Here is a 115,343-nt window from a genome sequence, read left to right on the forward strand (position 1 = left end):
AACGGCTGCGCACGGCCGACTGCGTGATCGGCGGCTTTCGCTATCTTAATGGCAGGCAGCAAGTCGGGTCGCTGCTTCTTGGCCTCTACAATGACGGCGGGCAGCTCGATCATGTCGGCTTCACCTCGACCATCGCCAATGACGAGCGGGCTGCTCTCACCGAGAGACTCGAGAAGTTGCGCGGCGGACCCGGCTTCACCGGCAAGGCGCCGGGCGGCCCGAGCCGCTGGAGCACCGAGCGCAGCGGAGAGTGGGAGCCGGTTCGGCCGGAACTGGTCGTCGAAGTCCGTTTCGACCACGTCACCGGCGATCGCTTCCGGCACGGGACCAAGCTCTTGCGCTGGCGGCCGGATAAAGCGCCGCGCCAGTGTACGTTCGAGCAGATCGAATAGTTTTCAATCCGCTCGCGCGATGGTGTCCGAGCTCACATTTTGAAAGCGAAGAGATCTGCGTCCGCGTCCTGTGCGCCGGCAATGGAAGCGGAAACGATCTCGGAAGCAATCTGTGAAAATGTGATCCCGTTCCCGCCATAGCCCATTACCGCATGAATACGCGGATGACCGGGCACGCTGCCAATAATGGGAAGGCCGGTGCCGGTGGCGCCAAACGTGCCGCTCCAGGCAAAAAACGCTGTCGTGTCGAGCATCGGAAAAATCCGCGCAAGCTTCTTCTCCAAGCGCTCGGTCTTTTCCGGCGTCAACGCATCGCGCCTTTCCTCGTCGGTGAAATCCTCATCCTCACCCCCGCAGACCACGCGCCCGTCAGAGGTGGCACGCAGATAGAGATAGGGATCGGAGGCCTCCCAGATCATGGCGGCCTGCGGCCATATCTTGTTGGGCTGCGGCCTGGTCGCGATCGCCCATGTGGAAATTACGCGATGGTCTGTCGCCGGCACGACATCGAGGAGTTCGTAGCCCGTAGTCAGGACCAGATGCCTCGCTTTGATGCTCGGGCCCTGCCGCGTCCCAACTGTCACGCCCAGGCGATTGTCCTCCAGGGTCGTTGCTTCAGCGGGCGCGTAAAAGCGGGCCTTCCGCTCCAGTGCGTGAAGCAGCAAACCAGAGGTGAGCTTTCTCGGATCGAGCGCGAGATTGTCGTGACTGAGAATGGCCGCAGCGCGATCGATACCGAACGCGCTGCGCAGCTCATTGCGGGGCATAAAGGACGCCGCGATGCCTGCCTGCCGCCGTGCCTCTGCTTCCTGGCGCAGGTCCGAGGCGCCAAGCCTTTCGCCCGCGAGATAGAGCGATGGCGTGCACACGCACTGGCAATGGATGCCGAGTTCGCCAATGCGGCCGCGCAGGTTTATGACCGCGAGCCGGGAGCGTCGCCAAGCCTCGCGAGCGGCACTGTTTCCCATCATCCTGGACAGTCTTGTCAGCGGCTGATCTATCTCGAACTGGACGAGTGCCGTCGTCGCGGCGGTCGATCCCCTCAGCGGCCCGCGTCTGTCGATGCAAATGACGGAACGGCCGTCGCGGGTCAGCGCCTCGGCCATCATTGCGCCGCTGATGCCCATACCGACGATAAGCACGTCGGTTTTCACGTCGCGCATCAGGCGATCCACCGGCACAGAAGGTGGGCGATAGGCAGACCAGACAGGCGTGCCGCTCCTAAGATCGAGCTTGCGAGGCATGAACGTTCCCGGTTTCGCACGATAAGTCAGAACCCGGCTTTGGCGTTCCCTTGCTCCAGTGCAGATGCCAGTCTGCCGAACAATGCGTCAGTGGAACCAACGGTCTTGCGGGGGATTGGTCAACGGAAGCTCTCAGCATTTGGAGAACGCCATGGACCCCCGCAGCAAGCGATCCGAAAAGCAGGATGAAGCCGAAGCCCCCACCATCGAGCAACAGGACTGGGATTCCTTCGAGGGTACTGAAGTGCTTCCCGACAGTGCGGTGACTGAGAACGGCCCTGATCTGCGCGAGACCGAGGGTGCCTTACCCGAGGAGGATGACGATAATCCCGATCAGGAGAGCGACGAAGCCCTGCCCGACGATGAGGAGGAACGGGTGCTGTCGCGCGATCCTTCCAAGGAAGGCACCCGTTTCGACGAGATATAGACATCTCGATTAGGTTATTCGTTTCGAGGAGGAACAAAGCCTGTGATGCCCGGTTGAGCTAGCAGCATAGGAGACACCCATGGTACGCTTGCCTTTGGCCCTCGCGGCTGCCCTTCTCGCCACTTCGGCGTTCGCTCAAACCGACGCGCCTGCTCCATCCACGACGGAAAAGACCGGGGTCAATTCGGTGCTGGGCGTTGCACCCTCCACGCAGGATTTCGTCACGGAAGCGGCGACCAGCGACATGTTCGAAATCGAATCGAGCAAGCTCGCGCTCGAACGCTCCGACGACGCGACGAAGGCTTTCGCGCAACAGATGGTTACCGATCATGAGAAGACCACGGCTGACCTCAACGGCCTGGTGACCGGCGGGAAGGTCAAAGCAACGCTGCCGGTTGCGATGACGGACAAGCAGCAGTCGACGCTCAAAGATCTCAAAGCGTTGCAGGGCGCCGATTTCACCAAGCGGTACCACTCGATACAGGTCGATGCCCACGAGGATGCCGTCGATCTTTTCAAGCGCTACGGCGATGGAGGTGAGCAGGCGGACCTCAAGGCGTGGGCGGCGGCGACGCTGCCGCATCTCCAGCACCACCTCGACATGGCCAACGGTCTCAACAAGTAAGCATCTGACAATATTGGAGCCGCCTCAGGAGGCGGCTCTCGCTTCTGCCTTTGCGCGCGGAGGTCCACCATGGCCAAAACTGTCGGAGATTTCCTGGTTTCCCGGCTCCACAGCTGGGGCGTGCGCAGGATGTTCGGCTACCCCGGCGACGGCATCAATGGCGTCTTCGGAGCGCTGGGCCGGGCCAAGGACAAGATCGAATTCATCCAGGCGCGGCATGAGGAAATGGCCGCTTTCATGGCATCCGCCTACGCCAAGTTCGGCGGCGAGCTTGGCGTCTGTATCGCCACATCCGGGCCAGGAGCCACCCATCTGGTCACCGGTCTCTATGATGCGCGCATGGACCACCAGCCGGTTCTCGCCATCGTCGGCCAACAGGCACGCGCGGCGATCGGAGGCCACTACCAGCAGGAGGTCGACCTGGCGGCGCTGTTCAAGGATGTTGCCGGCGAATTCGTCCATCAGGCTTCCGTGCCCGCCCAGGTCCGCCACCTCGTCGATCGAGCCGTGAGGATTGCATTGGCAAAGAGGACCGTCACCGCGCTCATCCTGCCCAACGACCTTCAGGAATTGCCCTACGAAGAACCGGGGCGTGTCCATGGCACGGTGCATTCCGGCGTCGGCTACCGGCGACCGAAGGTCATTCCCCATCAGGACGATCTGAAAGCCGCCGCCGACATCCTGAACAGTGGCGAGCGCGTTGCCATGCTCGTGGGCGCGGGAGCACTCGAGGCGACCGACGAGGTCATTGCCGTGTCGGATCGGTTGCGCGCCGGCGCCGCCAAGGCGCTTCTCGGCAAGGCAGCTCTGCCCGATGCCTTGCCCTGGGTGACAGGATCGATCGGCCTGCTTGGCACCGAGCCGTCATGGAAATTGATGCAGGAATGCGACACGCTGCTGATGATCGGATCGGGCTTTCCCTATTCTGAGTTCCTGCCGAAGGAAGGTCAGGCACGCGGCATACAGATCGATATCGACCCCGCAATGATGTCGCTGCGATATCCCATGGATGTCACCCTTGTCGGCGATGCAGCGGAAACGCTCGACGCGCTACTGCCTCTCCTTAAGCAAAAAAGGAAGCGCGATTGGCGCGGCGATATCGAGCGAAACGTCGAGAAATGGTGGAAGCTGCTCGGCAAGCGCGCCCACGCCAAGGCCAGTCCGGTCAACCCGCAGCTCGTGGCTTGGGAGCTTTCAACCCGCTTGCCGGACGATGTGATCCTCACCAGCGACTCCGGCTCCTGCGCCAACTGGTACGCTCGCGACGTCAAGATCCGGCGCGGCATGATGTGCTCGCTGTCCGGCGGCCTCGCCTCCATGGGCGCCGCGGTTCCCTACGCCATCGCGGCCAAGTTCGCCCATCCCGACCGCCCGGTCGTCGGCCTCGTCGGTGACGGCGCCATGCAGATGAACAACATGGCGGAACTGATTACCGTGCAGAAATACTGGAAGAACTGGGACGACCCTCGTTTCGTCATTTGTGTCTACAACAACGAAGACCTCAACCAGGTCACCTGGGAACAGCGCGTGATGGAAGGCGATCCGAAATTCGAAGCCTCGCAGCGCATTCCCGATGTGCCTTATCACCGCTTCGCGGAACTCATTGGTCTTAAGGGTATTCTCATCGATCGGTCCGCCGATCTCGGCCAAGCCTGGGACGACGCCCTGTTCTCCGATATGCCGGTCGTCCTCGAGGTCAAAACCGACCCGGAAGTTCCACCTCTGCCGCCGCACTTCACACTTAAGCAGGTCAAGAATTTCGCCACCGCGCTGGCCAAGGGCGACCCCAGTGAGGCGAAAGTCGTCGACGGAACGGTCAGACAGGTTTTGAGCTCGGTCTTGCCGGGCGCCGATTAGAAACGGCTCCGCTCAATGGCCGGTCTTGTCGTGGGGATCGGCGACCCGCTTGCTTTCCGGCGAGCCGCGCTCCCGCAGCCATATGGCCAGCAAAACCAGCACGCCCGTCGATAGGAATTCACTCTGCCAGTTCTGGAAACTCTCGAACCAGAATTGGCCGGAAGCGAGATGGGCTAATAGGGATTCCACCGGCTGCCCATGCTGTATCGCCTGTTCGTTCGCATGACGCGTGCTTTGCCAAAGGTGGATCACGAAGGTGAACGCGAAAATCAGCAAGAGGACGAACCCAAGCGAGTGAGAGTATGCCCAAAGCACCGCGCCGCCTCGCCTTACCGGCCAAGGTGCATTGGGATCGCGCCTATGCAATTTCGGATCGTCGTTCTCGGGCGAGTCGGCGTCTGGATCCTTCGATTCCGCTGAGCCCCGTTGCACCAGATAAGCGGTCAGAAAGACATAGGCCCACTTCTCCAGGAACTCGCTTTCCCAGTTCTCAAAGACGCTTTCGAGGAACTCGCCTGATCCGAGGAAAGAGACGAACGGCCGGCTGGAGAGGCCATGCATCAGTCGATCCTGCTGGTCGGCAAAATAGCCGGCGATCGACTGCCCGATCAGGCAGCCCAGGAAAATGCAGAACACCGCGATCAGCAGGCCGTTGTCCTTGACGAACTTCACCATGTCACCCCGTCTGGCGAAAGGTCGGCTAGGCCAGGCACGGCTATTCCTTCACATAAGCTCCAGGCTGGCGGCCCGTTTTTGGCGCCTTGGTGTCTTTCGAGTGTTCCGAGACGGCGGGCCCGGCGCCGGACGTCTTCTCGGTCGACGGGCTGGGTGTCGGTTGCCGCTGGTTCTGTCCGTCGCGCTGATGCTTCCGGTCTTGAACTTCTTCGACCGGCCGTGTCAGGCCCATCCCGCCGGATGGCTTCTTGTTGGCCGCTGCTTCCTGCGAGAAGGCGTCGTTCGGATCCGGCCGGTCCTTGGTTACGGGCTTTCGTGCGCCGTTTTCATATTCGGTAGGCATCGCTCTTCTCCGTTGTCGTTCAACGGAAACAGTGCCGCCGGCCTGTTGTTCCGACGGCCGGTATCCTTTGACGGTGCTCGCACTGGAAACGCGGGCGGAAAAGGTCTTATCGATCCGCCATGCGTTTGAAGCGGCTGGGGCGGTGTTTACGCCTGCAGGTCCATCCTAAATCAACCTGTCGGACGGCGAAGCGGGTGTTATTGGCTGCAATGGCATGTGAGAGCCCGCCCCTCGGCAAGACGGGCTCTCTGCCAGGTTGAGGGACTCCCGGCAACCGGCAACTGCCGGCATATCAGGAACGGCGCCTCTCGCATCTTGTTGCGCCCGCGGCCGCTTCTTTCTCGATCCTGTCGACCGCCGTCTTGATCCGGTCAGGATCCTCGTGCTCCAGCCCGACGACTTCGTTGCGCGTTTCCTTCAAGGCGACGGCGATCTCGTCGAACTTGGCATGGATCGCCGCAGTGTCGCGAAAGCCCTGAACCAGCACTACGCCGGCGATGATGGCGGCGACCGACAACGCGTAGGTGACCGGGTGCTCAGGCCAAAAGGCACGAACAGCGCATACCAGGTTTGCTCCCTGAAGAGCGGTACTTACAACTGCGCTTCGGCTGCAACCGATCACGGTTCGGTGCGTTCAAATCGACCAGGGAGGCTGCATGTCAAAACCAATCGATACGTGGCACGGCGCTTACGACCCGCAAACCTTTGCGGACAAACATGGTTTGACGCTGGCGCAAGCCAAGATTGTCATCAGTTCCAATGGACCGTCCAAGCACGGTTGCGATATGGGCGCCGTTGCTTTCCTTAACGCCTTGAAGATGAGGGAGACGCGCAAGCCTGCCCGACGTCGGCCCAATAGCGTGAGTTAATATGCGCCCTCACGAACGATCGCGCGGATTTCCAAGTGAGGGGTCGCGTCGGCGGGTATAGCCATTCACGCGCGGCAAGCTGTCGTCCATGACGATGAAGGGGAGCCGCATTTCCCAATAGGCCTGGGCCTGCGGCGCAAACTTCTCAGGCGCATCCATGAAACCGATCGAGACATAGAACTCGTCCGCGAGGCCCTGATCGGCGTAGCCGATGGAGGTACCACATTCTTCGCAGAACGATCGGACCACGCCTCTGGTCTTGGAGAATGTCTTGGGGTCCGCGCCTGTCCATTTCACGTCGTCCGGCCGGTATCCGATCCAGACGGTAAGCGGGCTGCCGATCGCCCGCCGGCAATCGTCGTCGTGATCGAAGCAGATCCAGAATGGCTCTCCGGCAAATTCCGCTGAAACCTTGCCGCAGAAGCAACGGCCTTGTTCAATACGAGTCATCGAGTGGCGTCTCCTGCAATGCCGCTTGCGGCTACAACATCAGGAGAGCCTGTCGGTTCCTGAACCAATCAGTTGCGGGTGAGCTTGATATTCTCCACCTCGGTCCAACATAAGCGCAGTCAGACGCGGACACCTGTCAAGCTCGAGCCGGGTCTTCTGGCCTTCCGCAAGCTCAATGCATATTGCTCTGACTCAAAACTGCGAACCACCCTTGCCGTCTTCGCGAATGGTGATGTGCCATTCGCCGCAAATTTCCGTCAGGGCAACCCCGTTAAGAAGGTGAAGTTCCTGCCACATACTCGTTCCCGCCGTCTGTTTGGGGCGAAAGCATCGTGGGATCGTTCAGCCGTCTGCGCCGTTGCATGATAGCCCCTCCCAAACGCCCGCGTGCCTCATCCAACCGAATCCTTCCTTTGCATTGGATCGCGCGGCGACGCCCGCGCGACAACGGCAGACAACAATTGCAGCTAGGCGCGCCGGATTGCACCTTGGCCCATCGTCTTTGCAGAACTGACTTGGAACGGAATTCCTCGTGGCTAGTTCACGGCGGCAGGGGGAACACAGTTGAACTTTTTCCAAGAAATCGAAGCGTTGGTCAGTGCCGCGCAGGCCGATAGCGCCGAACGCGCTCGAGCGTTGCTTGCGCGTTTTAGAACGTCGCAGGATCGAACCACTGCAATCGACGAATTCATGCTCGACTTTGTGACACTGGTTTTCGTTATCGATCACGGTGAGGCCGGCTATGAGAAGTCGCTGAGGAAGCTGACTTTGCTCAAGCTAGAAAAAATCAAGCGGCTGGTTTCCTTACCGGCCTAGAAGGAATGCGCTATGCACTTCAGTCTTCGCTGACACCCGGATAATTGCTGCCTGCCAACAGTCCGGCCAGATGAACCGCGTTGGCAGCAGCCATCTCGATGGCCTTGGCGACCTTGTCGGGAGTATCGGGCAGATCAACATAGTTTACGTCCCCCATCGCCTCTCCCACCCAATAGACGCCTGCGTTGGCTGGCACCGTGAAGCCGACGTCGTTCAGCGCCTGATAGCACTCAGCGTGGCAATGATGGGCGCCGTCCTCGTTGCCGACGATAGCGACCAAGGCAACTTTTCCGGCGGCCGGCATTCGGCCCTTGTCATCCGTCTCGTCGAGAAAAGCATCCATCCGTTCCATCACACGTTTGGCGACGCTGGAAGGCTGGCCCAGCCATATCGGCGTGCCGAGGATAAAGATATCGGCGGCCAGAATCTTCTTGCGCAGCTTCGGCCAGTCGTCGCCCTTTCCCATATCCGAAAGCACGCCCGGCTTTATGTGGTGATCCATGGCACGCGCGGTCTCACCCTTCACTCCATGGGCCTGGAGCGCGGAAAGCATATCGGCTAGAATCTTGTGTGTGGAGGACTTCTCCTTGTCGTCGGATGCTTTCAGCGAACAATTGAGGGCAAAGGCAGTGGGCATTGGTTTTTCCTGTTACAGGTGCGGGATGATCGAAACTCAGCCGGAGCGCATCACGCCCGGCTCCTCCGTGGGCAGGTCCTCTGGAGGACTGTCCCTCGAGACATCAGAGAAATTGACGGTCGCGATCAGATAGCCGGCGTCGTCATAGACTTTGACCTGGGATTCCGAATGGTCAGCATCTGGAGAAGTGCTCGCTGCAGCCTTCGCCAATTCCACAGCCTTGGGGCTGGCCAGGTCGGTGCTCGCAAGCTCTTCGTCGATCAGGTTGGACCGACCGCCAGTGACCACCTCGAACCGAAAATTGGGCATTGCTGTTTTCCCTGACGGAGAAGCTTTGCTGGCGTTTAGATCGCACAGACCCCGCAGACGTCTCGGACGCGTCATTTTTCCTTATTGATCGGAAACGTCGCGTCGCCATCCTTCTTCCTTGAGATGACGCGTGGATCGGCGCTTACGACACCGTCATTCTTGCCGCCCTTGTGACGTTTCTCGGACTGGGCTTCGGCGTCGCGCTCGGGTGGGCGATCCGATTTCGAACGAACGATCGATCTGTCGGCCATAACATCTTCCTATTGCTTCGGCGCTGCGGGCTTGGGGGCCTGTGTACCTTGCTGGTCACCGCCAGTGCTCGATTTCGCGGTTTGATCCTTCTCGGCCTGAGGGTTCTAATCCGGGGTTGGTTGCTCACCGAACTCATGTTCGAGCTATCGACGCCGTTATCGCTGCATCCGGCGATGAGGCCTGCCAAGCATTTCATCTTGCGTTTCCTTTAGCGCTGAACTGCCGATGCATAAGAATGTTCCAAGGCCCTGCCGCTTCATGGCGTAGGGCGGCGCACCCTCTCCTCCGTATTCCTCGGAGCCCCGCCCCGATCACGAAATATTTCGGCCGGAACGCACGGCATGCTCCCGGATTGAAGGAAAGCGGGATTCAAAAAAACAGGAATCGGATGGGCAACTGGGACGCCAGCCGACGTGTGAAGGCTGACCGATCGCGCACCGAGATCGCCGCTCCCGGAGGCCGAACGCAATGCGGCGCAAAGCATGTCGTTTGCGCACCGAGCCACCCCCTTTTCGAGCAAGAAGGATTGAGTGATGACCAAGTCGCCCCGCCGCGTGACAAATGAGGCCGTTATCCACGACCAAAGATTGGTACGCGGCGAAGGCGGCGAACTGCATCAGCGAGCCAGTGGGGACGATGATGTCCTTACCACTGCCCAAGGCGGTCCGGTTTCGGACGATCAGAACTCACTCAGGATCGGCCCGCGTGGACCGACGGTCCTCGAGGACTTCCACTTTCGCGAGAAGATCTTCCATTTCGACCATGAGCGCATACCCGAGCGCGTCGTGCATGCGCGCGGCTACGGCGCACACGGGTATTTTGAGACCTACCAGTCGCTCGCCAAATACACTCGCGCCGACATCTTCCAACGCGCCGGCGAGAAGACGCCGGCCTTCGTGCGCTTTTCCACGGTCGCCGGCTCCAAGGGCTCATTCGATCTGGCGCGCGACGTCCGTGGCTTCGCGGTCAAACTCTATACGAAGGAGGGAAACTGGGACATCGTCGGCAACAATATCCCGGTCTTCTTCATCCAGGACGCGATCAAGTTCCCCGACATGATCCATGCCGTCAAAGAGGAGCCCGACCGGGCCTTTCCGCAGGCCCAGTCCGCGCACGACAATTTCTGGGACTTCATCTCACTCACGCCTGAGTCGATGCACATGATCATGTGGGTCATGTCGGATCGCGCGATACCACGCTCCTTCCGTTTCATGGAGGGTTTCGGCGTTCACACCTTCCGCTTCCTGAACGCCAAGGACGAATCCACATTCGTCAAGTTCCACTGGAAGCCGAAACTGGGTCTGCAGTCTGTCGCCTGGAACGAAGCGGTGAAGATCAATGGGGCGGACCCCGACTTCCATCGCCGCGATCTTTGGCAGGCCATCCAATCCGGCAATTTCCCGGAATGGGAGCTGCGCGTTCAGCTATTCGACCAGGATTTCGCTGACAGCTTTGCCTTCGATGTGCTGGATCCGACGAAGATAATTCCGGAGGAAGAGCTCGAACCGATCCCGGTCGGCCGGCTGGTGCTCGATCGCATGCCCGACAATTTCTTCGCCGAGACCGAGCAGGTGGCATTCATGACGCAGAATGTACCGCCCGGCGTCGACTTCTCTAACGACCCGCTGCTGCAGGGCCGTAACTTCTCCTATCTCGACACGCAGCTGAAGCGGCTGGGCAGCCCCAACTTCACGCACATTCCTATCAACGCGCCTAAGTGTCCGTTTCATCATTTCCAGCAGGACGGGCACATGGCGATCCGCAATCCGACTGGACGGGTAAACTACCAACCAAACTCATTTGGCGAGGGTCCGCGGGAATCGCCGGAGCGTGGTTTTCGCTCTTTCGCCGATGTGGAAGAGGGTCAAAAGGTCCGCCTGCGCGCCGAAAGCTTCGCCGACCACTACAGCCAGGCGCGGCAGTTCTTTAACAGCCAGACACCGCCGGAGCAGCGCCATATCGCGATGGCTTTGACTTTCGAACTCAGCAAGGTCGAGACGCCGGCTATCCGCGAGCGAATGATCGCGCATCTCATCAACATCGACGAAGGGCTGGCGGTGACGGTTGCGGACAGGCTCGGGATCAAGGAATTGCCGAAGGCTGCCGACGCTGCCGTCGCCACAAGAAACGATCTGGAGCCGTCGCCGGCGCTGAGCATCGTCGAGAATGGGCCAAAGAGTTTTGCAGGCCGCAAGATTGGTGCGCTCGTCAGCGCAGGAGCTGATGCGGCGCTTCTCAAGCGCCTACAAACGGCCGTCGAAAAGGAAGGCGCCACCATGGAGGTTATCGCTCCGAAGGTCGGCGGTGTCGAAGCCGGCGACGGCAGCTGGATTGAAGGCCGGCACATGATCGACGGTGGTCCCTCCGTTCTGTTCGATGCGGTCGCCCTTGTCCTGACCGAAGATGGCGCCGAGCGCCTGACCGGCGAGGCTGGCGCGCGCGACTTCGTTGCCGACGCGTTTGCGCATTGCAAATTCATAGCCTTCACAGCCGGCGCCATGCCCTTGTTGCAGAAAGCGGGCGTCGACCCCGAGGCCGACGAAGGCATGATCGCTCTCGACGATCCGAAGGCGATTGCCGGCTTTCTGGAATCGTGCCGCAAGCTGCGTCTTTGGAGCCGGGAAATGGCGGTCAAACTATGACAGGGTTGTTGTCGGCACAGGAGGCTCGAATGCAACTGACGCGAACGGAAACTCAAGACCGGAGATTTGATACAGCTTGTGCGCTTCCGCGGCGAGGGAGGCGAATGCGTCACCGTTGAGATGGCTACAAGGGGGCAATCACGCACCCGCCTTAGAGCGTGCGAAGCCATCCTGGTTCAGACGGCTACTTTCGATAAAGCGTCCACCGCCTATGACGCCGAAAGCAACGGCAATTTCGACCAGGTCACGTTGGGCGCTGCGGAGGACGAAGGCGGTGTACCGCGACGGCGATGGCAGCCGCCTGGTTCCTCCATCCAGAATGCCGAACCGAGAGGCGGCGCGCGAGGAAGCCGTCCGCTCCGCAATAGATGTCCTGGTCGATCGTCAACCCGGCATAGGCGATCTGTCGGGCTGGCTGGTGCGTGTTCGGGACGAAGCTGGCCGGCTGGTCTGCGTCATTACCGTTGAAGAGGCCGAAACTGCTCGCAAGACCCAAGGCGAGCGGTAACGCAAGCTGGCGCCGTGAGCAGAGCCGAGGTCTCCGTCACTGACGTTTATTGTTTCCACCGCTCTTTCCCAAACGATCGAGAATTTCTCGGAGTCCGTCGGGAAGCCATCTTTCAACTTTGAAAAGAGGCAGGCCGCGCAAGTGCCGCCGCATTCTTTCGTTGGCGAACTGCTTTCTCAGCAGTTTCGCAAGGCCGTCGCTTTGATCTTGATCCCGAGACATGGTTCGAACCGTTCTTTAATGTTCCAACTCGGCCAAATTCCACTGGTTCCTAGTGACTCCAATGTTGTTGTCGGCGCTGATGAAAAGAAAAACTCGCCTCAAGACAAGCCCGGGCCGGAGTAATGAAGCGCTCTTGGGCTAACGAGCGAGGAAGGCACCGAGGAAGGCGAAAGCGGCTGCGGCTTCCCCGCACTGTCGGCTGCCTGCATCGCCTTTGTCTTTGCATCCTCGACTTTGCAATGACGGCATCGACATGCGCCTTGGCATCGGTCTCGGAAAGGCCCCGTTCGTGTAGCGCCCAGTTGGGCGAGATACGTCTCACGGCGGTGGACGAGGATTCTTCGGTGACCTCGACTGGCGAGATAGCGGAACTCATCGGATCCTCCTATCGCGCGAAAAGCATGATCAGGAGGATGATCGGATTGAAACTCCAAGTAGCCAAAGCAATAGGCCGCGTTCCATGGTGACCTCCGTTTTAGGTGAGCGGCTTGATCTCCAACAACCGCCAACACAAATGGTTCGTTCCGCGCGCTTTTCTTGAGCTTCTTGTTCGCCAAAAAGGAACCTGGGGGTTCCGCTCACGTTCGGGGTGATGGTCAAACACGCGCTTCGAGAAGCCTTAACCTTGGGCGGCGTCTTCACTTCGCGGCCCTCGGCCTTTTTGATCCTTGCCGCCTTCACCGTCAGTTGGATCATCTTCGAGCGTGAGACGTTCGACTGGCACGGCGTTGCCACTCTGGTCACTTGGGCGATGACACTCTTCATTCAGCGGGCGGAGCATCGCGACACGCAGGCCTTGCAGGCGAAGTTGGATGAGCTCATCCGGGCGACCAGCGCCGCGAGTGACGATGTTACGGAGATCGACGACAAGGAACCGGAAGAGATTGAAAAGGAACGGTCGGCCGCTAGCGAACAGACAGGCTGAACTTTCGGCTTCGTTGCGCGGCATCACCAAGTCGTGAACCACGGCGCCAAGGACCCGATTTCTCCGAAGGAACTTACCCTCCTCGCAATTGTTGCAGGCCTAAGCATCGTTCGCGAGCACAGCCATGAATCCCTCCACCACCGACCACGTCAAAATCGCAAAATATGATCATCCCACGGGCGGATGGGGTTCCCTAAAGTCGTTGATCCGTCGGGCGAGGGCCGAGGGGCTGCTGATGTCCGGTATCTGGAACACCCTGCTGCGGCAGAACAAACCGGACGGCTATATGTGCGTTTCCTGCTCATGGGCCAAGCCAGCGGAGCCTCGTCCGTTCGAGTTTTGCGAAAACGGCGCCAAGGCCACGATGTGGGATCAGACGAAGCGTCGATGCGGGCCAGATTTCTTTGCCTCGCATTCGGTCAATGAGTTGCTCGACTGGCCGGATCACGATCTTGAAAAGCAAGGCCGGCTTCTCGAGCCGATGCGATACAACGAGGTCACGGATAAGTACGAGCCGGTGTCGTGGGAAGAGGCGTTCCGCAGCATCGGAGAGGAGTTGAACAAGCTCGATCCGAAATCGGTTGTTTTCTACACCTCCGGCCGCGCCTCGCTCGAAGCGTCGTTCATGTACCAGCTCTTCGCTCGCATCTACGGGTCAAGCAACCTGCCTGACTCCTCGAACATGTGTCACGAGTCTACCTCCGTGGGGCTGCCGGAATGTATCGGTTCGCCGGTCGGCACAGTGCAGCTCGAGGATTTCGCGCATTGCGACATGATGTTCTTCTTCGGCCACAACACGGGCGTCAACGCACCGCGTCTGCTTCACCCCGTCGAAGAGGCGCGTCGGCGCGGCGTCCCGGTCATAACATTCAATCCCCTCCCCGAGCGCGGCCTGAAGCGTTTCAAGAACCCGCAGGACCCGCGCGAGATGCTCTCGCCGGGTCCCGGAACGAAGATGTCGAGCGACTTCCTTCAGCTTCGTGGCGGCGGAGATATTGCAGCGATGACGGGCATCGCGAAAGCCGTGCTGGCGCTTGATGACGCGGCTAAGCAAACAGGAGCGCCTTGTGTTCTCGACACCGCGTTTATCGAAGAGCATACGCACGGCTTCGATGCCTTCGAAGCCTATGTGCGCGGGACCTCGTGGAAGAACATCGAGGCGCGTTCGGGCCTAAAGCAGGCCGACCTCGAACATGTCGCGTACGTCTACAGCCGCGCCTCGGCGGTGATCGGCAACTATGGAATGGGGCTGACGCAGCATCGGCACGGGACTGAAAACGTTCACATGCTCTGCAACCTGCTGATGATGCGCGGTAACGTCGGCAAGAGGGGCGCCGGCATTTCGCCGCTGCGCGGCCACTCCAACGTTCAAGGGCAGCGCACGGTCGGCATATCGGAGAAGCCGGAGCTCGTGCCGCTCGACAAATTCGCCGAGTTCTATCGGTTCGAGCCGCCGCGAGAAAAGGGCCTTGACACCGTCGAGACCTGTGAGGGCGTGATCGACGGGTCCGTGAAGGCCTTCATCGGACTGGGAGGCAATTTCGTTCGCGCCGTGCCGGAGACCGGCTTGGTCGAGGCGTCGTGGCGACATCTGAGACTGCACGTCCAGATAGCTACCAAGCTCAACCGCAGCCATCTGATCCCGGGCGCTGTCACCTATCTTTTGCCCTGCCTGTCTCGCATCGAGAAAGACCGGCAGGCAACCGGCGAGCAACACGTGTCGATGGAAGATTCGACGGCCTGCATCCATGGCTCCTTCGGCTATCGGCCGCCCGCCAGTCCTAAACTGCTTTCCGAGCCAAAAATAATCGCGGAACTCGCCAAGGCCACGGTGGCTGCCAAGAGCTCGATCCCCTGGGACGAATGGATTGACGACTATGCGCGCATTCGAGACGAGATCGAACGCTGCTATCCGCAGCACTTCAAGGACTTCAACAAGCGGTTTCTGACGCCTGGCGGATTTCATCGCGATATCAAGGCATCGAACCGAGTGTGGGAGACGCCGAACAAAAAGGCGAACTTCAAGCCGCCGACCGCACTGGAGACCGATCCGGACGTAGATACTGCGCGGCCGGGTGTGTTGACACTGATCACCATTCGCTCGAACGATCAGTTCAACACCACCGTATATGGCTACAACGATCGACTGCGTGGCATCTACGGAACGCGCATGGTGCTGCTGATGAACGATGATGACATCCGTGCCATCGGCCTCCGCGAAGGACAGGAGATCGACGTGATTTCGGCTGCCGATGACGGGATCGAGCGTTGCGTTCGAGGATTGAGGGTAACACCCTACTCAATCCCGCGCGGCAATTGCGCTGGCTATTATCCCGAGCTTAATCCACTGATCCCGCTTTGGCATCGCGCGGAGAAGGCGCATGTGCCGGCGGCAAAATCGGTGCCGGTGCGGATCATCAGGCCTGAGTGAGGCGCGTGGCCTGACGGCCATTGGTTGTCGTCCTAAATGGGCGCTTGGGCGGTCAAGTGCCGATGTCGATCGAAGATGAACGAATGGCCGCTTCCATGGAATGCCATCTCGAACCTCCGATAAGCAGCGCAAAGCTGCCGTTCGCGACGCTAGACGGACTGAATATCAGAAACGCGAAAGGCGGCGTCGCCGCCAAGCGTTGCCGCGAGGGCGCCGCTAACCTACGGAAATGTCGACCCTATTCTGAGACGGCTGAAGACACGCCAAAACTGGCGGCCTGAATGGCGGGCCCGGAGGACATGGTTAGGACATTGATTTCATCGCGTTTTTTGTGGGAAAAATCACGAAGCTTCCCGTACCGTTCCGTATGCTTCCGCGAGCAACCAGCCAGGCATCTACCGAAAGTCTCCATCGCCTCGGTCTCAAGACCTGGTCCAAAGGTTCAAATCACACCCAAGATCAAGCACTGACGTGGCGCTCGGCGCGTCCAACTGCTTAAATGACCCTCTCCGCGCGTTCAGCTCTCCTCCTCGAGCTCCTGAAAAGCATTTCGAATGGCTGCGACTAGCGTCGCTATCGAATAAGGCTTCTGCACCCATCCCAGCGGTCTGGCCGCTTCAGCTCGAAGCTTCACGTCGCGATCGCTATGCGCCGTCGTAAAGATGCACCGTATGCCAAGATCGCGGTACAATTCCAGGGCGGCCTCGATTCCGTCCCGCTTGCCAAGCAAGCGGATATCCATCAGCGCAAGCGCCGGCTTGGTTGATAGCGCCAAATTTATTGCCTCATCGGCGCTGGTCGCGAGGCCCGCCAGCGAAAAGCCTTCGGCCAGCAGTCCGGCCTCTATGTCCAGCGCGATCAGATAATCGTCTTCGACGACCAAGATCATGTGGCTCCGAGTGGTCTCGGCCTGTCCGCCGCTCATATCATCCCGGGAGAAAACCACCTGCGGTTTGAAGGATCGATTGACGTCCCCCGCACGGTTTAGCTCAGATATCGCTGCTTTTGGTCGCAAGGCCAATCTCCTGAGGCATCTGAGAAAAAAACACTGTGCATCTGGACGGGTGCCGGCTGACTTCGAACCTCCCGCCGATCTGTCGCACTAGGCCTTCGACAAGTCGCAGGCCGGACGACGACGAGCGCACCGAAGTCAGTTCGAATCCCGGGCCCTCATCCTCGACCACCAGCTTAATGCTTGGGCCGTTCTGTCTGATGGAAACGCGAACGGTTCCATGCCCATTTCCGGGCAAGCCATACTTCACGGCATTGATCAAAAGCTCGTTGATCGTGAGCGCCAGCGGCATGGCAATGTCATTTGGCAGTTGGATCGGATCCGCCTCGCAGAGCAATTGGACGGCTGGGGGGAACATCTGTTTTGCCGTCTCGCAAACAGCTTCCAGGAAAGGTTCAGCACTGAAGTTGATGGCATCGGGCGTGTCATAGAGGACCCGCTGAGCGGCAGCCATGGCGGCCACCCGCTTGCTGGCCTCATCCAGAACGGTCCGAGCCTCCGAACTCTTGCTGGTCCTCGACGCCACCGAAAGCAGGGACTTCAGCATCATCATGTTGTTCTTCACGCGATGATTGAGCTCGTCGAGCAAGATCCGTTGCTGGCTTTCGGCCTGCTTACGCTCGCTCACATCGACCAGCATGTTTATGGCGCCGGTGATGTTTCCAGCCGCATCGCGCATCGGTGTGGGATAGGGAATGAATGGAACCCGGGTACCGTCCGGCCGCTCGGCCACCGCTTCATATCCCCGGATGGGCCGCCCTTCGCGCAGCGAAATGGCCATTGGACATTGATCGTGGGGAAGCGGCGTTCCATCCGGCCAGTAGAGCTTCCATGTCACACACCATTCGTCGGTGCCAATCACGGGCGTTCGTCCGGCGAGTTGCACCGCCGCTTCATTGAAATAGGTGATCTTCCCGTCGCGATCGGTGGTGTAGATCGCGGCAGGAATGGCGGCGAGCAGGTCTTGAAGGTGGCGCTCGCTGTCTCGTATCTTCGCCTCCGCTACCTTTTTGTCAGTTATGTCTCGGGCGATTTTGGAAGCGCCGACGGTACGGCCTGACGCATCCCGCACCGGCGATATTGTGAGAGAGATATCCACCGGCGTTCCGTCTTTGCGGCGGCGAACCGTTTCGAAATGATCCACGAGTTCGCCGTTGCGGATGCGACCCAATATCAGCGGCTCTTCATCCAGCCGATCCTCGGGAATGATAGTGGTGATGGGCTTGCCTACCATCTCGGCGGCCGTATAGCCGAATAAGCGCTCGGCGCCGCGGTTCCAGCTCGAGACGATGCCTCTGAGATCTTTGCTCACGATGGCGTCATGGGACGACTCCACGATTGCAGCCAGTCGCTGGACTGCATTCTGTGCCTTGACACGCTCAATGCCGAACCCGAGCTGCCGCGCGATTGTCCGGGCGACTTCAATCTCTTCTGCCGAGCAATCGTGCGGCTCGTCGAAATAGGCCATGAACTTGCCCAGCAGACGCCCGCCTTCGATTATCGGAATGAAACAGACCGCGCCGATGCCTTCTGCTCGGATTGCGTGTCTCAAGTTGCCGGGGAGCTCTGCCTGTTCCACATCGCGCATGCAAATGGGCTGCGGATCGTGGTCTGCTGCGGACCAGGGCGAATGGCCTTCCACGGCGCTTCGATACGCGTCCGACAAGCCGCGCCAGGCGGCGAACTTCATGATCCCGCCTTCCAAAAGCAGAATAGAAGCGCGCTGACATCTTAGCCCGCGCTGGATCGCATCGAGCGCAGCCTCGTAGACGTCTTCGCGGGTATGGGCGTGCTGCAGCATTTCGGTCAATTGATGCAGCGCAGCCTGCTCCTCGGCCCTTCGGGCGAGCGTCGCCTCAATCTCTTTCCGCTCGGTGATATCGTGCTGCACCCGCACCGCGTAGTGAAACCGCCCGCTGCCGTCGTAGACGCTGGAAGACGTCACGACAGCCCAGAAAAGCGACCCGTCCTTGCGCACGAACCGCTTCTCGATTGTGTAGCTTTTGATCTCGCCGGCGACCTGTTGGCGATATTTCGTGCGATCCGCCTCGACGTCGGAAGGAAAGGTCCGATCGAAAATCGATCGACCAACAAGCTCCTCCTGCGTATAGCCCAAAAGACGGCACAAATGTCCGTTCACCCGCAGCAGCCGGCCTTCGGCGTCAGCTTCCACGATTCCCACACCAGCGCTGTGATAGGTCAGGGCAAGTCTCTGCTCCTGTTCGCGCAACAACTCTTCCGCTTCGACCTTTTCAGTCACGTCGATGGTGATGCAGCGCGTGTTGAGGAACTGACCACCAACCGAACGCACGTTCGATGTTATCTCCACCCAACGAATGGAGCCGTCTCTGGCGCGCAACCTCGCGCGATAATGTTGAAGGTGCTCATGCCGAGAGAGACGGTTCAAAATGTCGTCGATTGCGGCGGGATCGGCGTGAAATTCCCGGATGTTGCGGCCGATGTATTCCTCCGCGGCATAGCCGAATAAGTCCAGTTCGGCTCGATTGGCGCGCAAAATGGTGCCATCATTCGCCACCAGGTGGAGAGCAACGGCTGCATTCTCGAAGAAATCTTCCAGTTCGCTGCCGGGGAGCAGGACCGCTCGGTGCCGTTCGACGTCCCTTTCATCGGCGAAGGATTTCGCGCCAGAAATGCTGGAGGGCAAAGCTCGTTGTTCCATGAAAGGTTGAATTCCCCTAAACGCAGCTTAACACCCGATTTCGCAAGAGGTTCCAACGGGCTGCACAATTCATCCGGCCATTAACGGCAGGTGTTATGCTGAAGGCGTTCGCCGGCGCCGGGCCAGCAAATCCGGCGAATCGATGATGCCGCTATTTCGAGCCGTTCGCCGCACGCTTGCACGGCACCGCGACCTGACGCTTATCCAGACCTATGCGGAAAGCAGCCAGTCAAAGATCCGATTCCCGGCTTGGCTGCCGAGAGGCCGCCCGCTCCAAGGACATGCGCAATGGATGCTGCGGAGCGGTAATATTCTTCTGGACGCTAATACAAGCCGCTACATATTTAACGATCGGACAGCTGTCGGAGACTTTCTAGACACACGACTGCCGACCAAAGGGATGATCCGCTGATTTCGGGATGGAGGAAGGCCGTGGAAGATCACGCCGGCTCGGTGCCCAACGTAGCTGACTTCGTCATTCACAAGGTTCTGGATATGTTCGAATACTCCGACCGCGGCGCGGTGGTCACGATGGTCGATCCGCAGGGCGCACGCATCCGTCTCCACGTCACCATCGTCACCGGGGAGTTGCTTTGCGAACACATTGCCGAAGCCCTGGAGCAGCGATACGGGAAATAGAACGTCTACTTCAACAGCGCGGCCGTCCGGTCGACAGCGCTGGGAAAGCCGTTCAACGACAGGGAAAGGACCGTCTCCTTGCCGCCGTCCGCCACCACCTTGACCTTGAGGCTTTTGCCGTCGCGCAAGGTCGCCAATGTCTGGGCGTCGAAGTTCAGGTCCACGATGCAGCCGCCGGGCAGGCAGGTGCGGAAGCGGAGCGGCTGCAGGGCTGGCCCGTCATCGACCTGCAGCGTCACACCCTGGTCCAGCGCCAGCCCGAACGGCAGCACCAGCGTTCCCTGGACGGCCTCGCCGGCCGGGCGCAGTTCCATCGCCAGCACGCGCTGGCGCGACTGGCTGTCCGTCTGCTCCTGCGACAGTGCGCAGACCTTCACACCGGCGCCGTTCTGGATGGCGAGATTGCAAGAAACGGTCCAGTCGCCATGCCCTTCCCTGAGCGAGGTCGCCCCGCCGGGGAGACCGGAGGTCTCTTGCGCGAATGCGGCAGCAAAGGAGAGCAGGCTTGTGGCTATCAGCGTGGCATATCCAACTCGTCTGTTTCGTTTCATCTTGTTTCCATCTTTCAAATTCGTCCGAATAGAATGCGCACATGCGCGCATTCTATTGCTCAACCAGGCTGTGCCTGCGCTGCGTCGACGCCGCTACCAGCGCACGCTGAAGCCAAGCTTGCCGCTGATGACATTGCTGTCGCCGAAGCTGGCCAGGCTGGTCTTGGCCAGCGCTTCGCCATAGACCGAGTACTTCCCGTCGCCAAAGTCCAGCGACCCGCCGAGGCCGACACCGCCCCAGAACTTCTGGTTCTGGCTGGAAAGCTTCACGCCGGAGACATCGACATCCGTTCCGTCGAGGAAGTCGTAGTAGAGGTTGGCAATGCCGTAGACATGCGCCCGGCTCACCTGGCCGGCGCTGTCGGCCCACTGGTCCTCGTAGTCGGCGGAGATGCCGAGGCGGCCGATCAGGCTGTCGCCGCTGCCGGGCGACACGACGGTGCCGAACGGATCGGTGAACTTGTCGAAGTCGACCGCCGAGCAGGAAAGCTGCGCCTGCGGGGTCAGCGACCAGTTGGAGCGCAGCGCGATCTTCTGCCCGCTCTCGACGCTGAGCGCATAGCCGAAACCGTTGTTGCCGTCGGCAAGCTTGCCCAGCACGGCCGAGTTGATGTCGCTGTCATACCAGGTCGCCTGGGCCTGGGTGTCGACGTAGAAGCCGCTGTTGCCGAGCCAGGTCAGCGTGCCGCCGAGGCCGTAGCCGGTGGCAGAGATCGAGCCGGCGCCGAAAGTCGACGAGACATCCGATGAAACGGTGCCGTAGTGGACGGTGATGCCGCCCAAAAGGGTGCCGGCCTCGCTCTCATGCAGCAGGCCGTCGACGCCGGCGTTGAGCTTCCGGGTGGTCACGTCGTAGTCGGTGCCGGTGGTCGAGGTCTTGGGCTCGAACTTGCCATGGGCGGCATCGATGCGGGCCCAGATGGCGTTGCCGTCGACCGGTCCCTGGCCGGGCACGTCCGCGCCCTGTGGCGTCGCGCCCTCGCCCCATGTCCGGTTGCCGATGCGCTGCTGCAGCGTGCCCAGTTCGTTGAAGCTCTGCAGCACGCCGGCATAGGCCTCGTAGAGCGGCGTGCTCGGTGCATAGAGCGGGCCGGTGTCGTTGATCAGGGTGGAGCGCAGATACCAGTCGCCGTCGGCCGGCGTGCTGACGCCGTTCTTGTAGAGCCGATAAGCGTAAGCACCGCCGACCACGGCCTGGGCGCCTTCGAAGACATAGTCGCCGGCAAGCGTGAAGGTGCCGGCCGAGCTGCCGTCGATGTCGACGATCTTGATGCCTTCACTGGTTTGCGCGCCCGCGCCGCCGACATTGGTGACCGCCAGGACGCCGGTGCCGGAGGTGCTGCCATGCACGACCAGCCTGTCGGTCGTGGAGGCATCGCCGTCCAGCGCGGCATTGATGAGGACCTTGCCGCCATTGCCGACATAGTCCCCGGTCACCGTCAGCACCGTGCCGGGCGCCGCAGCACCAAGCCGCACCGCGCCGCTGTTGTCGAGCGAGGCTACCGTCTGGTTGAAGCCGGCAAGGTCGAGCGTGCCGCCGGAGGCGACGCTGAAGGCCGAACCCGAGCTGAACGCGTCTGCCGCGCCCGCCGCGAGCGTGCCCTGCTGGACAGAGGTGGGGCCCGAGAAGGCCGAGCCAGCGGCCGTCAGGACAAGCGTTCCATCTCCTGCTTTGTTGAACGCGCCCGACCCGGCCAGTGCCCCCTGCAGGGTCAAGGTGGTACCGGCGTCGGTCGAGATCGTGCCCTGGCCGAGAATATCGACGGCACGGTCGCTGGCGAAGCTAGCGGTGGTGTTGAGCGTGCCGCCGTTGAAGGAGAGCCCGCCCGCCGCATCGCCGAGGTTTGCATCGGCCGAGACCCTGAGCGTGCCGCCATTGATGGCGGTGCCGCCGCTATAGCTGTTGGCGCCGGTCAGCACCAGCGTTCCGGCATCCGTCTTGATGAGCTCGGCATTGCCGGTGAGCGCGGAGGCGATCGTTGCCGTGTAGCCTGCCCCCGCGCTGGTGCCGTCGCCGACCCGGATCGTCGACTGCGGGCCGACCAGGCCGATATCGCCGCCCTGGATGACATAGCCGTCGGTGGAGAACTGCATGCCGGCGGCCGTCACCTGGCCGAGCCCGATGTCCACCGTCACCGTACCGGCCTGGCCGGCGAAGATGGCGAAGGCGCCGTCGGAATAGGCTGCGTTGATCGACCCGGTGTCTTCGGTCCAGTTGTCGTTGCCCGAAGAGCTCTGCCAGGTGCCGTTGCCGCCATTGATCGTGCCGTCGAACTTCGGGCCGGCGTCGCCGTCCCAATAGTTGAGGTTCAGCCCTTGCGTGTTGACGAGGTTGACCTGATGGTCGACGGACGTCTGCACAAAGTAGTTCGAGGACGGGATGGAGCCGACGGACAGGCCGTTGTTGGTCAAGCTCCCGCTGTAATCGAACACGCGGTAGATGCCGGGGCCGAAGGTTCCGCCCGGCGAGACAGTGACATTGAGCGTGCCGGCGAGCGTCAGGTTGCCGCCGACGGTGGTGAGGTCGTTGAGCGCCCCGCCGGCGACATTCGCCTGGCCAAAACTGTAGTTGAGGATCGAGCCGCCGGAGAGCGTCAGATCTCCGGCGATCGCCAGCGTGCCCGGCGTGCCGTCGGCCGATCCGGGCGAGAGCGTCGCGCCGTCGGCCACCGTGACGTTGCCGCCGATCGTGCCCTTGCCGCCAAGCGTGGCGCCGATCCCAACCGAGGTAAGCCCCGTGGCCAGGCTGTTGTCGCCGTCGACATAGAGCCCGCCTGCCGCCACCGTGGTCGGCCCGGCATAGGAATTGGTCCCGGTCAGTGTCAGCGCCGCGCCGCCCGTCTTGGTGAATCCGCCCGCGCCGCCGATCGGGCCGGAGAGCGTAAGGTCGGCATCGGTCTGGAACGTGCCGCCGCCGGCATTGAGCGTGACGTCGCGCGCCGAGCCGAACGCGGCGGTGTTTTGCAGCGTCGCGCCATTGTCGAACGACAATGCGCCCGCCGCATCGCCGAGATTGGCGTCGGCCGAAACCTGCAGTCTGCCGCCCTCTATTGAAGTGCCGCCGCTATAGCTGTTGGTTCCGCCGAGCACCAGCGTGCCGAGATCGGTCTTGACCAGCTGGCTGGCGCCGGTGAGGTTCGAGGCGATCGTTGCCGTGTAGCCTGCACCGGGCAGGGTGCCGTCGCCGACCCGGATCGTCGCCGCTGCCCCAACCAGCTCGATGTCCTGTCCCTGGACGATATAACCGTCGGTGGCGAACTGCATGCCCGCCGCCTGCACCTGGCCGTTGGTGTTGTCGACCGTCACCGTACCAGCGCTACCTGCGAAGATTGCGAAGCTGCCGTTAGAGAAGGCGGCGTTTATGTCGCCGTCCGGCCCTGTCCAATTGTCGTCGCCTGCCGCCCGCCAGGTGCCGTTGCCCCCGTCCACACCATCATTGGCCTTTGGTCCGGCATCGCCGTCCCAGAAGTTGAGGGTCATCGCGCTGATATCGACCAGGTTCACCTGGCCCGCGACCGAGGTCTGCACGACGCGGTTGGGCGAGTTGCTGGTCAGCCCGTTGTCGACGAAAGCGCCGTCATAGCTGATCACGCGATAGATGCCCGGGCCGAAATTGCCGCCGGGTGCCTCGGTGACATTGATCGTGCCGTCGAGCGTCAGATTGCCATGCACGATCGTGAGATCGTTATAGGCGCCGCCGACGACGCCAGCCTGGCCGAAGGTATAGTCCAGGGTAGCGCCAGCCTGCTGAAGACTGCCATTGATGGTGAGTGTGCCGGGGGTAATGCCGACACTGCCTGGGGCCAGTGTAGCGCCTGGCCCCAAGCTTACGTCGCCGCCGATTATGCCATTGCCGCCCAGCGTGCCGGCGTTGACGGACGTCAGGCCTGTCGCGGCGCTCTGATCGCCGTCGATGTAGAGAGAGCCGCCAAATACCGACGTCGTGCCGGCATAGGTGTTGTCGGCTGTGAGCACCGTAGTGCCGGTGCCCACCTGTGTGACCTCGCCAGTGCCCGAGATCAGGCCGTCGAAGCTATAGGTGTCGGAGCGATCGAAGCCCAGATTGCCGTTGTCGACGACATCGCCCAGGATCGAGCCCGAGGCGCCGCCATTGCCGAGTTGCAGAACCCCGCTCGCAATGGTCGTGCCTCCGGTATAGGTGTTGTCGCCGCTGAGGGCGAGGAAGCCGGGACCGCCCGCCGTGAGTGCGCCGGTCCCGCCTATGGTACCAGACCATTCCACGAAGTTGTCAACGGCGATCGTACCGCCGCCGGCGTTGAGCGTGGCGTCTCGAGCGGACGTCAGGCCTGACCCGGTCACATGCAACGTGCCGCCATCGAAGGTGACGTCGCCGGCCACATCGCCGAGATTGGCATCGGCGGCGATCTGGACCGTGCCGCCATCGATGACGGTGCCACCTTGGTAGCTGTTGGCGCCGCTGAGCACCAGCGTGCCGCCGCCCTCCTTGCTCAAGCTCCCGGAACCGCTCACCGTGTTGGTAAGCACCAAGCTGGTGGCACTGTCGGTGTCGAAGGTGCCGCCGCCCGTATTGAGCGTCACCGCACGCGACGAGTTCACGTTGGCGGTCGTGTGCAGCGTGCCGCCATCGAGCGAAAGCCCGCCGGACGCGTCGCCGAGATTGTCGTCGGACGCGACCTGGACCGTGCCTCCGTTGATCGCGGTGCCACCCGTGTAGGTGTTGGTGCCCCCGAGCACCAGCGTGCCCAGATCGGTCTTTACCAGTTGGGTGGCGCCCGTCAGGTTGGACGCGATCGTGGCGCCATAGGCCGCACCCGCCGCCGTTCCATCACCGACGCGGATGATCGATTGCGGGCCGACCAGGCCGATGTCCGCGCCCTGGACCAGGTAGCCGTCGGTCGCGAATTGCATGCCGGCGGCCAAAACGGGGCCGTTCGTGCCATCCACCGTCACCGTGCCAGCGGCTCCCTGGAAGATAGCAAAGCTGCCGTTTGCGAATGGCGCGGCGAACGTTCCGGTGATGTCCGTCCAGTTCTGGTCGCCTGCGGCCAGCCAGGTACCGCTGCCGCCATTCACCGCGCCATTGGAGGCGGGGCCGGCGTTGCCGTCCCAATAGCTGAGCGTCAGCCCGGCCGAGTTGACAAGGTTGACCTGGTTGGCCACCGAGGTCTGCACGAAATAATCGGGGTCCGAGGCGGTTAGGCCGTTATCCGCCAGAGTGCCGTTGTAGTTGATGATACGATAGACGCCTGGACCTAGGGTTCCTCCCGGGCTCTGCGTGACATTGAGCGTGCCGTCGAGCGTCAGGTTGCCACCGACATTGATGAGATCGTTGAGCGGGCCGCCGGGCACGTTTGCCTGGCCGAAGTCCACGTTGAGGTTGGAGTTGCCCAGCGCGAGGTTGCCGTTGATGGTCAGCGTGCCGGGGATATTGCCCGCGCCGCCGGGGGCGAGCGTGCCGCCGTCGGCCACGGTGACGCTGCCGCCGATGGTGCCGGTGCCGCCGAGGGTCGCGCCGCTCGCGACCGATGTCGGGCCGGTAGCACCCGACTGGTTGCCGTTGATCAGCAGCGTCCCGGCATTGACGTTGGTGGCGCCGCTATAGCTGTTGTTGCCGGTCAGCGTGGTGATGCCGGTGCCGAGCTTGTTGACCGCGCCGGTGCCGGAGATGGCGCCCCCGAAGCTGTAGTTGTTGTTGAGGTTAAAGGCGAGCGTCCCGTTGTTGGCTACGCTCGGTGTCGCCAAGGTACCCGCTGTCGCGCCGCTGCCCACCTGGAGCGTCCCGCCCTGGATCGTCGTACCACCGCTGTAACTGTGGTCACCAACAAGCGTCAACGTTCCGGTGCCCTGCTTGTCCAAGCTCTCGAACCCGCTGATGCCCGCGCCCTGGACTGTGCGATTTACCGTGTTGATTACCCGAAGCGTGTCGCCCGCGCCTGTCTCGCCACCGGTACCGGCGTTGACTGTTCCGGTGAGAACGGCGCCGTCGTTGAGCGTCAGCGTGTCGTTGCCGGCGCCTAGGTTGAGCGCTCCCACTCCGGTGTTCAATGTCCCGGTCAGGTTGACGTTATCGCTGCCGCCGCCAAGGTCGCCATTGCCGCGCAGCGTGCCGCCATTGGCGATGTTGATAGTGCTTGCCCCGGCGTCGCCGCTGATCGTCACCGGCGTCGCGCCGGCCGCCTGCACGGTGCCGTTGACGTTCAAGGTCGAGCCGCCATTCATGGCGAGCGTCGGCGTGGTCAGCACCTTGCCCGCGTCGACCTGCAGCGTGCCGGCATTTACAGTCGTGCCGCCGCTGCTGGTCAGGTTGGTTGCCAATTCCAGCATGCCGGCATCGACCCGCGTCGTGCCGCCGATGCTGCTGTCGATCACCGATGTCAGCCTGGTCGTGCCGGCGCCGATCTGGGCGATGTTGCCCGCGCCGCTCAGGTTGCCGCCAAAGTTGAACGTGTCGCTGCGATTGAACGACAGCGTCGAGGTCGAGTTGACGACAACGACATTGCCTGTGCCGGCGTTGCCCGACGTGCCGCCGTTGCCGACGACCAGGTTGCCATCATTGATGACGGTGTTGCCGGAATAGCTGTTGTTGCCCGTCAGCACCCAGGTGCCGCTATCGTTCTTGGCCAGCGTCGTTTTCGCGGTCGTGGCATTCTGGTCGACGATCGTTCCGCCCATTATGTTGAGACCGGTATTCGTGCCGCCCAGCGCCAGCGTGCGCGCTCCGGCCCCACTGTATAGTGCGGAGCCGGTATTGGTGAACTGGATCGCCCCGGTGCCGGACGATTCGATGAAGCTGACGCCTGTCTGCAGCGTGAACAGCCGGTCGGTGGTGTCGCCCGTGCCGGTATAGCGCAGTGTCGAACCGCTGCCGATCGCGAGGCTGGATGCCAGGTTCGACGACTTCCCGATCGAACTCGCCTGGCCGCCATCGGCGAGCTTGTCGACGGCAAGCACGCCGCCGCTGATCGTGGTGATGCCGGTATAGGTACTGGTCTGGTTCTTAAGCACCCAGGTACCCGTGCCGCCCTTGGTAAGCGCGGTCGTGCCGCTTGCGGGATTGTCAATGCGCGCCGAAAGCGAGTTGTTGGCCGTACTCGTGCCGGTGAGCGTCAGGGTACGGTTGCCGCTGCCAGACAGCGTAATCGGCACCGTGCTTGTAAAATTGATCGCGCCGGTACCCGACGCGTCAAGGCCGCCGCCGCTCGCACCAAGCGTAAATTGACGATCGGTGCTGCCTCCGGACCCGATATACTGCAGCGTGCCGCCGTTGAGGACAAGATTGCTCGGCGCGGAGCCCGAGGCGCCGATCGAGCTGTTGGAAAGCCCATTCGTCAGGCTCGCCGCAGCGAGAACACCGCCGTTAATCGTGGTCGCGCCTGTATAGCTGCTGGCCACACCGGAGAGCGTTTGTATGCTGCCCCCGTTCTTCACAAGCCCGCCGCTGCCGCTGATGGCACCGTTGTAATTGGCGCTTCCGATACCGCTTATCGTCAACGTGGCGCTGCCAAGCGTGATGTTGCCGCCAGTAATGCCCAGATTGCCTTGGCTGATATAACCGACCGTATTGCTGAAACCGTTCAGATCCAGGGTTGCCCCGGTCGTGTCCATTCGCAGGCCGCTCGAGCCGAATGCGCTGGTCGACCCCGCGCGGAGGGTGCCGCCGTTGACGAAAGTAGCGCCATTGTAGGTATTGGCGCCGGAGAGCACGAGCGTGCCGGGCCCGAACTTTTCGAGCTGCGTCCCCGTCGCCACCCCGCTGAACTCGAGTGTCGTGGCGGCGTTCTCAACGGTGATCCTGCCCGAGGTCAGTGTAAAGCCGCGATCGGTCGTGACGCTGGCGCCGGTATAGTTCAGTGTGCCATCGATCTGCAGATTGGTCGAGGCGCTGCTCGAGGCGCCGATGTCGCTCGGCTGTCCGCCATTGCGCAGGCAGCTGACGTTCAGCGTGCCGGTGATGGTCGTGGCTCCCGTGTAGCTGTTGGTGCAGCCGCTGAAGGTCTGGCTGCCGCCCGCGACGGCGACGCCGCCGCTACCGCCGATCGTGCCCGAAAAGCTGCCGTTGCCGTTCGTCGTCAGGGTCGCCGCGCCCAGCAGCACGCTGCCCCCGCCGCCGAGCCCGCCCACCGTGTTGTTGTTGCCGGCCAGATCCAGCGTTGCGCCGGTGTTCACCGTCATGGCGCCCGTGCCGAACGCACTGGCAGAGCCTGCACGCAGAATGCCGGCGCCTACCGTGGTGCCGCCGGTATAATTATTCGTGCCCGACAGCACCAATGTCCCGACGCCGCTCTTGGTGAGGCCGCCTGCCCCGGTGCCTACTCCGCTCATCGTCAGCGTCGTGCCGCCGACTACATCGATAGCTCCGCCGCCGGTACCGAGCGTGAAGCCACGGTCGCTGCTGGTGGTTCCACCGATATAGCTGAGCTTCCCACCGTTCTGCAGCACAAGATTGGATGAAGCGTTGCTCGCCGCGCCGATGCCGCTTGCCTGCCCGCCATTGGCAAGCGCGCCTACGGCCAGAGTGCCGCCGGCAATGGTGGTGGCGCCGACATAGTCGTTGCTCGCGTTGGTCAGCGTCAGCGTGCCGGCGCCGGTCTTGATGAAGCCGGCATCGTCCGGGCTGGTCACCTGGCCGGAGAACGTCAGGTTGGTGGCGGCGTTGGTGACCTCGAAGGTGCGCGATGGACCGCCGTTGACGAGGGTGAAGCCGCGATCGGTCGAGGCCGTTGCGCCGGTGTAGCGCAATGTGCCGTTCTCGATCACCAGGTTCGAAGACGCGTTGGATGAGGCGCCGATGGCGCTCGCAACGCCGCCATTGGCGACACTGTTGAAGGCGAGCGTGGCACCGCTCACCGTCGTCGCACCTGTGTAACCGTTGCTGCCCGTCAGCACGACGACACCGGTGCCGGTCGAGCCTCCCGTGCCGCCCACCGTGAAGGACGTCGCGCCACCGTTGTTGATAATGTTCGAGGCGACGGTGAAGGTGCCGCCGCTGTTCTGCTGCACGCCAAGCGCGCTGCCGCCGGCGCCGCCGGTCAAGGAGCCGCCCTGGATGGTCTGGTTAGCGGTTCCGACCGATGGCGAGACGATGATAGTGCCGTCCACGCCGAGCGTATTGCCGGCGCCGACAGTGACGGTGGAATTGGCCGCCGCCGTGTATTTGAGGCCGCCGAGCGCGACATTGCCGTTCACCGTGCCGGAATAGGGCGTATTGGCGTTGCCGGCTTCGTCGCTAAGGATATTGCCGGTCGCCCACAGGGCCGCATTGTCCTCATCAACATAGGCGGTGAATGCGGTGATGAAGCCGCTCGACACTTGCGCATAGTCGGTGCCGTTGACGGTTGCCCAGCCGCCAAGCGCGCCGTTGGCGTTGCTGGTGGCCATCGACGTTCCCGTGCCGATGCCGAAATCGACGAGACCGCCGGTACGGCTGACGGCGCCGAGATTGACCGTCAGCACGCCGCCCACGCCAGCGGTCGCGTTGATCCGGTTGTTGCCCGCCGTGACGTTCAGGCCATTGAAGCTTTGGCTGTTCATCCCGGTGCCACCTTTCACGGTGAGCGTGCCGCCGCTCATATTGAGCGCCGAGGATATGGAAACGATATTGTTCGTCGGCGCGCCGGGCGCTGTGAAATCCACCGCCAGCGTGCCGCCGCCGATGCTGGTCGCGCCGGAATAGGTGTTGGCGCCCGTCAGCGTCTGCGTGCTGGCACCTAGCTTGGTGAGGCCGCCGGTGCCGGTAATGACGCCGGCATAGGTGGCGCTGCCCGACGTGCCGTTCACCGTCAGGTTGTTGCTGCCGAGGTCCACGGTCCCGCCGGTGCCCGCCAAGGAGCGAGCGGTTATGTCGAAGCCGCCCAGGTCAAGCGTGCCGCCATTGACGACAAGCGGATTGGAAGGCCCGAATGCAGCAGAACTGCCGGCGGTGAGCGTTCCGCTCTGGACCGTGGTGGTGCCGGTGAAAGTGTTGCTGCCGCTCACCACCCAGGTGCCGGCGCCGTTCATGGTGAGGTTGCCGGCGCCCGAGATCACGCCCGAGAATGTGTTCGCCCCCGCGAAGCTGCCGCCGAGCGTCAGCGTATCGGCGACGCCGCCCGCGACAAAGCTCGTCGGTCCGCTGAAGGAGAGCGCGCCGGTGCCGTCATTGCTGATGGTGCTGGAGCCCGAGATCGTCAGCGTGCGGTCGGTCGCCGCGCCCGTTCCCGTATAGCTCAGCGTGCCGCCGCCGAAATTGATAGTGTTGCCGGTGCCGAACGAGCTGTTGGCACCGCTGTTCGCCAGGGTCGCGGCCTTGACGGTGATAGTGTTGATCGTGGTCGGCCCGGTGTAGGTGTTGGCGCCCCCGAGGGTGATGATCCGGCCAGCATTTCCCGTAAAGGCGATAGCCCGGGCGACCGAGGAACTGATGACGCCCAGCAGGTCCATGTCGCCGGACGCCGCGGAGAAATTCATGGTAAGTCCGTAGGCACCGCCGGCAAGAATACCGCCGGTCAGCGTCAGCGTCCCGGTGCCCAGGTTCTGGAGATAGTTGCCTCCGCTGGAGGTGTTGTTGAAACGCCAGTTGCGATTGGAGCTGTCGCCGTCACCGGAATAGACCAGATTGCCGCCCACTCCGCCACCGGCGCTTACAGTGACGGTACCCGACGCCGCATCCGTAGGCGCGCCGAGCGAGCTTGCCACCCCAAGGTCTGCTACCGAGGTGAAGCCGTTGGTGCCCTGGCCGAAAACCGTCTGACCTGTATAGTCGTTGGCGTCATTGCTGATTGTGCCCAAAACCTGCAGCCCGCCAGCCCCGGTGAAGCGCGCTGTGAGCGCCCCACTACCTGCGACCGCACGTCCGCTGACGATCGTAACAACCCGGCTGGCGGCAAGTGCGCTGGTCGAGCCGATAGAGGTACCATTCGCAAGCGAGACGCCATTGCCGGCCGCGCCGAGCGAGGCATCGCTGGCGAGCCCGAGTGCTCCGGCCGAGACGGTGATGTCACCCGTGAAGGTGTTCGCGCCGGTGAGCGTCAGCCCGCCGGCGCCGACTTTGGTGAAGCCTGATCCGGCGATCACGGAACTGATTGTGGTGGTTCCGGCAATGGAAATCGTCGGCGTGGTGCCGGTGAGCGTCAGCGTGCTGCCAGCGATTGTATAGCCCGCGACACCGAAGGCCAGATTGTGGGCCGTCATCGGCCCCGCGAGCGTCACCGTCCCGGCGGTGCCGTTGAAGAAGGCATTGTCGCCGCCGACGGCGGCATTGTTCCAGCTGGCCATCGGCCCGGTGACACCATCACTGCTCGGATTCCAAAACAGCGACGAGGTGTTCCAGGCTCCGGTACCGCCGAGGCCCACAGCGGTGCCGTTGACGTCCCAATAGAGATCGGCCGCCCCTGCAGGGACGGCGCCAAGTCCGGCCAATAGCGCGGCCGACACAAGCGCACCACGCAAGACCGGAGCTGCCGCCGAAGCCAGGTGGGCAAGATTCGGCGCATAGCTTGCCGCCTGGCCTTTCCATTTGGTCATGCGGCCGCCGCGCAGCAGGCGCGAGAAGATGGCGACGCGCGTCTCCGTCTGCCCCGGGCGGCCCGGACGCCTTTGGGAGGGTGCGCGTCCGGGGTGTCGGCCGTCGGCTTTCAATCTTCGCCCGCCGGCGCCATCGCCGGCTCCCACGTGGTCGTGGATCGGTTCGCCGCAGGCCAACCCAGCCATCTACCCCCCCCTGCATTAGCATATCATAATGTTCCCCGACGGAATCAGGGCCCGACTCAAGAGAAAGGCATGATCTGTACGTTGCGTATTTCAGAAAAGTGCGGAGTTTTGTAAAAACGTACGGTCAATCAACGCCTGAAGCGGAAATTTGGACAAAGATGTTAATCGTATAGCACAAGTCATTATTTCGTAAGACTAATATACCTTTAACGAGTGAGCCGCGGTTTCGACGATTCAGATGGAGGAGCGGAAGCGGGTCGGTGTCGTGCCCCGGTGCTTCTTCATCGCAGCTGTCAAATGGCTCTGACTGGAAAACCCGCTGAGATAGGCGACATCCGTAATGGTCGCGTCTCCCTCGGAAAGCAGCCGCGTTGAGTGATCCAGCCGCAGGTCCAAAAGATAGCGATGCGGCGACTTCCCAAAGGTTCGGCCGAAGGCCTGCGTGAAATGCTTGGGCGAAAGGTTGGCAAGCGTCGCCAACTCGCCGACGGAGATTTTCCGGGCGAGGTTAGCCCTCAGGAAGTCCTCCAGAGTGCGCACCGCTTTTCGCGTCAGCCCGCCTTTGAGCTGCTGAGGTCCCTTGTCCCGCGATGTGTAGGCCTGAAGGATATGAACTCCGAGGATGGCGATGAGGTGCTCGACATAAAATTCGGCGGCGCCCTGCTGCTTGGTAAGTTCGGCTTTGAGCAATTGCCCAATACGCAGGGCGGTATGATCGAGCGTGCCAAGGGGCGGAGGCTTCAACTCGACCTGCTCAGTGCCGAACTGTTGTCTCGCAAGCTCCTTCAGGCTGCTGTCCGGGTAGACGACAATCGAACTTTCCCGCGCCTCCGACAGATGCAGGCGAGCTTCGAGATGCGCCGGCTTCACGATGATGCCCCCTGCCGGCGCGTCATAGCGCTTGGCCTTGCCATCACCTAGTCTTGCGCATGTGTCCGGCGCGGGGTCGAGGCCGACATATATGACATGGTGACTTGCCGGAAACGTGTATGATCCGGGAGGCAATAATGAATATGCGGCTGTTCCCCGCTTTGTCGCTATCGCCAGGCCATCGGCCACCGAAAGAACGGATTCCAGATCAGCATCGGCTGCCAGATCAGCATCGGCTGCCGGATCAGCATCGGCTGCCGGATCAGCATCGGCTGAATGAGAATTATCATCTAAATCGCATTCCGGAGAAGTCATGCCATTTCGGCCCTTAACACAGGTTATCGTTTTGCTTCATCTGAAGTGTATTGGGCCATATTGGACCCCAAACTCAACGTTAGTTAGACGCGCCCGTTCCCACCCCAAGGCACATCTGTGGCAGCCCGAAGCAAGCTGTGCGACAAGTCAGCCAGCTGCCGGTCGAGTGGCGAATTTTCGATTTGGAACGGGCGATATTCGGAAGAGCAGGCCGAACTGTTCTTCAATGCTCTATCCACGATAGATGCACGTCAGCCGGTCAAAAATTCCCGGTCTGCCGAGTCTTGCCAAACGATCATCGCTGCATCAGCCTCCCGCCGCCAAATCCCCGACTCCCGGCGTCGAGGACAATAAGCTGAGTTCTTGATCCACAAAAGAGCGCATCATCGAACCCTCCGTTCGGAATTTTAAACATGGAAACGAACCCATCTTATGAGCTGAAGGACACAAGCTGCTTTGTTCAGATCGCTCGCGCCGGGATATCGAGAGCCGCGGACACCCAATAACGTTCCCAAGTCGACGCTCAGCCACCACTTGCAGAGATTGGGGAACGCGCTTGGAGGTGGAGCTGTTCGTACGCAAGCACAGGGGACTGGAACTTACCGACGCTGGGAGGGAGTACCTCGACAGTTGCGTGGCCATCTTCGACAGTTGCGAGAACGCGGCCAGCGCTGCGCAGCGCGCGCACTCCTCCATCAGCGGAAGCGTTCGCGTTCTGGCCAGTTCCGAATTCGGGACGGCGATCATCGGCGCGGCGACGCACTTCCTCCTGCGCGATAACCCCGACAACGACATAGACGTAAAGATCATCCCAAACGACAAGCTTATCGTTGGGGATTTCGATTTCGACTGCATGATCTATGTTGGCGAGTCTCCAAACTCGGCCTTGATGCGTCGAACACTGGGCGCCATATCCTACGACTTTATGCCGGCCGCGACTTTCTGGCTCGGCACGGAACGCCGAAAACTGGCGCCTCAGACAGTATCGATCGGGAGGATACGGTATCGCTTTCCCGTGAGGCTGGCCAAGGCGTTTACCACCGCCGGCGAAATGACTGGGGTGGCGGGTTCGCCAACACCCAGCGGGGCGTCATCGCTTGGCACGATATGCACATCGATCGCCGCCGGCGCGTCGGACATGTAGGGCGGCCGAAATCCATCGAAGTTCGACTGCTCAACGCCGCCGTCCTTGAGTGTGATGGCCGACATGAGCTGAGTGAGACCGAAGCCGATCGCGCCTTGGCACTGAGCTTCGATGGAAAGCGGATTCACCGGTAGCCCGCAGGCGATGGCAACAGTGACGCGGTGGACCCGTGGGCGATTGTCCACCACCGAAACCTCGGCCGCGCAGGCGATACCGGTGTCCCAATAGTCCGCGCACGCGATGCCTGCGGCGTGGCCGGGGGCAAGGCCATTTCGCCACCGGCTCTTCTCCTCGAGCAAGGTCAACGCATCGCGGACCTTTGTGGCCTCGGGGTCGAGAAGCTTCAGCCGATAGGCGATGGGATCGGCGCTGGCGCGAACGGCCAGCTCATCGATCAGGGTCTCCATGACAAAAGTGTTCTGTGAGTGCCCGACGGAGCGCAGGGTGTAGACCGGCACGCTCACCGCCGGATGGTGTACCGATATCTCAAAGTTCGGGATGCGGTATTTGTTGTTCACCGCTCCCTCGATGACGAGCGGATCAACGCCATCCTTGATAAAAGTCTTCTCCATCGCCGTTCCGATGATGAACGACTGGCCAACGGCCACGTGTTGCCAGGCCCATGGCATCCCATCGGCCCCAATGCCGATTTCGACGCGATGGGTCGTCATTGGCCGGTAGTAACCGCTCCGCATGTCGTCTTCGCGCGTGTAGATGAGCTTGATCGGCGTGCCGCGCACGCGCTTGGCAATGGCCGCGGCCTCGAAGGGCACATTGCCGTCGAGCGGGCTGCGCCGGCCAAATCCACCGCCGGCAAAGACCACATGCAGTGTGACTTGGCTGGGATCCAATCCGAGCGCCTGGGCGAGCACTCCTTGATCAAGCGTGGCAAATTGAGACGGAATCCATGCTTCCGCACGGTCGCCGTCATAGCGAAGCGTCATGTTAAGGCACTCGAGCGCAGCGGCGGCCAGATATGGAAGTTCGTAGTCCGCGACAAGGCGCTGGGAAGGCTCTGTCCGGGAAAGCGCTGTCTTGTCGCCTCGGCTGAGCGCGATCTTTCCCGGCGTTTTGGCGAGGGCCTGAAACCTGGCGCGCAATTCCTGGCTGTCGGCGCGCTCCACCCCTGAGAAATCCCAGTCGACCTTGACCTGGTCCCGCGCCTGTTTTGCGGTCCAGAACCGGTCACCGACCACGACCACGGCGCTTCCCTTGACAAGAGGAATTTCGAACACGTCCCGCACACCGTCCATCGAGCGGGCCGCTTGCGCGTCGAACGCCTTGACCTTCGCCCCGAATACCGGTGGCCGTGCAATGAGGGCGATCATCATGCCCGGTAGGTCGATGTCGAGCGCGAATTTTTGCGACCCGTTCGTCTTCGGGCGGCTGTCCATGCGGCGCGTCGGCTTCCCGATAATCCGGAAGTCGCCAGGATTCTTCAAGACAACTTGCTCCGGCATGGGCCTGCGCGAAGCATCGTCCGCGAGTTCGCCATAGCCTGCCGATTGGCCGCCGGGACCACGGACCACGCCCGCCTCCGTCCGACACTCGTCCGGACGCACCTTCCATAGATCGGCGGCGGCGCCCACGAGCATTGCGCGGATGCGGGCGCCGAACTCGCGATGCTGCTGATAGCCATAGCGCACGGACCACGAACCGCTCGTGCTCTGTATCCCGAGCGGTGGCGCCTTGTAGGCATCTCCCGCCGGGGCAAGCTCGGCGCTCACTTGGGACCAGTCCGCATCGAGCTCTTCCGCGACGATCATCGGCAGTGATGTGAGCACCCCCTGCCCCATCTCGATGTGCCTCACAGCGATCACGATCCGCCCGTCGGGCTTGATGTGAACATATGCGTCGGGCGGGGCTGGCGGCGCGTCGGCGCTCTGCGCGAGTGCCGGAAGATCGAAGTGCAGCGAAACCAACAGTCCGCCAGCGGCAACTGCCGATGCACGCAGGAAAGTGCGGCGGCTTAAATGATCCTTGTCAGGCTGGCGTGCGAACCGCATGGCCCGTCTCCTTGCTAGATCAACCGTGTCGAGGCGTCCTGGATGGCTGCGCGGATGCGCACATAGGTGGCGCAGCGGCATAGATTCGTCATCGTTCCCTCGACGTCGGCTTCCGATGGTCGGGGCGTCGCCTTGAGCAGCGCCACGGCGGCCATGATCTGGCCGCTCTGGCAATAGCCGCACTGCACGACATCCTTCTCCACCCAGGCCTCTTGCACGGCTCGACCGACACGATCGCCGCCGATGCCTTCGATCGTCACCACCTCCTGATCGCCGACTTCCGAGACCGGCAAGCCACAGGAGCGGGTCGCTTCGCCCGCAAGGTGCACGGTGCAGGCGCCGCACAGGCCGATGCCGCAACCGTATTTGGTACCAGTCAGCTTCAGCTCTTCGCGCAGAACCCAAAGCAAAGGGGTCGACGGATCAACGGTTACGTCCCGGCGCTTCCCATTCACCGTGATCTTGTATGTCGCCATCGAGGTTCTCCGTCGTATGACGTCGAGGGTGGCGCCGAACCTGGTGGCCCGAGGCATGTCGCAGCCTATGGCGCGACGCTGACGATCGAAATGACATAAATCCCAGAAAAACCGCCATTGGCGGGTCGCTGTTCGACGGCTCGGCCGATTACGCACGCCACACGCGCAGCCGCTACCGTGGCACAGCTTTGCACTTCGCCGGAGCGCGTCAATGTTTTGATGGAGGCCGTGCGAGACGGAGGCTGGGCGACCGCACGGCTAACGGGCCGTCGTCGCGCCCGCCCGCCATTAGGCTACTCTGCAGAACAATCGGTCACGGCAGCGATTTCAAGTATGCGATGAGATCGGCGCGATCCGTTTTGTTCGGCACTGCGACAGTCATGGAAGTGCCGGGCACGGATTTCGCCGGAGCGACGAGGAAAGCATCCAGAGAGGCTTCGTCCCAGGTGATGGCCGCGTTCACCAAGGCCTTGGAATAGTGGGCGCCGGCGACCGAGCCGGCTTTGCGGCCTACAATTCCGTTGAGATGCGGGCCAACCTTGTCCTGACCTGTCACCGAGTGGCAGGCAGCGCATCGATTGAAGATCGTCTTGCCGCGATCGGCGTTCCCTTCCGCAAGAGACGGTGAAGCGGCTGCCATCATGGCGACGACGACGGCGATCGTCCGCGGACGGATTCTTGCCCTCCCGGTCATGACGCACACAAGCTGTCTGAATAGGTCGCCATCGAGGTTCTCCGTGTGATGTCGAGGGTTCACGCCGAGCCTTGACGGCTCGAGGCATTCGCAGCCTAAGGGGACGATCCGACGATCGAAACGACATAAATCCCAGAAAAACTGCCGCCAATCCGCGAGCCTGGCCTCGCCCAATCACGCCCACGCTGGCCCCGCCGTTGCAAATGAAGCATCGGGCACCGTGGCCGGGCGCTGGATACCGACAATCATTCGGCACCCGGCCACGCCGCAACCTGCGGCAGGCGAGGTGCCGAGTGCGGCTTCCCAAAGCCCCGTTCGCTACCAGGTCCGCTCCGGGAAGTGCGCCCCTCCGCTGACCGCCGCGCGAAGGAATGGGCCGTGTAGCAGGTTGTACGGGAAACCGAGCTCGATGGCGCTCGCCGCATCCAGCCGCGTCATCTGTTCGGCGCTCAAGCTGGTGTCGAGCGCGCCGAGATTGTTTTCCAGTTGCTGCAGCGTCCGCGCGCCGAGCAACAGAGCCGTTACCCTGGTATTGGCCATGACCCAGGCCAGCGCGACCTGCGCCGACGACCGACCCGTTTCCCGGGCGATCTCGCCGACGACATCGGCGATGGCGAGGCTGCGTTCCGACAGGGAGCCGTGGGCACCGGCGACCGCCTTGCGCGACCCCGCGATGCCGGTCTGCGAGGCACCGAGATCGGCGCGGCTGTATTTGCCCGACAGGACGCCATTGGCGAGTGGCGCCCAGGGCATGAAGCCCATGCCCATCTCGTTGGCCATCGGGATCAGGTCGCGTTCGGAGGTGCGTTCGACCAGGCTGTATTCGCTCTGCAGCGCCACGAATGGCGTCCAGCCGCGCAGGTCGGCGATCGCCTGCATCCGAGACGCCTGCCAGGCGGGAATGTCCGAAAGGCCGAGATAGAGCACCTTGCCCTGGCGGACGAGGTCGTCGAGCCCGCGCAGGATCTCTTCGACCGGCGTCAGCCCCTCCCACTGATGGACATAAAGCAGGTCGATGTAATCGCTCTTCAGTCGGCGCAGACTTTCCTCGACCGAGGCAATCATGCTCTTGCGATGATTGCCACCCGAATTCGGATCGCCCGCGCGGGTCGCCATCGTGTATTTGGTCGAGATCACCAGCCGGTCGCGCTTGCCTTCGGCGAATTCGCCGACAAGGCGCTCGGAGGAACCGTTGGTATAGGCGTTGGCGGTATCGACGAAGTTGCCGCCGCGGTCGACATAGGCGTCGAATATGCGCCGCGCCTCGTCCTGTTCCGCGCCCCAGCCCCAGTCGGAGCCGAAGGTCATGGTTCCCAGTGCAAGCGGTGAAACGCGCAGGCCGGAACGGCCGAGCAGGCGGTAGGTAGCAAGGTCAAATGATTGGGTCATGGGGTTAATCTCCAGGAACGGGTGAAGTTGTCTGGAGTAAAATGAACCGTCGTCGCCGATAAATTAATCCGCTATAATCCTGATAAGCTAGTTAGAGATCAATGCATAATGAGAGGATCCGACTTCGCCGAGTTGAAGGCCTTTGCCGCCATCGTCGATCATAGGAGCTTTGCCCGCGCGGCCAGCCATCTCGGCATGTCCTCGTCTGCTCTCAGCCAGACCATACGCCTGCTCGAAAGCCGTCTCGGCGCAAGGCTTCTTAATCGGACGACACGAAGCGTGGCGCCGACCGCGGTCGGCCAGAAACTCTACGAGCGGCTTGTGCCAGTCATGCTGGAACTGGAGTCGGCGGTGAGCGAAGCGGTCGACGCGACCGGACGCGTGGCCGGCCTGCTGCGCATCAATGCGCCTGGCTACGCTGCAACCATGCTGATCGGGCCCAGGCTCGGGCACTTTCACAGGGCCTATCCGGACGTGGTGCTGGAGGTCGTCTCCGACGATAGGCTCAGCGACATCGTCGCCGGTCGCTTCGACGCCGGCATCCGCGCCGGCGAGCGGCTCGAAAAGGATGTCGTGGCCGTCCGGCTGACGCCGGACATGGAGATGATGGCCGTCGCGTCGCCCGATTATCTGAGTACCCGAGGAATCCCGAAGAAACCGGCAGACCTGCACGCCCATGCTTGTATCAACTGGCGCTACCCCGGCAGCGGCGCAGTCTACCGTTGGGAATTCGAGAAGGATGGAAAGGCGTTCGAGATGTCGGTCGACGGACCGTTAACCTCGAACATGCAGGAGGTGGTGCTGGATGGCGCGCTTCAGGGTCTCGGCATCCTCTACACTTTCAATGATCATCGCATTGTGCGTTCAATCGAGGAAGGACGCCTCCAACGAGTCCTGGTGGATTGGTCGCCGACCTTTCCCGGCCTCTTCCTCTACTATTCAAACCGCCGTTCGCCAACGCCGGCGTTGCGGGCCTTCATCGACTGCCTTCTGGATCGCGATAGCGTGACCGCGCCTGAAGAGTAGAGGGTAATTTAAGCTGAAAACATAGCACCAACCAGCTTTGCCCCACAGCGAGGCCATATATCTGCCTGACCCATATCGACGCCTCAACCCAACTGCTTCGGCGATTATGAAAAGATGACTTGAACCGAACTGTTCTCCTCAAGTCCGAGTTGCCCAAATTCGACGCCGATGCCGGAAGATTTGACGCCCCCGAACGGTGCGTTCGGCTGGATGGCGCCGTGCTTGTTGATCCAGACCGAGCCACATTCGAGCTGCGATGCGATCCGTTTGGCTTCCCTGACATCTCTGCACCATACCGAGCCACCAAGGCCGTTAACGCTGTTGTTGGCCTCTCGGATCGCATCGTTGACGTCGGCATAGCGGATAATCGGCAGGACAGGGCCGAACTGCTCCTCATCGACCAGCGGATCGCCATTGGCGAGGCCGGAGACAAGGGTGATCGGATAGAAGTGGCCTGGGCCTTCCTTGGCGCTTCCGCCGAGCAGGACTTTCCCGCCACGCGCCTTGGCGTCTTCCACCAGCCGCGTCACCTTGTCGAATTGGGCCTTATTCTGGATTGGCCCCAGCAAGTTCGCCTCGTCCATGCCGTCGCCCATCGTCACCTTTGCGGCATAGGAAACCAGCTTCTCGCAGACTGCATCATGAACGTCGGCGTGCACATAAAGCCGTTTCATGGCAGCGCAGGTCTGTCCGCTGTTGATGAAGGCGCCCCAAAAAAGCCCTTCGGCAATCGCGGCCGGATCGACATCTGGAAGGACGATGCCCGCGTCGTTGCCTCCAAGTTCGAGAGTCAGGCGCTTGAGCGTATCAGAGGCCGACCGCATCACTTTCTTGCCGGTCGATGTCGAGCCCGTGAAGACCAGCTTGCTGATGCCGGCATGTTCGGAGATCAGGTGGCCGACATTGTCCTGGCCGGCGACGACGTTGACCACGCCAGCCGGCAGGCACCCGTTAAGAATTTCGACCATACGGATGGTTGACAGCGGCGTGTAGGGCGACGGCTTGATGACGACGGTGTTGCCCGCACGGATCGCCGGCATGATATGCCAGCAAGCAATCATCAGCGGCCAGTTCCAGGGAGTGATCGAGCCGACCACGCCGAGCGGCTTTCGATGGAGCTCGACGCGGCCTTCATCGTTGTCCTGAAGGATTTGCACCGGAAGTTCGAGGTCCGCGGTGTAACGGGTCCAGGCCATGGCGCCTGCGAGTTCGAAGCGTGAGCCCATCCCGCCAAGCGGCTTACCCTGTTCCAGGGTCAGCAGTGTCGCGAGCTCTTCCAGATGCTTTTCGATGGCATTGGCGGCATCATGAACGGCCTTCTTGCGGACTTCATTCGACGTCCTGCTCCAGCCTTCGAACGCCGCCCGCGCCGCCGAGACTGCGTTGTCGATATCCGTTTTCTCTGCCTCAGGAGCCCTGCCCACGATCGCCGCCGTCGACGGGTTGTACACGTTGAAATGGTTGCGCGCCGCGACCTGCACGCCGTTTATGATGTGACAGAAATCGTTCATCGCTCTCTCCCGGGTACGATGCCTGTGCGCTCAGGACGATTTGCCAACGAACGGAACCGTGGTGACCTCGGCCTTCACGACGCCGAGCGGGTGGCTGACTTCGATCACATCGCCGACTTCGACCGAGGCATCGACCAGCGCGATACCGAGGCTGCGGTCGAGCGCGAATGAGTGCGCCGCCCATCGCACGACGCCGGGATTGCCTCTCGCGTCCTTGGCATCCCAGAACCACTCCATGCGCGGAACCGGTCCTTCGATGAACAGGCCAACCGACTTGCGCCTGACGCCATCGGCCCTGATCCGTTTCAGCGCATCCTTGCCTATGAAATCGGCCCCGACGTCGAGATGGACGAATTTGTTGCCAAGATCCTCAAGCGCGTTCATGCCCGAATTGGTGTAGTAGCTGATGTCGGTCACACCCCGCTCGAGCGCACGGAAGATGTTGGGGCCCATGACCATGATATCGTACGGCTCGCCCGCTTTCTTGACCGCGTCCCAGATGTCGGTCGCGCCCACGGACGACAGCGGATAGATTTCGAAGCCTTCGCCGCTGCTCCAGCCCGTGCGCGAAACGACCACATCCTTGCCGAGCACCGTTGTCCGCATGCATGTGTAGTTCTTCAGCTCCCAGACCGGGTCCGCGCATATCGCCTTCATGACCTCGATGGAGAGCGGGCCCTGAATCTGCATGGGGGCGATGTCCGGCTCGGACACTTCCACCTTCCAGTCCGAGCCCATCACGATGCCGCGCGCCCAAAGCGTGATGTCGGTGTTTCCGTGCGAGATCCAGATCGTGTCTTCCGATGGACGCAGCACGACCGGATCGCACAGGCAGATACCGTTCTCGTCGGTCAGCAATGTGTAGCGGCATTGGCCGACCTTCATGGCGGACATGTCCCGGCATGACAGATAGTCCATGAACCGCAGCGCGTCCGGACCCTTGAGCTGGGTCTGCCGCTCAAGGCCGACATCCCACAGCGTAACGCCATTGAGCAGGGTGTCGTATTCCTGGAAGGGCATTCGCCCGTAGATCATCGGGAAATGCATGTTGTTGTAGACCATCCACTCCATGCAGCCCTCTTCCACGGACTTACCGAAATAGGGCGAGAGTCGATTGACGGTGAAGACCCGCTGGCGCTCTTCGGGGAACATCGGTCGGCGGTCCAGGTACTCCGTAAGCCGCTTGATCTTGCCGTCGACGAGCGTGATCTCGCCGACCATTCGAAAATCGACGCGATGCGGCGTGCCATCAAGCTTGCCGCCAGTCCCGACAACCTCTGCGGAGTAGTTGGCCTCAACAAAACCGGTCGCACCGGCGTCGATGGCCGCAGTGACCTCGACCTGTATGTTCTTTTGGCTGAGGGCCGCCTGCCGCATCTCCTTTTCGATGCTGGCGCGGCCTTTAGCCGGCTTGTCGGCCATGGGTACGATGAACTCCCCATCATCGGTGAACATTGAAGCGATCGCCGCGGCATCGCCGGCGATGAAATGGTCGCAATATCTGCGGAACGCTTGTGTGGGGGTCATGGCTATTGGTGCTTTCGATGCGTTTTCGGCGGGAAGAGTGCGGGAGCTAAAGGATCGCCTTGTCTGACCAGAGGCGCTGATTGCGGCCGTCCATATAGAGACTGAGACGCATCAGGCGCTCCGAATCGACTTCCGCCACAATGGCGACGGGATGCACGTGCTGGACGCCGCCTCGCTCCGTTTTCAGCCTGCCGCTTGCAATGGCAACGATATCGTTGACCGCTGGCTCAGACAGTTCGAAGCGTGACGAAGAGACGGCCTCGAAAATCGCCTCATGACCGCGGCGCAGTTCTGTCTGTCCGAACAGCCGGTTCGGCTTCAGCATGGGAATCTCGACGAGTCCGCCCTTGGAAAACAGCTCCATGATCGCGCCAATATCCTTCCGCGCGAAGGCGCGCACGTAGGCTTGCAGCGCGTCTCCCGGGTTGGACAAAGCTTCTGTCTTCACAGCCATCCAGCGTTCCTCGCTATCTTCTTGCGGCGCGCAATTGCGACGCTCTCGGGTCTTGACTAAGCTATGGAGAAGACAGGCAAAATGCATGATGACCCCAGTACCCATGCGCCGTTTGTCGGAGGAACCACGACCTATGCGGAAGGAGGCCTTTTCAGACGCGGGCGTGTACGCCGATCCGGGCGGGAGCGCTTGGCGAAAGCCAGGGAAATGGTGACGCGATCCTCGGAAGTCACGTTGGGACTGTTATCGCGTGCACTCGACCACCGGGGCGAGGCTGACTTCCAGTTCCAACTCCTGGAAGCGTTGAGCTCCCTGCTGCATTGGAACTATCGCTATATTTTCCGCTATGGCCCCAACGGGCCGCCAGTTTGCCTGTTTCGAGAAGGCGGCGATTTTCATTCGTTCGATGTTTACCTGAGCGGTTTCTACCGGTTCGATCCGTTCTACCGGCTGTGCCTGGATGGCCCCCAACTCGGCGTTGAGCTGTTTCGCGACCACACCGTTGCCGAGAGAGAATTTCAGACCTACCACGACCTGCTGACGTCGGAAGGCGTGTCCGACGATATCGTCGTCATGCTTCCGGATTCGAACGGCGCTACGCTGGTTCTCTGCTGGGATCGCGCCAAAGGGCAGTTCTCCATGCGGACGGTGCTTTTGCTGCGCACCTATCTGGCGCTGGCAAACTCGATTCATCAGACGCATCTCGGTACGCCCAACGCGAACGCGACGGCTCAAACTGAACAAGTCTCAGACGCCTTGTCCGCCACGCGAGGCGCGCCGCCTTCGCTTCTGTTCGATAGCGCGGTCGAAACCTACAGTCCTGGTAACCTCGCCCCGCGTGAACTCCAGATCGTGCATCTATCGCTTCGAGGCTATCACAATGCCGCCATCGCGAAGGCCATGGGCATCAGCCATCAGGTGGTCAAGAATCGCAAGCGAATGGTCTATGACAAACTGGACATCACCTCCGAGCGCGAACTGTTCCGGCTCTTTCTCGACCACATCATGAGCGACGTTCGGGAGGACGCCGTTTGAGGCAAGTTGAGCCGGGTCTCGTCGCAGACGGCCAAGCTCCCTTGAGAGCGGCGGCACTTCAGGCGCGGTTGCGACCCAGGAACTTGGAAAGACCGACACCGAGGATGAGGGCAAAGCCGTTGACCAGATCGTTGACGTAGACCTCGGCGCCGGCAAGGTTGAGACCGCTGTTGATGGTCGCCAGGAAGAACACGGCGACGATAACTCCGGCGACGTTGTAGGTGCCCGGCAGAATTGCGGAGGCGCTAAGAAACGCCGCCGCGAGGGCCGGCAAGGTGAAGGATTCGCCGACACGCGGGTTTGCGCCGCCCGTCCTGGCGATCTGGATGAAACCGGCGAAGCCCGACAGGGCACCGGATATCACGAAACTGAGGATCACCATGCGGGTCGTATTGATGCCGACGAGTTTGGCTGCCGAGATGTTTGAGCCGATCGCATAGAGATAGCGGCCGAACGGTGTGAAGATGATCACATATCCGAGAAGCAGCGCGACGATGAGAAGAGCGAAGAAGGGCAGCGGTATCCCGAACAGGGTGCCCGATCCGAATCTGGACAGGATCGGCGGAATGTTGCTGACGATGCTGACGCCGCCAGTCTTCCAGGTCACGATTCCATGGATAATGATCGATATGCCGAGTGTCGAAATCAACGAGTTGATTCCGGCGCGCGTGACCAGGACGCCGTTTACGACACCGATGGATGTGCCGATCGCGACCGCAAGCAACAGCGCCAGGAACCAGGGCATGCCTGCCGACATCGCGACCGCTGCAAAAATGGAAGAAAGCCCGAGATTTGCGCCCACGCTGACGTCGAACTCGTTGACGATCAGCGGGACGAAGGCTGCCAGCGCTACGATCGCCAAGACCGCCTGATTGGCGATCACGATGCGCAGATTGGCCGACGTCGGGAAGGTCTCGCGCGTCGCCGGCAAGAGCGTGAAGAAAATCGCGATCAGAGCCAGGAGTGCCACAAGAGCGTAGGCCTCGCCATAAAGGCGGAAGAACCTACGGGCGCCATACTCCCGCGGCGCGGGCTTTGCATTGTTCGTGCCGGTTGCGACGAGAGCTGGTTCGTTCATGCTGCCACTCGCAGTTGGGTGAGTTCATGGAGGTGTTGTGTCGTGAGTTCGTTTCCGGACACATGGGCGCAGACCCTGCCACCGTTCAGCACCAGGGCGCGATCGCACAGGTCGACAAGTTCAGAAAAATCCGATGAGACGACAATGGCCGTAGCGCCTTCCATCGCAGCGGCGCGGATCAGTCGGTGTATCTCCGCCCTGGCGCCGATGTCGACACCCTGCGTCGGCTCGTCGAGAAGCAGCAAGCGCGGTTTGCGCGACAGCCATCGTCCGATCGCTACCTTTTGCTGATTGCCACCGGACAGTTTGTCGACGGCGAGATCGACGCGACGCGGTTTGAGACCGACCAGATCGGCAAGGCGGAGCGCCTCCCGCTTTTCAGCGTCGAAGCGCAGGCGCAATCCCGACCAGTATCGATCAAGGCTTGCAACGCTGAAATTGTTCATGACCGGCAGGCTGGCAAATATTCCGTCTGCCATCCGGTCCTCGGGAACGAAGGCCATGCCGGCTCGCACCGCGGCCCTGGGATCGACCGGGGTATACGGATGTCCGTCGAGCAGTATTGCACCCCCGGTCGGCCTGATTATGCCGAAGAGGGTACGCAGCAGCGCGCTTCGGCCACTGCCCAGCAGTCCGGCGATACCGATGATTTCGCCGGCTCGCACCGACAGATCGACGCCGCGAAGCGGCCCGCCCTTGAGCCCTCTTGTCTCCAGCAGCATCGCGCCGGGGACCACGCCCGCCGGCCTGGTGGCAGCAGTATGGTTGGGGCCTGCGATGAGCCGGACAAGCATCGCCTTGGTTATTGAATCGCCGGAGAGATTCCCCGCGACCTTTCCATCACGCAGCACCGTGACGTGGTCGGCAAGATCCATGACCTCCTGAAGATGATGGGTGACGATGATGATGGTCTGGCCGGCCGCCGAGAAGCGGCGGAGTGCTGCGGCGAGCCTGTCCGCTTCCGCCGCCGACAGCGCCGAAGTGGGCTCGTCCAGAACCAGCAGTCCGCTCGATTCGCCCTCCTGATCCTGCAGGGCTCGGGCGATCGCCACCATCATCTGGGCCGCCGGGCGCAAGTTCGAGAGAAGTTGATCCGGATCTGCCTCGATGCCGAAGCGCTCGAGCACCTTGTTGGCCCTCCGCCTGACACTCGACCAGGAAATGCGTCCAAACCCGGCCGTCTCGAAACCCCTGCCTATTGAAAGATTCTCCGCCACCGACAAATGCGGGAAAGTCGAGGAATGTTGATGCACGACGTGGATCGAGCATTTCTTCGCCATTGCCGTCGAAAAAGTGGACGCGGCAAACTCGACGCCCCCAAAGTCGATCCGACCTGCGTCGGCTCTGACGACACCGGCCAGGATCTTGATCAGCGTCGATTTGCCCGATCCGTTGCCGCCGAGCAGCGCATGGATGCTTCCCGAGGATACATCGAACGATACATCCTCCAAAGCCCGGGTCGCGCCATAGGCCTTCGAGATTGCGTGCAAACTGACGGCGAATTTAGCCGCATTCATTCCGTGATGCCCCAGGCTTTCTTGTAGACGGCGATGAAATCCGTCGAAGCATTGAACGCTCCAGCGGTGCCAGCGTTGTGATCCTTGTCGAAGACTTGCAGGCCAGCCCCCGAATTGGCGGCCGGTTGCCCGTTGAAGACCCTGTTTAACGCGTCAACCGCGGCATAGCCTTCCCAAGCGCTGGGAATACCGACGCCCGCACTGACCTGCCGGCTGCCGGCCCGCACAAGATTCATCGTTGCCTCCTGGCCCTCCGCGGCCACAACAACCAAATCTCGTCCGGACGCTTCGATCGCCGGTCCGACTCCGCTCAGGATGACGGAATCCGCGGGGACGATGAGGCTGTTGGCATTGGGGAAGCGCAACAATGCCTGTTCAGCAAGCTGTTGCAGTTGCGGGCCTTGGGAACCGTAGCTGAACGACACTTCGTGGACAGTGCAGCCCGGGCAGCGTTTCAACTCTTCGATCGTGGCCTCGCTCGTCAGTTTTGAAACGAGCACTTCGTCGCTGACCAACACAATGGTCTCAGCCTTACCCCCGGTCTTGGCGATGACGTAGTCGGCCTGCCAGGCGCCATATTTCTTGACCCAGGGAATGAGATCGCCCTCGACATAGGTGACGGCAGCGTCGAACAGGGAAGGCTCGCCCGGATCGCTGACGCTGCAGTCCACCCCCTCGATACTGACGATCTTCAGGCCGGAGTCCCTGGCCTCAGCCAAAGGTCCCTTGACGCCGTTGCAGTCGGCGCCGGCGAGAACAATCGCATCGAACTTGCCGGCGATCGCCTGCCTGATGCCGTTGGCCATGACGGCCGGATCGTATTTTCCGTCGAAGATCGTGGTATCCCATCCCAACAGCCGGCCCGCCTCCTGAGTACCTGCTGCCTCCGCCGCGCAGAGACTGACGTCCTGGCTGCAGGAAACGAACCAGATTTTCTTGCCGGTGACGGGTTTGGGGCCTTCAGACGGCGGCAGTCGATAGCTTCCCGTATAGAGATCCTGAAGAGACGGGAAATCCGAGGCGCTCGCCTGACCCGGCATGAGGCAGCCTGAGAAGGCTCCAATCAACGCCGCGCCAAATCCGGATAGCGATGGCCATGAACGATGCGACATGTTCTTCCCCTTGTTGGTTTCGTGAACCGCATGATGGTTGTCTGCCTCGTCTGGCCTCTCCCGGCGAAAGAGCGGCCAACGTCAGGCGACGGGCGGACGCCCAATCCCGTCTGTGAATTGAAATTTGTATCGAGCCTGCTGTCCTCCTCCGACGTGAGCCCAAAAATCTCGCCCCCGCTGCGGCCAAGCGGTAGTTAATGTGTTAACAAACGACGCTCAATATGTCAATTGACCTATAAACAATACGCCGACTACCGCCTATACCGTTCTCGTGAACGCGATGACGCGAAGGCATCGAACTGCTAGTCGAGGGAACGGAGGGCAAGATGGATCAGCGGGTCAGGGGCAAGAAGAGGATGGCGGCCGGCGAGCGCAGCGCCCAGATCGTAAACGTCGCGCGTGCGATCATGATCGGCGACGGCTATGGCGCCCTCACCCTGCGGGCCGTTGCCTCCGGCTGCGATGTGAGGATCGCCACCGTCCAACATTTCTTCGGCAACAAGGCAAAACTCTTCGAGGCCGTCATCGACTCCATCACCCATGACTACAACGAAGCCTTTGGCCGCCTCGAAAGCGAGACTCTCGGCAATGCGGAGACCAAGCTTCGGCGCATGCTGGATTTCCTCATCGAGGACAACAAGAACGCCCACACCGCCGGGTTCTTCTACGAACTCTGGAACCTGGCGCATCGCGATCCCATCGCCAGCAAGGCCCTGGATCGGCTGTGCGACGAGCAGCTTGTCCGCTTCCGCGATCTGATCCTGCGCATAAGGCCGGAACTCTCCTTCGACGCCGGGCTGCAACGCGCTGCTGTCATCATGGCCGCTACGGATGGACTGCTGCTGACGGTTGGCTACGGTCGAAGTCCGCCGGAAGCGCTTCGAGGGTCGGGCCAGGATCGCCTGGTGGATATTTTGATGCACGTGGCAACGGCAAAGGCCTGAGGACACCTTGCCCGCTACTTGAGGGCCGTTTGTCGTGATCGCGCCTGCATGACGAAGGTGGAGAAGTGGGCCACGTCGGCGTCGCTTGGTTCCTGCCCGGTGAAGCTGCGCAGATAGGCCGCAAGATGGCCAAGGCGAGTCTCCGCCGGCTCTTTCACGTCGAGCACATAGTAGCCTATTTGCATGTAATAGAGCACGCGGGCGCGAATGAGAGCATCTTCTTCGCTGTAGCCATGACGCAGATAAAGGTCGCATACGGCGCCCAGTCTCTCATCATCCGCCGTGTCAATGATCCGGCGCACTTCGGCGGAGCGGCGTGCCCACTCGCGCACAGCGAAATCGAAGCGCGGATCGAACAGGCTCTCGTCCGCCCAGCACTCAAAGACGTTCATTACACCGCCAATGATGGTCGCGGCAGGCCTTCCCGCCCTTTCGACGATCGCCTTGGTGTTCGTGTCGCGCCAATGCGCCAGCAGGCGATTGAGCAGATCCTGGCGGCTCTCGAAATAATTATAGAAACTCGATCGCGACACGCCGAGCCGCTCGCTCATCTGTAGGACGCGTACGCTTTCCACGCCCTCGGTGACCAGCATCTCCAGAGCCAGATTGATCCAATCCCAGCGGGTCACCTTGATGTTGCCGGGGGCTGGCTCTTTCTGTGGCATCACCTTGAACATCACTGACGAATGACACAGCCCAAAACATGGCGCAAGGAGTACTGGACATAACTGTCCAATCATTGTACATATATGTCCAATGGTGATTATCCTGATCTTGGGAGGCAGGATTGAAGTCACACTACCGAGCAGTGGCAATCGGAGGCAGGGTCGCCAGCGCTTTGGTGTCGTACCTCGCCAAGCCCGGTTGGGCGGATGTGGTCCGGATCGGTCGGGCTGAATTCGCAGCCGTTGCCTACGGCATGATCGGTCTCGCGGCCCGGCGGCGGCACAGCCAAAGAAGGCAGCGTCCATCAAGGCAGCACCCATCCCATGGAAACGGCCTTCGCAGAGGTATGGCTGGAAACCTAGGTGAAGCTCACATCGAGCGGCGCGGATTGCCCGCACAAACACGGCCAAAGTACTAGGCCGATACGATTGCCCTCAGATGCAAGGAAACAAGCCGTGGCCACATGCTTGACCGAGGAACGGCACATCGTCCTTGCTGTTTATCCGGGCGTATCGCTGTTGGATCTGGGCGGACCGCTGGAGGCTTTCCGCGTGTTCTCGGAGTTCGGAGGCGAGCACCGCATCCGCTACAAATGCACCGTTGTTTCCTCGCAAGGCGGCCAGGTAGCCACGGCCGACGGAGTGCCGCTTGTCGCGCAATCGATCAAATCCCTCCATCGTGTGACGATCGATACGCTGATTGTGCCGGGGGCGTTTCTGGTCGATGACGTCACGCGTGATGTCGATCTCATCAAGTGGGTGGCAAAAACAGGCCCGCAATGCCGCCGCGTATGTTCCGTCTGCGTCGGCAGTTTCTTGCTCGCGGCGGCAGGTCTGTTGAAAGGTCGACGCGCCGCCACTCATTGGATGCACGCGAAATTGCTTGCCCAACGGTATCCCGAAATAACCGTGGAACCCGACGCCATTTTTGTCCGCGACGGACGTGTTTGGTCGTCTGCCGGAGTGACCACAGGGATTGATCTGGCCTTGGCACTGATCGAGGACGATTGCGGTCGCGAAGCGGCGATGAGCGTAGCGCGTATGCTTGTCGTGTACCTCAAGCGCGCGGGGGGGCAGTCACAGTATAGCGCGCTTCTGGCGACCCAGGGGGAAGCGGATTCGGACGTCTTCGTTGAGCTTGACCGTTGGATCGCCGAGAACCTGGGCACGCCACTTAATGTCGAGGCGCTTGCGGAGCGTATGCACATGAGCTTAAGGAATTTTACCCGTGTTTACACCCAAAAGCGCGGGCGGACTCCTGCAAAGGCAGTGGAGGCAATACGGCTCGATGCCGCGCGGCGCCTGCTTGAAGAAAGCGACGATCGGATCGAAGGGATAGCCGAGACTTGCGGATATCGGGGCGAAGAGCAGATGCGGGCCGCGTTTGTGCGCGTACTAAACATTCCGCCTCGCGAGTATCGCCGCCGCTTCGCCATGAGGAACAGTTCGCTGGAGAGGTCAAACGAAACGGGCGACGGCCGCCAACTCGATTTGCGATGATCAGGCTGTGTCTTTGGTAGTTGGTCGGTCACCGCCACACTGGCCAAACGACCTTTGTCGCCTCATTTTCCAGCGCGGCCTGCTGTGTGTTCCGGAGGCTAGTGGCCCGGGCCCAAAGCCACGAGCCTGGCGACGTCCTCCGGTGTGGTCTCGGCGAACGTCTTGTCGGACCCTGCGAACACTTCCTCGGCAAGCTTGAATGTCATGGATCCTGCTATTGGACCCGGAGCGCATGCATTGACCCTGCTTGGCAAATGGCTTCATCGCTTCGGAATTGCCAAGATCGCGGGCCAGTCGCATGCCACATCGTTGGCGCGCACCGCCTCGCCTAGCTCGCTCCGGATCGTATCGACGGCATCGAACAATGCCCTTGCGGCCCCCTTTGCTGCTGACTATAGTCGAGTGAAATGAAATTTAATTCCACTCTCTGATTTCCACGGTCAGTAATGAGTTCCACGAGCGATCAATCCCTCGCCATCGTCGAGAGTCGTCCCGTCGAAAACGTGGGGCTGATAGAAATCAATCGCCCGGAAGTGCGCAATGCGATCAACCTGGAAGTGCGGGAGAAGCTCGCTGCCGCGGTGGCAGGCTTGGCAGAAGACCCGGAAATCCGCGCGATCGTCATCACCGGGCGTGGCGGCAATTTCGTCGGAGGCGCCGACATAAAGGCATTCGAAAAGCTCGGCTCTGCCGACGTGCTTCTGCAACGCACCCATCGTTACTGGGATGTGATCGCCAGATGTCCGAAGCCGGTCATCGCCGCGGTCGAGGGGTTTGCGCTGGGCGGCGGCTGCGAACTTGCCATGCATGCCGACATCATCGTGGCGGCACGCACAGCCACTTTCGGGCAGCCCGAGGTCAAGCTCGGCCTGATGCCGGGCGCCGGCGGCACCCAACGCCTGCTCAGGGCGATCGGCAAATACAAGACGCTGATGCTCGTTCTCACCGGTGACATGTTTTCGGCCGAGGATGCCGAGCGCGCCGGCCTTGTCAGCATCCTCACCGATGAAGGCCAGGCTTTGCAGCAGGCGCTGCAGATCGCCCGGAAGATCAGCCGCCTCCCCGCGCTGGCCGTCGAGCAGATCAAGGAAGCGGTCGTGAACGGCGAGGACGCTCCGCTGGAAACGGCACTGAGGCTGGAGCGCAAGGCCTTTCAACTGCTCTTCGATACGGCCGACAAACGGGAAGGCATTGCCGCCTTCATCGAGAAGCGCACGCCCTCGTTCAAGGGGCGTTGACTTGGCAAGCACGGGGGGAGTCGCCAGAGCTCGGATCGAAAAAGCCGGTGTCGTAGGCGCCGGTGTGATGGGCTCTGGCATAGCCGAGGTTCTGGCCGCGGCAGGCATTCACGTCATGATCGTCGACGATGCGCCCGGAAAGTCAGCCGCCGCCGTCCAGCAAATCGCGTCGCGTCAGCGCGCGCGAGCCGCAGCGGGCAAAATCAGCGCGGACGCGGCCGAAGAGCGGCTGGCCCGCATCGAGCCTGTCGAAGCCCTCGACCGCTTGGCAGGCGTCGATCTGGTCGTGGAAGCCATCATCGAGCGGATCGAGCCGAAACGTCAGCTCGTCGAGGCGCTGGAGAAGATCGTCGGACCGGACGCAATCATCGCAACGAACACTTCTTCGCTCTCGGTGACGGCGATCGCATCCGCCGCGAAGCGTCCGCAGAGGGTCGCCGGCTACCATTTCTTCAATCCCGTGCCGGTGATGAAACTGGTCGAGGTCATCCCCGGCGCTCATACGGCGCCCGAGGTGGAGCACGCACTGGTCGAGCTCGCCAGCCGGTTCGGCCATCATCCCGTTGTGGCCGCCGACACGCCCGGCTTCATCGTCAACCACGCCGGCCGCGCCTTCGGCACGGAGGCGCTGGCGATGTTGCGCGAGGGCGTGGCCTCGATCGGTGAGATCGACGCAATCCTGCGCGATGCCGCCGGCTTCAAGATGGGGCCGTTCGAGCTGATGGACCTGACAGGCCTCGATGTCTCGCATCCAGTCATGGAAAGCGTCTACACGCAGTTTTATCACGATCCGCGCTATCGTCCGTCGGTCATCGCCGCGCAGCGCGTGGCGGCAGGCCTGCTCGGGCGCAAGACCGGGCGTGGCTTCTATGCTTACGAAGCCAATCGCCAAGTCGCTCCGCCTGAACCGGCGTCCAAGGCCGAGGTCGCAGGACTTCCCGATTGCGTGGCCGTTCTGGCCGACAACGACGCCGGCGATATGCAAAAGCTGGTCGCCTCGACCGGCGCCGCTCTCTGCGGCGCTCAGGATGATAATGCGCTGGAGCAAGCCGGCCTCATCCTCGTCGGGCTGGAGGGCGGCGATGCCGCTGGCGCGGCGATCCGCCTAGGCCTGCCGCCCTCGCTCTGCGTCGGCTTCGATCCCTATTTCGGCCTGGATCGTCATGTGACGCTGGTCGCTTCGTCGGCCACTTCGGAGAATGCCACCAGCGCGGCGCTCGCTCTCGTCAAAGGCGCCGGCCGCAAGGCGACACTGGTCAATGACAGCTGCGGGGCAGTCTGCCAGCGCGTCGTCGCAATGATCGTCAATATCGGCAGCGAGATCGTCGAGCAGAAGATCGCATCGGCGGCAGACGTGGACGCCGCCGTGCGGCTTGGGCTCGGCTATCCGCACGGACCGTTGGAATGGGGCAACAGGCTCGGCCCTGCCCGCATTCTGCGCATCCTGGATACGGTCCATGACCGCACCCGGGATCCCCGCTATCGCGCAAGCCTGTGGCTGCGCCGCCGCGCCGAGTTGGGATTGTCGCTGGAAGATTGAGCTGGCCGGGAGGAGTGGATTTGGCCCAAAAGCATGAGTTGAAGCCTTCAGCGCCGTGGTACCGGATCCAAGCGGACGAGTCCGACTGGTTGAGCGTGCCTGCACAGGATCTGGTTCGCCTTTATGCGCAGATGAAACTGATCCGGCGCTTCGAGGAAAAGATCCTCGACCTGGAGAAAGCCGGTCTCATCCATGGTCCGGCCCATGCCAGCATCGGTCAGGAGGCGGCGGCCGTCGGAGCCATTTCGATGCTGCGCGCCTGTGACCAGATCAATGGCACGCATCGCGCGCATCACCAGGTGCTGACGAAGCTGGTCAACGCGCAGACCGAGCCGGACTTCGACATATTGAGCCAGGAGTTCACGCCGCGGATGGACGACGCCGTCTACCGTTTCATGGCCGAAATCATGGGGCTGTCGCCAGGCTACTGCGAAGGTCGCGGCGGCTCGATGCATATGCGACATGCAGAGTCCGGCGTGGCCGGCACGAGCGCCATCGTCGGCGGCAACATTCCGCACGCCGTCGGATATGCGCTCGCCGACGACATCCTCGGCAGGGACGGGATTTCGGTCGCTTTCTTCGGCGACGGCGCCTCGCTGCAGGGCGCCGCCTATGAATCGATGAACATCGCGGCCGCCTACAAGCTGCCCGTCATCTTCTTCGTCGAGAACAACCTCTACGCTGTCTCCACGCATATCGACGACGTGACGGCCGAACCCCGGATCGCCTCGCGCGGTCCGATGCTCGGCTTCACCGGCATCGAATGCGACGGCATGGATGTGGTCCAGGTTCATCACGCGATGTCCGACGCGATCGAAACGATCCGCGCGGGACGCGGCCCGGTCGTCATCGAAGCGAAATGCTACCGGCACTTCCACCAGAGCGGCAGCAAGACCGGAAGCGATTTCGGTTATCGCAGCCTCGAGGAAGAGCAGGAATGGCTGAAGCGCGATCCCGTGCGGCTGGCGGAGACGCGCCTCAGCAAATTGGGGATCCTCGACAATGCCGGACTGGCTCTTATCGACGAGCGGCTCAGCGCTGTCGTCCAGTCGGCGGCCAACCGGTTGACGGAGACCGCGCCGGGCAGCAACCAGCTTCGCATACAGGACAATCTTTGGCCCTCCGCGCAGTCGGTGGACACGGGCATCCTGGCGCCGACCTCCGAAGCCGAGGGGCTCAACTATCGCGAGATCGAGGACTTCGCGCCCGACCAGCTGGTGAAAGCCCGTTTCGTCACGGCCGCCGGCGAAGCGCTGGGCGCGGCAATGGCCGCGGATCCGACCATCATCGTGCTTGGCGAAGACGTCCATCGGCTACGCGGCGGGGTGAGCGGCTTTACCCGGTCCGCCCTCGAGCAGTTTCCCGGCCGCGTGCTGGCCATGCCGATCGCCGAGAACGGCTTCACGGGCGTGGCGCTCGGCGCGGCGCTGCGCGGGCTGCGGCCCATCGTCGAAATCATGTTCGGCGATTTCTGCTTCGTGGCGGCCGACCAGATCGCCAACGGCATCGCCAAGGTAAGACACATGTTCGGCGACGGGTTTCCGGTGCCGCTCGTCATGCGGGTGCGCGTTTCCCCGCATACCGGCTACGGCTCGCAGCATTCGAGCGACCCGGCGGCGCTGTTCAGGATGTTTCCCGGCTGGCACGTGGTCTCGCCGACCACGGCGTTCGACTATGTCGGATTGCTCAACACGGCTCTCAAGACAAACGATCCCGTGGCGATCATCGAGCATGTCGAGTTCTATCAGCGCGAGAGCTTCGTCCCGCGCGACGAGCGCGACTATTGCATTCCGTTCGGCAAGGCCAGGATCGTGCGGCCCGGTTCCGCCTGCACGGTTCTCGCGACATCCGTCATGGTGCCCGCCGCCGTGAAGGTTGCGGAAGAAACCGGCATCGACGCCGAAATCATCGACATGCGCAGCATCGGCCAGCTCACGACCGACTGGCCCCTCGTGCTGTCATCCATCGCCAAGACAAACCGGGTCATCATCGTCGAGCAGGTCGCGAGTGGCCTTTCACTCGGCCGCCATTGGATCGCCGAGATCCAGGCGCGCGCCTTCGACGATCTGGACCACGAGATACTCCACGTTACCGGCAGCCTTTCGGCGCCAGTCGTGTCGGCCGTTCTCAACAAGGCCGCGCTGGGATCGACCGAGAAGCTGCGGCAGGCGATGGAGTTGATTACCGAAAGTGCGTGAACCGAAAATGCCAGAAGGAGCATGGTAATGAGACTGGGGAACTCTAAACATTGGAAGAGCCTTATTGCGGCAACGACGCTTGGCGGCCTTGTCGCAACGGCGATGCCGGCGGCGGCCAAGACGCTGGTCATCGCCCGCGACATGGACGTCAACTCTCTCGATATCCACAAGAGCTGGTGCGACACCTGCATGATCTATAACGCAGCGGTCTATGACGGCCTGCTTGCGCTGGACAAGGACAACAAGCTTGTGCCTGTGATCGCGGAGAGCTGGACGGTCAACGCCGACCAGACAGTCTTCACGTTCAAGCTCAACCCGAAGGCTGTCTTCTCCGACGGTTCCAAAGTCGAGTCAAAGGACGTGAAGTGGTCGTGGGAGCGGCTTAAGAACATCAAGGGCAGCCCGTCCGACCTCGCCTCGGCGATTGCATCCGTGGAAACCCCGGACCCTGAAACCGTCGTCGTGAAGACCGCCGAGGCCGATTCCGAACTGCTGAACGTTCTGGCCGCGAGCTATTTCGGCGTCGTCAACAGCAAGGTCGCGCAGTCGGAAGGCAAGGCCACGGCTGCAGCCGACGCCGCGCAGTCCGACCCAGCCGAACCCTGGTTCCTGGCGCATTCGGCTGGCGCCGGCCCGTTCGTGCTCGAATCCTACCAGCCGGGCGCCGAGCTGCGTCTGAAGCGCAACGCAAAATACTGGCGCGAACCGGCCAAGGTCGACGAGATCGTCATCCGCCAGGTCGGAGACGCCGTGGCCCAGGCCCAGTTGCTGCAGAGCGGCCAGGCCGATATCGCCATGAACATCGACCCGGAAACGGCCAAGACGCTGACCGGCCCGGATGTCAAAACGGAATCGGCGCCATCCAACAACTTCGTCTACATCGCCATCAGCCCTGGCGCCGTTGCGAACCCCTTCCCGATGACGGCCGACATCCGCGAAGCAATCTCGCTCGCCGTGGATCGCAAGTCGCTTGTCGACTTCACGTTGGGCGAAGGCAATGGCCGACTGATTTCCGTGCCCTTCCCGCTGGATTTCCCCGGCGGCTCAGGACATTCGATCCCGGATTACAACCCGGACAAGGCCAAGGAACTGCTGTCCAAGGCAGGCCATGCGGACGGCTTCACGCTTGAAGCGACCTATCCGAAGCTGAACGTCTACGGCGTCGACTTCACGCTCGCCATGCAGAAGATCCAGCAGGATCTGGCGGCGGTGAACATCAAGCTGGAGCTCAAGCCGGTCGAGTTCCCGAACTGGCGCGAGGCGGCGAACAAGGACCACATCCCGCTCACCTTCGTCTTCTTCGCGCCCGACTTCTACGGAACCTCGCAGTATGTGAACTACTTTGGCCTGGCGCCGGACTCGACCTGGGCCAAGCGCGCGGGCGCGGCCACCGATCCGTCCTTCGTCCTCAACGACACCAAGGAGATGCTGGCCGAAGCGTTGAAGTCTTCGCCCGAAAAGGCGGAGAAAATCTATTTCGATATCGGCGAGAAGATCAAAGCGCAGAACGTCATCATTCCGATGATCAGCCCGAACACGATCCTGGCCTATGGCAGCAAGGTCCACGGGGTTCGCAATTCACCGAGCTCAAACGTTCCGCTCTACGAGATCACGCTCGACGACTGAGCGACATCCCTGTATCCGCGAGGCCTTTGAGGAGCCCTCGCGGATACAGTCCATTCGACCAGATTCCTGGATTGCCGCAGTGGTCGGGGCGCCTGTCCTGGCCGCCGCAATTGCTATCCTGGCACAATCATAGCAGTGAATTGCCGCTCGAATCTCGTTGACAAATCAATGTCTTGATCGCATTTTTGGTTAGTCGATAAAAATCGACTAACGTGGAGGCTGCCCGTGGCATATACCGACTTCATTTTCGACGCCTACCGCAAGCGCGTTGCCGAACTCGAGGCCAGCGACAATCCGTTCGCGAAGGGGGTGGCCTATGTCGAGGGTGAGCTTTATCCGATCCACGAAGCCCGCATTCCTATTCTCGACCAGGGATTCCTCCATTCCGATCTGACCTATGATGTGCCCTCGATCTGGGATGGCCGCTTCTTCCGGCTCGATGATCATCTCGACCGTTTCGAGCGCAGCCTGAAGCAGTTGCGGCTGCGCAGCTCGCTCGACCGCCACGGCATCCGGCAAAAGCTGGTGGAGATGGCGGCAAGGAGCGGCATTCGGGACGCTTATGTGTGCATGATCGTGACGCGCGGCCTGAAATTCATCCGCCAGTACAGCCCCGATGAAATCGAGAACAACCTCTACCTCATGGTGCAGCCCTTCTTGTGGGTGATGGGGGAAGAACTTCAGAAGACCGGCGGCTCGGCCGTCATCGCACGCGACGTTCGTCGCGTGCCGCCAGGCGCCATCGACCCGACCGTGAAGAACCTGCAGTGGGGCGATTTCGTGCGCGGCATGCTGGAGGCGCGTGATCGCGGCGCCAACTACCCGATCCTGACGGACGGGGACGGCAATCTGACCGAAGGTTCCGGCTTCAACGTCTGCATCATCAAGGACGGCGTGCTGCGGACACCGAAGCGTGGCGTGCTGGAAGGCGTGACGCGCAAGACCGTGCTGGAAGTCGCCAAGGCGCATGGCGTCGAGTGCCATGTCGAGGACGTCCCGGTGAGCGCCGCCTATAATTGCGATGAACTGTTGTTCGTCACCACGGCCGGCGGCGTCATGCCGATCACCAAATTGGACGGGGTGCCGGTAGGCAGCGGAGAAGTCGGTCCGATCAGCAAAACAATCTGGAAGGCTTATTGGGAAGCTCATTACGATCCGATGCGCAGCTTCGCCATCAATTATTGAAAGCCGACGGACAGCCGCCTCAGCGCGAACGGCGGACAGCGGGCCGCTCGGACAAAAAAGGCTGCGGACCATGAGGGCCGCAGCCTTTCGCATTTCCAGGATTGCCTGTTCAAGCGATCCGGCATGCGTTTTCAAAGGCAAGCCGGGGCAACCGCGGAAACAGGCCTGCCGGATCGCCATAGCCCAGATTGACCAGGAAGTTGCTCTTCCAGGTCGTTCCCGCGAAGAAGGCCTCGTCGACGAGATGGTTCTTGAAGCCGGACATGGGTCCGGCATCGAGCCCCAGCATGCGGGCAGCAAGAATAAGGTAACCGCCCTGGAGGGTGCCGTTGCGAAAGGCGGTCTCATGCGCGACATCGGGGCTCGACGTGAACCAGGAGCGCGCGTCCGTATGCGGGAAGAGCTCCGGCAATCGGTCGTAGAAGGCTTCGTCATAAGCAACGATCGCGGTGACCGGCGCCGCCATGGTCTTGGCAGAATTGCCGCTGCTTAGGGCCGGCCGGAGTTTTTCCTTGGCTTCGGGTGACCTGACAAAGACGAACCTGCCGGGAGAGCAATTCGCCGAGGTCGGCGCCATCTTCAAGAGGTCGTAGAGCTGCCTCAGCGTATCGTCGGAGACCGGCCTGTCCGTCCACTTGTTATGTGTGCGGGCTTCCGTGAAAATGCTGTAGTCGTTCATTGCGATCCGCGTGTCCTTGGGCATGAATTCAGGCCCCCGGCTCATGCGACCAGGGTGCCTGACGATTCGGTGATATTCCCCCGAAGATACGGCGCTCCGCATCCGGCGGACCGCCGCAAGGTCCGTCTTCAGCGAGCGACTTTGAGCCTTGCCAGGACGAGCGGATTCTCGTTTGCGGGAATTCGCGTGCGCTCGGCCTTGAGCTCCGCGAAGGCCTGCTCGCTCGCCTTCAACGTCTGCTCGATGTCGGCCGCCGTCATGGCCGCGTTCAGGAACATGTTGTGATACGGATGGAAATAGACACCATGCTTGAGGGCGTTCGTCACCCAGGCATAGCCGAGGCGCATGTCCGGATCGTCATGGAACAGGATCTGCGGCATCTGCGACGGACCGGTCTGGCGCAACGAGAAGCCAAAGGCGGCGGCCTGCTCATCGAGGCCGGCACGCAACTTGTCGCCCAACTCCACGGTATGTTCCAGATACTTGGTTTCGCGGATCAGGCGCAGCGTCTCGATGCCGGCCGCCATCGGAACGGCGGAGAACCAGAAGGAGCCGGTGGCGAAGATGGAACGAGCGGCGGCGTAGAAACGCTGCGACCCCATCATCGCCGAGATCGGATGGCCGTTGGCGATGGCCTTGCCCCAGCAGCTGATGTCGGGTTCCACTCCCAGGATTGACCACGAGCAGTCCCGCGCCAGCCTGAAACCGGCACGGACGTCGTCGACGATGAGCGGCGCGTCGACGGCATCGCAAATCTTGCGCGCGGCCTTGGCGAACGCTTCGGAGGGGATCAGCTGATCGGCAAAGACCTCGTGCTTGAACGGCGTGGCGAAAATGCCGGCGACGTCGCCGTCAGCCGACCGCACCGCTGCCTCCAGGCTTTCGACGTTGTTGTACTCATAGGCGATGATCTGGCGCCGCTCGTCATCGACGATGCCGGTGCGATTCGGCGTGCACCAGGGCTGGGAGCCGTGATAGGCGCCGGTCGCCACCAGGATCTTGCGGCGCTTGGAATAGGCGCGCGCGGTCGTCATCGCCATGGACGTGGCGTCGCTGCCGTTCTTGCAGAACATCGCCCAAGCGGCATGGGAGACCATCGAGACCATCGCCTCGGCCATTTCCACCATCAGGTGCGACGGTCCGGTCATGGTGTCGCCAAGCTCGGCCTGCCGGCGCGCGGCGGCTTCGACGTCGGCATTTCCATAGCCAAATAGATTAGGCCCATAAGCGCTCAGATAGTCGATATATTCATTGCCATCGACATCCCACAGTCTCGCGCCGCCGGCGCGACTGAAGAACTGCGGGAAGTCGGAAGGCAAAAGCGCTGTAGATTCATGACCATACATACCGCCAGGTATGACGCGCCGGGCGCGTTCAAGCAGCTCTGAATTCCGACGATTCGACCAAGTCATTGATGTGATTTCCCTATTTGCGCTGCAGCCTATAGCAAGAAAAATATCTGCTATCAATGATGAATCAGATGGATTGCCGGCTCCTTTTCCGCTACAAAACCCGGGAGCCGGGCAATGCGGACGCATTCGCCGCCACCGCGACCGGCTCGCCGCGCCGGGCGTCCGAGGAGAACAGCTGATGGCAGGATCGATCGTCGGAGAAGCCGGCCCTGCCTGGGGGCTCCGAGCTCGGCCGGCCGCCTAAGGACGCGGCGTCACCGAAACCGGAAATCAAAAATCCAAAGGGGAATCCATGAACACTACCAAGAATGGTCTGAGCAGACGCAGCGTGCTGAAGCTGGGCGCCGGCACGGCCGCCGCGGCATCGTTTCTTGCAATGCCGGCGATCGGCCGGACAGCGCCGACGTCGCTCTCCGTCGCCAATGGCGGCGGCGCGCTGGGCGATGCGTTCAAGGCCGCATGTTTCGACACTTTCGAAAAGAAGACCGGCATCAAGATCATCAGCGCCCCTTACATGGAAGGCGCGCGGCTGAAGGCGATGGTCGAGGCCGGCGCTGTCGACATCGACGTCACGGACACGGATTCCTCGGAGGCCGCTCCGCTCGCCGTTGCCGGCCTCCTCGACGAGATCGACTACAGCATCGTTCCGAAGGAAGGGCTCATCGATGGCGCCGTCAGCAAATACTGGACGTCGTGCTACATCGCCGGCTGCGTGCTGAGCTGGAACACCGATTCCAAGGACGGCCGCCCGAAGAACTGGCAGGAATTCTTCGATCCGAAGATCAAGGGGCGCAGGACGCTCTGGAAGAACGCCGCGCAGACCATGGAAGTGGCGGCGCTGGGCGCCGGCCAGACCCTGGACAAGCTCTATCCGCTGGATATCGACCGCGCCTTTGCCATGCTCGACGGCATCCGTTCGTCCATCACCTGGTGGACCTCCGGCGCGCAGAGCGCCCAGCTTCTCGCCAACGGCGACGCCGATTTCGGCATGTGCTGGAACGGCCGTGTCGACCCGGTCAAGCAACAGGGCGGCCCGATCGACTATACGTTCGACTACTCGCTGCACACGCCCGGCATCTGGAGCCTGCCGAAGGGCGGCCGCAACCGGGACACCGCGATGAAGTTCATCGCGCATTGCATGGACCCGGAAGTCCAGGCCGCCTTCTCCAAGCTGATCCCCTATGGACCGACGAACGACAAGGCGTTCGACATCCTGTCGCCGGAGGAGCGCGCGCGCATGCCGAGCTCGCCGGAGAACCGGAAGCTTGCGGTCGCGATTGACGGCGACTACTGGCTCGAGAACGGCACCAAGATTTACGACCGCTTCAACACCTGGGTCGTGGCGAAATAAACGGGAACCTTCCAAGACGGAGCCGCGCGGGTAACTCAATGTCCGCGCGGTTCCTTCCTTCGTTCCGACTGGACCATTTGCCAATTCGACTCCGCCAGCGCCGCTTGTGCGAAAGCCTGACAATCTGGTGAAATGGTTGCGCCGTCCAACACGCCCCTATCCGCATGTAAGGATATGCTGACGCCATGAAGCACCGCAGCTTGCTGCTCTACCTTCCCGCCGCCTTGCTGCTGACGCCCTTCTTCCTCGCGCCGATGGCGGTGATCGGGACGGAGAGCTTCAGCGGCCAGCAAGGGATCGGGGCGGAATACGCAAAGGTCGTGACCGACCAAGGCATCAGGACGGTCCTTTACAACACCTTCTATGTCGCGACGATGGTGACGATCTTTTCGCTGCTGATCGGCTACCCGATAGCCTATGTGCTGGCGCGGCTCAGGGGTCGGTGGGCCACCATCGGCATATTCCTCATCTTCCTGCCGTTCTGGGCCAGCACGGTGATCCGCTCCTTTGCCTGGATGATCCTTCTCGGCCGCAAGGGTCCGGTCAACTCCATCCTGGTCGGCATCGGCCTTATCGAGGATCCGATCCGTTTCATCGACAACGGGCTCGGGCTGGTGATCGCGATGACCTACATCATGGTGCCGTTCATCGTCGTGCCCATCCTCAATGGCCTGCGCGCCATAGATCCCAACCTTCCGCGCGCGGCGGCGGTGCTCGGAGCCAATCCATGGCGCCAGTTCCTCGCAGTCACCCTACCGCTTTCCATGCCCAACGTGGCGGTGGGTTGCACGATCGTCTTCGTCACCTCGCTAGGTTTCTTCGTCACGCCTTCGCTTCTGGGCGGAGACCTGACGGTGGTTTCGATGCTGATCAGCGAACAGGCCAACAGGCTGCTGGACTGGCCGCTCGCCTCGTCGCTGGCGATCATTGTGCTGCTCCTCACCATCATCATCTTCGCGCTGCTGCGGCTCAGCCAACTGGCTTCGCGCCGCAAGGGCAAGGCACAAGCGGGAGTGTTCGCATGAGCATTTCCGAGAAGAAGCTTTGGACCGCCTGGAGCCGTTTCCTGAACGGCCTCGTCGGGGCCATGCTCATGGGGTTCCTGGTGCCCATCCTGGTTGTCGTCGCGGTATCCTTCCAGAGCAAGTCGTACCTATCGTTTCCGCCGACGGACTTTTCGCTGCGCTGGTACCAGCAGTTCATCGGCAACGACGATTACCGCTCCGCCATCCTGAACAGCATGATGATCGGAGCGGCGGCCGCGGCATTGGCGACGATCGCCGGGATTTCGACCGCACTGGCGGTCGTGCGCGCGAGCGTCCCAGGCTCCACCGTCGTCAGCGCGCTTTCCGTCGCGCCCGCCATATTGCCGCAGATCGTTCTGGCGATAGGGCTTTTCCCGATCAGCGTGTGGCTGGGACTTCAAGGTACGCTATGGGCCGTGATCCTGGCGCATGCCGTCATCGGCCTGCCCTTCCCGTTCATCACTGTCTGCGGCGCGCTGGCCTCCTATTCGAACCGCATCGAGATCGCCTCGATGACGCTCGGCGCCAATTCCTTCCAGACCTTCAGGCTGATCACCTTCCCGATGATCAGGCCGGCCGTGATCGCGGGTTTCATCTTCGCATTCGCAGCGTCGCTCGACGAGCTGGTGCTGGCGCTCTTCCTGAGCAGCCCATCGACGCGGACATTGCCTTTGCTCCTTTGGGAGCAGCTCAACTTCCAGGTCACTCCCGAAATCGCTGCCGCGGCCAGCGTCATTCTCGCCGTAACCAGCCTACTCATTCTCGCGGCAACTTTGTTGCCCCGTCTCGGCAAGGACAATTAGGATGCTGCAGATGTTAAGTCGATCCGCGACAGGTCAGAACCGTGCCGCAGGGGGCGCCGCGGTCTCCATTCGAAATCTGTGCAAGCGCTATAACAATTTCGAGGCCGTCGTCCCCACGTCCGTCGAGATCGATTCCGGCGACTTCTTCGCCATCATCGGACCGAGCGGCTCCGGCAAGTCGACGCTGCTCGGCATGATCGCCGGCTATATCGACCCGACCGAAGGGCAGATCATGGTCGACGGGCGCGACATCGTTCCCGAACCGATCTACCGGCGCAACATCGGCATGGTGTTCCAGAACTATGCGCTGTTTCCGCATTTGTCGGTCGCCCAGAATGTCGCCTATCCGCTGAAGATCCGCGGCGTGGCGAAGGACGAGATCGCGAGGCGCGTGCGCGAGAGCCTCGCCATGGTGCGGCTTGAAGCGTTCGCGTTGCGCAAGCCTTCGGAACTCTCCGGCGGACAGCAACAGCGCATCGCGCTGGCGCGTGCGTCGATCTATCATCCGTCGATCCTGCTCATGGACGAACCGCTCGGCGCGCTGGACAAGAACCTTCGCGACGAGATGCAGGAAGAGATCAAACGCTTCCAGCAGGAATTGGGCGCGACCGTCATCTACGTCACCCATGACCAGCAGGAAGCGGCGTTCCTGGCCGACCGCATCGCCATCATGCGCGACGGCGCCATGACGCAGATCGGCAGCCCGCGCGCGCTCTACGAACAGCCCAACAGCCGCTTCGTCGCCGAGTTCCTCGGCGAAGCTTCCATCTTCCCCGTCAAATCGGCGTCCGGAAAACAGGCTGGCCAGCCTTGCCAGATCGTCCTGGAGGATGGCACACAGGCAATTATCCGCACGGACGAGGATGCAGGTCCCGGCCGCTTCGCCTGCATCCGGCCGGAACGCGTCACCGTCGGCCCGAACGCGCGAGGCCTCGACAACACCTATACCGGCATCGTGCGCGAGAGCCTCTACACGCCGGGCAGCATCCGCTACCGAATCGAGCTGAACGGCACCGGCTCCACGCTCAAAGTGCGCGTGCTGCCGCAGGGCAATACCGAGGTCTTCGAGACCGGAAGCGCGGTCGACATAGGCTGGTCGACCGACGACATGACCATCCTTCGGGAATAGTCACGACCGATCCCACGATCATGCGGCCGGCCTGTCCTGGTTCTATTTCAGCTTCTGCTGGCCGTAGGTCTTGTAGCGGTTCTTGACCACGCTCAGTTCGTCATCCGTCAGCATGACGGGCCGTCCGAGCATCGAGGCAAGCATGTACTGCCTGGCCAGCGTCTCCAGTTTTTCGGTGCGGGCGAGCGCGGTGGCGAGATCGGGTCCGTAGGCGATCATGCCGTGATTGGCGATCAGGCAGGTGTTTCGTTCCGCCAGCGCCCGCACCACGACCTCCGCCAGTTGCGCGGTGCCGAAGGGCGCATAGTCGGAACATGGAACATCGTCGCCGCCGAACGATGCGATCATGTAGTGGAATGGCGGAAGGCCTTGCCGCAGGCAGGACAGCGCCACGCAGTGATCCGGATGGGCATGCACGACGGCCTGGGCCTGAGGGAACGCCTTGTAGATCGCCGCATGCATGTTCCATTCGCTCGACGGACGGATCTCGCCGTTCCAGTCGCCGTCGAGCGTCATCTCGACCATCGCGGCCTGGTCGAGCTTTTCGGGCGGGATGCCCGTCGGCGTTATCAGCATGCCGCCGGCCCCGAACCGCTGGCTGATATTCCCCGAGGTACCGCTGTTCAAGCCCTTCGTCGCGATGGCGCGCACGGCATCGACAAGGGACTGGCGCATCGTTGCTGATTGATCGGTCATTGGGTTCTCGCCTGTGGCGGCCATTGTTCCAGATAGGGTTCGATCCTTACGGGCCGGCGCATTTCGTCGAGCACCGCCGAAAAGACGTCCAGGCCGCCGAGCTTGCCGGACTTCAGCATCAGCGCGACGGGAAACGGCATTTCGGCCACCATGCGTCCGGTGCCCAGGCCCTGGTATGGCCCGACGATGAAGCGGGCGACGGGCAGCTTGGGAACGATGGCGCCGGCGGTTTCGCCGCCGGCGATGACGAGCCGACGGACGCCACGCTCAAAGATCAGGCGTTGCGCCAGACCGGTAAGGAAATCCTCCGCCGCCCGCGCCACCACATCGCGCCCGTATTTGCCCTGAAGCCGTTCGACTTCGTCCTGCGGAGCCATCGTGGCGATGGCAATCGCCTGCCCCGCGCCGATCGCCCGATCGGCCGACGCCAGCGCCGAGGCGAGCAGATCTTCGCCCTCCATGACGCGGCCGAGATCGATCGTGACGACTTCGTTGTGCCGGCCGAAATGCGCAAGCTGTTCGGCTGTGCGTGGCGCCACGCTGCCGGCAAGGACCACGGCCGGCCCTTCGACGCCCGGCAACGCGGCTGCCTCGGGCCAGGCAAGCTTGCCGCCGCGCCGCCATGACGTCGGGAGATGCGCCGCCACCGACGCGTTGCCGGTCAATAGCGGCATCGGCGCCGCGGCCTCGGCGATCGAAGCCAGATCGCGCTCATAGATGGTATCGGTGACGGCAAAGCGGACGCCCTCCCCGGTCAAATTCTCACAGTGCTTGACGATGGCCTCCGCGCCTCGATCGACTACCGGGTGCGCAACCAGCCCGACGCGGCTCCGGCTTTGCGCCGCAAGGACGCGAACGATGTTCGAATCCGTCATCGGCGTCAGCGGGTCGAAGCGCTTGGGGGACTCCGCCAGGATCTGCGAACCGCCGAACATATAGCCCTGGAACACCGTTCGCTGGGTCTCGCAGAGCGCCGGGCAAAACAGGACCATTTTCGCGTCGAGCAGATCCGCCAGCGCCTCGGCGCACGGGCCGATGTTTCCGGCCGGCGTGGAATCGAAGGTCGCGCAATATTTGAAGAATACCTGGTCGCAGCCTGCCGACAGCAACCGCCGCGCGGCCCCCAGGACGAGATCGACCGCATCCTGCGCCGGGATCACGCGCGTCTTCAGCGCAATCACATGCGCGAGCGAGGCGGAAGGGATGTCCGCCTCGGCGCTGGTCGCGAAACTCGTCGGCACGCCCCGCGCCACCAGCATGGCCGCCAGTTCGGATCCGCCGGTCAAGTCATCGGCAATCGCGCCGAACAGCAGCGGACGCTTTCGTTCTGCCATCGATTCATTCCCTTGAAATCCCGTCCAGGCTTGAAGCCGTGGGCGGTCGCATACGCCATATGTCAAAGACCCAAAAATGCCCGAGCCAGGGCCAATTGACCGTCCATCATCTGGCGGCCGAACAGCAAGCGGCAACCCATGGCTTCGGCAGCTTGCAAGAGCCTGGTCCTTTCAGGCTTCATGACGATGTCGGCAACGATCATATCCGCGGATAGCGTCGCGAAGTCCACGGGATCTCCATCATCCTTGCCGATCATCCCCAGCGAAGTCGCATTGACGACCATGTCGAAGCCGGTGGCATCGGCCTCGCCCGTTCGAACCGACGCTCCCGGATAGGCGGCGGAAACCGTTTCGACGAGCGCAACGGCCTTAGCATGGTCGCGGTTTGAAACGACCAGTTCCGCCACGCCCGCCTCGGCCAACGCAAAGGCCAGGCTGCGCCCTGCACCGCCGGCGCCGAGCAACAGCACACGAAGTCCTGCAGGCTGAATGCCGGCCTCCATGGCGCCGCGCACGAAACCGCTGCCGTCGACATTGTCTCCAGTCAGCTTTCCATCCGCATCGCGCCGGACGTAGTTGACGCTGCCGATCATCCGGGCGCGCGGCGTGAGTTCGTCGAGCAACGGCACAACAGGGATCTTGTGCGGGATAGTGACGCCTGATCCGACGCAGTTTCGAAATCCGCGCAGCGCCTGGATCGCGGTGGCCAGGTCCCGCGCGCCGACATGAACAGGCACGCAAACGAAGTCGTGGCCGGCTGCACGCATGAAGGCGGTGATGGCTTCCGTGCCGACCACATGCGAGACCGGATCCGCCATCAGCAGCATGATCTTCGTCTGCCCGGTTATGCGGCGCGTATCCATAAGCCCTCGTGGTTCGCTTCCAGTAACATGATAAATATCGACTAATGACTTTATGGTTGCCAGTCCGAAGTGGAATCCGCCTCGGCAGCATTTGCGCCCATTTCTCGCGAAACTCAAGCAGTTTGAGTGAGAATCCACCGGTCGCCCACCGCGATTGCCGGCATCGTCATTTCGCCCGGAATGCCTGTTGATAATGAATAAGTTTCTCTGTAATCCTAACGTTCTCATACCATGACTGTCCGGGCCACGGAGGATTACCACCCATGTCGAAGCGGCAAATGCACCTGATAGGCTATGTGCTGGCGGGGCCGACCTGGCACCATTACGGAGCCTGGCGGCACCCGGAAAGCGATGGCCTGGATATGCTTGATCCTGCCCGCTATGAGGAGATCGCCCGCGTCCTGGAGCACGGCAAATTCGACGGGCTGTTCTTCGTCGACTTCCTGATGCTGTTCGATTCCTACGCCGGCGGCTACCGCACCAACCTGAAGGAAGGCGGTCAGCAATGCATGATGGACCCGATGCAGCTTCTGGCCGCCATGGCCCGCGTCACCTCGCGCATCGGACTTGCCTCGACCATGTCGACGACGTTCTACCACCCCTTCCACATCGCGCGCGCCTTCGCCTCGCTCGACCATATCAGCAAGGGCCGGTCCGGCTGGAATGTGGTCACCTCGGCGATGGAGCGCGAGGCCAAGAATTTCGGCATGGATGCGCTGATGGACAAGAACAAACGCTACGATATGGCCGATGAGGTGCTGGAAGCCTGTAACAGGCTCTGGCAGAGCTGGGAGCCGGGAGCGCTCGTCGGCGATCGCGAGAACAACATCTTCGCCGACGCCGACAAGGTTCACTACGCTAACTATGAAGGCCAGTATGTGCGCACCAGCGGCCCGCTGACGGTGCCACGCTCGCCGCAGGTCAAGCCAGTCATCATGCAGGCCGGCTCCTCGCCTCGCGGCCGCGAGTTCGCCGGCCGCTGGGCCGAGGTCATCTTCACGCTGCAGAACTCCAAGGAGCACATGCAGGCCTTCTACCGCGACATCAAGGACCGCGTCGTCGCCAGCGGGCGCAAGCCGAATGAGTGCGCCATCGTGCCTGCCGTCGACATCGTGCTCGGCGACACGGAATCGATCGCCAGGGAGCGCGCCGCGGCCATCAATGAATACGCAAGCCCCACGCTCGGCGTCGCCGAGATCTCCAATGCCCTCGGCGTCGACATGTCGAAGGAGCCCCTCGACAAGCCGCTGGAGGATCTCGAGCTGACGCAGGGTTGCCGCGGCATACTCGACGTGATGCTGCAGGGAACCAAGAAGGATGGGCTGACGCTGGGCCAGGCCGGCAAGGCCTGGGCGACCAGCCAGATGACGCCGCAGCTCATCGGCACGCCGAAACAGATTGCCGACCACCTGCAGGATTTCTTCGAAGCGGAATGCTGCGACGGCTTCATGATCTGCCCGTCGATCAGCCCGGGAACCTATGTCCAGTTCGTGAAGACGGTGGTTCCGGAACTGCAGCGTCGCGGGGTGTTCCGCAAGGAGTACCAGTACGCCACGTTCCGCGAAAACCTGCAAAACTGATCGCGGCAATCCGGCGTCTATCAGGCGGCTCGGCTTTCAAATTTGCCGGGCCGCCATGCTTTTACACGCTCCGGAGGGGAAGCCCCGAAATTGCCCGTGGCCCAACCGCTATTCGCTCTGTTCCCTCGGCATGAGAATTTCCGGAAGATAGCAGCGCAGATAGGCAACGCCCGCCAGGTGCGCTTCCGCGATGTAGTCGTCGCGGATATAGCCATGCTCGCTGTATGACAGCGAAAAGACGCCGTCTATCATCGAGAAATATGTAGCAAGCCGGCGCTCCCAATCCGGGACCGAAGGCATATGAAAATAGTAGGACAGAAGCTGCGACCGGCCGTCAACGAGGCGGTGCAACTGCGATATGTCGGCGGTCTTGACTTCCAGGCTGATATTGGCACCCAGGAACAATCGCAACGCGGCCGGATGGTTGTTGTGATATTGAGCCGCGCTGGTCACCTTCAGCCGGAACAGGTCCTGCCAACGCGCCGGCCGAACCTCCAGCGGCAGCTTCGACAGCTCCAGCAACGCGTTGTGATGCACCTCGGCCAGAGCAAGCAGCGCGGCCTCGGTGCTCGGAAAGAAATGATAGACCGACGCGTTCGGTACCTTCGCCTTGGCGGCGATCTGATACAGGCCGATGTCCTGCACGTTGCTGGTCGCAAGCAATTCGTCCAGGGCATCGAGCAGCTTGCGGAAGCGCAACTGGCCGGGTTTGCGCTGCGGGCGTCGGGCGACAATGCGCTTCGGCTGCCGGTCCGCGGCGGCCTTTTCCTCGACATCGTTGCTCATCGTCACCTCGAATTGCGGAGCCTTGAGTCCGACACAAGAAGAAACGCGCCCGAAGGTCAAGACACCAAAGATTTCAGGCAATCAAGCCAGTCTTCGCCATTCGTCGCGCGGCCGCCGAAGCAGCAGTTTTCGGTGAGTGAAGATGTCTCGACAGACTGGATTTCATGGAGCCGGCGGATGAATTTCAGCCAGAAGATGCTCGTTGTTCGTCATCGCCGCATCCCGGCGCATCCTGTCGTAAAGCCAGGTGCAGAACATTTCGCAACTTTGCTTGCGCAGTTGTCCGGCCGGCTCCACGACATAATAGTCGGAACCCCGCACCCTGTAGGGGGCGATGTCGAGCGCCGGCACCAGAACCCCGCTCGCGAAGAGATCGTCGATCAGAGGGCTGCCTCCGAGCGCGATGCCCTGACCGCTCAGCGCCGCCTGCATGAGGACCGAGAAGTTGTTGACTGTGATCTGGTGCTTGCCTTTCGTGACGTCGATGGCATGGGCATGAAACCAGTCGCTCCATCCGCCGCCCTGCACGGACCGTCCCTCGATGTCGAGCAGTTTCTCGCCCAGGAGATCGGCCGGGCGGGTCGGACGCTTGCGCTTGTCCCAATAGGAAGGATGGCAGACGGGCGTCACCTCGCAACCGACCAGGAACCTGGCGGACATCGACGACCACGAGCCTCCGCCGAAACGGACCGTCATGTCGATCCGCTGTTTTGAAATGTCGACGAGTTCATCATTCACCGCCAGCCGCAGATCCACATCGGGATGGAGACTGCTGAATTCGGCAAGCCGCGGCGCCAGCCAGTAGGTGCCGAAAGCATGGGTCGTGCCGACGACGATCGCCTGCGGATCGCGCAGCTCCCTCACTCGGTCCGCGAGAGACGCTATAGCCGTCAGATGCACCGGCAGCGATGCATTGAGCATGGCGCCCGCGGGCGTGAGCTCGATCGACCGGTGCCCTCTTTCGAAAAGAGGAATCTGGAGGAAGTTTTCCAGCTCGCGAATCTGCCGGCTGATGGCCGCCTGCGTGATGTTCAATTCGTCCGCGGCCTTGGTGAAGCTCATCAGCCGCGCGGCTGCCTCGAAGGAGATCAGCGACACCAGGGAGGGGATGCTTTTGCGCAGCAATGACATAACGAATTTTAATGCCAATCGGACGCCATCCGCAAGTCGGCGCGTAAGCAGATTGCCCCTTTTTACTCGTATCTTTTCCGATCTGATCGATAACCTCGCTAAACCCGCACCGGCGGCTCATTGCAATAATTTCAGTGGCTTAGATCTCGACACGACTTTCGTCCGATGATCGCTGACAAAAGGATTTGTTATGGGACACCAAGAATTTTGCGCGTTTACGCAACCATCCCCCTTCGGCATGCTCGCAATACCAAAAGCGTGATCATAGGACGCACCGAACATGAATGCTCCCGTCGTCATCCCGCCTGCCGCTGTGCCGGTCGGCCGCGATCTGTTCAAGACCGTGTCCAGCCATTGGCCATCCGGCGTGGCGGTCGTCACGACGGCGGCCGGCGACGGAACCTTGCATGGCTTGACCATGAGCGCCGTCATCGCGCTCTCACTGGAGCCCATGCAGTTCCTGATCTCGGTCGACAAGACCTCCAACACGCTGCCGGTGCTGAAAGAGAAGCGGCGCTTCTGCATCAATTTTCTCAGCAGTGAGCAGCGCGACATCTGCATGCTGTTCGCTAGCAAGGCCGCCGACAAGTTCGCTTCCGTCGGCCATCGGCTCTCCGACACCGGCTTGCCGATGATCGACGGCGCGGTTTCCTGCATCAACTGCGATGTGAACAGCATCATTGCGAGTGGCGACCATGAGATCATGATCGGCGATGTCCGCGACATGGAGCATTTCGGCGGCGAGCCGCTGATCCATTTCAAGCGATCGTTCCACAAGGCGCGGCCCGCCTGAGCGACATGCTCTCCTGGTCAGCTTCTCCCCTGGATTCGTGGCGCGAAGCAGGGCTCGCATCCAGCTCAGGTCTTTACCCCGCCGGACGATCGAAGCCTTTCCTGGTCCAAAGCATGTCTCCCAAACCGGTTCCCACTTTCGGGAGGCTTGGGCTAGGATGATGCCATGCGGCTTTATGCATCCATGATCGCGTTGGGGTTCCTGCTGGTGGCGATCGCCTCCGGCATGTGGCCATCCTGGGCGTTGGCCTCGTCGCTGTCGCGGCCCGTCATCACCCTCGTTTCATCGGCGGCCACGATGGAGCGTTCGACCTTCAAGCCCTGCTATCGCACAGTGCGAACGTCGGGTGTACCCTGCTTTCTTCAGATCGGCCTGCCGCAAGACTTGACCGGCGGCGAGGCGCAAACCTCCAGGCATTGCAATCCCGCGATGAGTCTCCCCGCGACGAAGTCCATCTTCCGCGAGGCGGAACCGAGACCGCCCCGACCTTTCTTCACCGCCTGAATCCGGTGCGCGTTGGCGGGTGCCGCCGGCGCGCTTCTTTCATCCCATGTGAAGGGTGGCGATGCCGCCTCAAAGGTCATTTCATGCTGAACGAAATTCCCATCAGCCGCCGGCGTCTCCTGCTCGGCGCCTCCAACTTGGCTGCAGCCGCGACGCTCCTGCGTTTCCTGCCGGCTCGCGCCCAGGAAGGACTGACACCTGGACAGGTTCTCAACGATCCCGACATGCCGCTCGTCGGCGCCAAGAATGCCGACATCACGATCGCGGAGTTCATGGACTATAACTGCCCCTATTGCCGCAAGAGCCACCCGGAATTGAAGAAGCTCCTTGCGAGCGACCGCAAGGTGCGGGTCGTCTACAAAGACTGGCCAGTGTTCGGTCCGGTGTCCGAATATGCGGCCCGCATGGCGCTCGCGGCCAAATGGCAGGGGAAGTACGAGGCCGCGCACGACGCGCTCATGTCGTCGCCCAAACGCTTCCAGCACAATAAGGAAGTCACGGCCGTCTTGGCCGGGGCCGGTATCGACATGTCGAGGTTGAACAGGGACGCAGCGGCGCATAAAGCCGACATCGACAAGTTGCTCGCCCGAAACGCGCTGCAGGCCGATACGATCGGCTTGCAAGGCACACCCTCCTGGCTGGTGGAGTCCTTCGTCGTCTTCGGCGGCCTCAGCCACGCCCAGTTGCAGGAAGCGGTGGCGGAAGCACGCCGCAGAAAGAAGGCCTCGGACGGCAAGTAGGATCCGCCCCATTCGCGAGAGGCCGCCGGCCAGTTGGCGCGGCGGCCTCCGTCGGGCTCTTGGCTCAGGCGATGAAGGCTTCGGCGACGCTGCGAATGCCTGCGGCATCGAGCTTGTAATGAGCGTAGAGATGAGTGGGCGGCGCGATCAGGCTGTATTCGTCGTAGATGCCGTGACGCCTGAGCTTTACGCCCATTCCCTCGTCGGCGAGCACTTCGGCGACCGCACCGCCAAGTCCGCCCATGACATTGTGCTCCTCGACTGTCATGATCTTCTTCGAGCGGGATGCCGCGTCGAGAATGGCTTCCCGGTCGAGAGGCTTGATGCACGCCATGTCGATCACGCCGACGGAGCGCCCGCCTGCATTCATCGTCTTGGCAGCCTCGAGCGCGCCGTGCACGGCCATCCCGCAGGCGATGATGGTCAGGTCCTCGCCCTTGAAATGCTCATGCGCCTTGCCGAACGTGAACGTCGGCGTGCCTTGATAGACGACGGGATCGCGGCCGCGGCCGATGCGGAAGTAGATCGGCTTGTCGTAATCGGCGGACGCGCGGATCGCCGCTTCCAGTTGCGGACCGTCCGCCGGCGACACCACCGCGATGTCGGCGATCGAGCGCATGATGGCGATGTCTTCCGTGGCATGGTGCGACGTGCCGTAGAAGCCGAGCGAGATGCCTGTGTGATGGCCGACGAGCCGGACCGGCTGCGCGGAATAGGCGACGTCCATCCTGATCTGTTCGCAGGCAAGCAGGGCAAGGAAGGAAGCAAAGGTCGCCACGAAGGGCATCACGCCGCAGGTCGCGATGCCCGCGGCGGTGCTGACCATATTCTGCTCCGATATGCCGAAGGAGACGTAGCGGTCGGGGTAGGCAGCGGCGAAGCGGTTCAGGCCGTTCGAATATTGAAGGTCGGCCGATCCGGCCATGACGTTATGGCCTGCCTTCACCAGGTCGATCAGTCCGTTGGACAGATGGTCTAGGCCTGGGTTGACGGCATTGAGGCCGCGATATTGCCAGGAATTGGGAGACAGCGGACCGTTCATTTCAAGCATCCAGCGCGTTGATCTCGGCGATGGCCTTTTCGGCATCGGACGGGTCGAGGTAACCCAGATGCCAGCCCGGCTCGGTTTCCATGTAGGAAACGCCCTTGCCCTTGCTGGTCCTGGCGATGATCATACAGGGCTTGGTGCGCTCGTCGTCGGCCCGCACCCGGCGCAGCAACTCCGTCACCTTCGCCACGTCATGGCCATCGACCTCATGGACTTCCCAGCCGAAGGCGCGCCACTTCTCGTCGAGCGGCTCGATGTTCATCAGATCGTCGACGCGGCCGTCCAGTTGGTAGCCGTTGCGGTCGACGATGGCGATGAGATTGCGGGCCCGATGCTGGGCGGCGTTGATGGCGGCCTCCCACACCTGCCCTTCCTGCATCTCGCCATCGCCCATCATGCAGAAGACCCGGTAGTCCTTCTCGCCGGTCCAGCGCTGCGCCAGCACCATGCCCAGCGCATTCGACAGCGCATGGCCGATCGAGCCCGACGAAAAGTCGACGCCGGGCACCTTCCTCATGTCGGGGTGATCGCCAAGCGGGCTGCCGAGGCGCGTATATTGATCGAGCCACTCCTTCGGGAAGAAGCCGAGATCGGCATAGATCGGGAACAGGCCAACCGCCGCATGCCCCTTGCCGATGGTGAAGCGGTCGCGGCCGGCCCATTTCGGATCGCCATGACGCAGCCGCATGACGTCGTAATAGAGCGCGGCGAATATTTCCGCAGCCGAGAACACCGACGTGTAGTGGCCGGTCTTGGCGATCTCGATCAGCCGGATCGTCTCCAGCCGCACGAAGCGGGCGCGCTCCTTCAGCATCGCCACCACGTCCGGCGTAGGCTCGAAGCTGTTGCCGCGTACCGTGCCTCCAGAAGAACCGCTCATACCATCCCTCGATCAAAATTCGTGCTTCCCTGGCGCGGCCCATGAGCCCCGCCGCGACTGCGTCAGGAGCGCAGATTTTCCCGGAACGTCCTGCCTGAATAATCCCGGCGGTAAATGCCGCGGCGCTGAAGCTCGGGCACCACCGACTTGACGAACTGGTAGAACGATCCCGGCGTGATGGACGGGCAGATGACAAAGCCGTCGCAGGCTTCGGCCTCGAACAGCTCGTGGATGTGATCGGCAATCATCATCGGCGTGCCGACCAGTTGCGGCGACATCTGCGTGGTCGCGTATTGGTGGCCGGCATCGTGCAGCGTCTTGCCCTTGCCGCCGCTCATGATGATGTCGAACACCCCGCGTGCGCCCTGCGTGATCTCCATCTCGCTCAGCGGCTGGTCCATCGGAAAGCCGGAAAGGTCGACGCCGATGTGGTTCGACATCTCGGAAAGGCCAAGCTCGGCATTGGCGAGGGAATCGATATAGTCGGCGCGCTCGCGCGCGATCGATTCAGTCTCGCCGATGACGATGTCCGTCGCCGGCAGGATGGCGCAGTGCGAAGGGTCGCGCCCGGCATTGGCGACGCGATCCTTGATGTCGCGATAGAAGGCCTGCATGTCGGCCTTGTTGTTTTGCAGCGTGAAGACGATTTCGGCCCAGCGCGCGGCGAACTGGCGTCCCCGCGCCGACGACCCCGCCTGCATCAGCACGGGGCTGCCCTGCGGCGAATGCGGCGTCATCAACGGGCCGCGCGTCTTCACATATTTGCCGGCGTAGTTGGCGTAGCGAACCTTCGAGGGATCGCCGAAAATGCCGGCCTGTCGGTCAAGCACCAGCGCATCGGGCCCCCAGCTGTTCCAGAGCGCCGTGCAGGCGTCGACCACCTCGTCGGCATGATCGTAGCGCTGCGCCTTGTCCAGCAGCCGGTCCATGCCGTAATTCTGCGCTTCGCGATCCGTCGCCGACGTCACGATGTTCCAGGCAGCCCTGCCGCCGCTGATATGGTCGAGCGACGCGAAGGCGCGGGCAATGTGGAACGGATGGTAGAGCGACGTCGACATCGTCGCCGACAGGCCGATGTGGTTGGTCACTCGCGCCATCGCCGTCAGCATCTGCATCGGGTCGAGCATGCACATATGCCCGCCGTACTTGATGCAGGGATCGAAGACGCCGCCATAGGTGTCGTAGAGCGTCTGGACGTCGACGAAGAACAGTCCGTCGAATTTTCCGGCCTCCAGGATGCGGGCGATGTTCTCGTAACGTCCAGGCTCGAGGAAATCGGTCCCGTCGCTTTCGTCGTGACGCCAGCTTCCGTTGTTGTGCCACGACGGCCCGATCGTGCAATAGCCTACGAAGTGCAGCTGACGTCCCATTGAACTCATCCAAAATCCGCGCGTCGCGGGCTCGAGGGAAGTGCCCGGCGAGCCTCCGCTGCGAAAGAAACTCTTATGCATCAGGGGCGCGTCGTCGCCTTGCGCATATTTTCGTCGAACCCACGACAAGACCGCCGATTTACGTCTGCTTCTTGCACTCCGCCGCTATGCCGTACACTGGCAAAAACCTTTAGGCAGGATAACCTTTCGTTATGCCAGGCGCCGGGATGGCGCTCCCATTGCGCCGTCAGGCGGCGGCAGGTGAATACTGGCGCACGACGCCCTGTCTGATGAGGCTTTCGACTTCCTCGGGAGCATAACCGAGCGCCTCCGACAGCACTGCGGTCGTATCCTCGCCAAGCATGGGCGGCGCTTTGTAATCTGCGTCTCGCTGCGCGACGAGACCCTGAGCCGGCCTGACCAGCGAGACTGGTCCGATATGCTGGTTGTGCAAGGTCTGCACGACATCACGGGCTTTCACCGTCGGGCTTTCGAAGGCCTCCGGCACGGACTTGACCTCGCCTGCGGGAACGCCGTGCCGCAGGCAGGCTTCCATCCAATGGTGACGCGTGTTCGCGCGAAACGACTGGCTCAACTGGGCAAGCAGGCTTTCGCGGTTCAGCGCACGCGCCGCGGCCGTCTTGTAGAGCGGATCCCGGGCGAGCTCGGGCAGGCCGACGACCTTCTCGCACAGGGCGGTGAATTGCTTGTCGTTGCCCACGGCCAGCGCGAAGTTGCCGTCCGAGCATTCGCATATCTGGTAGGGCACCACCGTCGGATGCGCATTGCCGTAGCGGCGCGGAATGACGCCGGCGTTGAGGTAGCCGCTGCCGACATTGATCAAAGTGTTCAACGCGCATTCCAGCAGCGATATGTCGATATACTGCCCCTGGCCGGTCTCCCGACGCTGATAAAGCGCCGCCAACACCGATTGCACCGAAACCATGCCTGCGATGATGTCGGTCATCGCAACGCCGATGCGCTGGGGCTCGCCGTTGACGGGGCCGGTGATCGACATCAGGCCGCTTTCGGCCTGGACGACGAAATCGTAGCCGGGTCGGTCCCATTCGGGACCGGTCTGCCCATAGCCGGAAATCGAACAATAGATGATGCCAGGGTTGAAAACCTTCAGCGTCTCGTAGTCGATCTTCAGCCGCTGAACCGTGCCGGCCCGGAAATTCTCTATGACCACGTCGGCTTTCGCTGCCAGGCGATGGATGATCTCATGACCCTTGGGATGCTTGATGTCGACCGCGATGCTGGACTTGCCGCGATTGGCGCACAGGTAATAGGTGCTGACGCCCTTGTAGCTCGGCACCGACCAGGCACGCGTGTCGTCCCCACCGTCGATGTTCTCGATCTTCCAGACCTCGGCGCCGAGATCCGCTAGCGTCATCGTCGCCCAGGGGCCGGCCAGCACACGGGAAAGGTCCAGCACCTTGATGCCTGCCAGCGGCAAACGGGATGCGGCTTCACCCGCGGGCCTAATGGATTCCGACATGGGTTCTCGCTTTCTTGCTCTGCTGGAATTTCCGCCGCTCAGGCGGCGAGCCCGATATCCGCCGGACCCGGGAAATGACACGCCGCGTGATGCCCGGGCTCGATCTCGACGAGCGGCGGCGGCACCTCGGCGCATTTATCCTGTGCCTTGAAACAGCGAGTCCGGAAGGGGCAACCCGATGGCGGGTTGATCGGACTGGGCACGTCGCCCCTCAGCAGTATCTGCTTGCGGCTGCGCTCGATATCCGGATCGGCGACCGGCACCGCCGACATCAGGGCTTGAGAATAGGGATGAAGCGGCCTGCCGTAGAGCTTCTCCGCCGGCGCCACTTCGACGAAGCGGCCGAGATACATCACCGCGACCTTGTGGGAGATGTGGCGCACCACCGACAGGTCATGGGCGATGAAGACATAGGCCGTGCGCATCTTCTCCTGTATCTCCTGGAGAAGGTTGAGCACGCCCGCCTGGACCGACACGTCGAGCGCCGAGACCGGCTCGTCCAGGATGAGCACTTCCGGCTTCAACGCGAGCGCGCGGGCGATCACGACACGCTGACGCTGGCCGCCCGACAATTGGTGCGGATAACGCCGACCATGCGCGGCGCTGAGGCTGACCAGGTCGAGCATCTCCAGCACGCGCTCGCGCCTTTGCGCGCGGTTCATCGTCGATATGCGCAGCGGCTCCGCGATGCTGTCCTCGATGCGCATGCGCGGATGCAGCGAGCCGTACGGATCCTGGAAAACCAGTTGCAGATGGCGGCGCATCCTGCGCATCTGTTGCGGGCCGAGCGAGATGACGTCGACGCCGTTGACGCTCACGCTGCCGGACGTCGGCTCGATCAGGCGCAGCAGGCATCGGCCAAGCGTGGACTTGCCGCAGCCGGATTCGCCGACCAGACCCAGTGTCTCGCCGGATTTCAGGTCGAAAGAGATGTCGGTGACAGCCTTCAGTTGCGCGACTTCCCGACGGACCACGGTGCCGCCCATGATCGGGAATGTCTTGGACAGATTGCGCACCGACAGGGCAAAGCCCGCGTCCGACGCGGCCTGGATGCTGCTTGACGTTTCAGACATTTGCGCGCTCTTCCGCCGGCGCCGTGCGACCGGCATCGCTCCAAGACGGCAGGCTCTCTGCGAAGTGACAAGCCGCTCGGTGCCGGCCAAGCTCGATGACAGGAGGAGCAGTCTTGCGACAGATATCCTGGGCAAAGCTGCAACGCGGATGGAAGGCGCAGCCTTCAGGCAGCGCGCCAAGCATGGGCGGCGCGCCGGGGATCGAGTAGAGCTTTTCCTTCGAGGCCGTCAGCTTCGGGATCGAATCGATCAAGCCGCGCGTGTAGGGATGACGGGGATTGGCGAAGAGTTCTCGCACCTCGGCTTCCTCGACCACCAGTCCGGCATAGACGACCGCGACCCGGTCCGCGTGTCCGGCGACGACGCCGAGGTCATGCGTGATCAGGATCAGCGCGAGCCCGAGCTTTTCCTTGAGCTCGCGCAGCATGCGCATGATCTGGGCCTGCACGGTGACGTCGAGCGCCGTCGTCGGCTCGTCGGCAACCAGCAATTCGGGATTGTTGGCAACCGCCATGGCAATCATGACACGCTGGCGCATGCCGCCGGAGAACTCGTGCGGATACTGATTGATCCGCCGGTCCGGCTGCGGGATGGCGACAAGCTGCAAAAGCTCGAGCACGCGCTCGGTCGCCTTCGTCTTGCTCATGCCCCTGTTGTGGAGAAGAAGCGCCTCGCGGATCTGGCCGCCCACGGTCATCACCGGATTGAGCGACGAAAGCGGGTCCTGGAAGATCATGCTGATCTGGGCCCCGCGCAGCGCGCGCATATCCCGGGGCGGACGCCCCACGAGTTCCAGCCCCTTGAAGACGACGGAGCCGCTGACGATCGCGTTGCGCGCCTGCAGACCGAGCGAGGCGAGCATGCCGAGCGATTTGCCCGACCCGGATTCCCCGACGATGCCCAGGACCTCTCCCTTGAACAGTTCGATGCTGAGGCCGCGCACCGCGGGCAGGACGCGGTCCCGCGACGCGAAGCCGACCTTGAGGTCGCGGATGCGCAGCAATGGTTGGCCGGCGGCATCTTGGTTGATCTCGGCCGCGCTCATTTGGACGACCTCGGGTCGAAATAGTCGCGCAGGCCGTCACCTATGAAGTTGAAGCCCAGCACCACCGTCAGGATGGCCATGCCCGGCCCGAATGCGATCCACCAGCTGTAGAAGAACGTCGCTCCGTCCGAGATCATCGCTCCCCATTCGGGTGTGGGAGGCGTGGCGCCGAGGCCGATGAAGGAGAGCGACGCCGCGAGAAGGATCACCTGGCCGAGGTCCATCGTCGCGCTGACGAGAATGGGCGTCCAGCAAAGCGGCAGGATATGCTTGGTGAGGATGCGGAAATGGCCCGCCCCGGCCGCGACCGCGGCCTCGACATGCTCGCGCTCGCGCACCTCGAGCACCTGGGCGCGCATCAGGCGGGCATAGACTGGCCACCAGACGACCACCATCGCGATCGCCGCGTTGCCCAGCCCCGGTCCGAGCGAGGCCGCGACGGCCATAGCCAGCAGGATCGGAGGGAAGGAAAGGGTGATGTCGACGAGCCGCATGATGGCGGCGCCGATAATGCCGCCCCGGTAACCGGAAATCGCGCCTGCGGCCGACCCGATCACCACGGCGCTGACCACGACCAGAAGCGCTATCGGCAGCGAATGCTGCGCGCCATGGATCGTGCGCGAAAGCACGTCGCGGCCAAGGGCGTCTGTTCCGAGCAGATAGCTCGCATTCGGCGCCTGCAACCGCCGGCCCGCGAGCTTGAGCGGATCGTAGGGCGCGAGCCATGTCGGGAACAGGGTAGCCACGAACCAGAAGAAAACGACGACACCGCCGACCAGAAAAGCGGGCGAAGCCCATTCGGGAAGGCGAAGACGCGCCGATGATGAGGCTTGAACCGAAGACACTGGCTTTCCCTCAGTTCAGGCGCACGCGCGGATTGGCCAGGACATAGGCGATATCCGTGAGCAGGTTGGTGATGAGGAACATCACGCCGCCGACTATGGTGACGCCGATGATCGCCGGGAAATCAAGCGAACGCGCCGCTGTCACGGCGTAGCTGCCCATTCCCGGCCAGGCAAAGACCGCCTCCGTGAGCACCGCGCCCGTGATGAGATAGGCAAACGAGTAGCTGATCACCGTCAGCACCGGCACCAGGATGTTGCGGAAGGCATGGCGCAGCACCACGCGCATCTCGCCGGCTCCCTTGGCCCGTGCGGTGAGGATGAACTCGCGCTCCATCACCTCCAGCATGTTGGCGCGCACGAGGCGCGAGATCGTCCCCGCCACGGTCCAGCCGAGAACCACCGACGGCAGCACAAGATGGGCGAGCGCATCCTTGAAGGCGGCAAAATCCCCGGCGAGCAGGGTATCGATGGTCATGAAACCGGTGACGACGGGCGGCGGCGAAAGCCTGGGATCTATGCGGCCCGGCCCGGGCAGTATCTGATATTTGACCGACAGCAGGAAAAGCAGTGCAAGGCCCAGCCAGAAGATCGGGACGGAAGAACCGAACAGCGAGAATATGCGTGCGCCCTGGTCGACAGCGGTGTCGCGATAGTAGGCCGCGAGGAGGCCGAACACGATGCCTATGACGCTACCGATGATCATCGCGGCGATGACGAGCTCGAACGTTGCCGGCAGCCGCGCCACGAGATCGGCCGACACCGGACGGCGCGTGACGAAGGACGTTCCCATGTCGCCCTTCAGCAGATTGCCGACATAGATCAGGTAGCGCTCCGGCAAGGGACGATCGAGCCCCCAGCGCTGCCGCGCGGCAGCCACGATCTCCGGATTGTTCATCTGCTGTTCGCTGACGACGGCGGTAAGAGGATCGCCCTTGGTTATGGCCGTCAACAGGAACGCCATCGTGACGATGCCCAGCAGAATGAAAGGCATCGCGATGCTGCGTCGTAGGATATAGTTCAGCATCGGCCGTCTCTTGGCATCGCGATCCGCACCTGCCCCATCGAGTGAATGTGACGCGATATTGACAAGGCTGAAAACACCAGTCAATAGAAATGAAATTAAGTTCCAAATTTCATGCGCAGCTTGTTGGACGCGCCTGGCGCGCCTGACACAGTGGGCCCTCCGACGGTCCCATGGGCCGGCAGAGTCCTTTCGCGCTGTTGGGAGGCAGCATGAGAAAACGCAACAAGCCGATCGTCGCGCCCTCGGATGAAGAACTTGGTCAACACGCCTCAGCCCTGGTGCGCGGATTGCAGATATTGCGTGCCTTCACGCCCGCGGACGTCACGCTCGGCAACCAGGAACTGATCGAGCGGACAGGCCTGCCGAAGGCCACCATATCGCGCCTGACCTACACCCTGGTCGGGCTTGGCTACCTGATCTACGACCCTTTGCTCGGCCGATACAGCATCGGGCCAGCTACCGTTTCGCTCGGCTATTCAGGCTTGAGCAGCAGCGCCGTGATCTACATGGCCAAGCCGCTCATGCAGGCGCTCGCCTTCGAAACCGGCGTCGCGGTGGCCATGGGCATGCGGGACGGGCTGGAGATGGTCTATGTCGCCAACTGCAGGCCGGAAACGCCGGTCACGCTCAGGCTGAACGTCGGCTCGCGCCTGCCGATATGGCAGACCTCGATGGGACTGGCCTATCTGGCGGCCATGGAGGACACGCTGCGCGAACGGGTCATCCGACAGTTGATCGAGACCAACCCCGGCACGAAGGACAAGATCCAGCGCGCCATCGACGGCGGGCTTGAAAGCTACGCCGAGCATGGTTTCGTGTCATCGTTCGGCGACTGGTACAGCTACATAAACGCCGTGGGCGTGCCTTTCAGACCGACCGACGGTTCCCAACTGGTCGCCATCACGTGCGGCGGCATCAAGGACCTCGCGCCCGTCGAGGCCTGCCTCTCGGTTTATGTCCCCAAGCTCAAATCGCTGCTCGCGGAACTTCAGAGTCGGCTGATCGGCGCCGTGCCGCCGCCAATCCGCGAACCGGCCGTGGCGACGCGGGCCGGAAACGAAGGATAATTTCATGGCGACTGCCGTCATCTTTCCGAAAGTCAGCCTAGAGACGGACGCCGGCACGATTTCGCGCTGGCTGAAGGAAGATGGCGCGACGGTAAGCCAGGGCGAGGCCCTTTTCGAGATCGACAACGACAAGGCGGCGGTCGAGGTAGAGGCCCCGGCATCCGGAACTATCTCATATGTCCGCAATGCCGGCGAAGACGTCCAGGTTGGCGAGGTCGTCGCGCATATCCTGCAAAGCGGCGAGCAGCCCGAGGCCGCAGCCAAGCCGGTCGCCAAAGCGGCGCCGATGGCCGTTGCCGCCAACGGCAAGAGCCAGCCGGCGCAGCAAAGCTCTTCAGCGCGCATCATTGCGACGCCGCTGGCCAGACGCATCGCCGAGCAGCAGCAGATCGACCTGCGCAACGTTCGTGGCTCGGGACCGAAGGGACGCATTCAAAAGCGTGACGTCATCCATCTGCCTACGGCGGCCCCGAAACCGTCTCCGGTTGCCGGCGATTCGCCCCTCAATGCCGTTTGGTTGCAGAAGGACGGCCCCGGCACGCTCGTCGCCCTGCATGGCTTTGCGTCCGACCACAATGCCTGGCGCGGGCTGCTCGCCGCCGGGCGGCCAAGGGCGCGGATGCTGGCCGTCGATCTGCCTGGCCACGGACGATCGTCGAGGACCGTTCCGGCTGATCTCGACGCGATCTGCGCCATGGTCGAGCAACGCATGGCGGCCGAAGGCGTCGATGAGGCGACCTTCGTCGCCCACTCCTTCGGCGCCGCGGTGGCCGCAAAGCTCGCCAGCCGCGGGTTCGTCCGGGTCAACGCACTGCTGCTGATATCGCCGGCGGGGCTCGGCCCGGAAATCCGCGATCAGTTCATCAAGGGCTTCGTCGCGGCCAAGCAGCCTTCCAGCATCCTGCCCTGGCTGCATGAGCTGGTATTCGATCCCAGCCTGATCTCTGAAGCCTTCGTGCGCAGCGTGGTGGATCAGCGCAAGGACGACGAATTGTCCGGCGCGTTGGCCAGCCTGGCAGAGCGCTATTTCTGCGACGGCACGCAGACCTTCTCGATCCGGCCCGACCTCGAACGGCTGCGTATCCCGGTCCGCATCATCGCCGGCATGAAAGACAGGATCATTCCGTTTGCCCATTGCCATTCGCTTCCCGGCCGCGTCGGTCTCCATGCTTTCCAGCAATGCGGTCACATGCCGTATCTGGAGCAGCCGGAGCTCACGCTCTCGATCGTCAACGAGATGCTGGCCCTGGGTCGCTCCGACCGTTGAGCCGCCTCTTCGGGAAGACGGAGCTTGAGACGAAGTCCGGCTTACTGCGGACCGACAATTGTGAGACGACCCGATGGCCCTTGAAGCAGACCTCTTCGACCAGTTGCGCGAGACGGTGCGGCGCTTCGTGAGGGAGCGCCTGGTTCCGCGCGAAGCCGACATCGCCCGCACGGACAGCATGCCGGCCGAGATCAAGCAGGAAATGCGCGAGCTCGGGTTGTTCGGGCTGTCGATACCGCAGCAGTATGGCGGCCTCGGCCTCGACATGGAGGAAGAGGTCCGCATCACCTTCGAGCTTGGACGGACGTCTCCGGCGTTCCGGTCGGTGTTCGGCACCAACAACGGCATCGGCTCCCAGGGCCTTGTGATGGACGGCACGGACGTCCAGAAGTCGTCATACCTGCCGAGATTGGCGACGGGAGAACTGATCAGCTCCTTCGCGCTCACCGAGCCGGAGGCCGGCTCCGACGCCGGCTCGTTGCGCATGACGGCCCGCCGCGACGGGGACGAATATGTCCTCAACGGCACCAAACGCTTCATTACCAACGCGCCCTATGCGGATCTCTTCACTGTGTTCGCCCGCACTGACACCACTCAAAAACCCGGCGGCGCGGTTACCGCGTTCCTGGTCGAGCGAGGAGTACCCGGCCTGTCGTTCGGCAAGATCGACAAGAAGATGGGACAGGCCGGCTCGCATACCTGCGACGTGATTTTCGAGGATTGCCGCGTGCCGGCCACAGCCGTCCTGGGCGGCAAGGAGGGCCAGGGCTTCCGGACCGCGATGAAGGTTCTGGACAGGGGGCGTCTGCATATTTCGGCCTTCTGCGTCGGCATGGCCGAACGGCTCATCCAGGACAGCCTGACCTATGCCATGCAGCGCAAGCAGTTCGGACAGCCGATCGCCGAGTTCCAGCTGATACAAGCGATGCTGGCGGACAGCCGCGCCGAGGCTTATGCCGCCCGCTGCATGGTGCTCGAAACGGCGCGATCGAAGGATCGCGGCGAAAATGTCTCCACCGAGGCCGCCTGCTGCAAGATGTTTGCCAGCGAAATGGTCGGCCGCGTCGCCGACCGGGCGGTACAGATCCATGGCGGCGCCGGATACATGGAAGAATATGGCATCGAACGGGCCTACCGCGATGTCCGCCTGTTCCGCATCTACGAGGGGACGACCCAGATCCAGCAGATCCTGATCGCGAGGAACATGATGAAGGAAGCTGCCGCGGCCTAGCCGGCGCGGCCAAAGCCGCTGTGCTGGCTTCTACGAATGACGCCCTGTGCACCTAACCGATCGTTGATAATCGAATTTTTTTCACTATCATCGACTCATAATTTCCCCAATCAAGCGACGAGCCCGCCGTGAAAGCGCATTCCGAAATCAACGCGACCGACCTCGCCTACCATCTGCATTCCCAGACCAATCCGCAGGCCCTGTCGCGCGAGGGCGCCTATATCGTCGTCAAGGGCGACGGCGCGCATGTCATCGACGAAAACGGCAAACGCTATATCGACGCCATGGCGGGACTCTGGTGCGCGTCGCTGGGTTTCAACAACGAGCGCCTCGGGCGTGCGGCCGCGAAACAATATGAAGAGCTCGGCTACTACCACAGCTTCTACGGGCGCACGAACCCGCAGGCGGCAACGCTGAGCAAGAAGCTGGTTGACTTGACCGGCATGCCGGGCGGCAAGGCCTTCTTCGTGACCTCTGGTTCCGAAGCCAACGAAACCATGGTGAAGCTGGCCTGGCTCTACCATGCCTCGCGCGGCAAGCCGACCAAGCGCAAGGTCATTGCTCGCGACCGTGCCTTCCACGGATCGACCATCGTGGCGGGATCCATGTGCGGGCTGGAGATGATGCACCGGGAGTTCGGACTTCCGCTGCCTGGCTTCATCCACACGCTTTGCCCCAACACCTATCGAGTCAAGCTGCCCGGCGAAAGCGAGGCCGATTTCGTCGCCCGTCTGGCAGCCGAGCTCGAGCGCATGATCCTGCGGGAGGGTCCGGACACGATCGCCGCCTTCATCGCCGAGCCAATCATTGCCGGCGGCGGCATCATCCTGCCGCCCAACGGTTATTTCGAGGCCGTCCAGAAGATCCTGGCGAAATACGATATCCTGTGCCTCGACGACGAGGTGGTCTGCGGTTTCGGCCGCACCGGCAACTGGTTCGGGCGCGAGACGGTCGGAATGGCGCCCGACATGATGTCGCTCGCCAAGGGCATCACCTCTTCCTACTTCCCGCTCGCGGCCGTGATCGTGTCGCCGAAGATCCTCGAGGCGGTCGAGCGCTACAATGAAGGCGGCACCTCGTTCGGCCACGGCTTCACCAATGCGGCTCATCCCGTTGGCGCGGCCGTCGCGGCGGAGACAATCGCGATCTACGAAGAACTCGATATCGTCGCCCATGTCCGCAAGATGGGCGCGCTCCTCCACCAGACGCTCGTCGATGTGACGAAGGACTCACCCATCGTCGGAAACCTTCGCGGCGTCGGGCTCATGTATGGGGTCGAGCTCGTCGAAGACCCGGCAACCGGCTCGCCTTTCGCGCCGGCGCGCCAGGTTGGCGCCCGCCTTGCCGCCAGCGCCTATGAGCATGGCCTGGTGGTTCGTGCGATGCGCGACACGGTCGGCTTCTGCCCGCCTTTGATCATCGACGAGCGTGACGTGGAGGAGATCGGCTCCAAGATGGAGAAAGCACTGCGGGAAACCGAGAAGGCCATTCAGGCAAAGTCGATCTGAGAAAACGGGAGCGAGGCGCGCCGACAGCTCTCGCACTCCGGTCGTCACAGCGACGGCCGGCAAACAACGAAAAACGCAGGCGCAGCCGATGCCAGCCCGGCAATCTCCCTTCACCAACGTCTATGTCTGCGCCTTCGCGGCCTATGCGTGCTTCTCGACGTCGGACGCTTTCACCAAGGCCCTGCATGGGCCTTTGAGCGTTTTCGAGATCGGCTTCTTCGAGAACGCCTTCGCTTCGGTAGTCCTCCTGGCCACACGCCATGAGAACGAGCGCTGGGTCGAGTTCTGGAAAATGAGCCGTCCGTGGCCCATCCACTTGCGCGCCATATGCGGCGTGCTGTCCAGCCTTTGCGCGATCTATGCCTTCACGACGATTCCGCTCGTCGACGCGTACTCGCTCATCTTCCTCGCCCCATTCTTCGTGACCGTCATGTCCGTCCTGATCCTGAAGGAACAGGTCGGGCTATGGCGCTGGTTCGCCGTGCTGCTCGGATTTGTGGGCGTCCTGCTGGCGGTCAAGCCCGGCTTCCAGGCGTTTCAGCTCGGACATTTCGGCGCGATGGTGGCCGGGCTTTCCACCGGCACGTCGATCATCATCATGCGAGGCCTCGGCTCCGCCGCCAAGAAGACAAGCATCCTGGGAACGTTGTTCCTCTACCTCGTCTCGGTCAACGGCATCGGCATGGTGCTTCACGGTTTCACGGCCCCTGCCTTGAACGATCTGGTGCTGATGGCGCTGTCGGGCCTGTGCGTGGGTCTCGGCCAGTGGGCGTTCGTGAGTGCGGCGCGCCACGGCAACGCGACACAGATCGCGCCGGTCGCCTATTCGCAGCTTGGCTGGGCGATGCTGTTCGGTATCATCGTCTTCCACGAATATCCCGATCTGCTGGCGGTGATCGGAGTGGGGATCATCGCCAGCGCGGGCCTGCTGACGGTCCTGCGCGAGCGCATACGCCGGATCAAGCCCGCAAACCCGCCCGGCATACGCTGAGGAAGGCTGGTCGATAGCGGCCTTCGCTCACGTCCTCATCTTGTCCAGCGCCGCGGAAAAGACATCCTCGGCGCCGATCTTTCCGGGCTTGAGGAACAGCGAAATACGCCTGTCGTCATGCGAGATGCAGGAGCCGGCGCCGAGCTCGTCGAAGGGGAGCACATGCATGCTTTGAATGCCCAGCGCCTGGACGATCGCACCGGAGGATTCGCCTCCCGACACGACGAATTTGCGAACACCCTTGTCAGCCAGTCCCCTGGCGATGCCGGCCAGGATCGCTTCGGCCTTGCGAGCCGCTCCCATCACGCCGAACATCGACTGCGCCCGCGTGACGGCATCCGGATCGCCGGCGACGGAAAATCCGATCGCTCGTCCGGCATCGAGCTGCGTCTGCGCCCACTTCAAGGATCTCTCCGTCAGGACATCGCGCTCGTCCTCCCGGATGTTGATGTCGAGAACCGGGTTTGAAAGCGCGAAGTGATCGCGCTGTCGCAGCGTGACCTCGCTGCAGCTTCCCACCAGAACCGCCTCCCCGCCCTGCCCGCGGACCGGCCTCGGCCGGTCTTGCGGAGCGCGCCGGACGCCTTCCTTTTCCCACTGCAAAGCCAGTTCGATCGCCAAGGCATCGGCGCCGCTGGTGACGCGGTCGCGCCGGAAGATCGTCGCCCCAACCGCCACATCGTCATTGTCGACGCAGTCCATGAGGAAGTAGCGCACGCCCTTGTCCTGTTGGTCCCGCACATAGTCATGCGCGAAGGTCGAGCCGCGATGCAGGACACGATGCGGCAGCAGCCCGACTTTCTCGGCGGTCTGGCGCTGCAGCACCCTCGGCATATCCGGGTCGTTCATCGGCGTGATCGGATCGAAGCGCTTGATCGATTCCGAGATCAGGCGATCCTTGTAGAACATGTAGCCTTCATGCACGTAGGTGCGAAGGTCGGGATAGCCGGGGCCGAAGATCAGGCGCGGCTGGTCGTACTTCTTGACCAGGAAGTCGGCGCAGGGACCGATATTGCCTTCGTCGGTGGAATCGAATGTGGAGCAATATTTGTAGAAAATATACTCGGTGCCGATGGCGTCGAGAGCCGTCGTCAACGAATCCAGCATGGCTACCGCCTCGGCCGGCGGCATGAAGCGCAGGCGCGTGGCGATCACCACGACATCCTGGTTGCCGACCGACGGCAGGATATCCGGGTCGCAGACATAGAGGGCGGGAATGCCGATCTTTTCGAGGTTGCTGGCAACGAACAGACCGCCGGTGAAATCGTCGGCAATGACGGCTAACCTGACACTCATGCGACCGCTAGCTCCTCCCGAGCCACGTCATTGACTTGCCTCACCCGCGGCCGAATTGCTCCGGCTCTGCGCCGAGTTCCGCGATGCCGTCACTCGACCTGCAGGTGGCTGACGAATTTGGTGTTGAGATAAGGCTCCAGCGCGTCGGCGCCGCCTTCGGTGCCGTAGCCTGAATCGTTGATCCCGCCGAAAGGAACCTCCGGCAGGGCCAGGCCGAGATGGTTGATCGAAAGCATGCCCGAGCGAACGCGGCCGCTCATCCTGGCGGCGCTGTCGGCCGAACGCGTGAAGGCATAGGCTGCCAAGCCGTAGTTGAGCCGATTGGCTTCCTCGATCGCCTCGTCCAAACCATCGACCGGCACCATCAAGGCGACAGGTCCGAACGGCTCCTCGTTCATGATCCGGGCGGTTTTCGGAACCCGCGAAAGAACGGTCGGCTCGAAGAAATAGCCGGCATTGCCCATGCGCTTGCCGCCGGTCATCACCTCAGCGCCGGCCTGCACAGCCTCCTGCACGAGAGCACCCACCGCCTCGACGCGCCGCTCGCTGACCAGCGGGCCCATCGTCGTGCCTTCGGCGAGTCCGTCGCCGACATTGATCGCCTTGGTCGTCGTCGTGAAGACCTCGACGAACTCGTCGTAGACGCTCTGGTCGACAAGAAAGCGCGTCGGCGATACGCAAACCTGGCCGGCATTGCGGAACTTGGACCCCGCCATGACCTTGGCGGCACGCTGGACATCGGCGTCCGGAAGGACGATCACCGGCGAATGGCCGCCGAGCTCCATCGTCGATCGCTTCATATGCTGCCCCGCGAGCGACGCCAACTGCTTGCCGACGGCGGTCGAGCCGGTGAACGAGATCTTCTTAATGACCGGATGCGGAATGAGATAAGAGGAAATCTCGGCCGGGACGCCATAGACGAGGTTGACGACGCCAGACGGCACGCCGGCATCGACGAATGCCCTGACGAGCTCCGCCGGGGAAGCCGGCGTTTCCTCCGGCCCCTTGACGATGATGGAGCATCCGGTGGCAAGCGCTGCCGACAGCTTTCTGACGACCTGGTTGAGCGGAAAATTCCAAGGCGTGAAGGCCGCCACTGGACCGACCGGTTCCTTGACCTCGATCTGGCTGACGCCCCCGGCGCGGGACGGAATGACACGGCCGTAGGTGCGGCGCCCCTCCTCGGCGAACCAGTCGATCAGGTCGGCGGCGGCGAGCGTTTCCATCCTCGCCTCGGCCAGCGGCTTGCCCTGCTCCGCCGTCATGATCCGGGCAATCGTTTCGGCGCGCTCGCGCACGATCACGGCAGCCGCGCGCATCAGCTTGTAGCGCTCGAAGGCCGACGTCCTGCTCCAGAGCTGGAAGCCCTTTTCCGCCGCGGCAAGCGCTTCGTCCAGATCCGCGATCCCGGCGTGGGCGAGCTTGCCCAGCACCGTCTCGTTGGCGGGATTGATGATCGGCAAGGTCTTGCCCGACGCGGCCCGCTTCCACTCGCCGTCGATATGCAGCAGCACATGTTCGGGATACGACATTCCATCAATCTCCTTGCATCCGTCCTTGCGCACTTGCAGATCACTCCTGCCCGTCACGGTCAGCTGGGTCTGCCCGTTCCGCGCGCGATCGGAGGCGCCTTCTTTAGACGATATTCAACGCTGGCCCCTGATAGAATATCTCGCCCTGGTTCGCTACGGTGCCGAGCGGTTTTAGTCGATTTTTTTCGCACTTTGAACGCCGCCGAAAGGCTACGGACAGCGCACGCGAACATTACGATCCGTCACCTCACCCGGCATTGCCGTCGCATGTGTCAGCCTTGACCGCCACCTGGCCGCCCATCACCCTCGAGACGCAGGGCATCATGGCGCTTCCTTCAGCCCGCTCCGTTGCATCCAGAACGTGGTCGTTGTGGACGATCCTGCCGGTGCAGCCCTGCACCTTCAGCCGGCATTTGCCGCAAGCTCCGACGCGGCACATGGAATCGATCTCGACGCCTGCATCCTCCAGCGCTTCGAGCATCGACTGGTCGGAGGAAACCTCGATGACGCGCCCTTCCTTCCCGGGCAGCAGCACCGAAAACGGTACGCCCCCCGCCGTCGCCTTGAACCGTTCCGAGTGAAAACATGACGACGGCCAGCCCACCGCGCCGGCTGCCTCGACCGCAGCGCCCATCATCCTCGGCGATCCGCAGACATAGACATGGGTGCCGGTCTGTTGGTCGCGGAGCAACGCGGAGATATCGAGGCGCGTGCCTGCCCCGCTGTCATGTACATGCACGTTCGGGCCACAGCGGGCGTGGAGCATGGCAACGAAGGGGGCATCTTCCGCCGAGCGGACCGAATAATGCAGTTCGAAGGCCGCGCCCATGCGGCCCAGCTCACGCGCCATGCTCAGAAACGGCGTGATCCCGATGCCACCGGCAATCAGCAGATGGCGCCTTGCCAGCCGATCCACGGGGAAGAAATTCAACGGCCGGCGGACCGTCAATTCGTCCCCGGCGCGAAGGCTTTCGTGAAGGAACCGCGACCCGCCTCGCCCTTCAGGCTGATGCAGCACCGAGATCGCGTAGTGGTGGCGATCATCGGGATCGCTGGTCAGCGAATAGGCGTTGCGGCGGACGCGTCCACCGATATCGACCATTAGGACAAGATGGGACCCGGGTGAAAAGGTCGGTAGATCGAGCCCGTGCGGATGCTCGAGGAAGAAGCTTTTCACATTCTGGGAGACGGCCTCGACACGGGCCAGCTTCAGCCTCAGGAATCCCTTGTCGGCGATATCCATCAGAGAGCCTCCTGCCGCAGGGCGGACATGTTGGGATCCGAGGGATGGAGAACGACGGCCTGATAGGCGCCGATACGCCGCGAGTAGTGGTCCCGAACGACCAGCATCACCTTGCAGCGGGGGCAGTCGAAGGCGCGGTGGGCAATGTCGTCGTACACCGTCTTGCAATGCACGCATTGAGCGCGGCGAGCGCCGGCGCCAGCCAGTTCGGCAAGCATGATGTCGTCGCCAAGACCCCGGTCCCGCGCCAGCCGGCGCACCAGCGAGAGGAAGGCTTCGGAACCGGCGACATAGAGCCGGCTCGCCGCCGCAAGCGCGTCCATGCAAGCCGAGAGCGTGGCGGAAAAGCCCGCTTCGTCGGGATGCCGTTCAAGCGCTGTTTCCGGCGCGTTCGACAAGGACCCGATCCGGTTCCCGCGCCCCAGAATGTGGATGTGCATGGATCCGGCGCCGGTCGGACATGGCGTTGCCAGAAGGCGCTCGATGGCGATGAGGCCGGCTTCGTCCGACACCAGGACGTGCTGCTGCGCGGCCCGCCAGGCCAGCCTGCCATAGACGGGTTTCGACGAACTCTCGATGCCGATGGTCAAGGGCGCGGCTCCAGCCGGTCGGTATCGGGGCCGGCGCCGGGCGAAAGCGGGCGCCCGTCATCGAACCGCGCGAGCCAGTCGACGCATTCGCGCCGGAAGTGGATGTTGGAAAACCGCGCAAGCCCGGGATCGAGATCGCGCAGCACACGGTGCAGGCGCGCCGCCCACTTCGGCACCCGCGCCACGTCGCGCAACGACAGCAGATAGTTGCGCAGGACAAAGATGATCGCATTGCTGCGCGGCAAGCGATAAAGCTGCTGGAATTCGCTGCGCACGAAGACGTCGTCGGGCACCGTCTCCGCCGTGACGCCGTCGATGTCGTGCTGCCAGACGATCTTGTTCTCCAACGACTTGTCGAGACGCGGCCGCACGGCGTGCACCCACGTAACCCGCCTTTGCGGTGCCTCGGCCGACAGCATCATCGTCATCCGCAGCGCCTGGTCGATGACCCGGCTCTCGGCCGCCGCTCCCACCAGCGTTCCATGCCAGTCATGCCAGTTCATTCCCAGGATGAAATCGAACGACCACCCGTATGAGGCGGTCACCATGCCGCCGTCCAGCCAGAGCGTGCCCTGGCGCTGATCCATGAGCACGAAGTCGCCCTGGGCCTGGCGGGTGATGTATTCGAACGCCTCGCAGGGAAGCGTCTCGGCGCGGCCAAGGACGAAATCCCGCCGCTCCTCCAGCAGGCGGTTCTCCCATCGGCAGTCACGGCCCTCGCGCCGATAGGAGAAATGCGCCGGGAAGTCCCGCGCCAGCGCGCGCATGATGTAGTCCGCAGCTTCCCATTGCGCCTCTTCCATGTGCGGCATCACGTGATAGCGCGAGCGGTCGTAGTCGAGGACGAATGCCCGTTCGGCGACCTCGTTCAGGTAATGCTCATCGACATCGAAGAGCGATCTGTAGGCCGCGGTCGGCCCGTTTCGATCTTGCGGCTCGACGCCCACCCCCTTCATCTCGAAGCGGTCGGTGTCCAACGGAAAGGGAAAGCGCAGAATGCCGGCGTCCGAGTTCCGGAACGTCATGTCGCCGCGAAAAACGTTGGGCGCAAGGTCGCCGCTTCGTGGCGTGATGGACAAATTCAAATTCTCCCCGCATGGCCTCGATCGGCGCAGGTTCTTCCCGGCGGAAGGGTGAGTCCCGGGCACGGCATACCGCCGCTCCGGAATGCCCCATCTTGGCATCGGGGAGGTCCGCCAGGTCAATCGTCCGAAAGGATGATCTTCCCCAAGCACGCGATCGCGGCGGAAGATGTTGATTTGACCTTCGATCGAACGCAATCTCGCGGCTTGGAAACCGGTTGCAGTCGAGGCGCAGGATGAGCGCGACCCAATTTGTCTTGGACGGCGAGGAGGCCAGGCCGATCGTCGAACTGCTTCAGTTCGCCATGGAGGCGACGCACATACCGTCGTCGATCTTCTACTGGATCGACGAAGGTATGCGCATGCAGATAGCGGCCTGCGAAGCAGTCGACCTCGATCGGCTCAACATCTACCAATCCACCTTCTACGCGCATGACCCGTGCAGTCCCGTGCGGATGATCAGCCGGCAGGCGCGCACCCAGACCTTGCAGCGCGCATGCGCCGAAAGCCAGGCTCTCGACTTGTACCGACCGTATATGGCGCTCAGCGGGATCAAGGACGCCTTGGAGATGGTCTTCTGGCATGAAGGCCGCGCTGTTGCCGGGCTGGGACTTGTGGCCAGGGATGACCACGATTGCGTCTCGCCGGAAGCCTGGAAGCTGGCCCAGAGCATGCAGCGCTATGTCGAGGCCAGTCTCGCGCTGCACCCAAGAGTGACACGCGATCGGGCCAGAAGAAGGCTCGCAAGGGAATTCCTGTTGTCGAAGCGGGAACTCGAGATCGCCGACCTGGTCGGCAAGGGCCTGACCAACCACGAGATCGGTGAAGAGCTGGCGATTTCCCTGCCCACGGTGAAGACCCATCTCCAGAGCCTGTTCGCAAAGCTCGATGTCGGGAACCGCACATCGCTCGTCGCCGAGATGCGCAAAGCCGAAATGGCGAGATAACCACTGCGAGCCGCAGGCATCGGCCCGTCAAGATTGTCTCACCCCCAACGGAAGCGTCGACCTGTTGCCGGTGGTCAAGGCTGTAGGGGCCCCCTCAAGGCCACTTGCAACGTTTGGCTATTTCGCAATATGATATATCAAAATCAGCTTCCGGATCGACGACATGATAGTTTCGGCAGTGGCGAAGGCCGCCCACCCGCCTCTCAGCCCACTCGACAAAGGCGTCCCGGGAACGATCTCGAACGTCGCGATTGAAACGGTCGCGGATCAGCGGTGGAGCCTGTTGCGGGAAGACATTCCGCTCCCGGCAGCCGTCATCAAACAGGATGCGCTGCGCCATAACCGCGAATGGATGAAATCCTTTCTCGGAGACAGCGGTGTGGCCCTTGCCCCTCACGGCAAGACGACAATGTGCCCGGCGCTTTTCGACATGCAGCTCGATGACGGCGCCTGGGCCATCACCGTCGCTACGGCGCATCAGCTCCAGGTCGCGCGCGCCTTCGGATATTCGCGGATCTTCTTCGCCAACCAGTTGATCGGCAAAAGCGCGATCGACTACGTCACGCGCGAACTGGCGAATGATCCGGCCTTCGAGTTCTTCTGTCTGGTGGACGATCTGTCGAATGTCGAAGCCCTGGCTTCGGCCGCCAGGGCAGCGGAGCTTGGCCGTCCCATGAAAGTCCTGGTCGAACTCGGCTATGTCGGCGGACGGACCGGATGCCGCACGGTCGAGCAGGCGATCATCGTTGCGCGGGCGGTGCATGCGTCAGGCACTTTGGCGCTCGCCGGCATCGAAGGCTTCGAAGGTCTCATTCGAGGGCCGTCGAACGCTGAAACGCTGGCGCAGGTAGAAAGCCTGCTTGGCTCGATGGTCGAGCTTGCCGAAAGATGCGCTTCGCAGCAGTTGTTCGCCGAAGGCACGGTGCTGCTCTCGGCGGGAGGATCGTCCTTCTTCGACGTTGTCGCCACGCGGCTGTCGGCGGCCAGGCTCGGACGCGAGACGCGGATCCTGCTGCGCTCGGGCTGCTACATCACGCACGATTCAGTGCTCTACGTTCGCGCCATGGACGCGATGCGCGAGCGCAACAGCACGCTCGCCGACTCGCATGGCGGCCTGGAACCCGCGCTCGAGGTGTGGGCCTACGTGCAGTCGCGGCCCGAAGTCGAGAAAGCAATCATCGGCTTCGGCAAGCGGGATATCTCCTATGACGACCTGCCGGTGGCGCTGAGCTGGTACCGGCCGGATGGCGGCATGACGGTGCCTCAGCCGGTGCCGGCGGGGCATGTCGTGACCAGGCTGAACGATCAGCACTGTCATCTTTCGCTGCCGGCCAGTTCGCCGCTGCGCGTCGGCGACCTGATCGGCTTCGGCATCTCGCACCCATGCCTGACCTTCGACAAATGGCGGGTCATCCACCTCGTCGATCCGTCCTACCGGGTGACCGGATCGATCCGGACCTATTTCTGAAAACGCCGGCGTTGGAACAAAGGCATCGCGATGAGCAGGAAACAAGGGTCGAGGATCATACTGGTTACCGGCGCCGCGAGCGGCATCGGAGCGGCAACGGCAAGACTCGCCGCGAGCGCCGGCCATAAAGTCGTCCTTGCCGACATCAACGAAGCCGGCGCCCGCGCGGTGGCCGCCGAGACTGGCAGGGATGCATCCGCCAGGCACCTCGATATCCGATCGGAAGAGAACTGGAACGCGGTGCTCGATCATATCTGGACTGAGCACGGCCGGCTGGACGTGCTGATCAACAACGCGGCCATCGTCCACACCGGCTTTGCGATCGATGTGCCGATCGAGAAGCACAGGCACACGCTCGACACAAATTTCATGGGCGCGGCCATCGGCATGCTGACCGCGTTGCCGCGCTTCAAGGCGCAGGGTTCAGGCCATCTGGTCACGGTCGCGAGCATGGTGGCCTTCCTGCCCTTCCCTGGCATAGCGAGCTACGCCGCGTCGAAGCACGCGCTGCGGGCCTTCCACCACGCGCTGGCCATCGAGGAGCGCCTCAGTCCGGTCCGCTTCACGATCGTCTATCCGACGGCGACCGAAACACCCATGCTGGAGCAGGAAGCTCAGGACGACGCCATGGCGCTTGCCTTCGCCGGCAGTCCGGTCGCCGCCGAGCATGTCGGGCGGACCATTCTCGAGGCCGTCGCGAAAAAGCCGGCCGAGGTCTACATTCCCGCCGAGCGCGGCAGATTCGTACGCGAGATTGGCGTCAAACCACGCGCGCTGGCGAAGATGTACGAGCGCAACAAGGCTATCGGCGCGGAAAAGCTCAAAGCCCGTCGCGCCTTCGGCACATCCGCCTGAAATTGTCGGTGCGCCCGGTTCTCAATCGTCCAGCTTTTGGCGGCGCGTCGACTTCTTCCTCGAACCTGCCTCGGTGAGCTTGAGTTGTTCGAGGATCCGGTAGGAGCCCTCCCGCAGATCCCTCACCACCAGTTCGCCCGCTTCCGAGGGGGAGTGGCGCGAAAGGGCATCGATGATCAGCAGATGCGGGTGCACGTCCGACGACGCCTGACGGATGCTCGGATATTGATGCGTCACGAAGGGGCCGGCGAGCAGCCAGAGGTTCTCGATGACCCGAACCAGGACGTCGTTGTTCGAGGCCCGGTAGATCGTGAAATGGAATTCCTGGTTCGCCGACAGGGCGGCCTTCCAATGTTCGGCGGCCTCAGCCTCGACGAACGCCCTGTGCAGGTCCTTGAGCCTGCGAATGTCATCCGTGGTGATGTTGACGGCGCTCAGTTCCGCCGCGAGCCGTTCGAGCGGCGCGCGCGTCTCGCGGATATCGATGTATCTGGGGATGGAGATGACCGGCACCCGGGCCTGATAGCCCGGCTTCAGTTCGAGCGCGCCTTCCCGGACAAGCTGGCCGATGGCCTCGCGCACAGGCGTCGGCGACGTCCGGTACATCAGCGCCAGTTTGCGAATGTTCAGCCGGGAATCAGGTTCATACTGCCCCGTCATCAGCGCCAAGCGCAGTCGTGCGTAAATTCGCTCCGAGAGGCTGTCCCGATTGAGCGCTAGGCTATCGTCGGCTTCCTGGATGGTCATGGGGGCCTGCTGGTTGGCTCGCTTGGCGATCATCGCGGATTGCGTACGTTCATTCGCATGGTTCTGGCATCTACTATTTCAAAATTCCCGGAACGGTAAAGCCGATATGATCGAGGTACATTTTGCTACATCAAAACGACCAACATAGGCCCTGTAGCGCTTCGATGTCGGGTGGAGAAAACCAACGAATGAGACCGATCGACTTTCAAGGAGCCCTAAAGCAACACATAGACCTCGATCTGGCCATCGGCGAGAGTCCGGTTTGGGATGCCGGCCGCAACTTGCTCTGGTTTGTCGACATCCTGGCGCCGTGCATCTACGCGCTCGATCCCGAGACAAACGGTCTGACGAGCTACCCGATGCCGTGCGCCGTCGGCAGCATCGGCCTAGCCAGCGGCGGCCGCCTGGTGGCCGCGCTGCGGACCGGCGTCCACCTTTTCGATCCTGTATCGCGGACTTTGGAATTCCTGGTCCACCCGGAGCCCGACATGGACATGAACCGACTGAACGACGGGAAGGTCGGGCCGGATGGATGCTTCTGGGTGGGCTCGATGCACGACAGCCTGCCGCGCGAGCCGACCGGCTCGCTATACCGGGTTACGTCGACGGGGGAATGCACCCGAGTGGTGAAGGGACTGAAGGTGTCCAACGGGCTGGCCTGGAGTCCCGACGGCAATACCTTGTATCATGCCGACTCGCGCGGAGCCTACGTGCAGGCCTATGACTTCGACCCGGAAAGTGGCCATTTGTCTGGAGAACGAAGGCTGGCGACATTCACAGAAAGCGACGGTTTGCCGGACGGCGCCGCCATGGACGTGGATGGAAACTATTGGGTCGCCGGGGTAACGGCTGGCCGGATCACCAAATTCGCTCCCGACGGTCGGATAGCCGATACGTTCGCGCTGCCGATGTCGGCGCCGACCATGCCCTGCTTCGGCGGCGGCGACCTGAAGACACTCTTCATCACATCGCTTCGCACGGATCGCCCGGGCAGATATGAGATGGGAACGCTCATCTCGGTAGAAATGGATGTTGCCGGCACCCCGACAGGCGTCTTCGGTTGAGAGACTTATCCAGAAACTCGCTCGCACGGAGCGATCTGGCTCCGGCGCATTGCGTCAGAGATTGTGTCTGTGTCGCGAGTCAGTGATGGGGTCCCAAGCTCGACCCGCAGCGATCAGCGGCCAGGATGTCGTCTAGAGCGTTTGACCGTTTCACGGAAACGGCGAACCGCTATATCCCTTCGTTTTTGCGCAATTTCGGACGGAAAACCGCTCACACTTTTCCTGGAATTGCTCTAGCCCGCATCCAGCACGTCCGCCTGTCCGTAGCTGGCGACGAATGCGGCCATGATTCGAGAGTGGTCACTGGTGATGTCTGCCTTCAAGAAACGGCAATGCTGATCGTTACGGCAGATGTGCGGCGGAAAGCTGTCATACGGCAGAAGATAAATGCTGTGGGCGAGTGACTGGATCAACTTCTGAAATCAACTTTGGCGAAACTTCGTGGCGAACCGCCCTATAGAGCATTGATAAATAACGATAATGGTGGGCTCGGAGGACGTCTTAAAGTCGTTGATTTTATTATCTCTTTCGTGGGCCAAAATCAGAAAGCTTCCCGTATCGTTCCGCATGCTCCCGTGAACAGTCGACTGTAGCATCGTTTGGGAACGTTCGGGACATTCTCCAGAAGGGCGGGCAATTGGCCGTAAGCGGACTGTCAGGTCTCGGCAGGCATTTGAGACAAGCGGCCGTTCTCCATACGACCTCATTTAGGACGTTTGAGTCGTGCAGACGGGCCCCTGAAACCTGTCGTGCGCCGCACTCAGTTACGGGAGGATGTGAACTTCATCACACAGCCACCGAGGACGCTAGTTGCGTGAGCGGTACGCACTTTTCTCGTGTCACAAACTCAGTGTGTTGCACTTCAGTGGGCTGCATATAGAGAATGTGAAGCGGCAGGCATTCGCTCGCAGCCTGCAACTCCTGTTTGAGCTGTAACAGTGCATCGCTAACTGAGCCAACGACCAGGATGTCGATATCCTCGCCGATACCGTTTAGGGTCGAACCGAACATGTAGGACTCGAACCGGCCCAAGGAGCTGCAGCAGCCCAGTAGATAAGCCGCAATCTCGCCTGCAGCCATCAAGCTGTTCTCAGATATTCTCTCAGCTCGTCCCATTTCATCACCTCGCACCCGAGTTCTTGCCCCGCAGCAATCGCTTCGGGCGAAGGACTGCCATTTGGATTGATGTTCCAAACGATATCGATGGGACCAAACTGCTCCCACAGAGTGCGAACAGCGTCCGCAGTGGGCTCGTAGTCTGCGATCATACCGATCCTGACGCTCGCGCCACTTTCGAGCGAAACTCGGTGGATGCGATCATACTCGCGGACCACCTCCTGCATCCGACCATATTGTCGCAGAAGCCTATCAGAGAATTTGTACACCTTGTGAGAAGCGGTATTTGCGTTGCCATCGAGCATAGCCGAGGTCAGCGTTCCAAAATTGCCCCAGCCTACGCCGGCGTCTTCGAGATATTGAATAGCCTTTCCCTGCCAAACGCAGGCTGACCGATAGCCACACAGGAAATCCAGCGCAGGATATTGTTTCCGGTAGCTCACCGCCGTCGCCTCATCGATCTCGTGGGCGGCCGAGATCGCAGCTAGCACGTCCGGTTTATTCGGCGTCACGATCCGGATCAACTCCCCCTCCGCATGCTCCACGGTTGAGCCTGTCTGCTTTGGCATATTGGCGAGTGCGTATCTGACTTGCCAGTTCAAGTGAAAATGCCTTCCATCGCTTGAGGGAAACGGATTGCGCGACCGGCGACACCGCAGACGTGGCGCTCCGAAAGACCACGCACGTGCTCCTGATACTCCGCAAAAGCTCGACGCTCGTTGGCAGTAGCGAGTCCTAAGTTCGCCTTGATGATGGCTTGAGCGCGATAGTGATTGGGCAAGATGACGCTCCTCATCCGCTGCGCCCATGCCTGCGCGGACTCCGATTCCGGATCATACTCAAAGTCGGAACCATGCTCAGGGGCGAATTTGTCCCAGATTGCCTTGTTTTCGGCCATGACGCCGGCGACCGCTGCTCTCGCCTGGGCACGGTCTTCATAACTCCTGATCCCTTGCTTCGCCGCCAAGTTGGCAACGTGGTTCTGCTTCCACTCCAGAAGGATGTGGCGAGGATAGCTATCGGGGTCCTTATCAATCTTGGTGTGGCACGTCGGGCATAGCAATATTAGGTTCTCAAAGGTGTCTGGGTCGAAGTCAACGGCTGGCCGATCTTCACTACGTGGTCCGGTCTCGCCATGCGGAATGACATGCGCCATTTCGGCAATATGCTTGTCCCCACCTAACTCGACCGGGAATAGAGGGGCGAGGCAGTCCGGTTTCTGACAATGACCCGCCGATTCAGAGAACAGCCGTAGCCGTGTTGCTGCCGCTATTGCCTTTCTTTCTGCCACCAAGAAACTCCACTATGTTGCTGGCAAGCATACAGGATTTGCAGTTTGCTCGTAAGTAGTCCAGGGTCCTTTGGCTGGATGATCGGTAAGTGTGCCTTAGCCCATCGACAAAACCACAAGTTGCTAGTTCGCAAATTACCCAAGACCGACAGGCTAGCAACCCACCTAGCACGGTGTAGCGGCCGTCCGCGCTACTTCGGATAGCCGCTCAACTTCAAAGGCCTCGATCGTCGGCCGCGCTTGACCAAATCAACCGGAAGAGAGCTTGTCGAAACTAACGTCGCTGTCGATGTAGGCGCCGGCAGAATGAAAGAGATCGAAGCGTCGCCCTCAATGATCTGCTGGATCGCCACGACAAGCCAGGGAAGCAACAAGGTCAGACTCACCAGATTCCATACCGTCGTTTCTACGACCAGTGCGCGATAACCGACCAGGTATTTCCGCTTCGCGCGCAAGAGTTGCATTTGTAAATCATTCCAAGGAACTGTGCTCAGTACTCGACACAGAACTTGCGCTTTGCTGTACATTGATCACAAGAATCCACTCGACATTGCGCCCAATTCTGGTAGCCTCAGTTTGAACCATTTAGGCGCGTCCAATGAAAGACGCCAAAATATATTTGGAGAGCCACGGATTAATCCCTTTGAGCCCAGCAGAAGGCCTGGTCTCATTGGTAGATTTAATATTGGGGCCTGGTGTAACTGGAAATTGGTGGGGTCATGATCGGGCGAACGATGCTTACAACGCGTATTCCGCACTAGCTAACGACCCGAATGTAATCGTAGTCAAACTTATAGACTACAAAGTTACGTTAGTTCATCGAAATATCTGGAATCCGATTTTCAAGATTGCCTTGGATGACAAGCGGATAAGCTGGCGAAAGAGTTCTTTGTCGCCGGAAGGGCTTCGTTTATTCGAGATAGTAGAAAAATTCGGATCGGTTGGCTTGGATTTTATAGTTTCTGAGCTCGAAATGTCTAGGACAACTCTTACAAAAGAGAGAAAAAAACTTGAAGGGTGGGGTCTCGTGCTCTCGAAGGAGGAGCACACGTCCAGCGGTCGCCACGACATTGTTCTGGAGAGCTGGACATCCGCAGCGAGAAAAAGAGTGGTTGCTCCACCCGCCTCGTTGACTCTGATCAGCGCATATCAAGAGATTAAGTCACGTATAGGACGACATAAGTTGTCCTTGGCGCTACCATAAGGACAGAGGATATCATGCGATTGCAGTATTTCATCCTGCCTGTAATTGCCGCGGGGGTTCTACTCATACTCCCAAGTCGGGGCAGAAGCGCTGACGAGAAAGACATCGTTTCCAGAAATGTGCTGGTCGAAGTAAAGGGCGTCGATCTCGGCATAGCCGACGATGAAACATTCAAGCGACCGAATTCTTGGGGCAAACTCGAAACAGGCGATCCGACGAAATTCGCTGGGGCAGAAGATTCACTCCTTCCAACTGAGGTTGTTCTGGGCGGCGATTTCAGCGGGCCTGCAAGTCGCCCGGGCATGTCCATCGCTTGGCGCAACGCAGCGCAAGTCGAGGAAGTCGAGGTCAGGGTCCGAAACCTCGGCGACACGGCGGCCGAGGGGCGCGTCTGGGTGGATATCCTCGATGAGGAAGGCAAACCAATTCTCCAACTCGAGCCTCCAGACGACATGAAAACGGTGCGCATTCCCGCCGTTAAGGACGGCGGACGGGAAGGCAAAATTTTGCGGATGAAGTCCAGCCGAGAGTTGAACAACATCATCGACCAATTCGATCGCGAGCGTCGGCGCTATGACGTGCGCGCGACTGTGGAGACGGTTGGAGCAGTCGACGTGAACCCTTTGGACAACACAAAGGGGAAATCCTGGAATGTGCCGCACCGGGTCGCTCCCGACTACACGAATGTTTTTAATTACGTCTTCAAGAACGACACCGCTGAGCCAAAAACAGTGCGATGGCTTCTCGAGCGCACACCCTACCCTTCAGGGTGGAAGATTGAGGGCATTCCAGCGAGCAGCGATCCGTTTGTGCTCGCTCCCAATCAAGCCATCCGTGGCACGCTTTCGATGAAGGCGCCCTCAATACTGAACGAGGGCGACTTCCTGGAAGCCAGGCTTTCACTCGTTGACGTCACCAAAAATGCGATCTGGCAGCAACGCGAATGGTTTCAGGTATATGACACTATCCCTCCAACTGTGACCGATTACAGGTTAGTCACGACCGCCGATCATCGGATCGGAATCCAAGTTCTCGTTTCCGACAAGGGTTCGGGGGTCTTGGAGGCGACTGGAGTGACGACGCAGTTTTCCACCAACAGGGGCCTGACGTGGGCCGGAGCATCCCATAACTATAAGTCAGGAAACTTCGTAGTGCCAACGCTCTTCGAGGCAGTTATTGGACCCTTTGCCCCTGGGACGGATTTGCAGATTAGGTTCAATGCCCTCGATACCGCGGGCAATGGTACATCAGTGATACCCGATGCGGCGATTGGTATTTCTGCGCCAGCAGGGGCTGAGAAACTTCTTGATCTGGCAACTGTCTTTCCACGCACCCTGCCTAACGCGATCTATAACCTGGACCCCGGAAAGGTCGACATGAGTGAGATTGCCTCAGAGTTTGCTGTCGCCGTGGCAAACTCAACTTCCGATCCGGAACGTATCGAGGCGATCGGCAAAGTGCTCAAAGAGGTGCCCATAGACGCCGACAGCAAAAAGGAACTTATGGACGCGGCTAAGCGATTTTCTGCCGAAACCTCTAAGGGGACGATTGCGCAGAGGTTTGAGGAGTTGGTCACCGACTTGCCGACGAAGAACGCCGTCGATGAGACGGTGCGAGAAGTGCCGCTGACGCGTATCATCGCCCCTGGGGCGGACAAGCTTCATATTACAACGCTTGAACTGACCGTTAAATGAAGCGGGTCCTGACGCTATCGCTATTCGCGCTCACCAGCGTTGTGGCGATGGCGCAGCCATTCAAGGTGTCGCGACCGTTGGGTTTGATCGAACCGGACATACCGCTGGACCGACCTCTTACATACGAATTGGTTGGGTTGGGAAAGAAGCTATTCTTTGACAGCTCTCTATCCCGAACCGGGACCACCAGTTGCGCAACGTGCCACGACCCTAAATTTGGGTACGCAGACCCACGTCCTCATAGCATTAGCGACGGCGGGATAATACAAAGTCGTAACGCCCCATCCCTCTACAACGTTGGATTCCTCCCGTCGGTTATGTGGGATGGACGGTTTCGTACACTCGAAGACCAAGTTTCAGGCGCGTTTCATGAGAGCGGAGAGATGGGAGAGGATGTCGCAAGCGCCGTCCTCGCGTTAAAATCGAATCGGGAGTACGTTTCCCTCTTTCGGAACGTTTTCGATGAAGAACCGAACGCCGAAGACTTGGGAACGGCATTAGCTTCATTCGAAAGGTCTCTGGTTTCAGGCAACAGTGCATTTGATCACTACCTTTTCGGCGGCGACGCTGGCGCGCTGGACGCTCTGGAGATCAAAGGCCTGGAGGTGTTCTCCACGAAAGGAGGCTGCCTAAATTGCCATGATGTTTTCCATCCCGAGTTCAACGCGTTGGGAGGAGGTCTCGCGCTTTTTTCGGATTTCCGGTATCACAATCTGGGTGTTGGGTATCAGTGGGGAAGGTTCCGCGATCCCGGTAGATATGCCTGGTCGCGCGACGAGACCGAATGGGGCGAGTTTCGGACTCCATTCCTGCGGAATCTGACTCTGACCGCCCCTTATATGCACGATGGCAGCTTGGGCACGTTGGAAGAAGTCGTGGACTTCTACAATCGCGGCGGCAACGCAAATCCAAATCTCTCACCGTCAATTCACCCGCTCTATTTGAACGGTTCTGAAAAGGCAGCGCTGGTAGCGTTTCTTAAGTCGTTAACCAGCCCCGAAGCGGAAGCTGCCGCCCAAAGTGCCAGCACGCTTGATAGGCCATGGTATCAAAAGGCGGGACCAAGTAAGTGAACTGGTTATACAATCGCGCCTCCTAGGCCTGTGAAGATGGTGTGCGGAATCGGCGCCTTGTCGCAACCTCGCACATGCCGGCGCCCTATGTAGGCTTAGCAGGACGATCGTCATACAAGAGCTAGCTAAGCGAAGAATTTTTCGTGGTGGACTGCGCGGGGCGACCCACTGAATTTCGCACATGCCTTGCGAAGGGACCAAACATGCGCTCAGAGATTGCCGCCCATTTTGGTTGAATAGCCGGCGCAGTCGAGCCGCAGATAGGTCACATGGAAAAGCATCTGAGTGAAGGCGAGATCAAAGACGCCCTTGACCGCTTGTCATGGCAAAAAGTTAAAACGCACTTGGACGCGATTGAGCTCGATGAAACACTCGCCGATGAACTGCTCGGCCACGTAAGGCGATGCGGGCGGTTAGTGCTCAAACATCCAGACCCGAAACGGGAGAAGCTACGTGACGAGCTGCTCGACGGACTGGCCGGATATCTCAAGGAACGCTTAGGAGATGACGCGCTGTCTCGTTTTGAGAGCGTCCGCGCGACGTTTCGGACGATCGAGGATGGTTATCGCGGCGTTCTCACATTGCTCGGGCGCGCTGAAGTATCGAAGTTGCTGCCTCACGTGAGGGTAGCCGCCTACCTACAGCGCGCAAACGCTCAGTATAAGGACGTAAATGAGCGCGTAGCTGCAGCAATACGCCAAGGTGAACCCCTTCAGGCCATGGCAGGCGTTCTGCTGAAAGACGACGATGGCAACGACTTTTCGCCTGATGCAGCCTCCGACGCGATCGTCAAGACTTTGACCAGCACTCTCTTGATGGAAGGGTATACCAACGATTGGTTCGACAAAAACGGTCTGCTCGTCGTGCCGGACTTCGAACCTGCGGATGAGGAAGCCATCTACAAGGCGGGTTCCACCGAATTCCTCGGCATCTTTTGGGGTCGGTGGGAGCGCACGGAGGAACACCGCAGATTTCTAGAAACAGAGTGGACCGAGCTGACGGGGGAGGACCTTCCACAAGGGCTGCCCGATAATATCCGGCGCGTAATCGACACAGGCCTGACGGAAACGTGGCTGTGGGATTTCATCGCCAACGAACGGCTGCAGGATCGTCTGGTGCAGACGTTTCTGGAGATGTCCTTTGAAACGCGAATGCTTCAGGGATCACGCGGCATCGCTGGTCCCGCCCCTCTGCTTCCCGATGCTTACGTGTCGGCCGAGGAGGCTCATTCGGCCGTATCGTTGTCCGCAATATTAGGCTACGCGGTGGTCGAGGATCTTGGTCGGCCGGGCAAACTCCGGCTGGTCGAATGGCTGCGTGGCTATGCATTCCTGAAAGGCTTGGCGGAGGAGCGCTTCGACAGTAGCCCTGGTGGCGTAATCCTTATCGAAGAGGCCGAGCTGTCCACCAGATTGCAGCAGGTGGGGCTCTCTGCGGAGGCGATGCGGATCTTTCTCGGGCACGTGTCTTTGGGGCGGACCAGTCGCGACATGTACGATTGTCCGTTGGTAAGGACCGCCAGCGGCAAGCTTATTCTCTTCGCTCCGGCCGTTCTCGCCACCCATATGGTCAGCGTTATCCTCTCAAACCTTGCCAGACTGAGCGAGCAACTGTCGCGCAAGGGAGCCGCTTTCGAGTCAAGCGTCCGTAACTTCTTCACTGATCGTGGAATGAATTGCCGCGGCTTTAAGGTCAAACGCGAGCGACAGGTATATGAATTCGATGCCGTCCTTTTCTGGGGTGACCGTGTTTTTCTGTTTGAGTGTAAGAATCGCAGCCTCTCGGGCCGAAACCCCGTACAGGCATATTACTTCGCACTTGAAAACCGCTCGAACGCACGCCAGCTCCAGCGCCTGGCGGGTGCGCTTCGCCGATACCCCGATATCTTAACTGAGGAATTTGGCCCCGAGGCCGCGAACAAGGAGGTCGTTCCGTGCATACTGAATTCGCTGCCGTTCTCTTTGCCGGGAATACAGGATGGCGTCTACTTTACGGATTGGTCAGCTGTCACGAGATTCTTCGAAGGCAGGTATGTGCACGCAAAGACGGCCCACCATGTCACCGATGATGTGACTTTGCTGCATCGATCCGCTCTCTTCGATCTATGGCACGGGGATCAGCCGACGCCGGATCATTTCATCCGGGCTCTGGAGAACCCCTTTCAACTGGAAATTGTGGGTGACCACATCAACATCCGCCGCAGCATATTTCCCGTTGGTCCCGAGATGGCAGTGGCTTCGCGCGAATACATGCGGGAAAACACCACGGCGGAATCTATAGCTGAGACTCTGGGCGCCTCCCCGGACCGGCTGCGTGCCGACATCGCCAAGGTCGGACGCGCGGTTAAGAACGTGTGTGCAAGGCATCAGCAGTCCCTCTTGCAAAAAGAAGACCGTGCCTGGCGCGAACTTCGAAAGCGGGCTCCTCGATCGAGTGACTAAAGGGTGACCAATCCGCCCGTCGGCACCACCCAGAAAGTTCGAAAAGCTTCCAGGAACCCAGTCGATGGCCAATTGGAGAACGGTCTGTCGACCGCGTTGGGGCCGAACTCGTAGACCTTCTCAGGACAGATTCGAAGCGCTCCTGTCTTCACACATTGCACTTGAATCAGTTGTCGAGGATCGCCTGATTCACATTCTCGGCAGCCAGGTCCAACCGCCTGATTGGATTGGCCAATTCAGACCCCGGAGACCCCGATTTCTGCGGAGTGTAGCGGACGTGCGACCAATCAGTGCTTGGTCAGAGCTAGGGGGTTCGAGTCCAAGTCGTGGGCCCCTTCTGAAAAATTCATAAAAATCAGGCACTTAAGCAGTCGTTCTGGTGGGCCCGGAGGGACTCGAACCCCCAACCAAGCGGTTATGAGCCGCCGGCTCTAACCATTGAGCTACAGGCCCCACGCGGGCTGGCTTAGTGTTTTTCGTTCGTCCGCACAAGGCTTTCGAAAGCTCTGGCGGGAACCGTCAAAATCAGCCCATATTCGCTGCGTAGAGCGGCTTGCGCTCATAAGGCGCGTGAACAGGTCCAGGCCCATGCACCGCACTGCAGGGAATCGGCGCCTTTGCGGGGTCGAGTGAGATGCGGCACGGGCGGCGGACCGCAGACTTCGAGGAGTTTTCATGACCAGACATCTTTTGCCCATCGCGCTCGCTGCCGCGGTCGCGTTCCCGGCGCTGGCAAGCGCCGCCGACACCCAGCCCCCGCCCCGCATCATCGTGTCCGGCGAAGGCGAAGCGACGGTGGCGCCTGACATGGCGATCCTTTCGCTCAGCGTCATGCGCGAGGCCAAGAGCGCGCGCGAAGCGCTCGATGCCAACAACGACGCCATGGCGGCGGTGATCACGGCGATGAAATCCGCAGGCATTGCCGACCGCGACCTGCAGACCGCCGGCATCCAGATCAACCCGCGCTACAACTACACCAACAAGGCCGACGGCAGCCAGGAAGCCCAACTCGTCGCCTATCAGGTGACCAACACGCTGTCGGTGCGCGTGCGCAACGTCGACAAGACGGGCGAGATTCTCGATAAAGCGGTGTCGCTCGGCGTCAACCAGGGTGGCGGCATCACCTTCACCAATGACGATCCGAAGGCGACGATCACCGAGGCGCGCAAGAAGGCCGTCGCCGACGCGATGGCCAAGGCAAAGACGCTCGCCGAAGCGGCCGGCGTCAGCCTGGGCAAGGTGCTCGAGATCACCGACCAGAATGTCGCGCCGGTGCCGATGCCGATGGCGGCCAAGTCGTTCGATGCGGCCCGTTCGGCCGTGCCGGCGCAGGCGGGCGAGAATTCCTACAACGTCCAGGTCACGGTCACCTTCGAGCTGAAGTGACGTCCGGCCCAGTCGCCGGCATGCCGTTAAAAAAAGCCCCGGAGGAATCATCCTCCGGGGCTTTTTTTGGAGCCGCGCCTCATTTGAGGGGCTCCGCTACTCAAGATTGATCTTCGCAGAAGATCATATCTGAATTGATCTTCGCAGAAGATCTGACAGCTGATCCTCGCAGAGGATCATGCTTGCAGGCGATCGTCGCAGAGGCGCAGAGGATTGTCCTTTCAGCTCCAGCCTCAGCGATAGATGATCGGGCAGCCGCGCTCGTTGGCGAACACCACCACGACACGGTCGCCATACTGGCGGCCGGCCACCTTCACGGTACGGCGGCTCATGTCGACGATGCGCGCGCGATGCACGCCCATGCGCTCGGCCTTGTCGAGGGCGCGGTCCGGCGAGCAGCCGCGCCGGTCGCGGTCGCGGTCACGGCGCCAGTCGCGGCGATAGCCGTCATCGTCGCCCGTATAGATGCCGAAACGCGGATCGTGCCTGTCCCCGAAACCGAGATAGAGGCTGTCCGCATGCGCCGGAATGGCGGCCAAAGTGCCAAGCCCGACAAGGGCCGAAAGGGCTGCCGTCTTGATCGTGTTGAACATCGTCTTCTCTCCTTGTTGTGGGCTTTCGCCCGTAGAACCGATGGTTGGAAAATGCCTCTTTGTGTCTGAACTTTCCGCGAACCGGCCATTCATGTCCGGTTCATGTAGCGCGAGCCCGCCAGGGGTCGTCGCTCGCAGTGCTTAAACGCGAACCTCATCACGGTTCGTCCATAAACACGGACCCTTCAGCGTTCGTCATCAATAATATACGTTGCGGACCGGTTACGGTTCGTCATCCAGACGCGAACCCGCAGGGTTCGTCGTTCGTCGTCAAAACGCGAACCGTCAGGGTCGTCACCCAGATGCGAGCCGGTTACGGTCGTCATCCAGATGCGGCCCGGTTACGGTTCGTCATCCAATATATAATCGAAGTAGTCGTCGGGCTCGGCCAGATCGGTTTCCTTGGCCTTCACACGGCCCTGGATTGAAATCCCGGCATCGTGCACGGTCGCGGCGCTTCCCGAAACAAGCCTGTGCCACCAGTAGAGATCATGGCCCTCGGCGATAAGCCGATAGGCGCAGGTCTTTGGCAGCCAGGTGATGGTGCGCACATTCTGCGGCGTCAGCCCGACGCAATCGGGCACCCGCGCCAGGCGGTTGGCATAGTCGGAGCAGCGGCAGTTCTGCGCGTCGAACAGCCTGCAGCCGACGCTTGTCCAGAAGATCTCGCCGGTATCCTCGTCCTCGAGCTTCGACAGGCAGCATTTGCCGCAGCCGTCGCAAAGCGATTCCCATTCGGTCGGGGTCATCGCCTCAAGCGTCTTGGTTTTCCAGAACGGCGCGGTCATTTTGGTGGATTTGGCCCTCCGCGGCCTTCCGGTCAAGCGCTGCTGCGACGCTGACGCGGTATCAACATTAGAAAAACACGAAATTGCCTTTAAAAGGCCGGTTGGGCATCCTTGGCTGGTGCCAATGCCTGACGGAACCAATTGCGGTTGATGAAAGTTTGGGCAGGGATGGGACCCCACTAGGAGAAAATTGATATGAAACGCCAACCACGGATTCTGGCGGGCACGGCAATCGGCCTGCTTATGGCATCCGCGCCGTTGGGCGCGTACCCGCTGCAGGGGGGTGTCGCTTCTGGCAGCCTGCACGGCGCGCCACTCATTCTCGCGCAGGCCGCCTGCGCCGAAGGCCAGTCGGCCGAGGAATGCGCCCAGGCCGGCGCAGGCCAGCAGGGGGAACAGCCGCGGAAAAGGAAGCGCGAACAGCAGCAGCAAAGCGAATCGGCGCCGGCTGAACAAGCCGCACCCGCCGAGTCCGAGCAACAGCCACGCAAGAAGCGGCACGAGCAGCAGCAGCAGACGGACAATGGCCAGTCCGGGGAAGCTGCCCCGGCGGAGCAGCAATTCAAACCGCGCAAGAAGCGCGACCAACAGCAGCAGATCGAGGCGGCGCCCGCCGACCAGGGCGGCCAGCCCGCGACCGACGAGCAGCAATTCAAACCGCGCAAGAAGCGCGATCAACAGCAGCAGATCGAGGCGGCGCCCGCCGCCCAGGGCGGCCAGCCCGCGACCGACGAGCAGCAGCCACGCAAGAAGAAGCGCAATCAGCAGCAGATCGAAGCAGCGCCGGCCGACCAGCAGCCCGCGGAACAGGTCGCGCCTGCCGCCGGTGACCAGCAGCAAGGCAACCAGGGTCGCAAGAAGCGCAAGCACGATCAGCAGCAGAGCGAGCCGGCCGGTCAGGCCGGCGAACAGATGGCGCCGACCGAACAGACCGCTCCCGCCAACGACAACCAGCAAGGCGGCAACCAGGGGCGCAAGAAGCACCGGCAGAACCAGCAGAACGAGACCGCTCCAGCAGGCGAACCCGTGCCACAGGCCGAGCCACTGCAAAACGGCGAGCAGCCGGTCCAGGGCGAACAGACCCAGGACAAGAAGAAGCTCGGCAAGAAACCGGCTGCCGAACAGCCGGCAAACGGTGAACAGCCCGCTACCGGTGAGCAACCCGCCAACGGCGAGCAGACAAAGACTGGCCGCCAGCCCGCCAACGGCGAGCAGCAACCCGTGACCGGCGAACAGCCGGCGAACAACAACCAGCCTGCCAATGGCGGCAACGCCGCGCAGGGCGAAACCGCCAATCCGAACGAGGCGCCTGTCCTGGACAGCCAGAAAGATGCCGTGCGCAAGCGCCGGGGTCGCAACGATAACGGCCAGAACGGTGGTGCCCAGACCGGTGGCGCTCAAACCGAAAATGGCCAGGTCGGCAATGGCCAGAAGACCAATGAGGCCGGACAGCGGCAGGGTGGCGAGCAGGCGCAGCAGCCGGCTCCCGTCGATCAAGGCCCGCCGCCCACCGACGACAAGTCGGCGCAGCAGGCGATCAGGCCCGAGAAGCTCGTCCCCGTGGATGAGGAGAAGGGCAAGCGGATCGACCGCACGCCCGAAGACTTTGCCCGCGACCGCCGGCGGCCAAAGGGCACGGACGTCGTGAAGCAGTTCGGCGACCGCGTCATCCTCCAATTCAACAACCAGACATTCGTGGAAAGCAACGAGGCGCCCCGCATCACCCGCGGCGCCAAGGATGTCTACTACGAGGATCTGTCGGGCGGACGCACCCGCGAGACGGTTGAACGCGGCAATGGCGTCCGCGTCGTCACCATCCGCAACCGTTATGGCGATGTCGTTCAGCGATCGCGCGTCATGCCGGACGGCCGTGAATATGTGCTGAGCTACGTCGATGAGCGGCAGTACCAGGATGACGGCGACTGGCGCGATCCCGGCGACGACCTGCCGCCGATGCGGCTCACCATCCCGCGGCGGGACTACATTCTCGATTCCGAGGATGTCGAGAGCGACGACGACTACTACACCTTCCTCGAGCAGCCGCCGGTGGAAAAGGTGCAGCGTCTCTACTCGATCGACGAGGTCAAGCGGTCGGCCCGCGTGCGCGACATCGCCCGGCGTATCGATCTCGACACGCTGAACTTCGACTTCGGCTCGGCCACCATTTCCGACACCGAGGTGCAGAAGCTCGATGGCGTCGCCAACGCTATCGAAAAACTGCTGCAGAAGAACCCGGCCGAGACCTTCCTGATCGAAGGTCACACCGACGCCGTCGGCACGCCGGACGCAAACCTCGCTCTGTCGGACCGTCGCGCCGAGGCGGTCGCCGAGGCGCTCACCAACGCCTTTGGCATACCGGCCGAGAACCTCACCACGCAGGGTTATGGCGAGGAGTATCTCAAGGTGAACACGCCCGGACCGAACCGCGAGAACCGGCGTGTCGCCATCCGCCGCATCACCTCGCTTGTGGCGCCGGTGGCGAGCAACAGCGACCAGCAATGAGCGTGTGATTTCAAGATCCTGTCCGGATTTTCGGAATCAGCGCGCAAGATGAAGGCCCGTCCCGTCCGGACGGGCCTTTTTCCTTGCCGGCTCAAGAAGATTTGTCCTGCCGATTGGCGACTGCTCATTGAATCGCCGCATTGCGACACCCAGATTCTGTGCAGGGCGTTCCCTGCCCTGTCCCGACTCCAGCGGGACACACTGAGCCCCGCCGGGTCCCCTCCCCGGTGGGGTTTTTTGCCTTGAAAACCGGCTTCATCTGGCCGAAATACCCTCTATCGCAATTTGACCGGAAGTCTTCATGAAGCGTCTCGAGCTCGCCATCGAATCCGTCATCCTGGCCTCGCGCTGGCTGCTGGTGGTCTTCTATCTGGGGCTCGGCGTGGCGCTGGCGATCTACGCGCTTTCTTTCGGCAAGAAGCTTTATGAGTTCGTCATGAGCGCCTTCACGCTCGGCGATACCGATACGATCCTGAAGATGTTGGGCTTGATCGACGCCGCGCTTGTCGCCTCGCTGGTGGTGATGGTGATCATCTCGGGTTACGAGAACTTCGTCAGCCGCTTCGACGAGCAGGACGGCGAGGTCCATTGGCTGGGCACGATCGATGTCGGCTCGCTGAAGGTCAAGGTCGCCTCGACCATCGTCGCCATCTCCTCCATCCACCTTTTGCAGGTGTTCCTGAATTCCGTGTCCTACACGACCGACCAGCTGATGTGGCTGACCATCATCCATCTCGCCTTCGTCGTTTCGGCGCTGATGCTGGCCTATATCGACCGGGTCATGGCGCTGGCCAAGGGCAAGAAGGTCGAGATGGATTGAGGCGAACGCTCCATCAGTAGATCCTTCTGACTTTCGTCTGCGAGTTCGCAAACACCTCGTCGGGGACAAAAAAGTCGCCCGCGAGCTGATCGGCCGCGCCCGGCGCGTAGACCGAAAAGTCCGTGACGCCTTCGGCGCGCAGAACCTCTTCGTCGATGTAGAAATTGCCGGTCGCCTCGCGCGACGGGCGCAGGAAGATCGCATGCGCCGCATCGGCCATGATGTCGGGCGAGCGGCTCATCGCCGCCACCGTCGCGCCGCCAAGCAGATTGCGCACGGCGGCCGTATCGATGGTCGAGATCGGCCACAGCGAATTGACGGCGATGCCGGCTCCGGCGAACTCCGCGCTCATGCCAAGCGTGCACATCGACATGCCGAACTTGGCCATCGTGTAGGCGACGTGGTTCTTGAACCACTTGGCCTTCATGTCGAGCGGCGGTGCCAGATTCAGGATGTGAGGATTGTCTGCCAACTTAAGGTGGGGAATGCACATTTTGGAGACCAGGAAGGTGCCGCGCGTATTGATCTGATGCATCAGATCGTAGCGCTTCATGTCGGTCTCCAGTGTGCCGGTAAGCTGGATGGCGCTGGCATTGTTGACGCAGATGTCGATGCCGCCGAACCGCTCCACGGTCCTGGCCACCGCCTCGCCGACCTGCGCTTCGTCGCGAATGTCGCACAGCACCGGCAGCGCCTTGCCGCCCGCCTG

The 115,343-nt window shown here is 61.7% G+C and carries 96 protein-coding genes and 1 tRNA gene (2 of these 97 only partly in view); 43 read left to right on the forward strand and 54 right to left on the reverse strand.

Annotation, left to right across the window (positions count from 1 at the left end):
• Positions 1–392: the 3' portion of an ATP-dependent DNA ligase gene (locus FJW10_RS09735; RefSeq protein ID WP_140899924.1), read on the forward strand. The gene continues 622 nt to the left of window position 1, outside the view; the window shows 392 of its 1,014 coding nt (coding positions 623–1,014); the start codon falls outside the window, past its left edge; it ends in the stop codon at positions 390–392.
• Between the two features lie 32 nt (positions 393–424).
• On the opposite strand, the gene FJW10_RS09740 is transcribed toward FJW10_RS09735, so the two are convergent.
• A complete protein-coding gene (locus FJW10_RS09740) occupies positions 425–1,636 on the reverse strand; it encodes an FAD-binding oxidoreductase (RefSeq protein WP_140899925.1) in 1,212 nt (403 codons plus the stop codon).
• Between the two features lie 151 nt (positions 1,637–1,787).
• On the opposite strand from FJW10_RS09740, the gene FJW10_RS09745 reads away from it, so the two are divergent.
• The 3 genes from FJW10_RS09745 to FJW10_RS09755 all read left to right on the forward strand — a co-directional run bounded on the left by FJW10_RS09745 (position 1,788) and on the right by FJW10_RS09755 (position 4,545).
• Positions 1,788–2,063: a hypothetical protein gene (locus FJW10_RS09745; RefSeq protein ID WP_140899926.1), complete on the forward strand. Its 276-nt coding sequence runs from the start codon at positions 1,788–1,790 to the stop codon at positions 2,061–2,063.
• A gap of 79 nt (positions 2,064–2,142) precedes the next feature.
• Positions 2,143–2,688: a DUF4142 domain-containing protein gene (locus FJW10_RS09750; RefSeq protein ID WP_140899927.1), complete on the forward strand. Its 546-nt coding sequence runs from the start codon at positions 2,143–2,145 to the stop codon at positions 2,686–2,688.
• A 69-nt stretch (positions 2,689–2,757) separates the two neighbouring features.
• Positions 2,758–4,545: a thiamine pyrophosphate-requiring protein gene (locus tag FJW10_RS09755; RefSeq protein ID WP_140899928.1), complete on the forward strand. Its 1,788-nt coding sequence runs from the start codon at positions 2,758–2,760 to the stop codon at positions 4,543–4,545.
• 12 nt (positions 4,546–4,557) lie between these two features.
• Here the strand turns inward: FJW10_RS09755 and FJW10_RS09760 are convergent, their stop codons facing one another.
• From FJW10_RS09760 to FJW10_RS09770, 3 genes are all read right to left on the reverse strand, one after another.
• On the reverse strand, positions 4,558–5,220 hold the full coding sequence (locus FJW10_RS09760) for a DUF6766 family protein (protein ID WP_140899929.1): 663 nt from the start codon (positions 5,218–5,220) through the stop codon (positions 4,558–4,560).
• A 40-nt stretch (positions 5,221–5,260) separates the two neighbouring features.
• The gene (locus FJW10_RS09765) at positions 5,261–5,563 is read right to left on the reverse strand and encodes a hypothetical protein (protein ID WP_140828368.1); all 303 of its coding nucleotides are present in this window, start codon (positions 5,561–5,563) and stop codon (positions 5,261–5,263) included.
• 292 nt (positions 5,564–5,855) lie between these two features.
• The gene (locus FJW10_RS09770; protein WP_140829510.1) at positions 5,856–6,131 is read right to left on the reverse strand and encodes a hypothetical protein; all 276 of its coding nucleotides are present in this window, start codon (positions 6,129–6,131) and stop codon (positions 5,856–5,858) included.
• Between the two features lie 88 nt (positions 6,132–6,219).
• On the opposite strand from FJW10_RS09770, the gene FJW10_RS09775 reads away from it, so the two are divergent.
• The gene (locus tag FJW10_RS09775; RefSeq protein ID WP_140828366.1) at positions 6,220–6,432 is read left to right on the forward strand and encodes a hypothetical protein; all 213 of its coding nucleotides are present in this window, start codon (positions 6,220–6,222) and stop codon (positions 6,430–6,432) included.
• Between the two features lie 9 nt (positions 6,433–6,441).
• On the opposite strand, the gene FJW10_RS09780 is transcribed toward FJW10_RS09775, so the two are convergent.
• Positions 6,442–6,882 (reverse strand): GFA family protein, encoded by a 441-nt coding sequence (locus tag FJW10_RS09780; protein ID WP_140828364.1) that lies wholly within the window; start codon positions 6,880–6,882, stop codon positions 6,442–6,444.
• Positions 6,883–7,446: 564 nt separating this feature from the next.
• On the opposite strand from FJW10_RS09780, the gene FJW10_RS09785 reads away from it, so the two are divergent.
• Positions 7,447–7,698 (forward strand): hypothetical protein, encoded by a 252-nt coding sequence (locus FJW10_RS09785; protein WP_140828360.1) that lies wholly within the window; start codon positions 7,447–7,449, stop codon positions 7,696–7,698.
• Positions 7,699–7,717: 19 nt separating this feature from the next.
• On the opposite strand, the gene FJW10_RS09790 is transcribed toward FJW10_RS09785, so the two are convergent.
• The 3 genes from FJW10_RS09790 to FJW10_RS09800 form a co-directional block, all read right to left on the reverse strand.
• Entirely contained in the window at positions 7,718–8,335 is a 618-nt protein-coding gene (locus FJW10_RS09790) for an NAD(P)H-dependent oxidoreductase (RefSeq protein ID WP_140899930.1), read from the reverse strand.
• 36 nt (positions 8,336–8,371) lie between these two features.
• Positions 8,372–8,644 (reverse strand): hypothetical protein, encoded by a 273-nt coding sequence (locus FJW10_RS09795; protein WP_140899931.1) that lies wholly within the window; start codon positions 8,642–8,644, stop codon positions 8,372–8,374.
• Between the two features lie 71 nt (positions 8,645–8,715).
• Positions 8,716–8,895 (reverse strand): hypothetical protein, encoded by a 180-nt coding sequence (locus FJW10_RS09800; RefSeq protein ID WP_140899932.1) that lies wholly within the window; start codon positions 8,893–8,895, stop codon positions 8,716–8,718.
• A gap of 534 nt (positions 8,896–9,429) precedes the next feature.
• Between FJW10_RS09800 and FJW10_RS09805 the strand changes: the two genes are divergently transcribed.
• From FJW10_RS09805 to FJW10_RS09820, 4 genes are all read left to right on the forward strand, one after another.
• The gene (locus tag FJW10_RS09805) at positions 9,430–11,538 is read left to right on the forward strand and encodes a catalase (protein WP_140899933.1); all 2,109 of its coding nucleotides are present in this window, start codon (positions 9,430–9,432) and stop codon (positions 11,536–11,538) included.
• A gap of 274 nt (positions 11,539–11,812) precedes the next feature.
• The gene (locus FJW10_RS09810; protein WP_140899934.1) at positions 11,813–12,046 is read left to right on the forward strand and encodes a hypothetical protein; all 234 of its coding nucleotides are present in this window, start codon (positions 11,813–11,815) and stop codon (positions 12,044–12,046) included.
• Positions 12,047–12,893: 847 nt separating this feature from the next.
• Positions 12,894–13,193, forward strand: coding sequence for a low affinity iron permease family protein (locus FJW10_RS09815; RefSeq protein WP_348639752.1), 300 nt, complete (start codon positions 12,894–12,896; stop codon positions 13,191–13,193).
• Between the two features lie 124 nt (positions 13,194–13,317).
• Positions 13,318–15,624 (forward strand): FdhF/YdeP family oxidoreductase, encoded by a 2,307-nt coding sequence (locus FJW10_RS09820; protein ID WP_140899936.1) that lies wholly within the window; start codon positions 13,318–13,320, stop codon positions 15,622–15,624.
• Between the two features lie 517 nt (positions 15,625–16,141).
• Here the strand turns inward: FJW10_RS09820 and FJW10_RS09825 are convergent.
• Complete coding sequence (locus tag FJW10_RS09825; protein WP_140828336.1) at positions 16,142–16,513, reverse strand: response regulator; 372 nt, start codon at positions 16,511–16,513, stop codon at positions 16,142–16,144.
• Between the two features lie 100 nt (positions 16,514–16,613).
• Complete coding sequence (locus tag FJW10_RS09830; protein ID WP_140899937.1) at positions 16,614–19,316, reverse strand: PAS domain S-box protein; 2,703 nt, start codon at positions 19,314–19,316, stop codon at positions 16,614–16,616.
• 432 nt (positions 19,317–19,748) lie between these two features.
• Between FJW10_RS09830 and FJW10_RS09835 the strand changes: the two genes are divergently transcribed.
• Positions 19,749–19,955 carry a hypothetical protein gene (locus FJW10_RS09835; protein WP_140828325.1) on the forward strand — a complete coding sequence of 69 codons (207 nt, stop codon included), beginning with the start codon at positions 19,749–19,751 and terminating at the stop codon, positions 19,953–19,955.
• A 5-nt stretch (positions 19,956–19,960) separates the two neighbouring features.
• On the opposite strand, the gene FJW10_RS09840 is transcribed toward FJW10_RS09835, so the two are convergent.
• The 7 genes from FJW10_RS09840 to FJW10_RS09870 all read right to left on the reverse strand — a co-directional run bounded on the left by FJW10_RS09840 (position 19,961) and on the right by FJW10_RS09870 (position 39,070).
• Positions 19,961–20,506: an invasion associated locus B family protein gene (locus FJW10_RS09840; protein ID WP_140899938.1), complete on the reverse strand. Its 546-nt coding sequence runs from the start codon at positions 20,504–20,506 to the stop codon at positions 19,961–19,963.
• A 93-nt stretch (positions 20,507–20,599) separates the two neighbouring features.
• Positions 20,600–32,176 (reverse strand): autotransporter-associated beta strand repeat-containing protein, encoded by an 11,577-nt coding sequence (locus tag FJW10_RS09845; RefSeq protein WP_140899939.1) that lies wholly within the window; start codon positions 32,174–32,176, stop codon positions 20,600–20,602.
• A gap of 234 nt (positions 32,177–32,410) precedes the next feature.
• A complete protein-coding gene (locus FJW10_RS09850; protein ID WP_140899940.1) occupies positions 32,411–33,361 on the reverse strand; it encodes an AraC family transcriptional regulator in 951 nt (316 codons plus the stop codon).
• A 975-nt stretch (positions 33,362–34,336) separates the two neighbouring features.
• Positions 34,337–36,511: a molybdopterin cofactor-binding domain-containing protein gene (locus FJW10_RS09855; protein ID WP_181177474.1), complete on the reverse strand. Its 2,175-nt coding sequence runs from the start codon at positions 36,509–36,511 to the stop codon at positions 34,337–34,339.
• 14 nt (positions 36,512–36,525) lie between these two features.
• Positions 36,526–36,987: a (2Fe-2S)-binding protein gene (locus tag FJW10_RS09860; protein WP_140899942.1), complete on the reverse strand. Its 462-nt coding sequence runs from the start codon at positions 36,985–36,987 to the stop codon at positions 36,526–36,528.
• Positions 36,988–37,300: 313 nt separating this feature from the next.
• Positions 37,301–37,855 (reverse strand): cytochrome c family protein, encoded by a 555-nt coding sequence (locus FJW10_RS09865; protein ID WP_246674182.1) that lies wholly within the window; start codon positions 37,853–37,855, stop codon positions 37,301–37,303.
• Positions 37,856–37,999: 144 nt separating this feature from the next.
• Positions 38,000–39,070, reverse strand: a complete 1,071-nt coding sequence (locus tag FJW10_RS09870; RefSeq protein ID WP_140899943.1) for an aldo/keto reductase — start codon at positions 39,068–39,070, stop codon at positions 38,000–38,002.
• 132 nt (positions 39,071–39,202) lie between these two features.
• On the opposite strand from FJW10_RS09870, the gene FJW10_RS09875 reads away from it, so the two are divergent.
• A complete protein-coding gene (locus FJW10_RS09875) occupies positions 39,203–40,096 on the forward strand; it encodes a LysR family transcriptional regulator (RefSeq protein ID WP_246674184.1) in 894 nt (297 codons plus the stop codon).
• A 104-nt stretch (positions 40,097–40,200) separates the two neighbouring features.
• Here FJW10_RS09875 and FJW10_RS09880 read toward each other — a convergent pair whose 3' ends face one another.
• The 3 genes from FJW10_RS09880 to FJW10_RS09890 are packed head-to-tail and all read right to left on the reverse strand — an operon-like array spanning position 40,201 to position 43,588.
• A complete protein-coding gene (locus tag FJW10_RS09880; protein WP_140899945.1) occupies positions 40,201–41,607 on the reverse strand; it encodes an aldehyde dehydrogenase family protein in 1,407 nt (468 codons plus the stop codon).
• Between the two features lie 30 nt (positions 41,608–41,637).
• Positions 41,638–43,134 (reverse strand): nuclear transport factor 2 family protein, encoded by a 1,497-nt coding sequence (locus FJW10_RS09885; RefSeq protein ID WP_140899946.1) that lies wholly within the window; start codon positions 43,132–43,134, stop codon positions 41,638–41,640.
• Positions 43,135–43,180: 46 nt separating this feature from the next.
• A complete protein-coding gene (locus FJW10_RS09890) occupies positions 43,181–43,588 on the reverse strand; it encodes a nuclear transport factor 2 family protein (RefSeq protein ID WP_140828287.1) in 408 nt (135 codons plus the stop codon).
• Between the two features lie 189 nt (positions 43,589–43,777).
• On the opposite strand from FJW10_RS09890, the gene FJW10_RS09895 reads away from it, so the two are divergent.
• Positions 43,778–44,623 (forward strand): helix-turn-helix transcriptional regulator, encoded by an 846-nt coding sequence (locus FJW10_RS09895; RefSeq protein ID WP_181177475.1) that lies wholly within the window; start codon positions 43,778–43,780, stop codon positions 44,621–44,623.
• Between the two features lie 58 nt (positions 44,624–44,681).
• On the opposite strand, the gene FJW10_RS09900 is transcribed toward FJW10_RS09895, so the two are convergent.
• The 3 genes from FJW10_RS09900 to FJW10_RS09910 form a co-directional block, all read right to left on the reverse strand.
• Positions 44,682–45,506 (reverse strand): ABC transporter permease, encoded by an 825-nt coding sequence (locus tag FJW10_RS09900; RefSeq protein WP_181177476.1) that lies wholly within the window; start codon positions 45,504–45,506, stop codon positions 44,682–44,684.
• Positions 45,507–45,697: 191 nt separating this feature from the next.
• The gene (locus FJW10_RS09905; RefSeq protein ID WP_140899949.1) at positions 45,698–47,218 is read right to left on the reverse strand and encodes a sugar ABC transporter ATP-binding protein; all 1,521 of its coding nucleotides are present in this window, start codon (positions 47,216–47,218) and stop codon (positions 45,698–45,700) included.
• Positions 47,215–48,330: a substrate-binding domain-containing protein gene (locus FJW10_RS09910; RefSeq protein ID WP_140899950.1), complete on the reverse strand. Its 1,116-nt coding sequence runs from the start codon at positions 48,328–48,330 to the stop codon at positions 47,215–47,217. The genes FJW10_RS09905 and FJW10_RS09910 overlap by 4 nt, the downstream gene beginning before the upstream one ends.
• A 326-nt stretch (positions 48,331–48,656) precedes the next feature.
• Between FJW10_RS09910 and FJW10_RS09915 the strand changes: the two genes are divergently transcribed.
• Entirely contained in the window at positions 48,657–49,274 is a 618-nt protein-coding gene (locus FJW10_RS09915) for a TetR/AcrR family transcriptional regulator (RefSeq protein ID WP_140899951.1), read from the forward strand.
• Between the two features lie 14 nt (positions 49,275–49,288).
• Here the strand turns inward: FJW10_RS09915 and FJW10_RS09920 are convergent, their stop codons facing one another.
• A complete protein-coding gene (locus FJW10_RS09920; RefSeq protein ID WP_140899952.1) occupies positions 49,289–49,951 on the reverse strand; it encodes a TetR/AcrR family transcriptional regulator in 663 nt (220 codons plus the stop codon).
• 456 nt (positions 49,952–50,407) lie between these two features.
• On the opposite strand from FJW10_RS09920, the gene FJW10_RS09925 reads away from it, so the two are divergent.
• The 6 genes from FJW10_RS09925 (at position 50,408) to FJW10_RS09950 (ending at position 59,226) form a co-directional block, all read left to right on the forward strand.
• On the forward strand, positions 50,408–51,439 hold the full coding sequence (locus tag FJW10_RS09925; RefSeq protein WP_140899953.1) for a GlxA family transcriptional regulator: 1,032 nt from the start codon (positions 50,408–50,410) through the stop codon (positions 51,437–51,439).
• A 446-nt stretch (positions 51,440–51,885) separates the two neighbouring features.
• Entirely contained in the window at positions 51,886–52,677 is a 792-nt protein-coding gene (locus FJW10_RS09930) for an enoyl-CoA hydratase-related protein (protein ID WP_140899954.1), read from the forward strand.
• Between the two features lies 1 nt (position 52,678).
• Positions 52,679–54,217 carry a 3-hydroxyacyl-CoA dehydrogenase gene (locus tag FJW10_RS09935; protein WP_281405119.1) on the forward strand — a complete coding sequence of 513 codons (1,539 nt, stop codon included), beginning with the start codon at positions 52,679–52,681 and terminating at the stop codon, positions 54,215–54,217.
• 20 nt (positions 54,218–54,237) lie between these two features.
• Positions 54,238–56,415: an alpha-ketoacid dehydrogenase subunit alpha/beta gene (locus tag FJW10_RS09940; protein ID WP_140899956.1), complete on the forward strand. Its 2,178-nt coding sequence runs from the start codon at positions 54,238–54,240 to the stop codon at positions 56,413–56,415.
• Positions 56,416–56,442: 27 nt separating this feature from the next.
• Positions 56,443–58,041: an ABC transporter substrate-binding protein gene (locus FJW10_RS09945; RefSeq protein ID WP_246674186.1), complete on the forward strand. Its 1,599-nt coding sequence runs from the start codon at positions 56,443–56,445 to the stop codon at positions 58,039–58,041.
• A 225-nt stretch (positions 58,042–58,266) separates the two neighbouring features.
• The gene (locus FJW10_RS09950) at positions 58,267–59,226 is read left to right on the forward strand and encodes an aminotransferase class IV (protein ID WP_140828242.1); all 960 of its coding nucleotides are present in this window, start codon (positions 58,267–58,269) and stop codon (positions 59,224–59,226) included.
• Between the two features lie 109 nt (positions 59,227–59,335).
• On the opposite strand, the gene FJW10_RS09955 is transcribed toward FJW10_RS09950, so the two are convergent.
• Together FJW10_RS09955 and FJW10_RS09960 are read right to left on the reverse strand one after the other, a co-directional pair.
• Positions 59,336–59,905: a malonic semialdehyde reductase gene (locus FJW10_RS09955; protein ID WP_246674187.1), complete on the reverse strand. Its 570-nt coding sequence runs from the start codon at positions 59,903–59,905 to the stop codon at positions 59,336–59,338.
• Positions 59,906–60,033: 128 nt separating this feature from the next.
• Entirely contained in the window at positions 60,034–61,317 is a 1,284-nt protein-coding gene (locus FJW10_RS09960; RefSeq protein ID WP_140899959.1) for an aminotransferase class III-fold pyridoxal phosphate-dependent enzyme, read from the reverse strand.
• Between the two features lie 292 nt (positions 61,318–61,609).
• Between FJW10_RS09960 and FJW10_RS09965 the strand changes: the two genes are divergently transcribed.
• The 4 genes from FJW10_RS09965 to FJW10_RS09980 all read left to right on the forward strand — a co-directional run bounded on the left by FJW10_RS09965 (position 61,610) and on the right by FJW10_RS09980 (position 65,625).
• Positions 61,610–62,668, forward strand: coding sequence for an ABC transporter substrate-binding protein (locus tag FJW10_RS09965; RefSeq protein ID WP_140899960.1), 1,059 nt, complete (start codon positions 61,610–61,612; stop codon positions 62,666–62,668).
• 185 nt (positions 62,669–62,853) lie between these two features.
• A complete protein-coding gene (locus FJW10_RS09970) occupies positions 62,854–63,693 on the forward strand; it encodes an ABC transporter permease (RefSeq protein ID WP_140899961.1) in 840 nt (279 codons plus the stop codon).
• Entirely contained in the window at positions 63,690–64,496 is an 807-nt protein-coding gene (locus tag FJW10_RS09975) for an ABC transporter permease (protein WP_140899962.1), read from the forward strand. Before FJW10_RS09970 ends, FJW10_RS09975 begins: the two co-directional genes overlap by 4 nt.
• Before the next feature lie 10 nt (positions 64,497–64,506).
• Positions 64,507–65,625 (forward strand): ABC transporter ATP-binding protein, encoded by a 1,119-nt coding sequence (locus FJW10_RS09980; protein WP_181177477.1) that lies wholly within the window; start codon positions 64,507–64,509, stop codon positions 65,623–65,625.
• A gap of 42 nt (positions 65,626–65,667) precedes the next feature.
• Here the strand turns inward: FJW10_RS09980 and FJW10_RS09985 are convergent, their stop codons facing one another.
• From FJW10_RS09985 to FJW10_RS09995, 3 genes are all read right to left on the reverse strand, one after another.
• Positions 65,668–66,321, reverse strand: coding sequence for a class II aldolase/adducin family protein (locus tag FJW10_RS09985; RefSeq protein ID WP_181177478.1), 654 nt, complete (start codon positions 66,319–66,321; stop codon positions 65,668–65,670).
• The gene (gene otnK, locus FJW10_RS09990) at positions 66,318–67,655 is read right to left on the reverse strand and encodes a 3-oxo-tetronate kinase (protein WP_140899964.1); all 1,338 of its coding nucleotides are present in this window, start codon (positions 67,653–67,655) and stop codon (positions 66,318–66,320) included. The genes FJW10_RS09985 and otnK overlap by 4 nt, the downstream gene beginning before the upstream one ends.
• Before the next feature lie 62 nt (positions 67,656–67,717).
• A complete protein-coding gene (locus FJW10_RS09995; RefSeq protein ID WP_140899965.1) occupies positions 67,718–68,518 on the reverse strand; it encodes a shikimate dehydrogenase in 801 nt (266 codons plus the stop codon).
• A gap of 263 nt (positions 68,519–68,781) precedes the next feature.
• Between FJW10_RS09995 and FJW10_RS10000 the strand changes: the two genes are divergently transcribed.
• Positions 68,782–70,098, forward strand: a complete 1,317-nt coding sequence (locus tag FJW10_RS10000; protein WP_140828215.1) for an LLM class flavin-dependent oxidoreductase — start codon at positions 68,782–68,784, stop codon at positions 70,096–70,098.
• 108 nt (positions 70,099–70,206) lie between these two features.
• On the opposite strand, the gene FJW10_RS10005 is transcribed toward FJW10_RS10000, so the two are convergent.
• Both FJW10_RS10005 and FJW10_RS10010 read right to left on the reverse strand, forming a co-directional pair.
• A complete protein-coding gene (locus tag FJW10_RS10005; RefSeq protein WP_140828213.1) occupies positions 70,207–70,884 on the reverse strand; it encodes a TetR/AcrR family transcriptional regulator in 678 nt (225 codons plus the stop codon).
• A gap of 162 nt (positions 70,885–71,046) precedes the next feature.
• Positions 71,047–72,015 (reverse strand): LysR substrate-binding domain-containing protein, encoded by a 969-nt coding sequence (locus FJW10_RS10010; RefSeq protein ID WP_181177479.1) that lies wholly within the window; start codon positions 72,013–72,015, stop codon positions 71,047–71,049.
• 280 nt (positions 72,016–72,295) lie between these two features.
• Here FJW10_RS10010 and FJW10_RS10015 point away from each other — a divergent pair, with 280 nt between their 5' ends.
• On the forward strand, positions 72,296–72,808 hold the full coding sequence (locus FJW10_RS10015) for a flavin reductase family protein (RefSeq protein WP_140828209.1): 513 nt from the start codon (positions 72,296–72,298) through the stop codon (positions 72,806–72,808).
• 173 nt (positions 72,809–72,981) lie between these two features.
• On the opposite strand, the gene FJW10_RS30370 is transcribed toward FJW10_RS10015, so the two are convergent.
• Positions 72,982–73,125: a hypothetical protein gene (locus tag FJW10_RS30370; protein ID WP_181177480.1), complete on the reverse strand. Its 144-nt coding sequence runs from the start codon at positions 73,123–73,125 to the stop codon at positions 72,982–72,984.
• Between the two features lie 270 nt (positions 73,126–73,395).
• Here FJW10_RS30370 and FJW10_RS10020 point away from each other — a divergent pair, with 270 nt between their 5' ends.
• The gene (locus tag FJW10_RS10020; protein ID WP_140899967.1) at positions 73,396–74,052 is read left to right on the forward strand and encodes a DsbA family protein; all 657 of its coding nucleotides are present in this window, start codon (positions 73,396–73,398) and stop codon (positions 74,050–74,052) included.
• A gap of 64 nt (positions 74,053–74,116) precedes the next feature.
• Here the strand turns inward: FJW10_RS10020 and FJW10_RS10025 are convergent, their stop codons facing one another.
• From FJW10_RS10025 to FJW10_RS10060, 8 genes are all read right to left on the reverse strand, one after another.
• A complete protein-coding gene (locus FJW10_RS10025) occupies positions 74,117–75,094 on the reverse strand; it encodes a transketolase C-terminal domain-containing protein (protein WP_140899968.1) in 978 nt (325 codons plus the stop codon).
• A 1-nt stretch (position 75,095) separates the two neighbouring features.
• The gene (locus tag FJW10_RS10030; protein ID WP_140899969.1) at positions 75,096–75,980 is read right to left on the reverse strand and encodes a transketolase; all 885 of its coding nucleotides are present in this window, start codon (positions 75,978–75,980) and stop codon (positions 75,096–75,098) included.
• A gap of 62 nt (positions 75,981–76,042) precedes the next feature.
• A complete protein-coding gene (locus FJW10_RS10035; RefSeq protein ID WP_140899970.1) occupies positions 76,043–77,350 on the reverse strand; it encodes an LLM class flavin-dependent oxidoreductase in 1,308 nt (435 codons plus the stop codon).
• Positions 77,351–77,597: 247 nt separating this feature from the next.
• The gene (locus FJW10_RS10040; RefSeq protein WP_140828199.1) at positions 77,598–78,851 is read right to left on the reverse strand and encodes a CaiB/BaiF CoA-transferase family protein; all 1,254 of its coding nucleotides are present in this window, start codon (positions 78,849–78,851) and stop codon (positions 77,598–77,600) included.
• Positions 78,852–78,889: 38 nt separating this feature from the next.
• Positions 78,890–79,924: an oligopeptide/dipeptide ABC transporter ATP-binding protein gene (locus tag FJW10_RS10045; protein ID WP_140707827.1), complete on the reverse strand. Its 1,035-nt coding sequence runs from the start codon at positions 79,922–79,924 to the stop codon at positions 78,890–78,892.
• Positions 79,917–80,969 (reverse strand): ABC transporter ATP-binding protein, encoded by a 1,053-nt coding sequence (locus FJW10_RS10050; RefSeq protein ID WP_140899971.1) that lies wholly within the window; start codon positions 80,967–80,969, stop codon positions 79,917–79,919. Before FJW10_RS10050 ends, FJW10_RS10045 begins: the two co-directional genes overlap by 8 nt.
• Positions 80,966–81,814, reverse strand: a complete 849-nt coding sequence (locus FJW10_RS10055; RefSeq protein WP_140707831.1) for an ABC transporter permease — start codon at positions 81,812–81,814, stop codon at positions 80,966–80,968. Before FJW10_RS10055 ends, FJW10_RS10050 begins: the two co-directional genes overlap by 4 nt.
• A 10-nt stretch (positions 81,815–81,824) precedes the next feature.
• A complete protein-coding gene (locus FJW10_RS10060) occupies positions 81,825–82,838 on the reverse strand; it encodes an ABC transporter permease (protein ID WP_140784216.1) in 1,014 nt (337 codons plus the stop codon).
• A 209-nt stretch (positions 82,839–83,047) separates the two neighbouring features.
• On the opposite strand from FJW10_RS10060, the gene FJW10_RS10065 reads away from it, so the two are divergent.
• The 5 genes from FJW10_RS10065 (at position 83,048) to FJW10_RS10085 (ending at position 88,902) form a co-directional block, all read left to right on the forward strand.
• The gene (locus tag FJW10_RS10065; RefSeq protein ID WP_140899972.1) at positions 83,048–83,905 is read left to right on the forward strand and encodes an IclR family transcriptional regulator; all 858 of its coding nucleotides are present in this window, start codon (positions 83,048–83,050) and stop codon (positions 83,903–83,905) included.
• Between the two features lie 4 nt (positions 83,906–83,909).
• Positions 83,910–85,172, forward strand: coding sequence for an acetoin dehydrogenase dihydrolipoyllysine-residue acetyltransferase subunit (locus FJW10_RS10070; RefSeq protein ID WP_140899973.1), 1,263 nt, complete (start codon positions 83,910–83,912; stop codon positions 85,170–85,172).
• 73 nt (positions 85,173–85,245) lie between these two features.
• The gene (locus tag FJW10_RS10075; protein WP_140828194.1) at positions 85,246–86,403 is read left to right on the forward strand and encodes an acyl-CoA dehydrogenase family protein; all 1,158 of its coding nucleotides are present in this window, start codon (positions 85,246–85,248) and stop codon (positions 86,401–86,403) included.
• Between the two features lie 128 nt (positions 86,404–86,531).
• On the forward strand, positions 86,532–87,911 hold the full coding sequence (locus tag FJW10_RS10080) for an aminotransferase (RefSeq protein WP_140899974.1): 1,380 nt from the start codon (positions 86,532–86,534) through the stop codon (positions 87,909–87,911).
• Positions 87,912–87,999: 88 nt separating this feature from the next.
• Positions 88,000–88,902 carry a DMT family transporter gene (locus FJW10_RS10085; protein ID WP_140899975.1) on the forward strand — a complete coding sequence of 301 codons (903 nt, stop codon included), beginning with the start codon at positions 88,000–88,002 and terminating at the stop codon, positions 88,900–88,902.
• Between the two features lie 27 nt (positions 88,903–88,929).
• Here FJW10_RS10085 and FJW10_RS10090 read toward each other — a convergent pair whose 3' ends face one another.
• The 5 genes from FJW10_RS10090 to FJW10_RS10105 all read right to left on the reverse strand — a co-directional run bounded on the left by FJW10_RS10090 (position 88,930) and on the right by FJW10_RS10105 (position 94,519).
• Positions 88,930–90,198 carry a four-carbon acid sugar kinase family protein gene (locus tag FJW10_RS10090; protein ID WP_140899976.1) on the reverse strand — a complete coding sequence of 423 codons (1,269 nt, stop codon included), beginning with the start codon at positions 90,196–90,198 and terminating at the stop codon, positions 88,930–88,932.
• An 89-nt stretch (positions 90,199–90,287) separates the two neighbouring features.
• Positions 90,288–91,730 (reverse strand): NAD-dependent succinate-semialdehyde dehydrogenase, encoded by a 1,443-nt coding sequence (locus FJW10_RS10095; RefSeq protein WP_140899977.1) that lies wholly within the window; start codon positions 91,728–91,730, stop codon positions 90,288–90,290.
• 247 nt (positions 91,731–91,977) lie between these two features.
• The gene (locus tag FJW10_RS10100; protein ID WP_181177481.1) at positions 91,978–92,973 is read right to left on the reverse strand and encodes a PDR/VanB family oxidoreductase; all 996 of its coding nucleotides are present in this window, start codon (positions 92,971–92,973) and stop codon (positions 91,978–91,980) included.
• A complete protein-coding gene (locus FJW10_RS30375) occupies positions 92,973–93,563 on the reverse strand; it encodes a dimethylamine monooxygenase subunit DmmA family protein (RefSeq protein WP_181177482.1) in 591 nt (196 codons plus the stop codon). Before FJW10_RS30375 ends, FJW10_RS10100 begins: the two co-directional genes overlap by 1 nt.
• Complete coding sequence (locus FJW10_RS10105; RefSeq protein ID WP_246674196.1) at positions 93,560–94,519, reverse strand: DUF3445 domain-containing protein; 960 nt, start codon at positions 94,517–94,519, stop codon at positions 93,560–93,562. Before FJW10_RS10105 ends, FJW10_RS30375 begins: the two co-directional genes overlap by 4 nt.
• Positions 94,520–94,881: 362 nt before the next feature.
• Here FJW10_RS10105 and FJW10_RS10110 point away from each other — a divergent pair, with 362 nt between their 5' ends.
• The 3 genes from FJW10_RS10110 (at position 94,882) to FJW10_RS10120 (ending at position 97,915) form a co-directional block, all read left to right on the forward strand.
• Complete coding sequence (locus FJW10_RS10110; RefSeq protein ID WP_140899980.1) at positions 94,882–95,592, forward strand: LuxR C-terminal-related transcriptional regulator; 711 nt, start codon at positions 94,882–94,884, stop codon at positions 95,590–95,592.
• Between the two features lie 163 nt (positions 95,593–95,755).
• Positions 95,756–97,060 carry an amino acid deaminase gene (locus FJW10_RS10115; RefSeq protein ID WP_140899981.1) on the forward strand — a complete coding sequence of 435 codons (1,305 nt, stop codon included), beginning with the start codon at positions 95,756–95,758 and terminating at the stop codon, positions 97,058–97,060.
• A 30-nt stretch (positions 97,061–97,090) separates the two neighbouring features.
• Positions 97,091–97,915 carry an SDR family oxidoreductase gene (locus FJW10_RS10120; RefSeq protein ID WP_140899982.1) on the forward strand — a complete coding sequence of 275 codons (825 nt, stop codon included), beginning with the start codon at positions 97,091–97,093 and terminating at the stop codon, positions 97,913–97,915.
• Positions 97,916–97,936: 21 nt separating this feature from the next.
• Here the strand turns inward: FJW10_RS10120 and FJW10_RS10125 are convergent, their stop codons facing one another.
• Positions 97,937–98,662, reverse strand: a complete 726-nt coding sequence (locus tag FJW10_RS10125) for a GntR family transcriptional regulator (RefSeq protein WP_181177483.1) — start codon at positions 98,660–98,662, stop codon at positions 97,937–97,939.
• Positions 98,663–98,850: 188 nt separating this feature from the next.
• Between FJW10_RS10125 and FJW10_RS10130 the strand changes: the two genes are divergently transcribed.
• The gene (locus FJW10_RS10130; RefSeq protein ID WP_140899984.1) at positions 98,851–99,726 is read left to right on the forward strand and encodes an SMP-30/gluconolactonase/LRE family protein; all 876 of its coding nucleotides are present in this window, start codon (positions 98,851–98,853) and stop codon (positions 99,724–99,726) included.
• Between the two features lie 786 nt (positions 99,727–100,512).
• Here the strand turns inward: FJW10_RS10130 and FJW10_RS10135 are convergent.
• The 4 genes from FJW10_RS10135 to FJW10_RS10150 form a co-directional block, all read right to left on the reverse strand.
• A complete protein-coding gene (locus FJW10_RS10135) occupies positions 100,513–100,806 on the reverse strand; it encodes a hypothetical protein (protein ID WP_140899985.1) in 294 nt (97 codons plus the stop codon).
• On the reverse strand, positions 100,806–101,366 hold the full coding sequence (locus FJW10_RS30645) for a hypothetical protein (protein WP_210239795.1): 561 nt from the start codon (positions 101,364–101,366) through the stop codon (positions 100,806–100,808). The genes FJW10_RS10135 and FJW10_RS30645 overlap by 1 nt, the downstream gene beginning before the upstream one ends.
• A gap of 74 nt (positions 101,367–101,440) precedes the next feature.
• Complete coding sequence (locus tag FJW10_RS10145) at positions 101,441–102,133, reverse strand: HNH endonuclease signature motif containing protein (protein WP_140899986.1); 693 nt, start codon at positions 102,131–102,133, stop codon at positions 101,441–101,443.
• 191 nt (positions 102,134–102,324) lie between these two features.
• A complete protein-coding gene (locus FJW10_RS10150) occupies positions 102,325–102,597 on the reverse strand; it encodes a hypothetical protein (protein WP_140899987.1) in 273 nt (90 codons plus the stop codon).
• A 134-nt stretch (positions 102,598–102,731) separates the two neighbouring features.
• On the opposite strand from FJW10_RS10150, the gene FJW10_RS10155 reads away from it, so the two are divergent.
• The 4 genes from FJW10_RS10155 (at position 102,732) to FJW10_RS10170 (ending at position 108,545) form a co-directional block, all read left to right on the forward strand.
• Complete coding sequence (locus tag FJW10_RS10155; protein ID WP_140899988.1) at positions 102,732–103,337, forward strand: hypothetical protein; 606 nt, start codon at positions 102,732–102,734, stop codon at positions 103,335–103,337.
• Between the two features lie 20 nt (positions 103,338–103,357).
• The gene (locus FJW10_RS10160) at positions 103,358–105,031 is read left to right on the forward strand and encodes a hypothetical protein (RefSeq protein WP_140899989.1); all 1,674 of its coding nucleotides are present in this window, start codon (positions 103,358–103,360) and stop codon (positions 105,029–105,031) included.
• A 47-nt stretch (positions 105,032–105,078) separates the two neighbouring features.
• The gene (locus FJW10_RS10165; protein WP_246674197.1) at positions 105,079–106,104 is read left to right on the forward strand and encodes a cytochrome c peroxidase; all 1,026 of its coding nucleotides are present in this window, start codon (positions 105,079–105,081) and stop codon (positions 106,102–106,104) included.
• 269 nt (positions 106,105–106,373) lie between these two features.
• Entirely contained in the window at positions 106,374–108,545 is a 2,172-nt protein-coding gene (locus FJW10_RS10170; protein WP_140899991.1) for a hypothetical protein, read from the forward strand.
• 377 nt (positions 108,546–108,922) lie between these two features.
• Here the strand turns inward: FJW10_RS10170 and FJW10_RS10175 are convergent.
• A tRNA-Ile gene (locus FJW10_RS10175) sits at positions 108,923–108,998 on the reverse strand.
• A 222-nt stretch (positions 108,999–109,220) separates the two neighbouring features.
• Between FJW10_RS10175 and FJW10_RS10180 the strand changes: the two genes are divergently transcribed.
• Positions 109,221–109,931, forward strand: a complete 711-nt coding sequence (locus FJW10_RS10180) for an SIMPL domain-containing protein (RefSeq protein WP_140899992.1) — start codon at positions 109,221–109,223, stop codon at positions 109,929–109,931.
• A gap of 233 nt (positions 109,932–110,164) precedes the next feature.
• On the opposite strand, the gene FJW10_RS10185 is transcribed toward FJW10_RS10180, so the two are convergent.
• Together FJW10_RS10185 and FJW10_RS10190 are read right to left on the reverse strand one after the other, a co-directional pair.
• Positions 110,165–110,524, reverse strand: a complete 360-nt coding sequence (locus FJW10_RS10185; RefSeq protein ID WP_140828161.1) for a hypothetical protein — start codon at positions 110,522–110,524, stop codon at positions 110,165–110,167.
• Between the two features lie 341 nt (positions 110,525–110,865).
• A complete protein-coding gene (locus FJW10_RS10190) occupies positions 110,866–111,312 on the reverse strand; it encodes a YcgN family cysteine cluster protein (protein WP_140899993.1) in 447 nt (148 codons plus the stop codon).
• A gap of 1,560 nt (positions 111,313–112,872) precedes the next feature.
• Here FJW10_RS10190 and FJW10_RS30745 point away from each other — a divergent pair.
• Both FJW10_RS30745 and FJW10_RS10200 read left to right on the forward strand, forming a co-directional pair.
• Positions 112,873–113,814, forward strand: a complete 942-nt coding sequence (locus tag FJW10_RS30745; protein WP_246674189.1) for an OmpA family protein — start codon at positions 112,873–112,875, stop codon at positions 113,812–113,814.
• Between the two features lie 301 nt (positions 113,815–114,115).
• Positions 114,116–114,634, forward strand: coding sequence for a TIGR00645 family protein (locus FJW10_RS10200; protein ID WP_140828150.1), 519 nt, complete (start codon positions 114,116–114,118; stop codon positions 114,632–114,634).
• 13 nt (positions 114,635–114,647) lie between these two features.
• Here FJW10_RS10200 and FJW10_RS10205 read toward each other — a convergent pair whose 3' ends face one another.
• Positions 114,648–115,343 carry the 3' portion of an NAD(P)-dependent oxidoreductase gene (locus tag FJW10_RS10205; RefSeq protein ID WP_140899995.1) on the reverse strand. The gene runs 171 nt beyond the window's last position, so the window shows 696 of its 867 coding nt (coding positions 172–867); the start codon falls outside the window, past its right edge — the gene reads right to left on this strand; the stop codon is at positions 114,648–114,650.

The organism is Mesorhizobium sp. B4-1-1, from assembly GCF_006439375.1.
Lineage (GTDB): Bacteria > Pseudomonadota > Alphaproteobacteria > Rhizobiales > Rhizobiaceae > Mesorhizobium.

Excerpts from the sequence above, each read along its gene's own strand:
- FJW10_RS10130 (WP_140899984.1), top strand. The coding sequence starts at position 98,851 with ATGAGACCGATCGACTTTCAAGGAGCCCTAAAGCAACACATAGACCTC.
- FJW10_RS10025 (WP_140899968.1), bottom strand. The coding sequence starts at position 75,094 with ATGAACGGTCCGCTGTCTCCCAATTCCTGGCAATATCGCGGCCTCAAT.
- FJW10_RS09740 (WP_140899925.1), bottom strand. The coding sequence starts at position 1,636 with ATGCCTCGCAAGCTCGATCTTAGGAGCGGCACGCCTGTCTGGTCTGCC.
- FJW10_RS10095 (WP_140899977.1), bottom strand. The coding sequence starts at position 91,730 with ATGTCGTATCCCGAACATGTGCTGCTGCATATCGACGGCGAGTGGAAG.
- FJW10_RS10020 (WP_140899967.1), top strand. The coding sequence starts at position 73,396 with ATGCTGAACGAAATTCCCATCAGCCGCCGGCGTCTCCTGCTCGGCGCC.
- FJW10_RS10030 (WP_140899969.1), bottom strand. The coding sequence starts at position 75,980 with ATGAGCGGTTCTTCTGGAGGCACGGTACGCGGCAACAGCTTCGAGCCT.
- FJW10_RS10170 (WP_140899991.1), top strand. The coding sequence starts at position 106,374 with ATGGAAAAGCATCTGAGTGAAGGCGAGATCAAAGACGCCCTTGACCGC.
- FJW10_RS09780 (WP_140828364.1), bottom strand. The coding sequence starts at position 6,882 with ATGACTCGTATTGAACAAGGCCGTTGCTTCTGCGGCAAGGTTTCAGCG.
- FJW10_RS09920 (WP_140899952.1), bottom strand. The coding sequence starts at position 49,951 with ATGTTCAAGGTGATGCCACAGAAAGAGCCAGCCCCCGGCAACATCAAG.
- FJW10_RS10200 (WP_140828150.1), top strand. The coding sequence starts at position 114,116 with ATGAAGCGTCTCGAGCTCGCCATCGAATCCGTCATCCTGGCCTCGCGC.
- FJW10_RS10165 (WP_246674197.1), top strand. The coding sequence starts at position 105,079 with ATGGCGCAGCCATTCAAGGTGTCGCGACCGTTGGGTTTGATCGAACCG.
- FJW10_RS09805 (WP_140899933.1), top strand. The coding sequence starts at position 9,430 with ATGACCAAGTCGCCCCGCCGCGTGACAAATGAGGCCGTTATCCACGAC.
- FJW10_RS09905 (WP_140899949.1), bottom strand. The coding sequence starts at position 47,218 with ATGAATGCGGCTAAATTCGCCGTCAGTTTGCACGCAATCTCGAAGGCC.
- FJW10_RS10040 (WP_140828199.1), bottom strand. The coding sequence starts at position 78,851 with ATGTCGGAATCCATTAGGCCCGCGGGTGAAGCCGCATCCCGTTTGCCG.
- FJW10_RS10100 (WP_181177481.1), bottom strand. The coding sequence starts at position 92,973 with ATGGATATCGCCGACAAGGGATTCCTGAGGCTGAAGCTGGCCCGTGTC.
- FJW10_RS09800 (WP_140899932.1), bottom strand. The coding sequence starts at position 8,895 with ATGGCCGACAGATCGATCGTTCGTTCGAAATCGGATCGCCCACCCGAG.
- FJW10_RS09790 (WP_140899930.1), bottom strand. The coding sequence starts at position 8,335 with ATGCCCACTGCCTTTGCCCTCAATTGTTCGCTGAAAGCATCCGACGAC.
- FJW10_RS09880 (WP_140899945.1), bottom strand. The coding sequence starts at position 41,607 with ATGAACGATTTCTGTCACATCATAAACGGCGTGCAGGTCGCGGCGCGC.
- FJW10_RS10120 (WP_140899982.1), top strand. The coding sequence starts at position 97,091 with ATGAGCAGGAAACAAGGGTCGAGGATCATACTGGTTACCGGCGCCGCG.
- FJW10_RS10180 (WP_140899992.1), top strand. The coding sequence starts at position 109,221 with ATGACCAGACATCTTTTGCCCATCGCGCTCGCTGCCGCGGTCGCGTTC.
- FJW10_RS09795 (WP_140899931.1), bottom strand. The coding sequence starts at position 8,644 with ATGCCCAATTTTCGGTTCGAGGTGGTCACTGGCGGTCGGTCCAACCTG.
- FJW10_RS09825 (WP_140828336.1), bottom strand. The coding sequence starts at position 16,513 with ATGATCTTGGTCGTCGAAGACGATTATCTGATCGCGCTGGACATAGAG.
- FJW10_RS10005 (WP_140828213.1), bottom strand. The coding sequence starts at position 70,884 with ATGAGCAACGATGTCGAGGAAAAGGCCGCCGCGGACCGGCAGCCGAAG.
- FJW10_RS10000 (WP_140828215.1), top strand. The coding sequence starts at position 68,782 with ATGTCGAAGCGGCAAATGCACCTGATAGGCTATGTGCTGGCGGGGCCG.
- FJW10_RS10105 (WP_246674196.1), bottom strand. The coding sequence starts at position 94,519 with ATGAAGGGGGTGGGCGTCGAGCCGCAAGATCGAAACGGGCCGACCGCG.
- FJW10_RS09955 (WP_246674187.1), bottom strand. The coding sequence starts at position 59,905 with ATGAACGACTACAGCATTTTCACGGAAGCCCGCACACATAACAAGTGG.
- FJW10_RS09855 (WP_181177474.1), bottom strand. The coding sequence starts at position 36,511 with ATGCGGTTCGCACGCCAGCCTGACAAGGATCATTTAAGCCGCCGCACT.
- FJW10_RS09765 (WP_140828368.1), bottom strand. The coding sequence starts at position 5,563 with ATGCCTACCGAATATGAAAACGGCGCACGAAAGCCCGTAACCAAGGAC.
- FJW10_RS09965 (WP_140899960.1), top strand. The coding sequence starts at position 61,610 with ATGAACACTACCAAGAATGGTCTGAGCAGACGCAGCGTGCTGAAGCTG.
- FJW10_RS09885 (WP_140899946.1), bottom strand. The coding sequence starts at position 43,134 with ATGACCCCCACACAAGCGTTCCGCAGATATTGCGACCATTTCATCGCC.
- FJW10_RS09850 (WP_140899940.1), bottom strand. The coding sequence starts at position 33,361 with ATGACTTCTCCGGAATGCGATTTAGATGATAATTCTCATTCAGCCGAT.
- FJW10_RS10185 (WP_140828161.1), bottom strand. The coding sequence starts at position 110,524 with ATGTTCAACACGATCAAGACGGCAGCCCTTTCGGCCCTTGTCGGGCTT.
- FJW10_RS10045 (WP_140707827.1), bottom strand. The coding sequence starts at position 79,924 with ATGTCTGAAACGTCAAGCAGCATCCAGGCCGCGTCGGACGCGGGCTTT.
- FJW10_RS09995 (WP_140899965.1), bottom strand. The coding sequence starts at position 68,518 with ATGGATACGCGCCGCATAACCGGGCAGACGAAGATCATGCTGCTGATG.
- FJW10_RS09870 (WP_140899943.1), bottom strand. The coding sequence starts at position 39,070 with ATGACCCAATCATTTGACCTTGCTACCTACCGCCTGCTCGGCCGTTCC.
- FJW10_RS10090 (WP_140899976.1), bottom strand. The coding sequence starts at position 90,198 with ATGAGTGTCAGGTTAGCCGTCATTGCCGACGATTTCACCGGCGGTCTG.
- FJW10_RS09820 (WP_140899936.1), top strand. The coding sequence starts at position 13,318 with ATGAATCCCTCCACCACCGACCACGTCAAAATCGCAAAATATGATCAT.
- FJW10_RS09775 (WP_140828366.1), top strand. The coding sequence starts at position 6,220 with ATGTCAAAACCAATCGATACGTGGCACGGCGCTTACGACCCGCAAACC.
- FJW10_RS09985 (WP_181177478.1), bottom strand. The coding sequence starts at position 66,321 with ATGACCGATCAATCAGCAACGATGCGCCAGTCCCTTGTCGATGCCGTG.
- FJW10_RS09750 (WP_140899927.1), top strand. The coding sequence starts at position 2,143 with ATGGTACGCTTGCCTTTGGCCCTCGCGGCTGCCCTTCTCGCCACTTCG.
- FJW10_RS10150 (WP_140899987.1), bottom strand. The coding sequence starts at position 102,597 with ATGCAACTCTTGCGCGCGAAGCGGAAATACCTGGTCGGTTATCGCGCA.
- FJW10_RS09860 (WP_140899942.1), bottom strand. The coding sequence starts at position 36,987 with ATGGCGACATACAAGATCACGGTGAATGGGAAGCGCCGGGACGTAACC.
- FJW10_RS10050 (WP_140899971.1), bottom strand. The coding sequence starts at position 80,969 with ATGAGCGCGGCCGAGATCAACCAAGATGCCGCCGGCCAACCATTGCTG.
- FJW10_RS10015 (WP_140828209.1), top strand. The coding sequence starts at position 72,296 with ATGAATGCTCCCGTCGTCATCCCGCCTGCCGCTGTGCCGGTCGGCCGC.
- FJW10_RS09945 (WP_246674186.1), top strand. The coding sequence starts at position 56,443 with ATGAGACTGGGGAACTCTAAACATTGGAAGAGCCTTATTGCGGCAACG.
- FJW10_RS09930 (WP_140899954.1), top strand. The coding sequence starts at position 51,886 with ATGAGTTCCACGAGCGATCAATCCCTCGCCATCGTCGAGAGTCGTCCC.
- otnK (WP_140899964.1), bottom strand. The coding sequence starts at position 67,655 with ATGGCAGAACGAAAGCGTCCGCTGCTGTTCGGCGCGATTGCCGATGAC.
- FJW10_RS10075 (WP_140828194.1), top strand. The coding sequence starts at position 85,246 with ATGGCCCTTGAAGCAGACCTCTTCGACCAGTTGCGCGAGACGGTGCGG.
- FJW10_RS10110 (WP_140899980.1), top strand. The coding sequence starts at position 94,882 with ATGAGCGCGACCCAATTTGTCTTGGACGGCGAGGAGGCCAGGCCGATC.
- FJW10_RS09910 (WP_140899950.1), bottom strand. The coding sequence starts at position 48,330 with ATGTCGCATCGTTCATGGCCATCGCTATCCGGATTTGGCGCGGCGTTG.
- FJW10_RS10190 (WP_140899993.1), bottom strand. The coding sequence starts at position 111,312 with ATGACCGCGCCGTTCTGGAAAACCAAGACGCTTGAGGCGATGACCCCG.
- FJW10_RS10035 (WP_140899970.1), bottom strand. The coding sequence starts at position 77,350 with ATGGGACGTCAGCTGCACTTCGTAGGCTATTGCACGATCGGGCCGTCG.
- FJW10_RS09980 (WP_181177477.1), top strand. The coding sequence starts at position 64,507 with ATGTTAAGTCGATCCGCGACAGGTCAGAACCGTGCCGCAGGGGGCGCC.
- FJW10_RS09760 (WP_140899929.1), bottom strand. The coding sequence starts at position 5,220 with ATGGTGAAGTTCGTCAAGGACAACGGCCTGCTGATCGCGGTGTTCTGC.
- FJW10_RS09745 (WP_140899926.1), top strand. The coding sequence starts at position 1,788 with ATGGACCCCCGCAGCAAGCGATCCGAAAAGCAGGATGAAGCCGAAGCC.
- FJW10_RS10065 (WP_140899972.1), top strand. The coding sequence starts at position 83,048 with ATGAGAAAACGCAACAAGCCGATCGTCGCGCCCTCGGATGAAGAACTT.
- FJW10_RS09755 (WP_140899928.1), top strand. The coding sequence starts at position 2,758 with ATGGCCAAAACTGTCGGAGATTTCCTGGTTTCCCGGCTCCACAGCTGG.
- FJW10_RS10085 (WP_140899975.1), top strand. The coding sequence starts at position 88,000 with ATGCCAGCCCGGCAATCTCCCTTCACCAACGTCTATGTCTGCGCCTTC.
- FJW10_RS09840 (WP_140899938.1), bottom strand. The coding sequence starts at position 20,506 with ATGAAACGAAACAGACGAGTTGGATATGCCACGCTGATAGCCACAAGC.
- FJW10_RS09915 (WP_140899951.1), top strand. The coding sequence starts at position 48,657 with ATGGATCAGCGGGTCAGGGGCAAGAAGAGGATGGCGGCCGGCGAGCGC.
- FJW10_RS10155 (WP_140899988.1), top strand. The coding sequence starts at position 102,732 with ATGAAAGACGCCAAAATATATTTGGAGAGCCACGGATTAATCCCTTTG.
- FJW10_RS09890 (WP_140828287.1), bottom strand. The coding sequence starts at position 43,588 with ATGGCTGTGAAGACAGAAGCTTTGTCCAACCCGGGAGACGCGCTGCAA.
- FJW10_RS09845 (WP_140899939.1), bottom strand. The coding sequence starts at position 32,176 with ATGGCTGGGTTGGCCTGCGGCGAACCGATCCACGACCACGTGGGAGCC.
- FJW10_RS10060 (WP_140784216.1), bottom strand. The coding sequence starts at position 82,838 with ATGCTGAACTATATCCTACGACGCAGCATCGCGATGCCTTTCATTCTG.
- FJW10_RS10135 (WP_140899985.1), bottom strand. The coding sequence starts at position 100,806 with ATGGCTGCAGGCGAGATTGCGGCTTATCTACTGGGCTGCTGCAGCTCC.
- FJW10_RS09830 (WP_140899937.1), bottom strand. The coding sequence starts at position 19,316 with ATGGAACAACGAGCTTTGCCCTCCAGCATTTCTGGCGCGAAATCCTTC.
- FJW10_RS09970 (WP_140899961.1), top strand. The coding sequence starts at position 62,854 with ATGAAGCACCGCAGCTTGCTGCTCTACCTTCCCGCCGCCTTGCTGCTG.
- FJW10_RS09960 (WP_140899959.1), bottom strand. The coding sequence starts at position 61,317 with ATGACTTGGTCGAATCGTCGGAATTCAGAGCTGCTTGAACGCGCCCGG.
- FJW10_RS09975 (WP_140899962.1), top strand. The coding sequence starts at position 63,690 with ATGAGCATTTCCGAGAAGAAGCTTTGGACCGCCTGGAGCCGTTTCCTG.
- FJW10_RS10010 (WP_181177479.1), bottom strand. The coding sequence starts at position 72,015 with ATGTCATTGCTGCGCAAAAGCATCCCCTCCCTGGTGTCGCTGATCTCC.
- FJW10_RS10070 (WP_140899973.1), top strand. The coding sequence starts at position 83,910 with ATGGCGACTGCCGTCATCTTTCCGAAAGTCAGCCTAGAGACGGACGCC.
- FJW10_RS10115 (WP_140899981.1), top strand. The coding sequence starts at position 95,756 with ATGATAGTTTCGGCAGTGGCGAAGGCCGCCCACCCGCCTCTCAGCCCA.
- FJW10_RS10125 (WP_181177483.1), bottom strand. The coding sequence starts at position 98,662 with ATGACCATCCAGGAAGCCGACGATAGCCTAGCGCTCAATCGGGACAGC.